This is a genomic window from Bifidobacterium longum subsp. longum JCM 1217 (genome assembly GCF_000196555.1).
Taxonomy (GTDB): domain Bacteria; phylum Actinomycetota; class Actinomycetes; order Actinomycetales; family Bifidobacteriaceae; genus Bifidobacterium; species Bifidobacterium longum.
The window spans coordinates 1,320,979-1,436,321 of sequence record NC_015067.1; the positions used below are offsets into that span (position 1 = coordinate 1,320,979).

The following is a 115,343-nucleotide window of genomic DNA, read 5'->3' on the forward strand; positions in this document are numbered from 1 at the left end:
AATAACCGGATGGCGTTTCGTTGAAATTACGCTAAGCGCGTGGAGTAAGCCTTAGGCTCACTCCTCTTCGCCCTTGCCGACCTCGACACGAGCGAATGCGGTGGCGTTGCCACCGACTTCCTTGAACAGGTCGCCGACGGTCTTGGACGGGTCCTTGACGAACGGCTGCTCAAGCAGCACGACTTCCTTGAAGAAAGCGTTGAGACGGCCTTCGACGATCTTCGGAACGATCTTCTCCGGCTTGCCCTCGGCCAGGGACTTCTCGGTGGCCACGCGACGCTCGGACTCGACCACATCGGCCGGAACGTCCTCGCGGGTCAGCCACTTGGCGCCCATGGCGGAGATCTGCAGAGCAGCTTCGTGAGCCACGGCGGCGCCGGCCTTGTCGGTGGCGATCATGGCGACGATGCTCGGCGGCATCTCGGCGGACTTCTTGTGAGCGTAGACTTCGACGTGCTCGCCGGAGATCTTGGCGAACTGGCCGACCTTGACGTGCTCACCGAACAGGGCGGCGGCCTCTTCGACAGCCAGCTTGACGGTGGTGTCGCCAGCCTTGGCCTCGAGCAGCTCGTCAGCGGAGTTGGCGTCGGCGTCCACGGCGTAGCCGAGAACTTCCTCGGTGAACTCGACGAACTTCGGGGTCTTGGCCACGAAGTCGGTCTCGGAGTTCAGCTCGACGGCGTAGCCGGTCTCGCCATTGGCGGTCTCGACGACCTTGGAGGCGATGGTGCCTTCCTGAGCCTTGCGGCCTTCACGCTTGCCGGCTGCGGCGATACCCTTGGCGCGGATGATTTCCTTGGCGCGGGCGACGTCGCCTTCGGCTTCGGTCAGAGCCTTCTTGACGTCGAGCATGCCGGCGCCGGTGTCTTCACGAACCTGCTTGATCAGTGCGGCGGTAATTGCTGCCATTGATTATTCTCCTTGAGAAATTTTGCTTACCCATGAACGATGGGAAGCGCTCATTCAGGCACTTCCCATCGTAGAGCATCACTCGGCCTTGGGGGCCTCGGCGGTTTCGCCCTCGGCGGCAGCCGGAGCGGCGGCTTCAGCGGAAGCCTCGGCAGGAGCCTCGTTGGTCAGGAGTTCCTTCTCCCAAGCGGCCATCGGCTGCTCGGCGGCTTCACCCTCGGCCTTGTTGGCGCCGGAGCGCTCCAGCAGACCTTCGGCGACGGCGTCAGCCATCAGGCTGGTCAGCAGTTCGATGCCGCGGATGGCGTCATCGTTGGCCGGGATCGGGTACTCAACGGTGTCCGGGTCGGCGTTGGTGTCGACGATGGCGACAACCGGGATACCCAGCTTGTGAGCTTCCTCAACAGCCAGGGCTTCCTTGGTGATGTCGACGACGAACATCGCGGACGGGGTGCGGTTCATGTTGCGGATACCGCCCAGCTGCTTGTTGAGCTTGTCCTTCTCGCGCTCGAGCAGGAGGAGCTCCTTCTTGGTCAGGCCGGAACCGTGCACGTCGGTGAAGTCCATTTCCTCAAGTTCCTTGAGGCGGTTGACGCGCTTGGAGACGGTCTGGAAGTTGGTCAGCATGCCGCCGAGCCAACGCTCGGAGACGTAGGGCATGTTCACGCGGGTGGCCTGGTTGGCGATAGCTTCCTGAGCCTGCTTCTTGGTGCCGACGAAGAGCACGGTGCCGTTGTGGGCCACGGTGGTCTTGATGAAGTCGTACGCCTTGTCGATCATGTCGAGCGACTTGAACAGGTTGATGATGTGGATGCCGTTGCGCTGGGTGAGGATGAACTGCTTCATCTTCGGGTTCCAACGACGGGTCTGGTGGCCGAAGTGCAGGCCAGCCTTCAGCATATCGCTCATAGTGATCTGAGCCATGGTATTACTACCTTTCATTGTCGGTTCTTGCCTGGCCATGCGCACCTGCGTGCAGCTGCTCCCCCGGTTTCACGAGTTGTGCAGCCGACCGACACAAGCCGTCGCGAGCATGACGCGAATTTGTTGTGTGCCGGTTGACAATATTGGGTGGCTCTGGACGCCAGCGACTGCGTCCGTTGCCGGGTGGCACACGAGTTTCGAGAATAGCACGGAGCCGGTACTAAAAAAACAGGCTCCCCTCTCTGAGGGGAGCTGTCGCCGTAAGCGACTGAGGGGAGTCACGGGCGGTACCGGCAGAACCACCCTCAGTCTCACTACGTTCGACGGCTCCCGCCAGCGGGAGCCGAGTATGGACTACTTCGCCTGACGATTACGCATGTAGCGCAGGGCTTCGCGGCGTTCTTCCTTTTCCAGGCGATCCAAATACACGTGGCCGTCGAGGTGGTCGCATTCGTGCTGAAGCATACGGCCCATCAGCCCGGAGCCCTCGAGCACGACCTCGTTGCCGTCCAAGTCGATGCCACGCACGCGAGCGTAGTCGGCACGACGGGTCTTATACCACAAGCCGGGCACGGACAGACAACCTTCATCGCCATACTGCTCGCCGGACTTCTCCTCGAGTACGGGGTTCAGAACGTAGCCGACTTTGCCGTCGATGTTGTAGGAGAAGGCCCTCAGGCTCACGCCGATCTGGTTGGCGGACAGGCCCGCTCGGCCCGGATCGTCCACGGTTTCCAACAGGTCGTCAACCAGGCGGCGCACGGCCGGGGTGATTTCCTTGATCTCATCGCAGGGGGTGCGCAGGACTGGGTCGGGCACGACCCTGATCTCACGGATGGCCACTTCTCGTTACTCCTCGTTCTTCTCGTCAGCCGGCCGGTCCGGCTTGCTGCCGGTGTCAGCGGCATTGTCGGCATTGTCGGCGGAATCGCCGGTCTCGCCCTCTTCGGGTTCGGCCTTCGACTTCTTGATCTTCTCCGACACGCTAGCAATCGAATCAGACACGCTGGTTTTCATCTGTTCCGAGGCCTGTTTGACCTGTTCGGACGCCTGCTTGACCGATTCGGAGGATTTCTTGACGGTCTCCAGCGTGCTGTCGATGATCTTGGCAGTGGCGGGCAGCGGCTTGTTGGATGGCTTGGGCGCGTACAGATCCTCCTCGATGACGGTGGCGTAGCGCTGCAATACCTTGGGACGCACCACTTTCATGCTCGGGGTGAGCGTGCCGTGCTCCTGACTGAATTCCTCATCCAGCACCGCGAATTTGCGCACGGACTCAGCGCGGGAGACATTGGCGTTGGCCTGGTCGATGTACTGCTGGATAAAGGCGCGCACCGCGTCGTTGTCGCTGGCCTCGGCGAGTGTCATGTCGGCATTGAGGCCCTGACCTTCCAGCCAGGAATGCAGCATTTCGGGGTCGAGCTCGATAAGTGCGGACACGAACGGCTTGCCGTCGCCGACTACTACTGCATGAGCCACGATCGGGCAGGTGTCGATGACATCCTCCATCGGGGCGGGGCTGATGTTCTTGCCGCCGGCGGTGATGATGATGTCCTTCTTGCGTCCGGTAATGAAGGTGAAGCCGCGGTCGTCGATACGACCCAGATCGCCGGTTTTGATCCAGCCGTCGGCAGTCATCGTCTGTGCGGTGAGTTCGGGCTGCTTGTAGTAGCCAAGGAACACGTTCGGGCCGGTCAGCTCAATTTCATCGTCTTCGCCAAGACGCACGCCCATGCCAGGCCCAGGCTTGCCGACCGAACCGATCTCGTTGTCGTCCTCCCAATTGACGAGCATCGGAGCGGCGGTTTCGGTCATGCCATAACCCTGGATGAAGGTGATGTCATTCATGCCGTTGAAAAAGTGGGCCAAATCCACGTTGAGCGGCGCACCACCGCAGGCCAGCCATTTGAGGTTCGGTCCGAGAGCGGAACGAATGGATTTGCCTACCGTGGCCATGTAGAACGAATGGCGCATGCGCTCGATGAACGAATGGCCGCGACCGGCCTGCTCATCCTTGCTCCACTTGACGAAGTGCTTGACCGACTGGGCGAAGATATGCCCCTGGATGCCGGCACCAGCCTTCTGCGAGGCCGCGTTATACACCTTCTCGAACACACGTGGCACGCCCAGCAGGTAGGTGGGCTTGAAGCTGCGGATATCGGCGAGCAGTCGCTTGGCGTCGGGAATGTATCCGACCACGCCGCAGCCACCGATGCACACGTACTGGATGTAGCGGGCGAAGCAGTGCGCCAGCGGCAGGAACAGCAGCAGACGGTTGTCGTCGTACAGCATGCCACGCAGAATCTCGTAGCCGTTAAGCACGATGTGCGTGTAATTGCGGTTGGAGAGCATCGCGCCCTTGGGCTTGCCGGTGGAACCGGAGGTGTAGACCACGGTGAGCAGATCATCGGCTTTGATACGAGCGATAGCCGCATCCAACGTCTCATCGGATACGCCATGCCCGAAGTCAACGACAGCGTCAAGGCCATCGGCCTTGAAATTGAACACGTATTTCATGCCCGGATGATTGACACGGATCTGCTCAAGCGTCTGTGCGCGCTGGAAGTCGCCGGCAAAGGCGATGGCGGGATCGACTTCCTCGACGATGCCCGCGGTCTGACGGGCGGAATCGGTCTCATAGACGGGCACAACCACAGCGCCGATTGCCGCGCAAGCGAAATCAGCCACACCCCACTCATAGCAGGTAGGCGAGTAAATCAGCACCATGGTGCCGGCTTTGACGCCAAGTCCCAACAGGCCCTTGGCCACCTCGCGTACGCGGGACAGCATTTCAGTAGCTGTGGCGCTGCGCCATTGGTGGGTGTTGTCATCCTGCCATTCCGCGATGATGTCATCCGGCGTGCGAGCTGCTCGTTTGGACAGCAGCGAGTAGACGGTGTCGTCATCGGTGGTGACATATCTGGGTTCTTCTACATGTTCACGCATGGTCACTACTATAGGCGAACCAGCCTATGACACGGCAGAACCGTCTTCCGCTACCAGCGTAGGAATCGGTGTGCGGGCGGGGCCGTCTGGTCAGCCCAGATCGGCATAGATGCACATCCATCGAGAACCGATGTACTTCAGTTTGAGGTTGACTCGCAGATTTTCCTGGCCGATGGTCATGAATACCGCCATTTCCAGCGTGTCCTTGCCGGTGATCATGCCGTCGATCAATGTGGGGACAGTGGGCAGATAGCAGAATTTCGCTTTGAGCTCCGGATGAGTGACCATGTGGGTGCCGAGCAGGTATTGCATGGTTTGCAGCCGGTCCAGGCATGGTTTTGTCATGGCTCTGTTGAGATGTGCGACGCTGAGTTTGCCACGTATCGCGTCCGCCGATGTGCAGGCGATGCGGCATGCAGCCATGGCCATGGAATGACATTCCTTCGCATTCAGCCCGCCTATGAATGTGGGTTGGATGTGATACCGCACCGGGCGATCCGACAGCTCCACAACGATGAATCCGTCATAACTCGGCAACGGCCCGTACTGATATGTGCCGTGGAAAAATCCCGAATACTCCATGATGACCCCCTTCAAGCCCCCTTGCAACTCACCATCATCGGCGAGCGTCTGTACTACAACATCACGAAAGGCGCGCCAAGTCAAACTACTTGAGCGCGCCTTCGGGCAAGTTAAGCCTCCTGCATGGAGGGCAAACCCCCATTTTCAGGGGGCAATCGGGATTATCGTGCGGAATACGGGTTGACCACCATGCCGCAACGCTGGAAGTTCTTCACGTCGACGTAGCCGGTGGAGGCCATCGCGCGCTTGAGGGCGCCGATGAAGTTGGTCTTGCCGTCCGCCTGGTGGCTCGGTCCGAACAGCACCTGTTCGAGCGGGCCGACCGTGCCGACCGTGGTGCGGTAGCCACGCGGCAGCGTCTGGTGGCGGGCTTCGGAACCCCAGTGGGTGCCCTTGCCGGGGGCCTCGGTGGCGCGGGCCAGCGGCGCGCCGAGCATGACCGCGTCGGCGCCGAGGGCCAGGGCCTTGACGAAGCTGCCGGAGTCGCCCATGCCGCCGTCGGCGATGACCTGCACGTAGCGGCCGCCGGATTCGTCCATGTAGTCGCGGCGGGCCTCGGCCACGTCGGCGATGGCGGTGGCCATCGGGGCCTGCACGCCGATGGTCTGGCGGGTGGCGGAGACCGCGCCGCCGCCGAAGCCGACGAGCACGCCGGCCGCGCCGGTGCGCATCAGGTGCAGGGCAGCGGTGTAGTTGGATGCGCCGCCGACGATGACAGGCACGTCAAGGTCGTAGATGAACTTCTTGAGGTTCAGCGGTTCCTGGCCGGAGGAGACGTGCTCGGCGGAGACCACAGTGCCGCGGATCACGAACAGGTCCACGCCCGCGTCCACCACGGTGGAGTAGAACTGCTGGGTGCGCTGCGGGGAGAGCGCGCCGGCCACGGTGACACCGGCGGCGCGAATCTCGTGCAGACGTTGCGTGATGAGCTCCGGCTTGACCGGCTCGGCATAGATCTGCTGGATACGCTCGGTGGCCTGATCGGCCGGCAGTCCGGCGATTTCGTCCAACAGCGGGGTCGGATCCTCGTAACGGGTCCACAGACCTTCCAGATCGAGCACGCCGAGCGCACCCATCTTGCCCATGGCGATGGCGGTGGCCGGGCTGGTCACCGAATCCATGGGGGCGCCGATCACCGGCACATCGAACTCATAGGCGTCGATCTGCCAAGAGGTGGAGACGTCCTCGGGGTCGCGGGTGCGACGGGAGGGGACGATTGCCACATCGTCGAGTGCGTAGCCGAGACGGCCTTTTTTGCCCAAACCGATTTCAATTTCCTGAGACATGGTTTCCAGCCTATTGCCCGGGTGGGACGCCAACAAGGCCGTTTCCCACGGACCGGACGATTGCTTCAAGTCGTTACAAACATGCGCTATGACTAAATCATCTTCACACCATCTATCAGGAGGAAGCATGGCCAAAATCAAGGTCGAAGGCACTGTCGTCGAACTCGACGGCGACGAGATGACCCGCGTGATCTGGAAGGACATCAAGGATCGTCTGATCCTGCCGTACCTCGACGTGAACCTCGACTACTACGATCTGGGCATCGAGCACCGCGACGAGACCGATGACCAGGTGACCATCGACGCCGCCCACGCCATCCAGAAGCACCATGTCGGTGTCAAGTGCGCCACCATCACCCCCGATGAGGCCCGAGTCAAGGAATTCGGTCTCAAGAAGATGTGGAAGTCCCCCAACGGCACCATCCGCAACATCCTGGGCGGCACGATCTTCCGCGAGCCGATTGTGATGAGCAACGTGCCTCGTCTGGTGCCCGGCTGGACCAAGCCGATCGTCGTAGCCCGTCACGCATTCGGCGACCAGTACAAGGCCACCGATTTCAAGGTTCCGGGAGCCGGCCAGCTGACCGTCACCTTCACTCCGGACGATGGCTCCGAGCCGATTCAGCACGTGGTCTACAACTACGGCGAAGACGGCGGCGTGGCCCAGGTGCAGTACAACGTCAACGATTCGATCCGCGGTTTCGCTCGCGCCTGCTTCAACTACGGCCTGATGCGTCATTACCCGGTGTACTTGTCCACCAAGAACACGATTTTGAAGGCCTACGACGGCCAGTTCAAGGACATCTTTGCCGAGGTGTTCGAGACCGAATACAAGGACAGGTACGCCGAGGCCGGCCTGACTTACGAGCACCGCCTGATCGACGACATGGTGGCCAGCTCCCTGAAGTGGCACGGCGGTTACATCTGGGCCTGCAAGAACTACGATGGCGATGTGCAGTCCGACTCCGTGGCCCAGGGCTTCGGTTCGCTGGGCCTCATGACCTCCGTGCTCATGACCCCGGACGGCCAGACCGTCGAGGCCGAAGCGGCGCACGGCACCGTGACCCGTCACTACCGCCGCTGGCAGAAGGGCGAGAAGACCTCCACCAACCCAATCGCATCCATCTTCGCGTGGACCGGCGGCCTTAAGCACCGCGCCGATCTGGACGGCACGCCCGAAGTCCGTCACTTCGCCAAGACGCTGGAGAAGGTCATCGTCGACACCGTTGAAGGCGGTCAGATGACCAAGGATCTGGCCATGCTCATCGGCCCGGACGAACCGTGGCTCGACACCGACGGCTTCATGAACGCGCTGGACGAGAACCTGGCCAAGGCTCTGGCCGAGTAAATCATCGAACACATCGTGCGGACCTACATGGGTCATGTCATGTCGCAAACTGTCATGATTGTCGTGCTTCATCTGGAATGTTCCTCAGCACGATAATCATGACAGTTGTTCGATGCACGCACGTAATACCTCTAATTGTTCCCGGATATGTGGCGATTTGTCCACTGGTCCGGGACTTTTTCGTATACGGCCTACTAGAATCGTGATTCAGCTTGTTTTCACGCCCGCTTGAGGAGGTTTCGCCGCTTATGGTGTTCGCACGCCGCTCAACCACCCTGCTCGCCGCCATTATCGCATCCTGCGCGATGGTGCTGTCACTGACCGCGTGCACCTCAGACAATAAGACCGTTGTAGATGGTCAAACCACGGTGACGTCCAATTCTGCCGGCGGCGTGGCCGTGTTCACACCTTCGGACGGCATTACGCTGAACCAGCAGACGCCACTGAACAAATGGGCGAAGCTGGTGCCTGACCTAGCCAAGGCTCTGGCCGACGCCGGTTTCAAGAAAGGCGATATCGATCATACGACGTCCGACTCGTTGGCCAAGCAAAGCCGCGCCATCCAAGACTTTGTGGTCGATCATCTTTCGAATAACACCACGGACGATTCCGGCATTGCCATCGCGCCCGACAACATGACATTGCTCGTGGCTCCAGTAGTCGAGGCCGACGCTTCCACTCGCCAATACGGCGATTACATCAGCCAGAACCTGAGCACCAACGATGCCACGGATGGGGAAGCTACTTCTGACGGTGAATCTTCCGAAGACGACTCGTCCAAAGACGATTCGTCCAACACTGAGAGCGACAGCACTGCATCGGACGAGCAGGCGCAGGCCGTGGACCGGCTGGTCTCATCGCTCAAGCTGGCCAAGGAATCCGGCATGCATGTGGTATTGCTCGGCAACAGTATCGAGGGATATAAGCCGGACGCCTTCGTCAAGTTCTCGGACGCCCAGACCATCGGCAAGCTACAGGCGGAAAAGATGGTGTCCAAACTCAAGTTGGATAAGGCCAGTAAAGACAACCCCAAATACATTGAGGTGCTGCTGCCATACACCGCCGTGGACGAAAAAGGCAACGCCAACGATTCCACGTTCGCCCAAGAGGCGTTCCGTGGTATCTGGCAGGTACTGGGCTTCTACTATCAGAAGGGCGTTGTGGAAAGCCCTTCAGGCACCTTGGACGGCAAATCCACGGAAAACGATTGGCAAGCCGTGGCCTACGATGCCGCTAAGGAAGGCTCCACTGCGAAAGTGCTTGACAAGCGTCTGGCAAAAACCGATGGACAGTCCACACTCACCCGTATTGACGGCATCATCACGATGAACGACTACATCGCCTCCGAGGTCGTCAAGGAATTGGACGATCTGGGATACACCGGCTCTGCCGCCGATATCAATCCGCAGATCACCATCTCGGGCATTGTCGGCAATATCACCGGCAAGAAGGATCTCAGCCGCGACGCCGTGCCGGACCCGATCAAATCCCCTGAAAACGACAACGCAAACGACTCATCCAGTTCCGATGACGATGCGGACGAGGACACCTCCGCTTCCGACAAGGACCGTGACTCGCAGTGGCCTCTAGTAACCGGATACGGCGCGTATGTCTCGAACATCCCATCCATCGTCAATGGCAAGCAATGGATGACCGGCATGGAAGACAGACAGACCATCGCCACGGATATCGCTCAGGCCTGCGCCAAGCTCAACAAGGACGAAGCGCTGAATTCCATGCCTTCAATCAGGAACTCCGAGGTAGGCGGCGTGAAGAAGATCCCGACCATCAGCGAACCGTTGCTGGCTGTCAGCGCCAGCAATCTCAAGTCCGCGCTGATCGACCCCGGATATATTTCCTTGGCCGATGCCGGTCTGTGATTCATACTCGTCACGCCGCTAGCCGCCTGCGATGTCTCTTCCGTACGGCCCTGTTCCGGCCGACAATCACCGTTAAATCATGACGGTTTCAGTACGATTTTTCGACTCCCCGCATATTGCTGTGGATCAAGATAATCGGCCGTTCCTCGCTTGAGGCCCCAATGCAGGCAACGGTCTTCGCAATGGTCCGAGCTGCCTTCAACGATGCCTACGGGCTGTCTGCGGGAGATCGTATCCCCCACTGAGAGCTCGGTAACGGCCGGTTCGAATGTCGACGTGACACCTCCACGATGCCGTACACTCACCACATCTTTGCCAGCTACTTTGCCAGCAAAACTCACGGTCCCTGCCTGTGGTGACAGAATTACGGTACCTTGCTCCGCAACAAGATCCACTCCACGATGACCTGGTGCCCACGGGTTGATCGGCCGCTCGAACTGTTGTTCGACCTGTGGATCGTCGACCGGCCAGTCGAATCGGGATTCGCACTGATTGCCATTGCGCCACGCCAAATCAGACATATCGGTGAAATCCTCCACCGTGTATGCCGCATCTCCGGTCACCGCAGTATCCGCATGCGCAACATGCTGAGGCGTGGATGCCAGCCCTACTCCCAAGGCAAGCAGCAGGCCGATAACGGCGGCCAACGCGATTATGGCATCCATACGCCGTTGCCGTTCCTGAGCCCGCTGACGCGCCTGCTGACGCCGCCGGCTGGCACGTCGGGCTTCGTCGCGACGCCAATCAAACAACAGTGGTGCATTCATGAGATTCCTCCCCATAGTGTGAGTGTGATGTGATTCCGGCTTCTTTGCCGGTGATACCCACCTTGAGGGGTCCGAAACAGGATGTCCAGCCAAAACGACCTATGTGGTTCTAGCTTCCGAAGTTATCCACAATGAAATTTCGCGTGACAGTATCGCCGCATCGTCATGTTGTTCGACCTTCAGCCGCGGCCGATCCATGTCACAACCGCTGCCATGCAGTGACAGCGGAACATCAGAACTCTTGTGATTGTTCCCACTGGGTTCGCATACTCAGACGGTTGTTCCGTTTCACCGATTCCAGTATTTGCCAAGCAGACACCAGCTCCTCTACCGTTAGTCGCTAGTGTATATCCGCGTTCGGTTTTTGGCTGTATGAGATAGTATCCGATGAGTCCGATTCTGCGGAATTCAGCGCGACATGCCCTACACGCATGTAATTTGCTTTTTCGTGGCAGGCATGTAAGATATGTGACTTGTGCGCGAGAGAAATCTCAAACACAGCAGACATTCCTGCGTAGCTCAGTTGGCAGAGCATCCGACTGTTAATCGGACGGTCACTGGTTCAAGCCCAGTCGCAGGAGCTCACCTGAACGGGTAACTCCGGCCGGGATGAAAATTGAATATTCCTGCGTAGCTCAGTTGGCAGAGCATCCGACTGTTAATCGGACGGTCACTGGTTCAAGCCCAGTCGCAGGAGCTCACCTGAACGGGTAACTCCGGCCGGGATGAAAATTGAATATTCCTGCGTAGCTCAGTTGGCAGAGCATCCGACTGTTAATCGGACGGTCACTGGTTCAAGCCCAGTCGCAGGAGCCATCGAAAGCCTCGGTTCTCCGAGGCTTTTTTATTTTCATCGTATTGGTGGCCAGACACGACACCCCATCATCAACCGGGAAATCCATGGCGAAGACCTCACCACTACTCACATCAGGCAGACAGGTCACTGTCAATTCACCGATGAGAGGCACGGTATTCCCAGTATCAGTTTGGGAATACCGCGCAAATCTTACATCGAGACCTTGGTCAGGGGCATGGCGGAGTCAATCGGGAAGTCGGGGGCGCTGGGGGCCACGCCGGCTTCGACCAGGTTCACGCCGAGCATGGCGACCATGGCACCGTTGTCGGTGCAGAGCTTGATTTGCGGGATACGGACGTCGACGCCGTAGTTCTCGCCGAATTCGAGCAGTTTGGCGCGCAGCTGCGAGTTGGCGGAGAAGCCGCCGCCCACGATCAGCGTGTTGGAATCGTACTGCCGGCAGCCGCGCATGGCCTTACGGGCCAGCACGGTGGCCACGGAATCGGCCAGGGATGCGCACACGTCGTCCACCGGAATCTCATGGCCGGCGGCCTGCTCGCTTTCCACCCAACGGGCCACGGCGGTCTTGACACCGGAGAAACTGAAATCATACGGGTGCGCGGCACCGGCCTTGCCTTGGGTCAGACCCATCGGCACCTTGATGGCGTGCGGGTCGCCGTTCTGACCATGGCGGTCGATGTGCGGGCCGCCCGGATACGGGAAGCCGAGCAGGCGGGCGACCTTGTCGAAGCACTCCCCCGCCGCGTCATCCAGCGTGGTGCCCACCACATCGATTTTGCGCGGCATGTCTTCCACGTGCAGCAGCGAGGTGTGGCCGCCGGAGACGATCAGAGCCAGCGTGTCCTTGGGGAACGGGCCGAACTGCAGCTGAGTGACGGCGATGTGCCCGATCACATGGTTGATGCCGTAAATCGGCTTGTTCGCAGCCCAGGCCAGCGCCTTGGCGCCGGACACGCCCACGGCCAGGCAACCGGCCAGTCCGGGACCGGCGGACACGGCGATGGCGTCCACATCCGCCAACGTCATGTTCGCGTCGACGAGCGCCTTGGACACGCATGGCACGAAGGCCTCGGCGTGCGCGCGGGAGGCGATTTCGGGGATCACGCCGCCGTATCGCGCGTGTTCCTCCATGGATGAGGCCACGACGTTGGAGAGCAGTTCGCGGCCGCGTACGATGGCGGCTGCGGTTTCGTCGCAGGTGGATTCAATACCCAGTACAACCGGTTCGCTCATCGTGCTTCTCCGTTCTTCTCCGTTTGCTTGCTGGTGATGTCTTCAATGTCCGCCGATGCCGTCTGCGGGGCGGCAAAGCCCACGACCCTAGGTTTCAGGTCCAAGCTCATGGTGTATGCGTCGATGCCTTCGGGCTGGTAGTAGCGTTTGCGCAATCCCATGCGTTCGAATCCGAACCGCTGATACAGGGCCAGCGCAGGGTCGTTATCCACACGCACTTCGAGCAGCATGCGCGAGGCGCCCTGACGTTTCGCCTCGTCGACCAGTACCTGAAGCAACGCAGCGGCGATGCCTTGCCGCTGGTATGCCTTGCCCACGCCGATGGTCATGAGCTCGGCGTCCTCGCCGTCGTACCAGAAGCCGGCGTAGCCGCGGACAACAGCCTGTTCCGCCTCTCCCAGCACATCCAGCAGATACGTGCGGGCCGGTGCGTCCAGTTCCTCTCGCACCATGTTCGCATTCCATGCGCCGCGGCCGAACAGTTCGCCTTCCAACTGTGCGATGGAACGAACCGCAAGATCACGACTTACGGCAGTGATGTCAACAATCATCGGACCACAACCCACTTCACGCCTTATCGGCACCGGCATGGCCGAGCACGTGCTTCAGTGGGTTCGGTACTTCGGCGTCCGGCCGGCGCAGGTACAACGGTTCGATCGGCACGACCTGGTCGCCGCGCAGTTCGCGGCTCAACGCGGTGGTCGCAAAGACGGCGAGCCCGGCTTTCCCGGCATCCAATACCGATCCGTCCACCACGGAGCCCAGCGCACGCAGTCCCTGCCAGACGGATGCGTATTTGGCCGCGCCGTGGCCGGTCACATCCACCACATAGCTGACGCCGTCGCGTTCGCCGTGTTCCGCGAGCGCCGCGTTCACCCGTTCGACGATATGCTCCGGGTAGTCGATATCCATCTCGATCCAGCGTCGTTCGGCGGCGTCCTCGTCCGGCAGGCTGATGCTGCCGTGGTTGAGCGAGAAGTACAGCTGCTTGCGGCGCGCATCGTTGACGCACAGCGTGACGTGGCGGTCGAGTTCGTGTTCCTTGGCCTCGGCGTCCGGGACGTCACCATCCGATTGGCGCGAACTCAAGCGCGGCACGTCGGCCAGGAAATCGATGCCGTCGAACATGGCGCTGTCACCCAGCACGAAGTTCATCATCTCGCCTTGCGGGTCGAGTACGTTCTGTCCGACGAGCTTGGCCCCGGTGGCGAAGGCCAACGCCTTGGCGGCCACGATGCCGGCGCGCAGGCCGGTGAATGGCGCCGGGCCGATGCCCACGACGATCTCCTCGATATCGGCAGGAGTCAGGCCGGCCTCCTCGACCGCGCGCGCGATATTGACCTGCAGTTTCTCCACATGGGTGCGCGAATCGGTCTCTACAATGGGCTCGCGCCCCACAATGCCGACCGTCGAGCCGAATGAGGTGTCAATCACCAACGTGCAACCCATGAATCCTCCTAGTCGTAAAGCCTCTAGAGAGTGTACATCGAGGAGTCTATGGGAGCATGGCTTATTGCAGGTCGAACGCGGCCCATCGCTTGCCGACTGGGACGAATGCGACGGTACGAGTGCCGTTGCTGGTGAGTTCGCCGTCTGATCCAGCGGATGCGACATCGGAGGAATCGAGAGGTCGATCGATATGGATTTCAAGTCGTTCTGGTGCCAAGGCGGTGGCCATTTGTTCGCCCCACTCCATAAGCACCACCGTGTTCTCGCCGGGGTCTTCAAGTTCTTCGTCCAATCCCAGCGATTCCAGCTCGTCCAACAAACGCCCGATGGCGTCCTGCCCCGGCGCATAGGCTGAGCCGCCCAGACGGTAGGCATCCACATGCACCAGATGAGCCGGAGTGCCGTCGGCGAAATGCCCGTCAAGTTCGCGGGCAATGGTGAATGTAGGAGACACGATGGGTTCGGTAATGTCCAGCCCCGCGCCGAAGCCTTGGGCGAATGTGGTTTTGCCGGCACCAAGAGGGCCTGAGAGCAGCAATACATCGCCGCCGTGTACCATTCCGGCCACGCGGCGGCCGAGCTCCTGCATGGCCTCGCTGGTGGGAGCCGCAATAGTGTGTTCGCTCATAAATACCCCTTTATCGACTTTTACCGACCTTTATGACTGATGTCTTCAATGCAGCGTTCCAGCGCATATACCGGGTCGCCGCCGTTCGTTTTGCTTTGCTCATCCGCCCAGGCGAGCATACGGATGCAATGCGCGAGTCCTGCCGAAGTCCAGCCGCCAAGTTGGCGCATCGCATTCTTCAGCACCCACGGATTGGTTTTCGCTTCGGCCTGTGAAATCGTGCCGGCCCGGACCGCCGAGGCTTTGGCAATGGTACGGAGCTTCATGGCCAACGCGCCGATCAGCGCGATGGGATCGGTCCCTTGTTCCACAGCTGCACGCATCATGACGATGGCTTCTGCGGTTTTGCCTTCCACGGCCTTGTCTGCCACGGCAAAACCGGTGACCTGCGGATTGGCGGTCAAATACTGGTTGACACGGTCGAGCCCCATCGGATTATCGTCAAAGTCGAAACACAATTGCTCGCACATGGCGGCGAGTTCGCCGGTTTTGCCGCCGAGCACGGATACCAGCTGCTGCGCGGCCATCGGTTCGACTCTACGACCGCGTTTCTCGAATTCTCCGAGTACGAAATTGAGTTGGGCATCCGGTTTCTTCAAATCCGGCACGTCCTCTTTGCGAGCGCCGGCTTTCACCAGTTGGTCGATGATCTTGCGCCCTTTGACGCCGCCCTCGTGCTGGCAGATCACCACGCTGGAGCCGTTCGGATCCTTGGCGGCCTGCTTGGTGTACGTCACCAGAGCTTCGGCGAGCTTTTCGTCGGCATTCTGCAGGTTGACGAGTTTGACCACGGCAACGTCGGAAAGCAACGATGGGCTGACGGCTTCATCGAAGGCATATTGGTCGGCCGATGTGGCGTCGAGCTCGATGAGTTCGGCGTCGGGTCGCGCCTTCAACGCTTGTGCGCACAGTGCCTTGGTGCGCGCGTCGTTCAAATACGAGTCGCCTCCGGGCACCACGGTTACCGGTACGTTCGCTGCTGTTTTCGCCATGCCCCCATCTCGCCACACAGGTTGGACAATGACCTGCCGGCATAACGGCCCGGCAGCACTCCGCGATTAGGCGTATGCCTCATCCAACAGGGCGTCGATATCCGCGAAACGCTTGGGAGCGGGACGCCATACCGGGTGACCGGCCGCGATGACCAGTGCCGGGTGTTCCAACGCGCGCAGGTCGTCCAGCGGATTGGCATTCAGCACAAGCAAATCAGCGGATTTGCCGACTTCCAAAGAACCGGTCTCGGCATCGACGCCGAGAATGGAGGCGTTGACGGCAGTGGCTGCGTGCAGGGCCTCAGCCGGGCTGAAACCGGCGTATGCGACCAGCAGCTCCAGCTCACGCCATGTGGCGTACTGCGGCACGAATGTCATGCCTGTATCGGTGCCGACGCCTATCATCAATCCGGCCTCGTGCGCTTGACGGGCACCTGAAACCATGCCGCCGACCACGTTTTTGGAATTCTCCAATTGGATGTCGGTGATGCCGGTCGCGTCCTGTCCAAGCAAGGTCAGGGGAAGGCCGGCGGAAAGTGTCGGAATCAATGCCGAGTATCCGCGCAACGCATTCGGATTGTGCCGGAACATGCCGATCAATTCGTCGTCGAGCACGCTGCCGTGTTCGATGGTATCGACGCCGGCCAGCAGCGAACGCCGCACGCCTTCCGGGCTTTGCGCGTGCGCGCCGACAATAACACCGTACTGATGCGCCTCATCGCAAATCGCCCGCATCTGTTCCACGCTCATCTGCGGGCTGCCGGCCTCGCCGATTTCCTGTGCATCGGTTACGCCGCCGGTCGCGGCGATTTTGATGGCGTTGACGCCAGCCTTGAGATTCTGCGCGACTGCGGTACGCGCCTCTTCCGGGGTGCCGCTGGTCAGTGCGATAAGCGGGGCGCCATGGCCTTCGGGAATCGCCATCAGCGGTCCGGATGCCAAGATACGCGGTCCGAGGATTTGGCCTGCATCAATCTGATCGCGTAATGTCACGACTTCATATCCCACGTCGCCAAGCGTGCGGATCGTCGTAACGCCGGATTCCAGCAATGTTGTGGCGTTGTGTTTTACGGTTGCGGCCATGTACGGCTTGCCCAATGGCGAATGCGCGAATGTGGCGACCATACGTTGGCCTTTGGGCGTCGCCAGCTTCGGATTGAGCGGCTTGCCTTGGGAGAACAGATGGGTATGCGCATTGATCAGCCCCGGCATCACGATTTTGCCGGTGCCGTCAAGATAGTGGTATTCGGCTGGGATACTGGTTTCGATGCTGGGTGCAACCTGTTCGATACGTCCGTCGGCTCCGACCACGATCGTCATGTTACGCAGTATGGTTCCGGCTTTATCTCCGGTGACGATGGTGGCGTGGGCCAATGCGAATGGTTCGACTATCGGATTATGAGACAACATCATCGCCGGCACTCCTTCATGCAGCTGGTTGAACTGGTCTCAACTGTATCGCAGTTTTGCCGGCTGATGGTTTATGCCGCGCGGCCTATCGCATAGGTTCGGCTGGCTATTGCGATGGTTGCTGCACCGAATACCGCATTGGCTATTCGGCTTGCCGCCGCGTAAAGAGACGTCTCGTCTCCTCGCACCAGAGACTGAGGCGGACATGCCAAGCGGAACCGAAGCGCACGCCAGGCATTCCGGCCTCATAACGACGGACATGCTGGAGGCAACGGCTGACGAACACCAGTAGCATGCCGATACCGATTTCCACCGCCACAATCAGCACGGCACCCGTAACGCCGTCTTTCCATGGGATGACGGCCATCGTGCTGCCACCCAGCCACAACGCCACCCGTTCCATCACCAGCGTGCCCCATGACGATATCCACGCGAATACGCCGGCCAGCCATGGCTCGCACCATGCGCAGGCCAATGCCATCAATCCCGCCATCGTGGCCAATCCCACAAACGGCGACACCAACAGGTTCGCCGGCACGGACAGCAACGGCAACTCCGGTTCCATCAACACCTGAATCGGCAGGGTGAACAACTGCGCGGCCACGGTCATCGCCATCATTTCGGCGATGCCGTGCGGCATCGCTCGCTCAAAGGCACCGGCCAGCCGCCCCGCAAACAGCACGATACCCAGTACGGCGGCCGAAGACAAGGCGAATCCGTAGCTGGCCGACATATCCGGATTCACCGCCAATACACCGATTACCGTCCAGCACAGGGCGCTCAACGCTTGCGTACGCCGCCCCATCGCATACGTCAACGCACCTATCAATCCCATGATGAACGCGCGGGTGACCGAATCACTGGGGAACATCGCCAATGCCAGCAGCACATATACTCCAGAGACCAGCAACGCCGTCAGCCGCCGATCAAGCAGCATCCACATGCATAACCGGCGCACCAATCCCGCCACCAGTACAAAGTGGCCGCCGGATACGGCCATGAGGTGCATGATGCCGGACTGGCGGAACTGATTCTCCAACGTTTGCGCATACGTGCTGTTGACCGGCATCGGACCGGTCTCGCCGCCGATATAATCCTGGCCAAGCACACCCATCGTCAATCCCGGCACCAACACACGCCCCTGATCGGACAATTGTTCGGTCACGGTGAAAAACGCCTCCTGCACATGCGCAATCGCGGCGAGATGCCACGGCGGAGCCCGCACCTGTGCTACCGGCTGTTTTCCTTCCAAGAGCAGCCATAGTGGTATGCGTCCATATCGCGCTTGCTGCAATACGCCTGTCAGCAGATGGACCGCGCCTCGACGCAACTGCCCACAATACGATTCGTCGGCGTATACACGCACAGCGACCGTGGAACGTACATCCGTACCATCCACAGTGATGCCGCTCAGCCGTATGTCCGTCTGACAATCGTATGTGCGTTGGTCCGAAGCGATCACGGGCGTCGTCACCGTGGCCATGACTTCGTGGTATGAACTGGATTGGCGAGCTTGTGCGGAGGCAGGATCATGCCAGGCAATGGTGTCCGACGCGATTGCCGTCATACTGCCGATGCACGCCACCGCAACGCATACGGTCAATGTTCCCGTCCACCGGATCCGCAGGCGGAAAGACACCACAATCATCGCCGCCACGGCAGCACATGACGCCACTGTTATAGGCAATATTCGTGTGACAGGCCATTCCATGCCGATTATGGTGACGTCAATGCCAGCTCCGGCATCGGCCTTTGCCTGACCGGTGCCGAGTCCATCAGACATCCTCCATGCGAATAATGCGTGCGCTCCCAGACTCGCCGCCCACATCACTATGGCGATCGGCAGCATCCTCCAATCGCGGCTCCCCTGCTCGCGCAGTATCCAATCCCTGCTCATCCGACCGTCACCTGCCCTCGCATGGTCTCCAACGTCTTGGAGCCGATGCCTTTGACATCCAGCAGCTGATCGACTGATGTATACCCGCCAATCGCCGTGCGATGATCAATGATCCGCTGAGCGGTAACCGGCCCAATACCTTTGATGGATTGCAATTCCTCAGCGGTAGCCGTGTTGAGGTTGATAAGACCATGCGTGGAAGCGCCGGCATCGCTGCCGTCCGTCTGCATGTGCGGAGATTGCGTGGTATCCGATTCGGGGTTCGCTGTGGCATCGGAATGCTCCGACTGCTGCGGATCCGTGCGTTTCTCGTCCGTGGTGTTCTGCGATGGCATCGTCTGATCTCCAGCGGAGCCGCCCGTGGTCTGCATGGCGGTCGGTTGAGACAGCATGGCCATATTCATCGACTGTTGGACCAGCAATGCCAAGCTGATGCCAAGGGCGACGATCAGCAGCAATATCACGGCCAAGGCATGCCCAATGGTGAACGACAATCGCGGCTGATCCCGGGTGAGTCTGGCTGATTCGCCGACGGCATCGGCGGAACGTACGCCAATCAGATCCGATAACGCACGTTTGTCACGGGTCGCCTGCCGCAGGCCGCTCTGCGCCCTTTGGGGCGGGTGGCCAGCCGGACGGATCCGTGCATGGCCAGGAGGCGGCGGAGGCGTCGTGGGCCGTTCCACTCGCGGTTGGGGCATGGCTGCGCTCTGCCTGCTGAATGCGCGCAAACGGTTGGCGGCATGGTCTGCGCGATGGTTATGAGAAACGCCCATGCATCCACGCTGATGGATTCATGGGCGTTTGTCCAGCTGAAACGGGGTATGTGGTTCTAGCTTATGAAGTTATCCACAATTGAGGTGGGCGGTTGACGCTCCCCTCAGTCTCGCTACGCGAGCCAGCTCCCTCAAAGAGGGGAGCTGGCTCGCAACAAGTCACTCCGCGGGAACGATGGAGACGATCTTCGGGGCCTTGACGATCACCTTGCGCGGCTCCTTGCCGCCAAGACGGTCGGCGACGGCGGCCAGCGCCTGCTTCTCGAGATCGGCCGGATCGATGTCGACCGGCACTTCGAGCTTGGCGCGCACCTTGCCCTTGATCTGCACCACGGCGGTCACGGTGTCGTGGCCCACGTAGCGTTCGTCGGCCACCGGCCACGGCTCGGCGGACAGGGATTCGGCGTGACCGAGCTTGCTCCACATCTCCTCGCAGATGTGCGGGGCAATCGGCGCGAGCATCAGGATCAGCGGCTCCACGGCGGCACGCGGCACAGCCTTCAGACCGGTCAGGTGGTTGTTGAGCACGATGAGCTTGGCGATGGCGGTGTTCGGGCGCATGCCTTCCATTTCCGCGGTCACTTCGGCAATCGTGTTGTTGAGCAGCTTCAGGGTCTTTTCGTCCGGCGTGTCCTCAGTCACATGGGCCTGGCCGGTGGTCTCATCGACCACATTGCGCCACAGACGCTGCAGGAAGCGCATGCCACCGACCACGTTGCGGGTGTTCCACGGGCGAGACTCGTCCAGCGGGCCCATGCTCATTTCGTACAGGCGGAAGGTGTCGGCACCGTAGTTCTCGTACATGTAGTCCGGGGTCACGATGTTCTTGAGGGACTTGCCCATCTTGCCGAACTCGCGGTTGGCATGTTCGCCGTTCCAGGTGAAGGTCGGCTCGCCGGAGGCGTCGGCCGGGCCTTCCACGACCTCGTCGGCCGGCACGTACTGGCCGCGGTCGTCGGTGTAGGCGTAGGCCTGGATCATGCCCTGGTTGAACAGCTTGTGGAACGGTTCGGCCGAGTCCACGTAGCCGAGGTCGAAGAGCACCTTGTGCCAGAAGCGGGAGTAGAGCAGGTGGAGCACAGCGTGTTCGACGCCGCCGATGTACAGGTCCACACCGCCTTCATCACCCGAGTACTTGTTGTGGTTCGGGCCCATCCAGTAGTCGAACTCGTCCTTCTCCACCATGTGCTTGGTGTCGGTCGGGTCGATGTAACGCATGTAGTACCAGCAGGAGCCGGCCCAGTTCGGCATGGTGTTGGTGTCGCGGTAGTAGGTCTTCTTGCCGTCGCCCAAGTCGAGCTCGACCTTGACCCAGTCCTCGTTGCGGCTCAACGGTGCCTCCGGGTTGGACTCGGCGTCCATCGGATCGAAGGTGCGCGGCTCATAGTCGGGCACGTCGGGCAGGTTGATCGGCAATGCGGAATCCGGCAGCAGGTGCGGGGTGCCGTCTTCGCCGTAGACGATCGGGAAGGGCTCGCCCCAGTAGCGCTGGCGGGAGAACAGCCAGTCGCGCAGACGGTAGCTTACGGTGCCCTTGCCCACGCCGGCGGATTCGAGCCAGGCGTTGACCTTGGCGATGGCGTCGTCCACGCGCAGGCCGTTAAGGCTCAGCGCGTCGCCCTTGGCTTCGGTGGCCTCGACGGAGGAGTTGATCACGATGCCGTCATGGGAGACGAACGGCGCCTTGCCCTCGTAGTTGGCCAAGTCGTCGCCGGAATCCGGCAGAGGCGTGACGGTGTAGATGACAGGCAGACCGAACTTCACGGCAAAGTCGTAATCGCGCTGGTCGCCACCAGGCACGGCCATAATGGCACCGGTGCCGTAGTCCATCAGCACGTAGTCGGCAGTAAACAGCGGGAGCTTCGCGCCGGTGATCGGGTTGGTGGCGTACAGGCCGGTGAACAGACCGGTCTTCTCACCGGCCTCGTTCACGCGGTCCTTGGCGGTCTTGGCTTCGGCGGCCAGACGGTAGGCCTTCACCGCCTCGACCGGGTTGGCATAGCCGCCCTTCCAGTCTTCGGGTACATCGGCCGGCCATTCGGCGGGCACGTTCTCCAGCAGGTGATGTTCCGGGGAAACCACGGCGAACGTGGTGCCGAACAGCGTGTCGGGACGGGTGGTGTAGATTTCCATGTCCTTGTCACCGTCGGCAGTGGCCACGGTGAAGTGCACGGAGGCACCATGGGATTCACCGATCCAGTTGCGCTGCATGAGCTTGACCTTCTCAGGCCAGTTGATGCCGTCAAGATCGGCGATGAGGCGGTGGCCGTACTTGGTGATGCGCATGGACCACTGGCGTAGCTCACGCTGGAAGACCGGGAAGTTGCCACGCTCGGACTTACCTTCGGCGGTGACCTCCTCGTTGGCCAGCACGGTGCCCAGACCCGGGCACCAGTTGACCGGGGACTTGGAGATGTAGGCCAGGCGGAAGTCGTTCAAGATATCCTGCTGCTCGGCGTCAGTGAGGTCGGACCACTGCTTGCCGTCGGACTCGTGGCCCGGAATGGCCTTTTCGCCGGATTCGAACTTGGCCACGAGCTCGGCGATCGGGCGTGCGGAGCCCTTGGAGCCGGACGGGTTGGTGGCGTCCTCGTCGTACCAGGAATCGTAGATGCGCGAGAAGATCCATTGGGTCCAGCGCACGTAGCCGGGGTCGATGGTGGCGAACGTACGACGGTTGTCGAAGCTCAGGCCCATACGGTGCAGCTGGCGGCTCATGTTGGCGATGTTCGCCTCAGTGGTCACGCGCGGGTGCTGGCCGGTCTGGACTGCGTACTGTTCGGCAGGCAGGCCGAAGGCGTCGTAACCCATGGCGTGCAGGACGTTCTCGCCCTTCATGCGGTGGTAGCGGCTCACCACGTCGGAGGCCAGGTAGCCCAGCGGGTGGCCGACGTGCAGGCCCTTGCCGGACGGGTAGGGAAACATGTCCATGGCGAAGTAGGCGGTGCGGCCTTCGGCGTTACGGCCCTTGCCGTCCTTCAAATCGCCGTTGACGTTGGCGGCCCAGAAGGTGCCTTGCTCGTCCCAAATCTTCTGCCACTTGTTTTCGATGTCCTGCGCCAGTGCGGCGTTGTAGCGGAAGTTGGGCTCTTCGGTTTGCGTGCTCTTCTCGTTGTCACTCATAAATCAGCAAGGTAGCCTCGCAACTGGACACGTCGTCAATCGTTATTCAGCATCCGAGACGATGGCTTTGGGGTCGCCGTTCAGCGAAACCGTGAGCTTTGTTTGGCTTGTGAACGTATCCTTGGCGGCCGTCCAGCTGCCATCCTCAACCATGTCTTCCAATGCTTCCGCGATTTTCTGCGCCAATTGGCTGGTGCCTTGACTCACGGCGATGCCATAACCGACCTCGCCCTTGTCCGCAATCACGTCCATATACTGGGGCCCGTTGGCCGCTTGAAGACCGGAAAGCACCGCCATATCGGAGGCTATGGCATCCGCCGACCCTACTTGCACGGCCGTGACGCACTGCGCATAACTGCTGCGCTCCTGAATCCGGGCCTGCGGGTGGTTGCCGCGGAAGATGCCGACTGTCTCGTCACCTTTCACTGCGCACACCGTGCCGTCGCCTACGTCACCCACCGAACCTGCGTCATTGGTGAATCGGCCACGCTCATCCGACCTGACCAGCAAACCGACGCTGGTCGTGAGGTATGGTCCGGCAAAATCAACGATCGCGCTGGACTCATCGGTGATAGGCCAAGAGGCGACGACCATGTCGACCTGTCCATTGTCCAGCATGGAGCGCCGGTTTTCGGGGCGAACCTGTTTGAAGACGATCTGCTTGTTCGCATAGCCGAGTTTGGCGGCCACGTATTTGGCGATGGTGATGTCGAAGCCCTGGTATGTGCCGTCATGCCATGCTCCCACCGATGGCTCGTCGGCTGCGACCCCAATGGCGATGGTGGGCCCCTCCGGCGCTCCGGAGACGGTGGTGACTTGAATTTGGCCGCAACCGGCCAGACCGGATAATGGCAATATCACGCCAAAGGCCGCGGCGAATCCTGCCATCAGTCGGGAGCGAAATCCGCGCCGCATCGGACGGCGAGCGCGGAGCATGCTACGGCTGGCGAACGATGACCAGTGGTGCATAACCGTCAAACGCCTTACTTGAACATGCGCGAACGCGTGAGGAACCAGGCAACCGCACCGGAGAGCACCATGGAAATCACGATAATGAGCATGAAACCCCACGGCTTGTCAGTGAACGGCATACCCATCATGCCGCCATCGAAGTTCATGCCGTACATCGAGAAGATCAGGGTCGGGATGGACAGTGTGATGGAGATGATGGTGAAGATGCGCATCACGTTGTTCAGGTTGTTGGACACGATCGAGGCGAAAGCGTCGGTCATGTTCGCAAGAACGCCGCTGTAAATGTTGGCCATCTCGATAGCCTGCTTGTTTTCGGTGATGACGTCGTCGAGCAGGTCCTCGTCGTCCGGGTATTGCTTGATGCGTTGCAGGGTGGTGAGCTTCTCCATCACGATTTCGTTCGATTTCAGCGATGTGGTGAAATACACCAAAGTCTTGCTCAGCTCCATGAGCATCACGATCTCGCGGTTCTGCATGGAGTGGCGCAGCTTCAGTTCAAGCTTGTCGCTTTCGCGGTCGATGATGCGCAGGTAACGCAGGTACATCGTGGCGTTGCGGTACAGGATCTGCAGGATGAAGCGCGAACGCATGAAGGTGTTGAAGCCTCGGATCGTGCCTTCCATGAATGGGTGGAGCACGGGCGTGTCCTGCATGCAGACGGTGATGATGAGGTTTTCGGTGACGATGATCGACAGCGGGATGGTCTCGTACCAGTCGCGTCCGCCACGCTCTTCCACGGTGGGAATGTCGACGATGATCATCGTGTAATCGTCTTCGACGTCTACACGTGAACGTTCCTCGTCATCCAAAGGGGCACGCAGGTCGGCCAGGTCGATGCCGGTTTGCGAGGCGACGGTGGCGAGCTCCACATCAGTGGGTTCGCTCAAACATAACCAGGAGCCGTTTTCCGGTTTCTCGATCTGCTCCACTTGGCCATTGATTGAGCTGAAGATTCTCAGCATGTCGTCTCACCCGCCTTCCGCGCTTTCTTACTGTTCTATCGCTGTACGGTTCCAAACCGAGATTAGTCTAGACCCACCGTTCGAATTTGCGAGCGGGGTTTCGCATAGCGACCATCACCAGACGATTGGCTGCCAACTTGGCATGTGCGGTCCTCGCAGATCGGTCGGCCCGTTCTCCCAGTCGGCGCTGTCGGCGATGGCGGGAGCCTTGTTGTATTCCTCCAACTCCCACAGGGGCTGTTCGATGGGGGTGCCGTTGACGCTGTGGCGCACTTTGAGCCGGCACCAACAGGCGTTGCGCATGCCGCCGAGTGCGTTCATGCCGTCCGGGTCAAGTTCGAGCAGGTTGGAGATGGTGGCGGTAATCCATGAGCCATGGGTGACGAGCATCAGCGTGGTGGGCGTGCTGTCTGAATAGGCGGAGTCGATGACCAGTGCGCGCACGGCATCGGCACCTCGCTGCCCCACGGCGGCACGGCTTTCCACACCATGCTTGGTTTCGCCCCCAGTGTGCTGTTTCCAAGAGGCGTAGTCGTCGGCTGCCACGGCTTTGATTTCGGCGCGGGTCATGCCTTCCCACTCGCCGAAGCTGCGTTCACGCAGTCGTTGGTCACAGGTGACTGGCAATCCCAAAATATCGGCGAAGGCGTGTGCGGTCTGTTGGGCACGGAACAGGTCGGAGGTCATCACCACCATGCGCCGGCCAGCGGCGGGAGCCTCCTCGAACTGGCGCGTATCAGTGCGTTCGGCGGCGTCAGGACCGGGCTGGGCGATGGCTTCGGGATGCTCGGCAAGTCGGTTCACCTTGGCCCAGTAATACCGTGAAGCGAGCGCGAATCCGGTCTGGTCAACCTGCCATTGGCCTACGATGTCGAGCGGCACATCGATCTGGCCTTGCAAGCGATGTTCGAGATTGTATTGCGTACGGCCATGACGCAGCATCATCACTTCATCGATCATCGGTTTTCACCACCTCGTTCTCTTGCGGTTTGCCATACTCATCTCAGCACAACCCCTAGAATGGCGGCATGGAGATTTCTGAGTCGACTTGGGCGTTCATCGCCAAACACCGCCGTGAAGATGTGCGTGATGTGGCCTTGCACGCCAAGCATGATGGCGACGTGGATGTGCCGTTCGCGCTGGAGCAAATTGCCGGCTGGCAGCGCGCTTCACTCAAGCTACCTGACTGGGCGTCCCATGATGGGCTGATTTTCCCGCCGCAAGTCCCAATGGAACAATGTTCCAGCCAATTCACCGCACAGTACAAGGCTCGGCTGGTACAGCGATTGTTGGCCGAAGAAGCAGTCGACGACGACTCCCCGACATCCCTAGTCGATCTGACCGGCGGTTTCGGCGTCGACTTTTCTTACATGTCCCGAGTGTTCAATCGTGCCATATATGTGGAACAACAATCCATTTTATGTGATATCGCTCGCCATAATTTCCCGATACTCGGCCTTGACCACGCCGAAGTCATCAATGATGATTCAACAGCAGTGCTTGACACGCTTGGCCGAGTCTCCATGATCTTCCTCGATCCGGCCCGCCGTGACGATCATGGCTCGCGTACCTACGCGATTGCCGATTGCATGCCGGATGTGCTGACCCTGAAGGATATGCTGCTGGCCAAGGCACCGACGGTCATGGTCAAGCTCTCCCCCATGCTCGACTGGCATAAGACCGTCGCCGATTTCGCCGGCGCGGTACATGAGGTGCATATCGTCTCCACCGGGAATGAGTGCAAGGAATTGTTGCTGGTGTTGGGGCGCGGCCGTTACGCCTCACCGCTCGTGGTATGTGCTAATGACGAGCAGGTGCTGTCGTACAAGGCCGGCGATAACAGCGACAATCACACCACTATCAGCGATTCTGCCTTGGCTGCACGCAATACTTGCAATACCGAAGATTCCCTGTCTGAGGAAAGCGCGAACGACTTCGATTCCTCGCATTGGAAGTACCTTTACGAGCCCAACGCCTCAATCATGAAGGCCGGATGCTTTGATGTTCTCGAACAGCGCTTCGCCGTGCATCACATCAGCCCGAATAGCCACCTGTTCGTGGCGGCCGAACCTATTGCCGATTTTCCAGGCAGGTCATTCGCCATCGAATCCATCGCCACCATGAACAAGAAAGAACTGAAACAGCTATTGGCCGGCCTCACGCACGCCAACATCGCCGTACGCAATTTCCCCCTAACCGTGGCCCAGCTGCGCAAAAAACTCAAACTCAAGGACGGTGGTAGCACCTACCTCTTCGCCACCACCGACGCCCAAGGCCGTCACCTAGTACTGCGCACTAAAAAGCGAAAAAGTGGCTCCCTCTGACGAGGAAGCCATCAATACGTCAGCTAATCAGTCCTTGGCGATGGTCTTGCCGGCGGTCGGACCGGAGGCAAGGTCCTGGATCTCGGTGACTTCGAGAACCGGAATCACGGCCGGCTTCTTGGTGCCCTTTTCCTCGGCGACCTTGACCTGCTCGTTGTAGATGTCGTCGTCAACGTGCAGCACCACGTTGCCGCGGAAGCGGTAGCCCTGCTTCTTCTCGAGGTTGGCGAAAGCGATGACCAGCGGGGAACCGTTCTTGAGGTTCTCATAGTGCTGGCCGGCGGTGCGCTCGTGGTAGGCGATGTGCGTGTCGTCCAGCACGAACAGGGACATCTTCGGGCCGAGGTCCAGTTCGCCGTCCTTGGAGACGGTGGTGATCCAGCCAAGGTTGTTCTTGATGAATTCCTTGATTTCCGGAGTAATGACTGCCATGTCGAATCCTTTCATGATTGATACGGATAACGTATCCTTACTCTTTCCAGAGTACCGGTTTCGAACGCGACTAGCCCGGATGTTCGCTGTGAGTAACCTCACCTTCGCACAGCTTTCATCCGGTTTTTGCCTGCTTGGCGATGCCATGCCCCGGTCGCGCACCAGCCACACACCTGTCACACACCCGACACCCATCGACCGGTCGATTTTGGCCGGTAGTTCCCGTAATCTGTGAGCCGAGAGAGCCACAAGTTTTCCTAACTGTCCTGAGGTGCACCATGGGTTTGGTCGAACGTTTCAGCAAGCTGCGCAGCCGCTGGTCCCGCAACTTTCCCCCGAATCTCGCCCGACTCATGTTGCTGGGCTGCGCTGCATTATGGGGTGGCAGCTATCTGCTCGCCAAATTCGCCATGGAGGCGATTCCGCCCCAATGGCTGATGGGTCTGCGCATGATCGGCGCCTGCCTGTGCATGCTGGCCTTGTTCCATAAGCACATCGTGCCGTATCTGACGCCGAAAATCATTGTGCCGGCGCTCGTGGTGGGCCTGACCTACTGGGGCACGATGGTCACCCAGACCATCGGCCTGCAGACCATTGAACCGGGCCGCAGCGCGTTCCTGACGGCCGCCTACTGCGTACTCACCCCGTTCGCCACGTGGATTATTTCAAAAAACCGCCCGAAGGCCATCAATCTGGTCGCCGGCGTGATCTGTCTGATCGGCGTCGGCTTCGTCTCGCTGAAGCCGGGCGGTTCGCTGTCGCTGAGTGCCGGCGACTGGCTGACCATCGCCACCGCGGTCATCTTCTCGTTCAATCTGACCTGCCTTGGTGTCTACACCAAACGCTTCGACCCTATCGCCGTCACTTTTGTGCAGTTCGGCGTTGCCGGCGTATTGTTCATCATCGGCGCGTTGTTCACCGAACCCATGCCGAACGCCAGCTGGCTGGCACCCTCAGTAGTGGCCAGCGTGCTCTATCTGTTCCTCGGCGCCACGATGAGTGCCCAGATCATGCAGAACATCGGTCTGGCTCACGTGCCTGCCTCGCAGGCGTCAATCATCATGTGTACGGAAAGTCTGTTCGCTGTCACGTTCTCCGCGCTGTTCTGGGGCGAGACAATCATGTGGAGTTCACTGGTGGGCTTTGCGCTGATCTTCGTCGCCGTGCTGATGTCGGTAATCAAGCCGACCAAACAGTCGCTGCACCGGAACTGACGATTCAGTTTCGGCCATGGATGGTCATGGGTTCTCCATTGCCCTGAACCGTTACGGTGAAGGCCGAGGCTCTTGAAGGCGTGCAATCGGAAATCGGACTTGGCATCGCCAAACTGCATTTCGAGTTGGGTGCCGGCAACGGCAGCTTCGCTTGGGCTGCATGACGTTCTGCTGAACGTCGTTTTCGCTCCAAGCGAACCAATTTCGGTTGTTCTTTGCGCTACTTTGCGCCACTTTGCGCTGATTCCCACTGCTCATCGGCACCATATTTTTGAGTCATTCCACATTCCGCTGGCTAGGTTTTGAAGGTCTCGTGTAGGCATCCTCTCGGTATCACCGAGCCTTAAGCAACCTTCCAGCCCGACACTTTACGGTCGTGTCTTGTGAAGAAGTTTTTCGAAGGTCTTTCCCTCTCATCCATCGTGGCGGGCACCCTTGCCGCCGTCACCTCATTCTTACTGGCATCGAAAATCGGTATCGCCGGCTCGGTAATCGGCGCGGCAGCCAGCTACATCGTCTCCGCGGTGGCCACCAAAATCTATCAAAACATACTCACCGCCTCCGGTGAGAAACTACAGTCGGCCTCGTCTTCCGGCAATGACGATGACACTACGGATAATAAGTCCGATAAGGCAGCCGAATCCGAGTCCGATACGACGATGACCGGCATGGTCAATACCGTTTCCACCGCGCGCAAGCCGCGCGAAGTCGTGTCCAATCGAGCGAACGGACGAACCTATTCGGTCAATGAACTGCGCAAGGCCCGCTCCCATAATTCGAAGCGCACCGCCATTATCGTCACGCTGGTATCCGGCCTGCTCGCCGTGGCAGTAACCGCCGGCATCGTCATGCTAGTCACGCAGGGCCGTGGCACGGACCATATCATCACTCCGTCCACCACGCCCACGCAAACCGACACCAAAACGCAGACCGACACGTCCAATCAGAATAACGGACTGCCGCAGCCGGGCATTACCGACGGTTCGAATGATTCCAACACCAAGGACTCCACATCCGGCTCGTCCAACGACGGCACCGATTCAAGCACGTCCGGCTCAACCGGCACCGACTCCTCAACCGATTCCAACACCAATGGATCCACCGATGGTTCGACCGGCACCGATTCCTCCACTAATTCGGGCACGACTGGCGGTTCCACCGGTTCCGGCACCACCGGAGGCACCACCGGCACCGGCAACGGTTCAACCGGATCGGGTTCAGGATCAGCCAATGGCTCCGGTTCCTCTTCCAGCTCCACGGGCGGATCATCCAGTTCAAACTCCGGTAATAGCGGTTCGAGCGGCTCCTCAACCGGTAGCAGCAGCGGAACCGGCATCAAATTCATTGGCTGACAATCGCCGACTCGATAGCAGCGATGGCGGCAATGCCAGTCAATGACGTGGGGCAATGAGAACATGGAACGTATGACTACCATCATTATGAATACCTCTGAGGGCAGCATCACCATCAACCTGTTCGACGACAAGGCTCCGAACACCGTGGCCAACTTCCTGGGCCTCGCCACTGGCGAGAAGGAATGGGCGGACCCGTACACCGGCCAGCCTTCCCACGGCAAGTTCTACAACGGCCTGATCTTCCACCGTATCATCAAGCAGTTCATGATTCAGGGCGGTTGCCCGCTGGGCACCGGTACCGGCGGCCCTGGCTACGAGTTCGACGATGAGATCGACCCGAGCCTGAAGTTCGACAAGCCGTACCTGTTGGCTATGGCCAACGCCGGTCTGCGTCGCGGCATGGACGGTAAGGTCCATGGCACCAACGGCTCCCAGTTCTTCATCACCACCGTGCCGACCCCGTGGCTGGACGGTCACCACACCATCTTCGGTGAGGTCGCCGATGACGACTCCAAGAAGGTCGTCGATAAGCTCGAAGCACTGGACACCGATCCGATGGATCGCCCGCTCGAGCCGGCCGTGATTCTGTCCGTGGACGTGGCGGAGTAAGACCGACAACATATACGAAAAGGTCCTGATTCTGAACCGCACCCCGATTGTTGGACTGAAGTAATTCAGATTCGATGATCGGAGGTGCGGTTTCTCATGTGTAGGGATCGCAGGCGTCATTACGATGACGGTTTCATGCGGGTCGTCGCCGACCTGATCCGGGGCGGGGCCGGGAGGCGTTCTCTCGCCCGCCGGCTTGGCGCGCCCGTCAGTACCGCGGGAAAATGGGTGTTGTCATACCGGTTTGGCGGGGAGGCGGCGCTCATGGGAGAACGCGAAGGCAACAGGAGATACGACTACGAGACGAAGCTCGCGGCGGTGCGCGACCATGTGGAGCATGGGCTGACGAAGGCCGAAGTCATGGAGAAGTACAGGATCGCGGGTCCCGCCCCGTTGGAGCGCTGGTGCCGCGAGTACCGGTCCGGCGGCCCGGACGCGCTGCGTCCGAAACCGAAGGGCAGGCCCAGGGGCGCGAAATCCAAGCCGAGGCCGGCTCCCACAAGGGAACAGCTCCTTGAGGAGGAGAACGCGTACCTCAAGGCGAGGGTCGCGTACCTGGAAAAAGTCGACGCCCTGCTGGCGCGGAGATCGGCAACCGGGACAGAACGGTGATCGTCTCCATGCTGGCGGGGCCGGGACATCGGCTCCGGCACCTGCTCAGGGCGGCCGGACTGGCGAAAAGCACGTATTACCATCTTCTGTCGCATCCGGCCGCCGTGACCCGGCCGGACATCGAGCCGATGGTCGCCGAGATATTCGCGCGCACGCCCAACGGGTGCGGCCACCGGCAGATACGCATGTGCCTCGTGCACGAGTTCGGGGTGCGGGTGAGCCACAAGAGCGTGCTGAAGGTCATGAGGCGCATGGGCCTGGAATGCCGGATACGCAGGCCGAACCCGTACCGGAAATACAGCTCGTACCGGGACGAGACGGGCGCGAGGGCGGAGAACCTGCTGAACCGCGACTTCACGGCCGACCGGCCGTGGGTGAAGCTGGGCACGGACGTCACCGAGTTCAGGGTCGCCGACGGCAAGGCGTATCCGGCTCCCGTATACGATATGGGATCCAAGGAGATCGTGGCCTGGGACGTCAGCCGGCATCCCGACATGGCCCAGCAGCGGCGCCTGCTCGCCATGCTCGAGGAGAAGCTGCCCGAAGACGCCGACCCGATCCCGCACTCCGATTAAGCCGGGTTTGTTGTTAAGCCGGGGAACGGTTCGGGGTCTTGGTGGCTGGCCGTGTCCCATGTGGTTTCCCGGCTTAACGTTCCGGGTTATGTTCGTCTTGTCCCATTTGATTCGAACGAAGGAGTTTGCCATGGGTGAGACGACGGTTGGCCATGTCGCGGGCGAGGTGGTCCGCGCGCTTTACGGGGCCGGTTATATGGAATCCACCATAGGCCAGTACCGCAAGTCCATCAGGGCGTTGGAACGGTACGCCGGAGGCCCGGATGCGGTGTACACGCGTGGGTTGGGCGCGGGGTTCGCCGCGTCGACCTTCAGTGAGCGGACGGGCGGTTTCAGCAGGCAGCGGTGGTTCGATTACGGCAGGCTGGCGCGTTTGTGCGACTCGTATCTGCGGTCCGGTTCGGTGGACCTGGGCAAGTGGCGCAGGAGCAGGCTTGCGGAGCCGGTGGTTCCGGGTTTGGCCGTGGTCATGGAGCGTTGGGAGGCGTATCTCGCCGGTTCGGGACTGGCTTCGGCGACGGTGGGGCATTACCGTCGGATGGCGGGCTTGTTCCTCACGTGGCTGGAATCTCATGGGGTCGTGTCGTTGGACGGTTCGGATGGCTCGCATGTGCTGGGGTTCCTGGCCGGGCTGCGTTCACGCTGGTCGGAGTCGTCGATGCGGCACGCCGCGTCGGACCTGCGCCCGTTGTTCAGATGGCTCGGGCGGGATGACCTGGCGGACGCGATCGGCCTGGCCGGCATACGCAGGACCCACGCGATCGCGGGAACGTTGCCCGACGACGAGCACCGCCGCTTGCTGGAGGCGTGCGCCTCGCGGTCGGTGCCGTCGAGGGACGCGGCGATCACCCTGCTGTCGCTGACGTGCGGGCTGAGGGCATGCGATGTGATCGGTCTGAGGATCGCCGACGTGGATTGGGATTCCATGAGCATAGGTCTGGTGCAGCGAAAGACGGGCAATCCGTTGACCGTGCCGATGACGGGACCGCTGGCCGCGAGGCTGGCGTCCTGGCTGTTGGACGAAAGGCCCGCCACCGACGACGACCGTGTGTTCGTGCGGTACAAGGCGCCCCATGTCGCGCTTCGGGGTCATTCATCGGTGTACGAGGCGATCAGCCGTGTCATGCGGCACGCCGGGCTCGGACGCCGGGGCGGTTCCAGGCTGTTGCGGCGCAACGCGGCGACGAGGATGCTGGAGGCGGCCACGCCGTTGCCGACGATCAGCGCGGTGCTTGGCCACGCCGACCCCGATTCCACACGCGTCTACATGGCCACGCACCGCGGGGGAATGCTCGCGTGCGTGCTGCCCGTGCCGGAAGGCGGATCGTCATGAGACCCACGGAACACGGATTCGTCGGCCCGCTCGCCGGCGAATTGGAGGAGTACATCCGTTTCAAGGCGTCCATGGGCAGGCATGGCGCCACCCGCGTCCAGGTCCTGCGCTCGTTCGACCGGCATTGCCTCGAACACGGGGCCGTGCGTCTGGAGCGGGGCGTCGTGGAGCGATGGATCGCCCATAGGATCGACGCGAATCCCGGGGGTTGCCGCTCGTGGTTCTCGTACATCAGGGACTTCGGCAGGTGGATGCGACTGGCCCACGATCCCGACGCGTACGTGCTCTCCGACCAGTGGAAGGCCGGATCCCCGCGTCCGACGCCGTACCTGCTGACGGACCGCGAGGCCGCCCTGTTCCTGCGGGCCGCGGGAACGTTGGAGTCTCCGTCGCCGTGGGCGTGGCAGTCTCGCGCGTTCTTCATGCTCATGGCCTGCTGCGGGCTGCGCACCCGAGAGGTCAGGAGACTCGCCGTCGGGCACGTCGACCACAAGGCCCGTTCCATCGACGTGGTCGATTCCAAGGCCGGTCGCAGCCGCAGGCTGCCCGTGGGCGACGAGGTCGCCGCCGAACTGCTGGAATGCGACCAACGGTCCCGCGAACGCTTCGGAGACGACCGTCCCGCGTTCTTCGTCACCTCCACCGGCAATCCGGTCTCCCCGGGCATGCCCGGCGTGGTGTTCCGCCGCGTCTGGACGCGGGCCGGGCTCGAGTGGCCACAAGCCGGCAAACGGCCCAGGCCCTATGATTTCCGGCACCGGTTCGCGTTCGCGAACATCGAGCGGTGGACTCGCGACGGCGTGGACGTGATGGCGATGCTGCCCTATCTGGCGGCCTACATGGGACACGCCGGCATCGACAGCACCCTCTACTACGTGCACGCCAGCCTCGATTTCATGGACGGATACGCGGACCTCGTCGCCGACGCCGAACGCGTGGTCCCGGAAACGGAGGAACCATGAGCAAGGCAAGGAAAACGGCCGCCAGCTCCGGTGAACCGGACTTCTGGCGAGTCGCGCGCGACTGGCTGCACCACTGGCTGCCCAAGGTGCGGGGCAGCTCGCCGAAGACCGTCGAGGCGTACCGCATCGGCCTGGAATCCTACGTCCGATGGCTCGAAACCACGGAAGGCACGCAGCGCAGCCACATCGGTTTCGGGCATTTCGACCGGGCGCGCCTGGGCCGGTGGGTCGAATGGATGCGGACCGAGCGCGGGTACTCGGACCGCACCATCATGCTGAGGATGACGACGATGCGCGTGTTCCTCGACCACGCGGGCCTCGAACACCCGGCATTGACCGCGCTGGGCAACGACGCGGCCGGCATACGTGTCAAACCACCCGCGCGCAAACCCGTCGACCACCTCGGGGAGGAGCACACCAAAGCGTTGCTGACCGCATGGGGCACCGGCGACGCCAAATCGCGCAGGAACCGCATGCTCCTGATCCTCATGTACGACACCGCCGCCAGGATCGGCGAACTCGCCGCACTGACCATCGCGGACGTGGGTATGGATAAGCCGGCCAGGGTCACGCTCACCGGCAAACGCGGCAAGAGCCGGGTCGTGCCCCTGGGAGAAAGGACACGAACCCACCTGGCCGCCTACCTCGAGGAATTCCATCCCGGACCGTCCATGCGCGACGGCGACGGGCCGTTGTTCCACTCGACGAGGAACGGCGCCATCCAGCCGCTCTCCGTGGACCGGATCGACGAGATCCTCAAAACCGCGGCGGCCAGAGCACGCCGCGGGACGTGCCCGTCCATGCCCGAACGCGTCCACTGCCACCTGATCCGCCGGACCCGCGCCATGGACCTCTACCAACAGGGCGTGCCGCTACCGCTCATCATGCAACTGCTCGGCCACGAAAGCATGAGCACAACCAGCGCGTTCTACGCGTTCGCGACCCTCGACATGATGCGCAAAGCCGTCGATGCGGCCAACCCCGGCCCCGACCCCTCCAAGGAGACATGGCTCAGCGAGCAACGACTCCGACAACTACACACCCTCAAATAACCCGGAACGTTAAGCCGGGAAACCACATGGGACACGGCCAGCCACCAAGACCCCGAACCGTTCCCCGGCTTAACAACAAACCCGGCTTAATCACTGTTAAACCGATGTCGGTTTAACAGTGACATGGGCTGGCAGTACCGGCACCGGTGGTGGCGCGACCGGCTCGCGGGACTGAACATCCGCCAGTCCATGAGCAGGAAGGGCAACTGCATCGACAACGCCGCGACCGAGCAGGTGTTCGGCCACCTCAAGGACGAGTTCCACGCCGGACGCGAGTTCGCCTCATACGAACAGTTCAAGAACGAACTGGACGCGTACATCATCCACTGGAACACCAAACGCCGCCAGATACGACTGGAGGGACACACCCCGGAGGAATTCCGGAACATGTCCCCCACAGCCTAATCAGGTACCCTTAATAAACCACGTCCAACAATCGGGGCGCAGTTCAGGTATTCCAGTCAGGACCTTTTCGTGTTCTTGGCTCCCCTCTCTGAGAGGGAGCCAGAGTAAGGTAACGGCCTACTTCATCTTGCGCAGTCGAGGTTCGGCGGATTCCTTGGCACCAGTGATGCGGTACACGTCGAACACGCCATCAATCTTGCGCACGGCTGCCAGCAACGAGTTGAGATGCTGCGGATCGGCCATTTCGAAGCTGAACTGGCTGGTGGCCACGCGATCGGAACCGGTGGCGATCGTACCGGAAATGATGTTCACGCCATGGTCGGAAAGCACACGTGTCACGTCCGAAAGCAGGTTTCGTCGATCCAGCGCCTCGACCTGAATCTTGACCATGAACAGGCCCTTGGTGCTGGTCCATTCGACTTCGACCACACGCTCAGGCTGCTTGTTTTTCAGATCGATCATGTTCTGGCAGTCGGTGCGGTGCACGGATACGCCCTGATTACGGGTGATGAAGCCGATGATATTGTCACCGGGCACCGGCATGCAGCAACGGGCCAGCTTGATCCACACATCGCCCACGCCCTTGACGGACACGCCGGTGGAGCTGCTGGAGGCCTTGCGTTCCATGGGCTTCAGCGGCAGGACTTCCTGCTCGACTTCCTCATCGACCTCGTCGGCACCCGCATCCTTGACCAGATGCGAGATGACGTTCTGCGTGGAGACCTGTCCGTCACCAATGGCGGCGAACACGGCGTCCGCGTTCGGGAAGTTAAGGTCGTCGGCCACACCCACCAGTGCTTCGGGCGTAAGCAATGTGTTGACCGGCAGATTGCGCTTGCGCATCGCGCGGGTCAGCTCGTCACGGCCCTCCTCGATGGCTTCAGTACGACGCTCCTTGGAGAACCACTGACGAATCTTGTTGCGGGCCTTCGGGCTCTTGACGAAGCTCAGCCAATCGCGTGACGGGCCGGCTGTATCGGATTTGGACGTCAGAATTTCGACGGTATCGCCATTATCGAGCGTGGTGTCGAGCGGCACCAAACGACCGTTGACGCGCGCGCCCATCGTACGGTGGCCCACTTCGGTGTGCACGGCGTACGCGAAGTCGACCGGCGTGGCGTGAGCGGGCAGGGATACGATTTTGCCTTTCGGCGTGAACACGTAGACTTCGGACGAGCCAAGGTCTTCCTTGAGCGAGCCCAAGAATTCGTTGGAATCAGGGGTTTCGCTGGTCCAGTCGGCGAGCTGCTGAATCCATTTGAGGTTATCGACCTCGGAAAGCTCCTGATTGTTTTCATCACGCTTTCGATCGGACTTGTCCGGCGAGCTCAGGGCGCGGCCGGCCTGGCCGTTTTCCTTGTATTTCCAGTGCGCGGCGATGCCGAATTCGGCGCGGCGGTGCATGTCCCAAGTGCGAATCTGGATTTCGACCGGCTTGCCACCGGGGCCCACCACCGTGGTGTGCAGCGACTGGTACATGTTGAGCTTCGGCATGGCGATGTAGTCCTTGAATCGGCCGGGAACCGGGTTCCACCGCGCATGCACGGCACCAAGCGCCGCATAGCAGTCCTGAATGGTGTCGACGATGATGCGCACACCGACCAAATCGTAGATGTTCGCGAAATCATGGCCGCGCACGATCATCTTCTGGTAGATGGAGAAGTAATCCTTCGGGCGTCCGGTGACGTATGCCTTGATGTTCTGCTCGTCGAGATCCTCGTTGATCTCCGCCAGAATCTGCTTCAGGTACACATCGCGCTGGCCGGCTCGGCGAGCCACCAGTACCACGATCTCGTTGTAGATCTTCGGGTAGAGCACCTTGAAGCTCAGTTCCTCGAGCTCCGTCTTGATGGCGTTCATACCGAGTCGGTTGGCCAAAGGTGCGTACACGTCAAGGGTTTCACGCGCCTTCTTCTGGGCGGACGTGGTCTTCACATAGCGCCAGGTGCGAGCGTTGTGTACGCGGTCGGCGAGCTTGACCACCAAGGTACGCACGTCGCGGCTCATGGCCACCACGAGTTTGCGAATGGTTTCGGCTTGGGCGGAATCACCCACTTCAAGCTGACTCAGCTTGGTAACGCCATCGACCAGACCGGCCACGGTGTCGCCGAATTCGGCGCGGCATTGATCCAACGTATAGTCGGTGTCTTCCACCGTGTCGTGCAACAGGCCGGCTGCCACCACGATCGGGCCCATGCCCAGATCCGCGAGAATCTGGGAAACGGCCAGCGGGTGGATGATGTACGGCTCGCCAGACTTGCGGCGCTGGGCGGAGTGCTGGATGACAGCACGCCGGTAGGCACGGTCAAGAATGGACAAATCCTCATCGGGGTGATGGGACTTGCACACCTTCTTGATTGGATCCAGCGGATTGAGCGGATCGGCACTGATCTCACAACCCAACTTACGGGCGGCGTACTGCTCGCCATCAATCTCTGCCATGCCAGTCACCTCCCTCGTCATGAAGTTCATTGTAGCCGCGAACCGGAGCCTTGTGCATTCACCTGTTCGCCATCATTGGTTCCACAACCGTTGTTGCCGTCATCACCTTAGTCATTCAACCGGCCTAATCCGGTCAGGACGCCACTCCCGTCGAACCGAACCCGCGTTCGGCGCGATCGGATCCGGGCAGTGTCTCGGCCGGGATGAACCGAGCCTCAACATACCGCTGAATCACCAATTGAGCGATGCGATCGCCCGGATGGAAGACGGCGGTGTGCTTCGGATCGAGGTTGATCAGAGGCACCTTGATCTCGCCACGGTAGCCGGCATCAACGGTGCCAGGCGCGTTGAGCACGGTGACGCCCTGCTTGGCGGCCAGCCCGGAACGCGGATGCACCAACGCCACGTAGCCCGCAGGTAGGGCGATGGCCACGCCGGTGGGAACCAGTGCCCGTTCAAAAGGCTTCAGCGTCACATCGACGGTGGTGATGAGGTCGGCACCGGCATCGCCCGCGTGGGCATAGTGCAGCTGGGCCGGATGTTCGGGGTCGAGGCTCTTGACCAGGACCTCGGTGGATTCGGGCTCGTTGTAGGTCTCGTCGAACGCCATCAGGCGGCGCACTCCTCACACACCGGCTGGCCATCCTCGTCCGTGTAGGCGAGCTGGCTGCGATGCTTGACCAGGAAGCACTGCGAGCAGATGAACTCGTCACCCTGCATGGGGATGACGGTCACCGAGGAATCCTCGTTGCTCAAATCGGCGCCCGGCAGTTCGTAGTCTTCGGCGATGGCGTTCTCATCGTCGTCGATGTCGCTCGAGGCGTTCTGCGAGGACTTCCCCAGCGCCTGCAGCGATTCCTCGTCCTCATCCTTGTTGCGGGGGGAATCATAATCCTGAGCCATCATGGTCCTTTCGTCGTCTTTGGTTCGTAAGTCGATATATATAGCACGGTCAGCGCCGTACTCGCCCATAGGATACACGATTTGAAATACTCGTAAAGTTCGACACGTGGGGCATACTTAAAAGAAGTAATGTCTTTGCGACGGAAAGTGGTGCGAATATGCCAGATGATCGGCTTGAAAAAGCCCGTTTCGTGCGCGTGAGCAAGACGGGGGACCTCGTATTCTCCCTTGGCGGCAGGGAAATGGCTGTGAGCGTGGACGACACGCTCGAACGGGCGATTCTTGAGGCCAAGCAGGTCAGAAGCGAGATGCGACAGGCTCCCCAGCCGCATCAGCAGTCCACTTTGCCGATTTCCCAGATACAGTCGCTGATTCGCGCCGGTGCCGATCCGGCCCGTGTCGCGGAGAAATATCATCTGAGCGAAATGCTGGTACGTCGTTTCTCCATGGCTGTGGAGACCGAGAAACAGTATGCCATCGAACAGTTCCTTGCCGTGGCGGCACCCAAAGACAGCAGGGTGCGCACCATCAGCGAACTGGTGGAACGCACGCTGGCCTCTGCGGGAATCGGCATGGAATCAGTGACCTGGAAATCCACCCGACGTGGACTTGAGCCTTGGCGCATCGTGGCGATATTCACTTCCGCGGGCCGTGAGATCCATGCCGAATGGACGTGGAATATGCACGACAATTCCGTGATGAGCCTGAACAATGCCGCTCGAAAACTGCTCGGCGAACAGAATCCGGAATCAGCCACGGATTCCAAACTCAAGCCGACGATTCCCGAACTGCCCGGCGACTCCGTACGCTCCGCGCGTATCGAGCGCGCCGTGTCTGCTTGGGCGGCTCCTACGCCTTCGATTCCGGCCGCACGGCCTGCCGCAATCCGGCCCTCTGTCACTTCCACAGGTTCCATGCCCCCAGTGGATCTATCCACGTCCATCTCACCGGCCACGACCCAGGCTCATGGCACTACGGCCCCCAGTCCGGTCTCTTCGCAGACCGCCGGATCTGTTTCGCCATCTGCCGCAGGATTACAGCAATCGCCTGCCACGGCACCAGAGCAGGGCTCTGACAATGTTTCGGACAAGACCATACGGAGTGGCCCCAATGCACAGCTAGTAGCCACCGAGCAGGAGCGGGCGGCCGAATCCGCCGCCACCGAACATGAGGCACCAGCCAAACCGGCCAAGCGTAAATCAGGACGTTCGGCCGTACCAAGCTGGGACGAGATTCTGTTCGGAGACTGAATTTCCGAATCAGGCCATATCGATCAGGCAGGGAATATCCATTTCCAATGCTGTTTGGGAGCCATGCACGCTCGGCAGGTGGGTGGCCTTGTCTCCTTGCGTACGCGAATCGACGAGGGTCACGGCTCCCGCTGCCTGCACGACCACATCGCCGAGCATTGGCCGGACTCGCTCGCAGACCGGTCCAAACAATCCGTCCGCGATGGCCTCATCCTTGGTCCGCACCAAGGCTCGGTCTTGCAGACAATCGCGCCACCGGCAAGCTATATCCTCAGGTCGTTCATCCGGCTCGGCATACAGCATCAGCGAGCGCGGCTCCCCCCCGACCAGTGACACGCCTCGGGTGAGCTGCGGTTCAACGGCGATGTCAATCCGCTGGTCCATGTCGGTTTGCACCATGCCGTGGTCGGCTACGATGACGATCAGCGTGCCTTTGGGTGCGCTGCGTTTCAGGAGCGCGAGCTGGGCGTCGATATGTTCGAATGCGGCCACCCAGTGTTCGGAATCCCACCCGTAATTGTGGCCGACTTTGTCGGCGTCACGGATGTACAGGTAGGTCAGGCCGGGGGTGCGGGAGGCGCGTGCGGCGGCCAGCACACGATCGCGTGGGGTGACGTTGCCTTGATAGTCGGTGCCTCGCAATGCGGCTTCGGTCAATGGCGATTTGGAGAACTTGGGCAACCCCGAGCTCGTGACGCGCACCTCTTGAGCCGCAAGTTTCTCGAACACCGTCTCCTCGCGCTGCAGGTCGAGCGGATCGACCATGGGCGGCACAGGAATGTGCGGATTGGCTGGTTTGGGTGCCAGCGCGTCTTTGAACTGGATGAGTTGGATGAGCTTATGGCTGGCGGGTTCGAGCTGCGTATAGCCCGCCATTGCGGTCAGTCCCGGGCAGGTTCCGGTACCGAATGCGGCCATGGCCGCCACAGTGGTGCTTGGAGCGCAGGTAGCGATGGGACGCTGATTGGCGCTTTCGTTCATCAGCGAACGCAGATAGGGCGCGTGGCCGAGGCGCATGGCGAGGTTCCAGTAGCCCAGGCCGTCCACGAGCACCACGATGGCCGATTCGGCATCGGGCAGCCCCAACGCGCGCTGGCATGCCTTGGGATCGGCGTGGACCTTGGTGGGGGCCGGATGTCCGATGGCGGCGGACAAGGCGGGCAGCACGGCGGACAGGTGCAGTGCTCCCCCACGCCGATCGGCCGGGGCGTCATCCCCATAGCCCACTGTGGGCACCAGCCGCAGCAACTCGTCCATATCCGGCGTCTCAACACTCATAGTTGCCCATTCAAGTAGCACCCCTCCCCTTGGCTCAGTGCGCAGAGAACGGTTCTCAATAACAACTGTGCGCTCCAACGCACATAATCAAACAAACGCACATCGACTGAAACACTGGAATCACGCCGTTTTATCGGCAAACATGTGCGATTGGCGCACCGAAACCAGCGCACAGTTGTTATCGAGAACCGTTCTCTGCGCACTGTTTCGCGCCCTCCCGCTAATATGGGGGCGTTCGAAAGGGAGTTTCATGGCATCACACCGCAAACCGTCCGCGCAAACCTATGATCCGCGCACGGTCAAGGAGCATATCGTCGAGACGCCGCTGAACGAGGAGATGAGCAAGTCCTTCCTCGAGTATGCGTATTCGGTGATTTACGCACGCGCACTGCCCGATGCGCGCGATGGCTTGAAGCCGGTGCAGCGCCGCATCGTCTACCAGATGGGCGAGATGAATCTGACTCCCGACCGCCCGTATATGAAGTCCGCCCGCGTGGTGGGCGAGGTGATGGGCAAGCTCCACCCGCACGGTGATTCCGCGATCTACGAGGCCATGGTGCGTTTGGCACAGCCGTTCGCGATGCGTCTGCCGCTGGTAGACGGCCACGGCAACTTCGGCTCGCTGGATGACGGCCCTGCGGCCTCCCGTTACACCGAGGCCAGGCTTGGCCCGGCCGCTCTCGGCATGAACGCGGATATCGATGAGGACACCGTCGACTTCACGCCGAACTATGACAACAAGCTCAAGGAACCGACCGTGCTGCCGGCCGCCATCCCGAATCTGCTGGTCAACGGCGGCTCGGGCATCGCCGTGGGCATGGCCACGAACCTGGCCACCCACAATCTGGGCGAGGTGGTAAACGCCGCCAAGTTCCTCATGGCGCATTCGGACGCCACCCTGGAACAGCTGATGCGTTACGTGCCCGGCCCCGACTGGCCCACCGGCGGCACGATCATCGGCCGCGACGGCATCCGTGAGGCCTATGCCACTGGCCGTGGTACGCTCACCACGCGCGCCGCCACGCATATCGAGCATGTCACGGCCCGCAAGCAGGCCATCGTGGTCACCGAGCTGCCGTACATGGTGGGCCCGGAGAAGGTAATCGAACGTATTTCCGACGGTGTGAAGAACCGCAAGCTGGAGGGGATTTCCGGCGCGTTCGATCTGACCGATCGTCATAACGGCACGCGTATCGTCATCGAGATCAAGACTGGTTTCGACCCGCATGCGGTTCTGGTGCAGTTGTTCAAGCACACACCGTTGCAAGACAACTTCGCCATGAACAACGTGGCGTTGGTGGAGGGCCGCCCGCACACGATGGGTCTGAAGGAGATGCTTCAGGTGTGGGTGGACCACCGCCGTGTGGTGATTCGCCGCCGCAGTGAATATCGCAAGAAGAAGGCGCTGGAGCGCCTGCACCTGGTCGAGGGCCTGCTGCTGGCCATGTTGGACATCGACGAGGTGATTCAGGTAATCCGCACCTCGGATGATGCGGATGCCGCGAAGAGCCGTTTGATGGTCGTTTTCGATTTGGACGAGGTCCAGGCTCAGTACATCCTCGACCTGCGTCTGCGCCGACTGACCAAGATGAACCGTATCGAGCTTGAGGCCGAACGCGATGATCTGAAGAAGCGTATCGAGGAGCTGACCCGGATCCTGGCCTCCGCCGAGGCGCTCGACCAGGTGGTCACCGACGAGATGGACGAAGCGGTCGCCAAGTGGGGCTCGCCGCGCCGTACCGTGCTGCTGGATGCCGACCCGGATGGCACGTTGACGCCGGTCGTGGCGCAGGGTGCCGGGGCTTCGGGCGTGTCCAAGTCCGCGCTCGAAGCGGTGAAGGCCGCCACTACGATCTCCTCCGCCGAAGCCGATGTGGCCGCAGCCGCAGCTGCGGCCAAGAAGACCGGCGAACAGTCCACGCTGACCGGAGCCTTGAAGATCGAGGACGAGCCGTGCGTGGTGATGATGAGCGCTACCGGTTTGATTGCCCGTACCACGCCAAGCGCGATGGACGTGTTCAATGCACGATCCACTTCCGATGAGCGTTTGAGAGACGATCAGATCACCACAATCTTCGAGACTTCCACGCGCGCTACGTATGGGCTGGTCACGTCGGCCGGCCGCCTGGTGCTCGCGCATGTGGTTGATTTGCCTGCCTTGCCCGCTACCGCCACATTGTCGCTGAAGGGAGGAGTTCAGGCCGACGAACTGATCGGCATGACCGAATCCACCGATCCGATTCGCGGTGAGCGTGTGATTACGGCGATTGCCATGGAGCAGCCGACGTCCGGCAAGACCAGTGCCAAGGACGAGAGCGAGGATGGCGGGGCCGCCGAGGCCAAGCCGTTGCCGTCGCTGGCTATCGGTACCCGTAACGGTGTCATCAAGCGTTGGAATCGTGAGGCACCCACCACCATGGATTCTTGGCCCGTCATTGATCTGAAAGATGGCGACGAAGTGGTATTCGCCGCCGTGGCCGAGGATGACGACCGTCTGGTGTTCATCTCCTCCGATTCCTCGCTACTGACCTTTGAGGCGAAGAACGTGCGCCCGCAGGGTCGTACTGCGGGCGGTATGGCCGGCATCAAGCTGGCCGAGGGCGCCCGTGTGGCGGCCTTCAACGTGGTTCCCGCCGGCAAGGTGGCATGGACCTATGAAGAGGGCGAGAACGGCTTGACTTCCGGATCCGGTGCAGTGGTGCTCACCGTGGCCGGCGATTCCGATGCACTGCCCGGCACCGAAAACGGCGCGGCGAAGGTCACTCCGCTGGAAATGTACCCCACCAAGGGTCGCGCTACCGGCGGCGTGCGTTCCCAGCGATTCCTGAAGGGCCAGAACACGCTGATTCTTGCCTGGGTGGGCCTCTACCCGTTGCACGCCTCTACATCCGCAGGCTCTCCGGTCGAGCTTCCCAAGCCCGATATGCGCCGAGACGGTTCCGGAGTAGACCTCGCCTCCCCCATCGCCTTCATTGCGTAACCTCAATTAAGCTCCCTCTGATGGGCCGAGCCGTAAAGCAAACACCCCAGTGGGGTGTTTGTAGGCGAGGAGCGAACGATAGTGAGCCAAACAATAGAGAAGAGACCCTAAACCCGGCCTACACTAAGCATTAAGGAGGTGGCGATGAGACTACTGGTTGCCGTATCCAATGAACCGTTGGCCCACGCCATTCATGGTGCCCTGCTTGCCGGTCGTCATGAGGTGTCTTTGGCAAGCACCGGTAGTATCGCGCTCGCCGCTGTCGCCAAGGAGTCATTTGACGCAGTGATTCTCGATGAATCCCTGCTCGGCATCTCCACCGAGCAGCTCATCGAATCCCTACGCAATGCCCGTGCCTCCGTCAAGATTCTGCTGCTGACTTCGACGCCACTCAGCAAAACCATTGGTGAAGGCAGCCGCTGGCGAGCGCTGCCTGACGAGTACGCCCCTATCGAAGAGACGCCCTACAGCTCCTTCAGCGCGAATTCACGCACAAACAACTCAGATGCCGAAGCCGAACAACGCTCGGACAATGCTGCCTCTAGCGCACAAGCTAACGTACGACGCCCAGATGCCGCGCTGAGCAAACCATTCTCCGATGGCGAACTGCTCTCATACGTCGGCTCGCTTGCCACCGACTCCCCCGCCATGATCATTCGTGGCAATCTCACGTTGGACACCACGAATCACAAGGCCTACTACGCATCCACTCACAGCGCAATCTCACTGTCCCGTCTGGAATACAGTTTGCTTGAAGCGCTGGTCAAGGCTGATGGCCAGTTCGTCAACACCAGCGAGTTGGTCAAACTTGTCGGCGGCCCATTCTTCGAGCAACAGGGCTTACTCAAGAACGCCCTCTACACACTGGATAAGAAGCTCACCCGCGCCGGCCTCATCATGACCCAACGAGGCTCCAACTACCGCATTCGATAGCTGGGCTCAATCAGTACAGCCGCATGCCTTGGGGAACGGGGGTGAAGCCGGACTGGTGGAGGATGCGGGCGAAGGGGTGACGGGCGTTGAGGGGTTCGCCATTGATGTCGCTGAATGTCACGGAGCCGGTGCCATTGCGTTTGAGGGCGTAGGCCAGTTCTGTGGCGGCCTTGCGCATTTGTTCGTCGGAATCATTGACAGCGGCTTCATGGCCGACCGATTGATCGAACGCTGTCAGGTGCTTGGCTTTGGCGGCCGCGTATAGTAGCGCGCCTTGCGCATTGAGCACGACCGTGGCTCCGATACGGCGTGCCGGTTTACCCGCACCGGCAGGCGCGTCCGGCCACGCGATGGCGGAGCCACTGAGATTTGCGGGGTCGAGCACACTCAATGCCACCACGGACTGGCCGCGATGCTCTGACGGATGACGCAACGCATCCACGGTGTCGCGCTCGGCAAATTGGGCCGCGCCGAAACCACGGACGAACATGCCTCGTACCAGTCGACCATGCTCCTCCATGCGATTCAATACCGGATACAACGCTGAGTAGCCACCCGGGATATTTTCCTTGTCAATCACCGGCTGCGCGATGACGCCATACCTGTCCAGCAACGTCTCGACCAGTGCGAGTGCCCGTTCGGTCTGGTCGGTGTCTTCGGCTTCAGCTTGCCCGATTACGGCGGACCACAAACCTCCTAACGTCATATCCGTAGTGGCTCGGCGAATCGGAGCGACACGCCCACGACGACGTGATGTAGTGGATTTACGCGGGCTTGCTGCGCCTGCGGTTAATGCACGCACCGGCGCGAAGCTGGAATTGGTGACCTTACCTTGCCAGACCAAGCTCCACAAGGCATCCTTGAACTGCTGTTCGCTCCACTCTTGCGGAATGATTTCGCCGGTGTTTGGATTGATGTCCGGCTCCGCGGTCTCATTCCACGCACGTTTGGCGGCATCCATCAGTTGACGGGCATGGAACGCTCCCCCTGAGTCCAGTGCGGTCAGAATCGCTTCCGGCATGGTGGCGTCTGAGGCGTTCGATGTCGTACCATGTTCCACACCGCTGAACAATATTGAATCCGCCGGATAGAAAGCAACCTCACCGGGGTCCATCGCACTGGTTCCCCCGGTTTTTGAGCCGACCCAGACCACATCGCCGCTGGTCAGCAACTCATCCAGCAATGCAGGTTGGTAGTCTCGTACTCGTGCGGGGAATACTGCCGACTCCCAGAGTGCAGTGGGCAGTGATATGCCCTCCAGCTGCTCGATAACGCGCATGAGCCCGTCAGCACCTTCATATCGTTCGCCGCCGACCGGCCCGATACCTTGTCGGTCGATAAGAAACATCTGGAACGCCTCTGATTCTACTGGCTTGACTGCTTTACGCGCCTTGGCCAATGAGCGAGACCGAATACGGCGGAATACGTCCTTATGGAGCCACTGTTGGCCTTGCTCGTCATCATCTACAAAGTGGCCTTGCAGCAACTCGCCTTTGGCAGCCAGCACATCCAGAGTGTGCACGGCATCCGTAGCATCGAGGTGTAGATCGGCTATGAGCTGATCGGCGGTGAAAGGACCATGGGTTTTGGCGTAACGGGTCACGCGACCAGTCACATCATCGTCGGCAAGCTCATTCCAGAAAGTGTGCTCCCCCAGTTCCTGTTCGACTTCGCGAATCACGTCCGGGTTGAGCACTTGTGCCATATCGGTGGTGCCGAGCAAGCGTTCGAGCACGTGCGGATCGAGAGACAGCAGTTGCGCGCTACGCTCGGCCTGAGGTTGGTCATACTGGTACATCACCACGCCGACGAAGCCAAAGAGAATGTTCTCGGCGAAAGGCGATGGCGACTCGGTTTCCACGTCCTTCACGGTAATGGTGCCGGCTTGCAATCCGGTCATCACCTCGTTCAGGGCGGGCATGTCGTATACGTCTTGCAAACATTCGCGCGCGGTTTCCAGCAGCAGCGGAAAGTTCTTGGCCATACGTGCGGATTGCAGGAGCTGTGCGGCGCGCAGTCGCTGCTGCCATAGGGGCACGCGACGGCCCGGGTCGGATCGCGGCATGAACAGTGATCGGGCGGCGCATTCGCGGAATCGTGCGGCAAATAGCACGGACTCGCCCACTTGACGCTCTACATCTGCTTTGAGGTCTTCTGGGTCGAAAAGGAACAGGTCTTGAGCAGGAATATGTCCGTCACCGTCCGGTAGCTGAATGACGATACCGTCATCGGCGGCATATACCTGCCCGTCGAAACCGTAGCGTTGGCGCAGTCTGCGGCTGATGGCCATGGACCACGGTTCGTGAACGCGGCGGCCGAAGGGGCTTAACAGCACGATGCGCCATCCGCCGTCTTCATCGCGTGTGCGCTCCACGATAAGGGTTTGGTCGCTGGGAACTGCACCAGTGGCGGCTTGTTGCTCGGAGAGTAGGCGGGCCAAGTTGGTGATGGCGTTGGCATCTAGGCCATCGTGGTGGAGACGGGTGAGGATTGTTGGGATGAAGGTTGGGACAGCTGGACCTTCTGCGGCAGAACTCCCCCCAGTCCGCTTCACGTCTAATCCGGCGGCGATTTCTCGGGTGAAGCGGGCTATGGTACGGCTGAAACCGTAGTCACGGCCAGCGCCTTCACCGTGCCAGAACGGCAGACGGGCGGTGCGGCCCGGAGCCGGCGTCACCACCACACGGTCGCGGGTGATTTCCTGAATCTGCCATGTGGAGGTACCCAGTGTAATGACATCGCCCACACGCGATTCGTAGACCATCTCCTCATCCAACTCGCCGACGCGACGCTGGCCTTTGCCGGCGTCCGCCTCAGGCAGGACCACGGTGTACAGCCCTCGATCGGGAATCGTACCGCCAGAGGTAACGGCCACTTTCTGCGAACCGGGACGGGCGGAAATCAGGCCATTATCCCGATTCCATACCAGTCGCGGCCGGAAGGCCGAGAATTCCTCTCTGTTGTATTCGCCGGACATCATGCCGATTACCGCATCGAACATGTCACGTGGCAGTTCGGCAAACGGCGCAGCACGACGCACCGTGGCATACCAGTCATCAGCGTTCAAATCGTGCATCGCGGCAGCGGCCACGGTCTGCTGGGCAAGAATATCGAGCGGATTGCGCGGCACGGCCAATGGTTCTATATCGCCGGCAATCATGGCTTCCAGACTTGCGGCCCCAGTGACAATCTGCTGACGGGTGAGCGGATAGAACAATGCGTGAGAGACGCCACCGACCTGATGATCGGCACGGCCTACACGCTGCAATCCGGAGGAGACCGACAACGGCGTATCGACTTGAATCACCAAGTCGACCGAGCCCATATCAATGCCGAGCTCCAAACTGGAGGTGGCCACCACGCAACGCAATTCACCACGTTTAAGCCGTTCCTCAATCATTTTGCGACGGTCTTTGGAAACCGACCCATGATGAGCCATGGCGATGACATCATCGCCCTCATGTGAGCCGACAAGCATGGTGGTGGAGCCGACCACAGCATCGTAATGCGTGGAGAACCCTTCGCGGCCTTCCGGAGAGCCCAGATCCCGCACAGTGTCGGGATTGGTGCCATGCCGGGTCTGCGCATACAAATCGTTCAAGCGCGCAGTGAGTTTCTCAGCCACACCACGCGAATTAACGAACACCAATGTAGTGCGGTGCGCGAGAATCTCATCCAAAATACTGCGTTCCACCACAGGCCAAATGGAACCGGAGGTACGGTCGCCCGCCGCTCCAACCAACGCGGAGGAATCAAACTCATCACTCGCATCAGAATCGTCCCCAGAAGTGGAAGAAACATCTCTATCATCCACCGGCACAATGCCCCTGCGTTCAGCAAGTCGCTGCATGGCCGGCGTGACACCACTGATATGCGGAGCGGACCGTTCAGCATCCACGCCACCGACACGCTGCTTGGCATTCACGGACTGCAAATCACGCATGTTTTCCAACGGCTCAATCATGCGCAAATCCATTGCAGGCCGCCCACCGGGATTCACGATGGTAACCGGTTGCCCGCCGCCCAGGAATCGCGCCGCCTTTTCAGGCGGATTCACCGTAGCGGATAGACCGATGCGCTGCATATGACGATCGCCACGGCCAGCATCAACGGCGGCATCACCGCCCTCATCAGCATCTGCATCGATTGCATCTCGCTTGCGCGATTCTGCGACAAGGTTCTCCAGCCGTTCCAGACTTACCGCCAAATGTGCGCCGCGCTTGGTGCCCGCCACTGCATGAATCTCATCGACGATCACCGTATCGACAGTGCCGAGAATCCGCCCTGCCTTCGAAGTGAGCAACAAATACAACGATTCTGGCGTGGTAACGAGGATATCCGGTGGATGGGAGGCTATGCGCCGCCGCTCCTGTGCGGTGGTGTCGCCTGAACGAGTGGCGACCGCGATCTTCGGTACGGGCAGCCCTTGCGCCTCGCATTGTGCAGCAATGCCCTCCAAAGGCTGTTCTAGGTTCTTGGCCACATCGGCCGCGAGCGCCTTTAACGGCGAGATATACAGCACACGCACACCGGCACGCCGCGTGCGTGGCACGGTCATCAATCGGTCGATGGCTGAGAGAAACGCGGCCAATGTTTTACCGGAACCGGTAGGGGCGATGACCAAGACATTGCGACCGGAATGGACTGCCGGCCATGCCTGAGCCTGTGCCTCGGTCGGCTGACCGAAGGCATGCTCGAACCACATCTTGGTGGGTTCGGAAAACAGGCTCAGGCTTTCGTACATATGTACGATTATAGGTCAGCTGAAGTAGGCGATGACTTCTTCGGCGGTACCGTAGGCACTTTGGGCACCAAGCTTGGTGGCCGCATAGGCGGAGACGTAGGAGCCGATTTGCGCGGATTGCAGCAGCGTATGACCGGCGGCCAAGCCAGCCAGCACGGTCCCCATGAACGAGTCGCCGCAACCGGTGGTGTCCACTGCATTGACTTGCGCGGCGGATACGCGATGCCAACGTCCGTTCTCGATCACCACCGATCCCGACGCACCAAGCGTCACTATCGCCCGGTCGAATCCGTAATCGGTGAATCGTTCGGCGACCTCATACCAGTCGAGTGATTCCACGTCATCATCCGGCAGGCCCAGCAGTTGAGCCACTTCATGCTGGTTGACCAGCAGAATATCCGTGGCTTCCACCAGTTCGTGAGGCAGCTCGTCCATAAATGGCGAGTCGTTGAGCAGCACGGTCACGCCAGCGTCATGCGCGGTCTGCGCGGCGGCGATAACGGTGGCAATCGGGCTCTCCAGACACAGTCCCAATACCGCGCATTCGGCGATGGTCGTGCGATGTGATTGCACATAGCCGGCACTTGCCTTGGCATTGGAACCCGGCGAATAGACGATGGTGTTCTCGCCCTCAGCGCTCACGGTGATTACCGTGGTGCCGCTGGGGCCTTCGACATGCAGGATATCGGCGGTGTCGACGCCGGCCTCATCCAGCTTGCTTAATAGGAAGTCCGCGTTGGAGTCCTCGCCCACCGCGCCCAGCAACTGGACATTGACACCGAGACGAGCGGCGGCAGATGCCTGATTCGCGCCCTTGCCGCCCGGCAGCACTTTCATGGCACCACCATTGACGGTTTCACCTGGCTTGGGTAGTCGTTTAGTGGTTACGGTGTAATCGGCGTTCATCGAGCCGACCACGATTACCGAGCCCGGCGCATCCTTCAGCGCTCTCAATCGTTCCCGTACGGGCTCGGGCATCTGTTCATGTTCTTCTTCACTTATCACCATGGGCTCCAAGCATAGTAGGCGTCGGGCCCAAATGCGCATATGATCAGCCGCGCAACTTGCGAAGACGCTCGTGCATGGCCACCATCAGCACCAAGAGCACCAGCAAATACCACGGGTAGAGACTGATTGTCGCATATTGCGCGATGATGCCGAACAGTGGCGGCATGAGCAGTGAGCCCACATAGGCGCAGGCCATCTGCACGCCGACGATGGCCTGCGATTTGTCTTCGCCGAAGTAGGCCGGCGTCGAGTGGATGACGCACGGATAAATCGGCGCGCACCCGAAGCCGATGACCACCAGCCCAACGACCACGCCAAGGTGGTGAGGCAATGGCACGAACATGGTGAGGATGCCGGCGAACACCAGCACTTGGCCGAGGCGAATCATGACCGGGTCCTTGAATCGCATGGTCAGGAAGCCGGAAAGCGCACGGCCCACGGTGATGCCTACGTAGAATAGGCTGGCCCAGCTGGCGGCGGTGATCTTGTCGATGCCGCTGTGCATCACCATATAGCTGGAGGCCCACAGGCCCGCCGTAGATTCGACGGCGCAGTAGCAGAAGAACATCACGAGGATTTCCTTGGCACCGCGAATGGCGAGCACGCCGGCCACGCCGAGCGGTTTGCGTTCGGCAACAGACACCCCTTCAGCAGTGCCAAATCTCTCGGCATTGCCGTCAGATGATGCGGTGTCATCGGTCGATTCGCCGACCGCAATTGCGCCACGTTTCTTCCACAGCGGCAGGCTCAGCACCAGGATGACGGTCAGCATCACCTGCAGGATCGCGATGTACCGATAGCCCCACGGCCAGCCTTGGCCTTGAGAGAGCGCATAGCCCATGATGTAGGGGCCGACCGATGCGCCGACGCCCCACATGCAGTGCAGCCAGCTCATATGCCGGCTTTCGTAGTGAATGGCTACGTAGTTATTGAGCGCCGCATCCACTCCGCCCGCGCCAAGGCCGTATGGTATGGCGATGGCCAACAGCACCCAGTAATTCGAGGTAACGGAGAAACCGGCCAAGGCCGCCGCAGTCAACGCCACCGAAACGGCGGTGACCTTGCCTGCCCCGAATTTCAATGTCATTCGGACCGAAAGCAGTGCCGAGACGATCGTGAACATGGAAATCACCGCGGAGATGCCGCCGGCCCACGCCACCGGCACGTTCAGATCCTGGCTCATGGTGGGCCATGCGGATCCGAGTAGCGAATCCGGCAATCCCAGACTGATAAACGCCACATAGATGACGGCAAGCAACAGACTGGCCATGTCCCATCTCCCATTCACAGTACGGCACCGGTTGTGATAACGATGTCATCAGTCTATCGAATGACTCATGGGCAACACGCATAAAACATATGACAACGTGCTCACCTCAAACGCCAATTACGGAAATTCTCGGTAAGCACGATGTCATTATCAGCGACGTCTTCGATCAGGTATCGATCTTGGAGCGGTCGAAATCGTCGGCGTTGTCGACGATGAACTGCTTGCGCGGCGGCACGTCGTCGCCCATCAGCAGGCTGAAGATCTCGGATGCCTGGGCGGCGTCCTCCATGCGGATGCGGCGCAGCATACGCGTGCGCGGGTCCATGGTGGTGTCCGCCAGCTGGTCGGCATCCATCTCGCCCAGACCCTTGTATCGCTGGATGTCGTCGTTGTAACCGATGTGCTTCTTGTCGAGGTCGGCCAGTTTGCCGGCCAGCTCGTCATCGGAATACGTGTAGATGTATTCGCCCTTGTGCGAGCCGGTCAACGCGATGCGGTGCAGCGGCGGTACTGCGGCATACACGTAGCCGTGTTCGATAAGCGGCCGCATGTACCGGTAGAACAGCGTCAGCAACAGGATACGGATGTGCGCGCCGTCCACATCGGCATCGGTCATCATGATGATCTTGTGGTAGCGCGACTGTTCGATGTCAAAGCTCTGGCCGGAGCCGGCGCCCACCACCTGGATGATGGCCGCGCATTCCTTGTTGGAGAGCATCTGCGTAATCGACGCCTTCTGCACGTTCAGAATCTTGCCTCGAATCGGCAGCAGCGCTTGGAAACCGGCGTTGCGGGCGGCCTTGGCGGTACCGAGTGCGGAATCACCCTCGACGATGAACAGTTCGGCCACGTCGTCATTGCCCGGCTGGCAGTCGGAGAGTTTGGCCGGCATCGAGGCGGATTCGAGCGCGTTCTTGCGGCGCGTGACCTCCTTGGCCTTGCGCGACTGGATGCGTGCGTGCATTTCGCCGACGATCTTCTCCAGCACGCGGCCGGATTGTTCCTTGTACCCGCGCTTGGAGCCGGTGATCATCTCGCCGAATTGCTTGTCGGTGAGCCGGGTGACGATCGGCTTGACCTGCGCGGTGCCGAGCACATCCTTGGTCTGGCCTTGGAACTGAGGTTCGGCCACGCGTGCGGTGACCACGGCCACGAGTCCGGCTTGGATATCGTCGCGCTCCACCTTCATGGCGGAGTCCTTCATGTTCACCTTGAGCTTGCGGGCGTTGTCTTCCACCGCCTTGCGAATCTGCTTGGTGATGGCGTTCATGAAACCGTCCACGTGAGTACCGCCGCCGGGCGTCTCCACGATGTTCACGAAGCTCATGATTGTGGTGTCATAGCCGTTGACCCATCGCAGGGCGATATCCACGCCGCAGGTGCGTTCGATTTCCTGGGCGTGCAGTTCACCGCCCTTGCCCACGGCCTGGGTCTCCTCCTTATAGGTGCCCTCGCCTTGGATGCGCCAGATGTCGGAGATCGGCTCGCCTTTGGACAGGAAGTCGACGAAGTCCTTGACGCCGCCTGTGTGCAGGAATTCCACGACGCGCGGGTGCGCGGGCTGTTCGCCGAACGCGCCATCAACGACCTGGTCGCCGGCCGTCAGTGAGAAGTCCTCCTCGGCCGGGCTCTCGGCATCGTCGGACGAGACATCCAAGGCCGGTGCCTGGTCTTGCGCAGGTTCGACTGTTGTGTCATCAGTGGCCTCGACGGTGTCAGTCGCCGCCGTTTCCGGTACGTTTTCGTCGATGATGGTGATTTTGAGGCCGGGCACCAGGAAGCTGGTCTGACGCACGCGGTCGATGAGCTGTTCGTATGAGAACTCGGCGGTTTTGTTGAAGATCTCCGGATCATACCAGTAACGAATACGGGTACCAGTGGTTTTGGGAGATACCTTGCCGATGATTTCCAGCTCGGTGGGTCGGTTCTTGCGAGTGCGCTTGAACGGGGAATCGGGAGACGGATTGGCCGGGTCGGCATCCGTGTATACGCCAGGGTGACCTTGGTGGAAGGTCATGTGGTGCGTCTTGCCGTCACGATCCACTTCGACGTCCAGTCGGGAGCTCAGGGCATTGACCACGGAGGAGCCCACGCCGTGCAGGCCACCGACGGCGTTATAAGACGAGTTGCCGAACTTGGCACCGGCGTGCAGTTTGGTCAGTACGACCTCCACGCCGGACAGGCCGGTTTTCGGTTCCTTGTCCACCGGGATGCCTCGGCCATTGTCCGCGACTTCCACGGAACCGTCGGTGTGCAGGGTGACCACAATGTCGTTGCAGAAGCCGGCCAAGGCCTCGTCCACGGAGTTGTCGATGATCTCCCACAGGCAGTGCATAAGCCCCTGCGAGTCGGTGGTGCCGATGTACATGCCCGGACGCTTGCGTACCGCATCCAAGCCCTCAAGAACAGCTAGGTCCTTGGCACCGTATTCTTCTTTGGGCATACAGTCCTATTTTTCTCTTCAAATGCTTGGCTCCCCTCACAGAGGGGAGCCAGACGATCATTGATCCAGGAAGTCGCGCAGGGTCTGCGAACGGGATGGGTGGCGCAGCTTGGACATGGTCTTGGACTCGATCTGACGGATGCGTTCACGGGTCACGCCATACACACGGCCGATGTCGTCCAGCGTCTTCGGCTGGCCGTCTTCCAGGCCATAGCGCATCTTGATGACGCCGGCCTCACGCGGAGACAGGGTTTCCAGCACCTGCTTGAACTGTTCCTGCAGCAGGGAGAAGGCCACGGCGTCGGACGGAGCGATGGCGTCGGTATCCTCAATGAGGTCACCGAACTCGGAATCGCCATCCTCGCCAAGCGGGGTGTGCAGGGAAATCGGCTCGCGGCCGTACTTCTGCACTTCCTGCACCTTCTCAACCGGCATATCCAGCTCGCGGGCCAGCTCGTCCGGCGTAGGTTCACGCCCCAGATCCTGCAGCATCTGGCGCTGTACACGGGACAGCTTGTTAATCACTTCGACCATGTGCACAGGCACGCGAATGGTGCGGGCCTGATCGGCCATGGCACGGGTGATGGCCTGACGAATCCACCACGTGGCGTAGGTGGAGAACTTGAAGCCCTTCTTCCAGTCGAACTTCTCGACGGCACGAATCAGACCAAGGTTGCCTTCCTGGATCAAATCAAGGAAGAGCATGCCGCGACCCGTGTAGCGCTTGGCGAGCGAGACCACAAGTCGTAGGTTGGCTTCCAGCAGATGGTCCTTAGCCTTCTTGCCGTCGGCGGCGGCCCACTTGAGTTCACGCTTGCGCTTGAACTCCATGCCTTCGCTTTCGGTGTCGAGCAGGTGCTGGGCGTACAGGCCGGCCTCGATGCGCTCGGACAGGTCGACTTCCTGCTCGGCATTCAGCAGGCTCACACGGCCGATCTGCTTCAGGTAGTCCTTGACCGGGTCGGCGGTTGCGCCGGCCGCAATCACACGACGCTTCGGATTGCCCGAGGGGATGATGTTTTCTTCCTCATCATCCGTGTCGGAGACCACGTAGGCACCCTTTTCCTTGGGCTGCTCGGGTGCCTTGGACTTGGCTTCTTCCTCGTCCTCGTCGTCTTCCACATCATCGTCGTCGGCATCGTCCTCATCGAGGTCTTCGTCGTCGGCATCGTCTTCGTCAACGTCGTCAAGATCCTCGTCGAGGTCGTCAACGTCCAAATCGTCGTCGTTGACCTCGGCATCGTCATCAAGCTCGTCATCGACCTGAGTGTCCTCGTCTTTGACGAGCTCATCGTCCTTGGCCTTCTTCGCGGTTTTCTTCGCAGCGGACTTGCGCGTGGTCTTTTTCGAGGGCTCTGCGGACTTGGACTTCTTGGCGGAAGTCTTGCGTGCGGTGGTCGTAGAGCTGGCCTTCTTCTTGGTCTCGGTCTCCTCGCTGGACTCGGCTGTCTGCTTGGTTGCCGTCGTTTCCTTCGTGGCCAAAACTGCTCCTCCTGATCTCTCGCCGTGAAGTGCATATACCACATGGGCCCACTTCTGGCAAGGGCAAATCGTCAACTATGTGAGTAAACCACCCTCCACGGACGATTATTCCCACATCGTTGCCCGACGTGTTGCCGATCACCACACGCTTTCCTTCCGCGCATCGCGCGTAAAACCTCGGAAATCCGCCGTTTCTGTTCACTCAGCCCGAGCACCATGCCGGTGCCACGCCTCGATCGGCGGCTGAGAATATCATCGCCGCCAGCGAACAATCCTCATCGAGCAGCAGGCATCGCAAGGCGAACACCATTGCTCGCGGATCGCCCAGCCACCATAAGGTGTAGGCGATTACGGCCAATGGCTGTATGCAGTACGGCACCGGTGAGGCTTCGGCGATATCGAGCAACATACCGATGCCGGTATGGCAACGCTCCTTATCCGGCATCATGCCTTCATCCTCGAATGCGCAGGTCAGCAGCTCGCCCATTCGTGTTCTCGTACGCGCCAGATGCGGTCGCGCCGCGAATTCCATGAGCCATGACTTGGGGCAACGGCTTTCATCAATAACCAACGAGAGAATCAGCGCATCACGAATCGATAAGGTCTCGCGCATGCCCACCGCAAACGCGGCCATCGTCTCTCGGCCTAGGTCGGTGTTCCCGGCATCGAGGCAAGACAGCCATTCGTCCAATGGTTCGGCCACCCAGTCGGCATTAGCCTGTTGCGCGCCTCGAAGTCGGCGATCATTGCGAAATTCCTGTGATCTCGTCTTCAACTCGTCAAAGACAAAGGGCTCCGTCTGCTCGGCGGCGTGCCGTTTGGCGTGTCGGTTCTTACGCGGCTTGTGTGGCGTGTTGTTGTTCATCATGTCCTCCTTGACTAATGGTGTGCAATCTATTGGTGTTGTGGTGCACGCTGAGCCAGGTAGCTCACGCACCGAGTGGGTGTGCCCACTATGGCTGAAAACGCCGTATGACGCAGGAAAAAACGACCATTGTGGTTCTAGCTTCAAAACCCTTGATTTCCAACGTTCTTGTGTTCTTCAAACCCTGTGGATAAGTTATTAGGCATGTGCACAACTGCTAACAACCGCGAAATCATCGAGCCACGCATCATTCAGTTGGTGCGGGAACTGACTGCCGCCCCCGCCACCGACGAGGTTGCCGACGCCCTGAAACCGGTGATGGAACAGGTTGTGGACCAAGCCGCCTCCTCCAGCCAAGGAGGCAAACGACTGCGTGCGCTGCTCGCATTGGACGCCTTCGATATTCTTGCCGGCGACGTGACTCCTGATTGGCGTGATGCCATGATCGACCTAGCCTGCGCCATTGAAGTGTTTCAGACGGCCGCACTGGTGCATGACGACATCATCGACGAATCCGATCTGCGCCGGGGCAAGCCTTCCGCACATCATGCCTTGGAGCAGGCCGTACACAGCGGTGCCATAGGCCGTGGCTTGGGCCTGATGCTCGGCGACATTCTGGCCACTGCCTGCATTGAAATCACACGCCGGTCCGCCAGCCGTCTTCCCAACACCGATGCCCTGAACGAGGCGTTTCTTACCATGCAGCGCGAGGTGGAAATCGGCCAAGTACTGGACTTGGCCGTCGAGATGACCCCGCTGTCTAATCCCGAAGCTCTGGCGAACGCCTCATTGAACGTATTCCGCTGGAAGACAGCCAGTTACACCACCATCGCTCCACTGCTGCTTGCACTGCTGGCCGCAGGAGAGAGCCCGGATCAGGCCAGACATTGCGCGTTGGCCGTCGGCCGGCCGCTCGGACTGGCGTTCCAACTGGCGGATGACCTGTTGGATGTCGTCGGATCAAGCCGCAATACCGGAAAACCAATTGGCGGAGACATCCGAGAAGGCAAACGCACAGTGCTGTTGGCTGATGCTCTGTCTGCGGCAGATACGGCGGATAAGGCCGATCTGATTGCCATCTTCGAAGCGGATTGTCGCAATGACAACCAGGTGGCCCGCACCATTGAACTGTTCACGTCGACCGGTGCTCTTGATCGATCCCGCGAGCGCATCGCTGCCCTATGGGGTGAGTCCCGTAAGGCGATTGCCGGTCTTGAGCTGAATTCCGAAGCGCAACGCCGTCTGACCGAGGCTTGTGCGCGATTCATCCCCGAATCCTTGCGATAGTCCGCAATGCGAGCCGCCGGACCATGAGACCATGGACACCGGTGAAAACCCATGAAAACTATGCGCTGATGCTCCGGCCGCGTAACCGGGGCCATGTACACTGAACGTGTTTAGTCGTGATTAAAGGAACCGTACGATACAACATGAGTGAGAACGAGCCCGCGCAGATGATTGAGGGACGCTACCGCATCGTGCGCAATATCGCCGAGGGTGGTATGGCCACCGTGTATGAGGCCGTCGATGAGCGTCTGGGGCGCACCGTGGCGATTAAGGTCATGCACACACAACTCGCCAAAGGCCCGCATCGGGAGCAGTTCGTCGAACGGTTCCGCCGCGAGGCCAATTCGGCCGCGTCCATCGCCAACCCGCACATCGTTCAGGTGTATGACACCGGCGAGTTCAATGGACTTGATTTTCTGGTCATGGAATATGTGCATGGCGTCAATCTGCGGCATGAGATGAACACCCAAGGCACATTCTCCGTGCGTGAGACGCTGCGCGTGGTCGCGGAGACGCTGGATGGTCTGGCTTCCGCGCATCGCGCCGGCGTGGTCCACCGTGACATCAAGCCCGAGAACATTTTGATCAATGATCGCGGCCATGTGCAGATCACCGATTTCGGTCTGGCCAAGGCCGCCAGCCAGGCCACATTGAGCTCCACCGGCATGCTATTGGGCACCGCCGCTTATCTGGCTCCCGAAATGATCGAGAACAATCAGGCCACCGCGCAAGGCGACCTGTATTCGGTGGGCATCATGGCATGGGAGATGATGACCGGCAAGGTGCCGTTCGATTCGGATAATCCGGTGACGCTTGTCTTCAAGCATGTTCATGAGGACGTGCCGTCCGTGGCCACGGTCTGCCAGGGCATTGATCCGTCCGTGGCGGCGTTCATCGCCCATCTGACCGCGCGTCAGGTGGATGCCCGCCCCGCCGATGGCGCGGCAGCAGCTGAGGAATTGAGCCAGTTGGCCGCCAAATTGCCGCTGGAGGCGTGGCAATACCGTTTGCATGCCGAACCCATCGGAGGCGATCATACCGATGCCACCGCTGCAGCATTGGTAGGCAATATCGCCGAGCAGGCCCCGCTGACCGGCGTACCTGCCGGTGCAGCAACGTTCGAGCCGTCCGTACCGGCATTTTTGGTCGATGATGCCGCAAGCAATACCGCCGATACCGGTGGCGCCGCAGACGTCAATCCTCCGGCGCCTCCGGTCGCCCCCACCACGGCACTTGATTCGTCGATGTTAGCCGATGCTTCGGCTCCCCATAAGACGCAGATCATGGCACAGTCCGGCAGCGAGACACAAGTGCTGCCTCAGGCCGGCGATGCCTTCACCCGAGCGCTTGCCCTTTCCGATGAGCCGGATGTCGCTTCCAATGGCACCGGGCCAAAGAAGCAGCGCAGCAAAAAACCGCTCATCATCGTACTGGTGATAGTGCTGGTACTGGCTGCAATCGGCGGAACCGCCGGCTGGTGGTGGTTTGCCGGACCGGGCAGCTATTGGAGTGTGCCCAAGCCGGATGACGTGACCTGCGATGCGAATGCAAGCACCGAATGCTCGTTGGCCGGCGCGGATTGGGCCACGTATGAGAGCACGTTGAAGGCTCTCGGCATCCCCTACAAGACGCACAAGGAATACAGCGACGACGTGGCGGAAGGCAAGATCATCTCTTCTTCCGTGAACAAGACCAAGGCCGTTGTGAACAGCCGCATAAGCAAGCGAGCCAATCAGGAGCTTACGGTGGTGGTGTCCAAGGGCGTGCGGATGACCACCATCCCGAAGGATATTCTCGACGCGAATTCGGCCAATGGCAAGGACCCGTTGAACGCGCTCAAGAAGGCCGGCTTCGATAATGTCAAGCATGACGAGTCGAAGGATGAGTATTCGATGGACACGCCGCAGGGTGTGGCATTGACGATCTCCCCTGATCCCGGTACCACGGCCAAGCACAACGATGAGGTGACGGTTACTTTGAGCAAGGGACCGATGCCGGTGACCATGCCTAACATCGTCGGTAAGACCCAGGATGAGATGCAAGCCGCGCTCGGCGAGTTGAAGCTCACGGCCAATGTCACCGAACAGTACGATGACAAGGTCGAGGCCGGTCAAGTCATTTCCGCGTCTCAGGAAGCCGGAGCCCAGCTGAAGTGGGGCGATAGCGTGGACGTGGTGATTTCCAAGGGTCCGGAGATGGCGACGATACCGTCCGGCCTTGTCGGCAAACAGGAAAGCGCCGTAACCAAGACACTTGAAGGTCTCGGGTTCGAGGTGAAAACCGACAAGGTGCTCGGTGGCCTGTTCGGCACGGTACGTACCGTGAAAAGTGGCGATACGGACCTATCCAACGGCGGCAAGATTCGCTTGCGCGATGCCAACGGCAACCCCACCGTCATCACCCTCACCATCGTGTGAGATTTGAATGAGGCTCCCTCTGTCTTCAGACGAGGGAGCCTCATTTGCTAATTACTTTTCGGCTTCTTCAGCGGCCTGCTGGGCCTTGAGCTCGGCCTTGACCTTCTGGGCGTATTCGTTCACGAATTCCTGACCGCTCATTTTCTGGATTGCGGTGGAAACACGATCGGTCAGCGAACGCAAATCATCATGTGTAATTTCATCAGCCGGCTTCTTCGCAACCTCAATCGGCTTGCCATACAACACCTTGGTCTTGCCCTTCTTGGGAATCGACGTGCCAATCGGCTGCAGCTTGTCCGAGCCGATGATGGCGGTCGGAACAATCGGGCAACCGGTCTCGAGCGCAAGTCGTGCGGCACCGGTGTGTCCCTTGTACAGTCGACCGTCTGGGCTGCGCGTGCCTTCAATGTGGATACCGAACAGGTGCCCATCCTCGATAATCTCGCGTGCATGCTCGAGTGCGCCAAGCGACTTGCTGCCACCGGAACGATCAACCGGGAACACGCCCACGGACGTGAACCACCACTTCTTGAACTTGCCCTTCAATCCCTTGCCCTCGAAGTATTCGGCTTTGCCCATGAAGTGCACCATGCGCGGGCAGGTAATCGGAATCAAAGCATCGTCAATCACCGCCAGATGGTTGGCTGCGATAATCGCGCCACCCTCTCGAGGCACGTTATTCAGTCCGCTGACAGCAGGGCTCAAACGATGATGAGCAATAGGGCCGAGACCTTTGACGAAGAACCAGTAGAGCACTTGGCATTCCTCCCGCAGACGAACTAGCCATTGGCCGGTCGCCTGATTAGAGTGACAGTTATGACTGAGAACCAGAATAGCAATGCCGACGGAGAGCGGCCAACCCCCACGCCGGGCAACGGACAGGATTCCGATACTTCGTCCAAGTCGTCGACTCCCGGTGCCGCCGGACAAGCCACGAATGGTGCCGATACACCGCAATCGCATGACGCGAACGATTTGGATGCGGCGTGGGCCGCGTTCGAAGCCGAGCATCAGGCCGACTTGCATGACGTGGCTTCCTCCAGGCAGGCCAAAAAGTTCGAGAAGCAGGCCAAGAAACGCGAGAAGGAGGCGCTGCTTTCCGTAGATGACTTGGATATCGGCTCGTTCACCGATGATGCTCGCCCGAGCCGTGGCGGCAAAAAAGGCAAGCAGTCAGGTCCCCGTGATTTCACCGGCTCCAGCTGGCTGGATACCGATAATGTGATGGACACCTATGATGATGGCGGCTTCACTCCCCCGAACCCTGATCTTGGTCCGGTCAAAGCGTCTACGGTACTGCTGACGGCGTTGCTTATCATTGGTCTCGTAGGCGAAGCGGTGATGATATTCGTCCCCGGCTTGAACGCGATTCCTCTCTTGGGCGCGCTGCTCAATATTCTCTTCGGGCTGGGCGTCATTTTGGGCTTGGGTGGATTGGTGGCCAAAATTCTCAACCGCAAAGACCGCCCCGGTGATCAGGGCGGCTATTACGACGACGGCGCGAGGGTGTAGCTCGCGTAGGCTGTGTGGTCCTTGGCTCCCCTCTCTGAGGCTGAGCCGTTAAGCGAACAGCCCAGTGGGCTGTTTGTAGGCGAGGTGTGAGAGATAGCGAACCAATGTATTGCGGGCGTGTCTCGTCCGTAATTGCGGTCGAGCCACGATAGGTCACGAATTGAAGTCGATGGACTCCTGTAACTCGGCAATCATGGCCTTGATGCGGGCGTCGCCTCCCCACCAGTTGAGACGGATCGTCACGTCCCCTTTGGCCGGCACAACCGGCACATCAGCGGCACCAACCGAAGTGCCGCGCGTCGCAGTCACGCACAAGGCCACGGCCGCCATAACAGTCGCCATATAGACACATAAGCCCCCCTCATCAGAGGAGGCTGAGTACGGTGTATCACGCCTTGGACTTGGCGGTTTCGATCCACTTGTCGAACAGGGCTTCGGCCTTGCCGGAATCGACGGTTTCCTCGGCCAGCTTGTAGGCTTCGGCGAAACGCTCGGCCAGTGTGCCGTTGCCGACCAGATTGCCGTCGGCCACGATGGCGGAGGCGGCGTTGAGCAGTGCGGTGGTGCGGGACGGAATGTCCTTGCCGGCCAGGAAGTCCTTGAATGCGTTGGCGTTGACGTCCGGAACGCCGCCCTTGAGCTGTTCGACGGTAATCTTGGCCAAGCCCAGATCCACGGTCGGGTCGAACTCGGTTTCGGTGACCTTGCCGTCGCGAATCTCCCAGACGGAAACCGGGCCGGTGGGGGCGAGCTCATCCATGCCCTCATGCGAAGTGTAGACCAAGCCGGACTGACCACGGCTGGCGTAGACGGCAGCCATGATCGGGCTCACCTTGCGGTTGGCGCAGCCGATGGCCACGTGTGCCGGGTTGGCGGGGTTGGTCAACGGTCCCAGGATGTTGAAGACGCACGGAATGCCGAGCGCGGCACGAATCGGGCCCACGAAGCGCATGGCCGGGTGGAAGGTGCGGGCGAACGCGAAGGTGATGCCCACCTCGTCGCCCACTTCGCCGACGGCCTCCGGCTTCAAATCCAGCGGCAGGCCGAGGTCTTCGAGCACATCGGCGGCACCGCACTTCGAGGATGCAGCGCGGTTGCCGTGCTTGACGATCTTCACGCCGGCTGCAGCGGCGGCCACGGAGCCCATGGTGGACAGGTTCACGGTGGCGAAGCCGTCACCACCGGTGCCCACGATGTCGGTGGTCCCACCGGAAACGTTCAGCGGCACGGCGTGGGAGACCATGGCCTTGGCGGCACCACGCACCTCGTCGGCGGTCAGTCCCAGCTGCTGCTGCATAGCGAGCGCGGCACCCACGGCGGCCGGATTGGCGTTACCTTGCATCAGGTCGTCCACGAACCACTCCGATTCCTCAGCAGTAAGGTGGTCTCCCCCGACCAGCTTGGTGAGAATCGACTTCCATGTGATCTCGGCCATGATGCCCTCCTTGGCGTTTCCTACGCCGTGTGATGTATGTTCGCCGCTCATTGTAATGGTTCGTCATTTCAAGGCCCTGAATCTTCCATATTGCAAAATATGGCGCTATTGCTGTTTTCGTGGATGTCGGTTCGTCGTCGAGCCGTTGGTTTCGTAAGCGTGAGGGGCGTTCCCGCGTATTCTGTTTTCCGACCAAAGAAATGAATCACGAAGAACGCCTGGGCAAAAGCCCATTCACCGGATTGCCGAACGTCAAAGGCACGGTTGCAGAGGATGCGCGGATCACGGATTCGCCGCCGCGTTCCGAACCCGTGCTCGAGATCCGGGTGCGTCCACGTGCGGGTATGCTCCGATGCTCCCGATGCGGAAGGAGGCGCCGCGGGCATGACCAGGGCGGCGGCGTGCGGCGTCGTGGTCGCTTCCGTGCCGTGGGCCGAGCCGGGCAGCCGGTCCACACGCGATTTCGAATCGGAACGCGCGTGGCCGATGAGCGTCGCGAACCAGAAGACCGTAAGCGGTTTTCCGCACGTCGCGTGGCGCGCCGCCGGAAGACGCCGCCCATAGGGTCGCCGAACGGTTGAAAGCGTCGATGCCGTCTCCGTTCGGCGGCCTCACGTCGATCGGCGTGGACGAGACCGGCTACCGCAAAGGCCACACGTGCATCACCGTGGTCGTCGACCACGAACGGCATCGGGCGATATAGGCGCACGACGGGTACGGCAGGGACGTGTTCGGCCTGTTCTTCCAAACGTTGACGCCCGAACAGCGCGCCTCCATCAGGGTCGTCGCCGGGGACGGGGCCCGGTGGATCGACTCATGCGTGCATGAGTGGTGCCCGAACGCCGAACGCGCGCCCGACGGGTTCCACATCGTCAGTTGGACGAGCGACGCGCCCGACAACCCACGAAAACAGCAGAAGCCTCTTTTTTGTGCTATCCCGTAAAACTGCGGGACGGCAGCTCATTTTCGCCGTTTGAGCCGTGCCGTCCCACATCACCCTTTGCGGACCGTGACACCATAACACCGAGAATGGCGGAATTTCAACGATTCCGTAATTCGTACTGCGGGACGCCACGCTAGTCAATCGATTGACACTCGTGCCATCCCGCAACAGTGTGGGATACGACGTCAAAATCCGCGAAAATCGCGTGCCGTCCCGCGCGTACGGCACCGCACGAATACATGCTGATGAACCGCATAGAAAATGGCTCCCCGTGTGGGGAGCCATGAGCTAGTTACTAACTAGCGATGCGTCACTTCTCGTTCTGGCCGTGGCACATCTTGTACTTGCGGCCGGAACCGCACGGGCACGGGGCGTTCTTGCCAGTGCCAGGGAAGGTGCGGCCGTCGGCCCACGGCGTCTTGAGCTCTTCGCTCTTCGGACGCTTGGAAACCGGGACCTTGCCTTCGGCGTGGCTGATCGGAGCCGGTCCGGCAACAGGCAGCGTGGACTCGCCGGCCCCGGAGGCGGCTGCGGATTCGGCGATCGCCTGCTTGGCGTCCGTATCCTCGTCCTCTTCCTCGACTTCGCCCTCGGCGGCCTCGACCACGGATTCGCCGTTCTCGTCGGGGCCGGAGGCCACGGCGATGGTGTCGGCGCTTTCGGCGGTCTCCTCGACCTCGTCAACGGCCTCGTCGGTGGTGGCGACCTGCTTGATGTCGATGTGGAACAGCAGCTGGACGGTCTCCTCCTTAATGGCCTCGATCATGGAGTTGTACATCTGGTAGCCTTCGCGCTGGTATTCGACCAGCGGGTCGCGCTGGCCCATGCCACGCAGGCCGATGCCGTCCTTGAGGTAATCCATCTCGTAAAGGTGCTCGCGCCACTTGCGGTCGAGCACGGCGAGCACCACGCGGCGTTCGAGATCGCGCAAGCCGGTCTCGCCGATGGTCTCCTCCATTTCGCCGTACTGCTGCCTGGCGTCCTCGACGATCAGGTCGCGCACGGCCTCGACGGCCTTCGCACCCTTGAGGCCGCCGACGATCTTCCTGACCTCGTCTTCGTCGACCTTGGTGGGGATCACGGTGTTGAGCGCCTTGAACAGGCCCTCCCAATCCCAGTCCTTCGGTTTCTCGGATCCCTTGTTGGCACCCTTGATGTAGGACTCGACGGTGTCGGAAATGAAACGCAGGATGTCCTTGTGGATGTCTTCGCCCTTGAGCACAGCCTGGCGCTCGGAGTAGATGACGGTACGCTGCTTGTTCATCACGTCGTCGTACTTCAGCACGTTCTTACGAATCTCGTAGTTGCGGGATTCGACGGCCTTCTGTGCGGTGCGCACGCCCTTGGTCACGGACTTGGCCTCGATCGGCTGGCCTTCCTCCATGCCCTTGGCCATGACCTGGGCCACCAGCTGGGTGTTGAACAGACGCATCAGATCGTCTTCCAGCGACAGGTAGAAGCGGGACTCGCCTGGATCGCCCTGACGGCCGGAACGACCGCGCAGCTGGTTGTCGATTCGACGGGACTCGTGGCGCTCGGTGCCGAGCACGTACAGGCCGCCCAGCTCCTTGACTTCCTCGTGCTCGTCCTTGACCTGGGCCTTGATCTCGTTCAGGGTGCCCGGCCAACGCTTCTCATACTCTTCCGGGGTGTCTTCCGGAGAGTAGCCCTCGGACTTCAGCTTGGCGTCGGCAAGGAACTCGACGTTACCGCCGAGCATGATGTCGGTACCACGGCCGGCCATGTTGGTGGCCACGGTGACGGCTCCCTTGCGGCCGGCGACGGCGACCACGGCGGCTTCCTTCTCATGCTGCTTGGCGTTCAGGACCTGGTGAGGGATCTTGGCCACGTCGAGCAGGGTGGAGACCACTTCGGAGCTTTCCACGGAAGCGGTACCGAGCAGCACCGGCTGGCCCTTGGCGTGACGCTTGGCCACGTCCTTGACGATGGCGGCCAGCTTCTCCTTCTTGGTGCGGTAGATGAGGTCGTCCTGGTCCTTGCGGATCATCGGCTTGTTGGTCTTGATCGGCAGCACGCCCAGCTTGTAGGTGTTCATGAACTCGGCGGCCTCGGTTTCGGCCGTACCGGTCATGCCCGCGAGCTTGTCGTACATACGGAAGTAGTTCTGCAGGGTGATGGTGGCGAAGGTCTGGTTCTCGGCCTTGACCTCCACGCCTTCCTTGGCCTCGATGGCCTGGTGCAGACCCTCGTTGTAGCGGCGGCCCGGCAGGATACGGCCGGTGTGCTCGTCGACGATGAGCACCTCGCCCTGGGTGACGACGTAGTCCTTGTCACGCAGGAACAGTTCCTTGGCCTTGATGGCGTTGTTGAGGTAGCCGATCAGGGCGGTGTTGGCCGGCTCATACAGGTTGTCGATGCCGAGGAAGTCCTCGACCTTGGTGATGCCCGGGTCCAGGATGCCGACGACCTTCTTCTTCTCGTCGACGTCGTAGTCCTCGTCGCGGGTGAGCTTCAGCACCAGCTTGGCGAACTGACGGTACCAGCGGGTCACGTCGCCTTCGGCCGGGCCGGAGATGATAAGCGGGGTACGGGCCTCATCGATGAGGATGGAATCGACCTCATCGACGATGGCGTAGTGGTGACCGCGCTGCACGAGGTCGGCCTTCTCCCATGCCATGTTGTCACGCAGGTAGTCGAAGCCGAACTCGTTGTTGGTGCCGTAGGTGATGTCAGCGTTGTACTGCTTGCGGCGCTCCGGCGGCTTCTGCTCGGTGATGATGCAGCCGACGTTCATGCCGAGGAAACGGTAGATACGGCCCATCAGCTCGCTCTGGTAGCTGGCGAGGTAGTCGTTGACGGTGACCACGTGCACGCCCTTGCCTTCGAGAGCGTTCAGATAGGTGGGCAGGGTGGCGACCAGGGTCTTGCCTTCACCGGTCTTCATTTCGGCGATGTTGCCCCAGTGCAGGGCAGCACCGCCCATGAGCTGCACGTCGAAGTGACGCTGGCCAAGGGTGCGCTTGGAGACCTCGCGCACGGTGGCGAACGCCTCGGGCATGATCTCGTCCAGGCTCTTGCCGTTTTCGATTTCCTGCTTGAACTTCGGGGTTTGGGCCTTCAGATCCTCGTCAGAGAGGGCGGAGATCTCGTCCTCAAGAGCGTTCACGGCCTTGGCCACGTTCTCCAGCTTCTTGAGCTGGTGGCCTTCACCCATTCGCAGGGCTTTGTCAATAATATCGACCACTGGGTTCTCCCTTGACTGATAAGTGGTGGTGTCCGCGTATCAGGATAGCGCCTCACACCGTCAGCAGTCGAATTTTTCGACCTTTTTACGAAAAAATGGACCGCCTCCATATTGGAAGCGGTCCATGCGGTATCAGCTGATCGTGTCAGCAGGCCTTACCTTCAGGCCTTCTTGACGTTCTCCGGAGTATCGATTTCGAACACGCCGTAGCTCCAACCGTGACGGTGGTAGACGACGGACGGGCGTCCGGTCTCCTTGTTCACGAACAGGAAGAAGTCGTGTCCGATCAGTTCCATCTCGTACAGCGCCTCGTCGATGCTCATAGGCTCGGCGATGTGCAGCTTGCGACGGATGACAATCGGCGTATCCCCAACCTGGACCTCCACGGATTCGCCAGGGCCAAGATCGGAGGCGACCGCAGCCTGCGGGCTGTTGTTCGGCTCTTCCTCCGGCTCCTCCGGCTCGGGCTCCGGGGCGATAACACCCAGATCCACCGGGACCGGGTTCGCGTAACCACGACGGTGATCCTTGCGACGGTCACGAGTACGACGCAGACGCAGCGTCAACTTATCCAGCGCCATGTCCAGCGCGCTGAATTCATCGGTGCTGGAAGCCTCCGCACGCACCACGGTACGTCCGGCGATAACGGTGATTTCCACGCGCTTGGCGGTATCGGCCTGACGCGGGTTGCCCTCATGGGTCAGCACGATCTGCGCGCGCTGAGCATCCGGGGCGATAGCGGTCACACGATTCATCTTGGTCTCGACCACATCACGGAACCTTTGCTTGACCTGCGTGTGGCGTCCGGTAACGACGATTTCCATGTTGACCTCCTCTAACTCAAGCGGTGTAACCCGCTATATGTGTTCCGAACGGCATCATCACCGACCGGGTATGTTTCATTGTAGACGAACAATGGGTGAACGGCCGGAAACTCGCCCAGAGAATATATGTTTATTCCCGGGCTTTTCTCTGCAATGAAACGATGTATATACTGGGGCTTTGGCAGCAGTCTCCTATAAGAAGATTTGATACCGGTTTATCAGGCTGGCTCGTTTGTTCGTCATGGTAAATACTGCAATGGATAGGCAGCGTTTTCTTGCTCTTTCTCGCACATACCAAGCTCTTACAGATTTGATTCGTCTCCATACGACACGCCACAACACGCCCGACACGCCCCATCCGATATTCGGCGCGTCGTTCACGAATCGCCCAACTATGCCCAACCATGGAGAAAACAGGATAACCGGGCAACGGCATGGCCTCGCCGCAGGGCGGGATGCCGCCTTTTCCGCACCTTATGTATAATTGCAAGCTTGAGACCTCTTGATGGCCGCGGCCGTGATCTTCATTGGGATCGGCTGAGGAACTTCCGGGCTCCATAGAGCACGATGGCGGATAACGTCCGCCCAGGGTGACCTGAGAGATAGCGCAACAGAGAACAGACCGCCCGTCCTCGACGGGTAAGGGTGAAACGGCGGTGTAAGAGACCACCGGGCCTCTGGTAACAGTAGGTCGCATGGCAAGCCTCATCGGGAGCAAGGCCAAGCAGATGGCGGTAAGGGCTGCTCGCCCGTGTCATCGGGTAGGCTGCTAGAGCCTGGCGGTAACGTCAGGTCGAGATGGATGGCCATCCGTGCCGTGCGTTCGCGCACGGCACGACAGAACCCGGGGTATAAGAGGTCTCATTTTTTTCTTGGCTACACCAACAATTCGGCGGCGACTCGACGGAGGGTTTCGGGGCTGTGGCCTTTGCGGCCGCCGGCGGACCAAAGCCGACGCTGACGGACCCGACGATCGAGGCCATGGGTTTTGCGGGCTATTTGGCGGCCCAATTCCCATGCGGCATCTTCAAAGATGCCATTTTGCTCAGCTTCGTCACACACCTGTTCAGCCAGCTTGCGGTCCACACCTTTGCGAGCAAGTTCCATGACCGTACCACGACGGCCCATCATGCGACCGGCACAATAGCGTACGGCCGATTCGGCATAAGCGCCGTCGTCAATCAGTTGCACGCGAATCAGCCGTTCGATGACCTCGTCCACGATCGCCTCGCCGTACCCTTTGGCAAGCAATCGTTCGCGTAACGCACCGGATGCACGCGGGGCCGCGTCCAGCAAACGCAATGCAGCCTCGCGGCAAGCGTCCAAATCATTGGGATCTTCGACAACGGCAGCGTCTCTCCCCCGTCGAGAAAAACGTCCCGACGGTTTCGACTGAACATGCTGCTCGGCAATGGGCATGTCTTGCGACGCAACAGGATTGCGCCGCAAGAACGCTTCGGCACTAATCATGTTCAGGCCTTAGCTGTGCCGGCCTTGGCACGGGTCGTTTTGGCAGCAGGCGCCGCTGCGGCCTTGCTGTCCTTGGCCACGTCGGCAGCAGCAGCCTCGCTGACGGCGGCCGCTGCTGCGGCTTCGCCATCTTCCGCGAACTGATCGGCGGAACCGATCAGACCGAACTCGGCCTTGACCTTGTTCTCAATCTCCTCGGTGATGGCCGGGTTGTCCTTAAGGAACTGACGGACCTTCTCTCGTCCCTGACCGAGCTGATCACCCTCATAGGTGAACCACGAACCGGACTTCTTGACCACGCCAACCTGCTGGGCCATGTCGATCACCGAGCCCTCACGGGAAATGCCTTCACCGTAGAGCATGTCGAATTCGGCGGACTTGAAAGGCGGGGCCATCTTGTTCTTGACCACCTTGACGCGCGTGCGGTTGCCCACCGCTTCGTCGCCGTTCTTCAAGGTCTGGATGCGGCGGATGTCGAGACGCACGGAGGCGTAGAACTTCAGAGCTTTACCACCGGTGGTGGTTTCAGGGTTGCCGAAGAACACGCCGATCTTCTCACGCAGCTGGTTGATGAAGATGGCGGTGGTGCCGGCCTGAGCCAATGCGCCGGTCATCTTGCGCAGCGCCTGACTCATGAGTCGGGCCTGCAAACCAACATGGCTGTCTCCCATTTCGCCTTCGATTTCGGCCTTCGGCACCAAAGCGGCGACCGAGTCGATGACGATGACGTCAAGCGCACCGGAGCGAATCAGCATGTCAGCGATTTCGAGGGCCTGCTCGCCGTTATCCGGCTGGGAGACGATGAGTGAGTCGGTGTCCACGCCGAGCTTGCGGGCGTAGGCCGGGTCGAGCGCGTGTTCGGCATCGATGTAGGCCGCCACGCCGCCCTTCTTCTGGGCATTGGCCACCACATGCAATGCGAGCGTGGTCTTACCGGATGATTCGGGGCCGTAGATCTCCACGATGCGGCCCTTGGGTAGGCCGCCGATGCCGAGCGCCATATCGAGAGCCAACGAACCGGTGGGAATCACCTCGACGTTCTGCTCGGGCTGGTCGCCCAGTCGCATTGCGGAACCTTTGCCAAAACTCTTCTCGACCTGCGCCAGCGCGGTGTCCAGCGCCGCCTTGCGCTTGGGATCGAGCTCGTGCTTGTCCTCGGCTGCCGGGTCCTTGGCCGGCTTGGTCTCAAGTGCCATGATCTTCTCCTTGTCGAAGTCGTGTGCGAATCGGATGCCTCCACCGTATGACGGACATGCCATGTGAGGCAATCCAAACCAACCATTGTGGTTCCAGCTTGCCCGAGCTTGGCCACCTGGCCTCCTTAAACCCTACTGCGGTAAGGATTATGGCAGATGGCAAGCACCCTGTGCACACGTATGCGGCTTCTTGTCACTGTGGATAACTATAACCACACACACGAACATTTGTTCGAATTTGGCGTGCAACACGCCGAAATCGCCAATTTCACGATTCAGCGACTCCGTAATCCCGCAGTGTCAGACGGCGGGCATGGGCGGCGCGTTATGATCGTGGCCCCAACGCTTGGAGTCCGGAACCTCCATTTGGTCGCAGAGCACATTCCAGACCACGCGTGGCTCCTCCCCCGCGTCCAGCGCCTCGACCACGGTCATATTCGCCAGTTTGGGCATCCGTTGATCACGCGACAGCGAACGACCGTAGGTCCGACCGAACACCTCTTCAAGTAATTCCCAGAATTCCCGTTCACGCATACACGCCAGTGTGCCACCAACCGCAGGACAGCAAAAACCCGCATCGCCACAAGCGATACGGGTTCACAGCTAGACATAGATTACGGGACGCGGCTTCACACCGCCAACCGATCAGCCCTCGACCGAGTCGAGATAATCAGCCACCATGCGCAGCATGCGCGAAGTGGAGACTCCGAGCGCATCGGCGATGGAGCTCAGCAGTTCGGAGCTGGCTTCCTTCTGTCCACGTTCGACTTCGGAAAGGTAGCCTAGCGAAACGCCTGCCTTCTCGGAGACTTCACGCAACGTGCGGCGATCGCGCGTGCGCAGCTCGCGCAGCACATGACCGATAGCACCACGCAGCGAAAACTCGCGAGGCTCCTCCTCAGCCACCACGGGCTCGGCGGCGGCAGTCGGCTTGTACGACGGCGAATCCTCATCCCACATACGTTCACGAACGGCTTGACGCTGATCCTTGGCCTTCTTGGCGGCCTGTGCCTTGAGCACCTGCTGCTGGGCGAACATCACCGCACGGCGCTGGGCCGGAGTCAGTTCACGCATACGGGCGACACCCGGCTGCACAGCCATCGGCTTCTTGGCGGCCACATCCATCTGTTCGTTCACTCGGGTCATCGTTTCCATCGCCATCGCCCCTTCCCAGGTCGGTTCAGTGTTTCCACTATGTACAACACGACAACCCAACGGTTTTATTCCTTAAAACTTGCTGTGAATAGACTCAAGTTTTGCAGAACGTGGAATACGGTGAGGCGACGAACCTCTTCGCGCATGCCATCAAGATGGAGTTCGACGGCTTTGAGCACTTCGGCATGGTCCGCGGTGAGGCTTGCGGGGATGCGCAGGCCCACATACACCAGTCCGGCCGGCTTGTCACCGTCCGGACCGGGGCCGGCCACGCCGGTGGTGGAAAGGCCGATGATTCGGTCGCCGTATTCCGGCTGGCTGTATAGGCGAGCGGTACCGATGGCCATCTGCCGGGCGACTTCGGGGTGTACGGCACCTTCTCGATCCAATAGGGCCTTGTCCACGTGCAGGATCGAGGCCTTGGCATTGATGTCGTAGGTGACAGCGGAGCCCAACAACACGTTGGAGGCGCCGGGAATACGCACGAACGCATCGGCAAGCAGGCCACCGGTCAGGGATTCAGCGCAGGCGATTTTCGTATTGTTCGCCTCGCAAATCTTGAGGATGCCGGCCGCGAGACTGTCGCACAATTCCCGCATTGGAATATCCGTCACTTCCGCTTCGGGGCGACGAACGTGTTGTACAGGTACACGGCACCCGAGTAGAGGCACAGGACCAATGCCACGTAGATGATGGCGTAGGTCAGGAAGTAGTAAGCGGTCATCCAGAACGGCGTGGCTTGTCCGTTACCCAGAGACCAGAACGGCAGCAGCAGCATGGACAGACCCACGCACTGGAATACGGTCTTGAGCTTGCCGGGCCATGCGGCGGCGATGACTTTGCCGCCCGGACGCTCCATGACGAAGAAACGCATAACGGTGATACCAATTTCGCGAATCAGGAACAGGATGGTTACCCACCAGCCGAGCTCGCCGAACGCGGAGCATACAATCATTGCGCCGCAAGTGAGCAGCTTGTCCGCGATCGGATCCATGAGCTTGCCCATTTCGGTGACCTGATTGTATTTGCGGGCCATCCAACCGTCGATTTTATCGGTGGACGCGGCGATGATGAACAGCACCGCGGCGACCCAGCGCATGGTCAGGTTGTTCTCACCCCAGGCACCGGCGAGAATGTCGAGTGTCAGGAAAAACACCACGAGTACGATGCGCGAGTAGGTGACTAGGTTCGGCGGCGCGTTCCATCCGTCGAACAGCGATGATTTGGGCGATGACTGCTTGTCCATTGTGTTCTCATCCATAGTGTTCACGTTACCCCCACACTTCTACCTTGAGTGAGTATTGGCTGGATATTGACTGCCATTATTCGGGAATCAGGTTGCGTGCTGATGGCCGCGTGGCCGCGCTTCTCTCTCCGCCCCTTCGGGGCACCTCCCTCATCAGAGGAAGGTCGATGGGTGAATTATTCGCCGAGTTCGGGCTGTTGCGGGGCGGTGGCTTCGAGCGAGCTGGTTTCGCCTCGGATGAAGGCGAGCACCTGCGGCAGGTCCTGCGGCTGGACGAGCACTTCGCGGGCCTTCGAGCCTTCGGACGGCCCGACCACGCCACGCGATTCGAGCAGGTCCATGAGTCGGCCGGCCTTGGCGAAGCCGACCCTGAGCTTGCGCTGCAGCATCGAGGTGGAGCCGAATTGGCTGGTGACCACGAGTTCGGCGGCCTGCAGCAGCACGTCCATGTCGTCGCCGATCTCCTCGTCGGGCTCCATGCTGTCTTTCTTTTCGGCTTCCTTGGCCATCTGTTCGATGTCTTCGCGGTATTTCGGCTTGCGCTGGGTGCGCACGAACTCCACGGCCTTGCGAATCTCGGATTCGGACACCCACGAGCCCTGCACACGAATCGGCTTGGCGGAACCCATCGGCAGGAACAACGCATCGCCCTGACCAATCAGGGTCTCGGCACCGACCGTGTCAAGAATGACTCGCGAATCGGTGGCGGACGAGGTGGCGAACGCCAGTCGGGATGGAATGTTGGCCTTGATCAGACCGGTGACCACGTCCACGGACGGACGCTGGGTGGCGAGCACCAGATGCACACCGGCGGCTCGTGCCAGCTGGGTGATGCGCTGGATGGAGCTTTCCACATCGTTCTTGGCCACCATCATAAGGTCGGCCATCTCGTCGACCACCACGAGGATGTACGGATAGGGGGCCACCTTGCGCTGGGAGCCGGCGGGCGCATGTACCTTGCCGGCGCGCACGGCCTCGTTGAAGTCCTTGACGTGGCGGAATCCGAAGAATTCGAGGTCGGAGTAGCGTGCATCCATCTCTTTGACCACCCATTCGAGGGCCTGTGCGGCTTTCTTCGGATCGGTGATGATCGGGGTCAGCAGGTGCGGGATGCCTGCGTAGGCGGACAGTTCCACGCGCTTGGGATCCACCATGATCAGACGCACCTGTTCGGGCGTGGCACGCATGATGATCGAAGTGAGCATCGAGTTGATAAAACTCGACTTACCGGAACCGGTGGCACCGGCCACCAGCAGGTGCGGCATCTTGGTCAGGTCGGCGGTCACGAAGTGGCCTTCGACGTCCTTGCCGATGCCGGAGAGCATCGGGTTCGGGTCGCCCACGGCCTTGTCGGAGCGCAGTACGTCGCCCAAGTGCACGATTTCGCGATCCTCGTTCGGGATTTCGATGCCGATGGCGGATTTGCCGGGAATCGGTGAAAGGATACGCACATCCGAACTGGCCACCGCGTAGGCGATGTTGCGCTGCAGGTTGGTGACTTTCTCCACCTTGACGCCGGGGCCAAGCTCGACCTCATATTGGGTGACCGAGGGGCCACGCAGGAAGCCGACGACTTTGGCATCCACGTTGAACTGTTCGAAGGTGGAAGTCAGCGCCCGGATCACGCGATCGTTGGCCGGGGTGCGCATCGCATGGGGCTGGCCTTTGGTCAGCAGGTTCAGGTCGGGCAACTGATACGGCCTATTGGCGTCGTCGTCTGTATCGTTGCCGGCGGTGGCATTCGGCTGGCCGCCCGTATTGGGCACGCCCTGGCCGACTCCGCTGCCGTCCGCATCGGCACCCGCGTAGGCTCCGGTCGCGGCTGCCGCAGCCGCGGCACCGGCGGCTCCGGCCGCTCCCATCGCACCGGCTGCCCCTGCGAGCGCGACAGTACCGGCCTGGGCGGCACTGGGTGCCCACGGGTCGTCTACCGCTCCCCCACCGGGCATGGCGACGGTCTGGCCACTGGTGATGACGCGGGTTCGGGAAGCGTCGCCATCATCTGCATCGGCAGCAGGCGCAGGGCTGGATAGGTGCGGACGGCCGTCGTACGAAGACGATGCAATGGTTCGCGCACCGATAATCTCGCCGGTCATCGGATCGACCACCGGGGTTTCGGCGGTGGCACCATGCTGGCTGGCGGCACGGTCGAATGGATCGTCGGCAGCATACTTGTCAAGAGTTTTGTCGTCTTCGGTCTTGGATTTGCGGCCGAACAGTCGTGCGAACAGGCTGGGCCGTGCATCGCCGGCCTGATCGTTGTCGCTTCCGTCATCGTCGCCGTCATGCGAGGGAACACCGTCGGCAAAGGCGAGAGTGGTATCTCCCACACGGACCTCGTTGGGGAACTGGCTGGCGCTCCCATCCGTCTCCTGGCCCATCGGCACATACGGTTTGCGTTGGATTTTAGCGGCGATTTTGCGCGCATCCTCCGGCAAATCGGTGACGTGGGTGCCGGTAATCATCAGCAAGGAGAACAGGCCGACGACCACGAAAATGATGATGGCGAACACGTTGGAAAGGCCCCAGGCGAGCGGTGAGCCGAGGAAGAAGCCGAACAGGCCGCCGGCGGATTGCAGAATCGTGATGTCGAATCCGGTGTGGTCGGCGGCGATCGCCACGTCGATGATCGAACAAATCGACCACATGAGCAGCACCCAACCGGTGACCACACGCGGGTTATTGGACCCTTTACCGGAATTGCGCATGAGTCGGAAGGCCACGGCGGCGAGCAACACCGGCAGCACGACGCTCATCAGACCAAGCACACCGGCCGCGGTGGCGTGAAGCAGCTGGCCGAATGGACCGCTGACGCGGAACCATTCGGACGCGCAGAACAGTACGGCGAGCACGAGCAGCAGGAAGCACAAACCGTCACGACGGTAGGCTGGATCGTATTCGCCGACGCCGGTGACGGCGCGTACGCCGGAGCCGAACGCGCGCGGAATCGCGAGCAGGATCTTCTTCCACAACGGCTCAGGTTCGAGGTCAAGCTCGGGCTGGACCTTGGTTTCGCCATCATGGGTAGACCCGTTGTCTTTGGATTTACGGGGTTTGGTGCTGTTGGAGGATGCTGTTCGTGCCATATCGGGTCTGATTCTACTAGTACGGGGGTGCATGGTTGGTGACGACACCGTGACGATATGGTCGATTGACGAATCCCGACAGCCGATTCGCCGCGTTCGTCTGAGTCGATTCCCCGCTGGGGCGCGAATATGCCTTATCATGGGTTGCATGACACCCGCAGAGCGTGCGAGCGCAGTCGCATTTGCACTCAAGAACTGCGCACTGGAAGCGATGACGCCGGGCGAGGCAACGATGCGCGCCGCGGCTGCCTACGAACGCGGCTTGAAGCCCGTGACCCATCTCATCGACGTGGCGGACGAACAGACCGCCATGCGTCTGCGCGCCACCGCCGACCCTGCCGGAAAGGATCGTCTGGCTGCCGGCAGTCTGGATGATCATGCCACGGATCGGGCGGATGCGGTGTTCGCACGTACCGTGTTGTTGGCGGAACGTCGATGGAATCCGTCTGGCGACTTGGATGAGCTGACCGCCATTCATAAGGGGCTGTTCGAAGGCGTGTTTGAGGATGCGGGCAAGTTGCGTACCTCAAACACCACACGCGAGGTGACGAACGACCGGGCTCGAGCCGCGAATCCTGAGGCGTTCTTCCCGGCTGGGCTCATTGAGACCGGCGCGCACAACATCGCGATGGAGTTGGCGGACAAGCGCAACCTGCATGCGTTGGATCGCGACGTGTTCGTTCACGCGTTCGCTTCTATTTATGATGAGCTCGGTTATCTGCATCCGTTCCGTGGCGGCAATGCGATGGTGCTGCGTATATTCGGTTCACGCTTGGCGCATGACGCCGGCTGGGATCTCGACTGGGGCTCAGTGACGCGCGAGGAGTATCGCTCCGCCAAGCACTCGGCATATCGGGGCGACACGTCTGCACTGGAGACGATGTTCGACGCGATACTACGCCCGGCGAATCCGACGCGTGTGTTCTTGATCGCCGGCTGGAATCAGGGGCCTGCACACTGATTGCGGGTGATTGCATCGGCCTTTGGCTGATTCCTACGCCGTGATATCGCCCAGATGATGCTGGGTGTATTCGTCGGCTCGGGCGTCGATCGGGTCGTAGTCGCCGGCGTCGGCGTGCGCGATAATGGCCATCGCGTTGTCGACCAGTTTCGGGTTCAGGGCCTGCAGCCAGTGGATGCGCGGGTCACGGCCGAACCATCCCATCTGTTTGCGGGCGAGTCGCTTGGTTTTCTGTGCGATGTCCGCGAAGGCGTCGTTCACATCCCAGATGCCGTCCAGCAGGTCGATGATCTGCTGATAGCCGAGCGCACGTACGGCGGTGGCACCCAGATGCGGGCGCAACCGTTCGACTTCTTCGATGAACCCATCGTCATACATCTGCTTGGTGCGCAAATCGATGCGATGGTCCAAATCCGGGCGGTCCAGGTCGAGTCCGATCTGCACGGACGGAATCACGTACCGGTAGCGCGGCAGACTGGCCGAATACGGTTTGCCGGTAAGCTCGATGACCTCCAGCGCACGGATGGTGCGGCGTGGATTGCGTGGGTCCATGCGCGCGGCGGCCTCGGGGTCTTTGGCCCGCAACTCGTCGAACAAAGCACCGGCACCCTCGGTTTTCTCGCGTTCCTCAAGACGTGTGCGCACGTCGGGATCGGTGCCGGGGAAGGTGATGTCATCGATGGCCGCTCTGGCGTACAAGCCGGAGCCGCCGACGAGAATCGGCCGTATGCCACGTGATTGCAGGTCGGCGATGGTCTCGCGCGCAAGCTGCTGGAATCGGGCCACGCTCATCGTGTCTTCGGGGTCGATGATGTCGATGAGATGGTGCGGCACGGCCGCCTGTTCCTCGGCGGTGGGTTTGGCGGTGCCGATATCCATGCCACGGTACATCTGGTAGGCGTCCGCGTTCACGATTTCGGCCCGCTCCCCCGCTTCGGCCAGACGCCGGGCGATGGCGATGCCCAACCCCGTCTTGCCGGACGCGGTGGGACCGACGATGGAGACGACTCGTTGCGTCATATACGCCCCCTCAGTGCCGCACGGAATAGGTCTGGCCGGCGGCCACGTCGGGGTCGGCAAGCAGATTATGGCGGCCGGCGTGTGTGACGGTGGCCGTGACGAAATCGCCGATTTCAGGTACCGGTTCGCCTTCAGGCACGCCGATGTGCACCAGCACGCCGGTTTTCTCGCGGCCGGTGACACGGTGGGTGTCGGTGTCCTTCTTGCCGAGTTTGCCGGTGATCATCACTTCGACGTCGCGGCCCTCGAATGTGGCGAGGTTCTCTTCGGTGATCTGCTCCTGCAACGCCACCAGACGGTCGAACCGGTCCTGCACCACGTCGCGCGGAATCTGTTCCATTGCGGCGGCCGGCGTGCCGGGGCGTGGCGAGTAGATGAACGTGAACGCCGAGGAGAAGCGCGCCTGGCGCACCACGTCCATGGTCTGTTGGAAGTCCTCTTCGGTTTCGCCGGGGAAGCCGACGATGATGTCGGTGGAGATCTGCGCGTCGGGCATGGCGGCGCGGATGCGGCCCAGTATGTCGAGGAACTTGGCGGAGCGGTAGGAGCGGCGCATCGCGCGCAGGATGCGGTCGGAACCGGACTGCAGCGGGAAGTGCAGCTGGTGCATGATGTTCGGCGTTTCGGCCATCGCGGCGATGACGTCGTCGGTGAAGGCGGCCGGGTGCGGCGAGGTGAAGCGCACGCGTTCGAGACCGTCGATGGTGCCGCAGGCGCGCAACAGCTTGCTGAAAGCGTATCGATCGCCAATACCATAACCGAACGAATTCACGTTCTGGCCGAGAAGCGTAACCTCCTTGGCACCATCGGCCACGCATTGGCGAATCTCATCAAGAATGTCACCGGGGCGGCGGTCCTTTTCCTTGCCTCGCGTGGTGGGCACAATACAGAACGTGCAGGTGTTATTGCAGCCCACGGAAATCGCCACCCACGAGCTGATGCGGGAGGCGCGGGCGGCGGGAAGCTGGCTCGGGAACTGCCGCAATTGTTCAGTGACCTGGACCTGCGCCTTGCCGGTCGCACGATTCTGATCCAACAGCTTGGGCAGATCTTCGATGTTCTTGGTACCGAACACCGCGGAAACCCATGGCGCAGTATCCGCGATCTTCTTGCGGTCAAGCTGGGCCATGCAGCCGCCAACGGCGATCTGCAGGTTCGGCCGAACCAGTTTGACGCGATTGAATCGGCCAATGGTGCCATACATGCGTTCGGCTGCGTTCTCGCGTACCGCACAGGTATTGAGCACCAGCAAATCGAGGTCATTGTCATTGATCTGGTCCTCGGTTGCAGGCACGTAGCCATTGGCCTCCAGCACGCCGGCGATGCGCTCGGAATCGTGCACGTTCATCTGGCAGCCGAGCGTATGGATATGGAACACGCCCTTGCCGCGTTTCTCCAGCAAACCATCGGTTCCATCGGCTGCAATCGAGGCGCGCTCCGCCTCGGTCATCATGTCTTCATTCATAACGACCGATTCTATCGACGGGGTTCGTCATGCTCCGGTCACGTATGCCATTGGTTGTCACGATGTCAAATTATGGGTTCTTGGAAAGATTCCCCGCGAACGTCCAGATTGGCTGGAATCCGCCGAGTATATTGGTGGACGTGATACTTGACCGACATAGCCGACTCAAAACCTCCGATCTGCAAGCCCGTCTCAAAGCGTTGGATCTTCCGGGAGGCACCTTCACTCCCGAACAGGTCGTTGAATTCGTTGACCTCATGCAGGTGTATGAAGGCGCGATGTACGAGATCAGCACCAAACTGGAGATTCTCGACGACGAGTTCCAGGTGCGGTTCAGCCATGACCCGATACATCATATGGAACGCCGTCTGAAGTCGGTGAGCTCGATCATCGGCAAACTGGAGCGCAAGGGTCTGCCGATCGGCGTCAATTCGATTAAGGACAATCTGTTCGATGTGGCCGGCATCCGCGTGATCTGTAATTACCGCGACGACGTGTATTCCGTGTCCAACTATCTGTCGTCGCAGTCCGATATTCAGGTGCTGCGCGTCAAGGATTACATCAAGAACCCGAAACAGAACGGGTATCGTTCATTGCACGTAATCTACGCGGTGCCCGTGTTCCTCTCCTCGGGCGCGCATTACACGCCGGTGGAGGTGCAGTTCCGCACCATCGCCATGGATTATTGGGCGTCGCTGGAGCATGCGCTGCGCTACAAGACCGATTTGCCGGACAACAAGCTCGCCGAGCATTCCCAGACGCTGCTCGACTGCGCGCGCTCATTGCAGAACATCGAGGTACAGATGCAGAACATCCACCGCGACATCAACGGCGCGCCGCAAGTGGGCGAAGCGCCTAAGACCTCGGACTGAGGTGCTATGGAATCGGCCTGCGGCCGATTCATTCACCGTTGCGGCCACTTCGGCAGCCTGGCCGGCGCTTGGGCCAGTAGGGTGCCGAGGAAGATGAGGGCGCAGCCGAGGTAGCCGCGCGGGGTCATCACTTCACCGAGAAGCAACGCACCGCCTACCGCCGAGAAGAACGATTCGAGGCTCATCAGCAGGCTGGCTCGCGTCGGTGGCACCCATTGCTGGCCGACCACCTGCAAGGTGTACGCGATGCCCACCGAGCCGATGCCGGCGTACAGAATCGGAATCCAGGAATGAGCAGCGCCGGCCCAGTCGACCGAGCCTTCGATCAGCGAACCCGCCCAGCTCAGCACGGCGGTGGTGCAGAACTGGCCGAATGAAAGCTTGATGGCGTCCACGGTGCCGCCCAAAGTATCGATCACCAGAATATGCACGGCGAACAGCACGGCCGTGAACACGAGCAGGATATCCGCCAGGCCGATCGAACCGAAACCATCGGTGATGCACAGCAGATAGAAGCCGGCGATGGACAGCGCCACGGCCACGAACACCAGCATGCCGATGCGCCGGCGCAGGAACACGAAGGCCAGCAACGGCACCATCACGATGTACATGGCGGTCAGGAATCCCGCACGGCCGGCCGATTTGCCGTACAGAATGCCATACTGCTGCAGGGTGCTGGCGGTGAACAGCACGATGCCGCAGATCACGGAAATGACCACCGGGTTGGCGAGCAATCGCGCCACGGCCGAATCGGGCTTGTTCGCATTCAGCTTGGCACCGGTGATGGTAACGACGTCGGATGCACCGTTCGATGCGGCATCTGTGGAGACGGCCACGGATGCCTCGGTCCCAACGACATCGGCCCCGGCTGTATCGCCCTTATCCGCGCTCCCCCGGCCACGCATCCACAGCAGAATCGGCACCAAAGACAGTGCTCCCAGCGTGAAGCGCGCGGCGTTGAAGAACATCGGCGACATCGAATCCATGCCCTGGACCTGCGCCACGAACGCAAAACCCCAGATCAGCGCGGTCAACAACAGGCTCAGCATGCCTACGAGTTCTTGTCTTTTCACGGGGAGCCAGCCTAACGTGCGAATGTGACAGACATGAAAAAGCCCGGCCACAATGTGGTCGGGCTGTGACGTTTGACGGGCAGGCTACATGCCGCTCGCCAATCGGCTGTCGAGGCTAGTCCCTGTTGCCGAGCAGCTGCAGGATGTACAGGAACATGTTCACGAAGTCGAGGTACAGGTTCAGGGCGCACAGGATGGAGATCTTCTTGACCATTTCCGGGCCCTGGGCCTCGTATTCGGTCAGCAGCGCGCGCGTGGACTGCGCGTCGTAGATGGTCATGCCGGCGAACAGGATCAGGCCGATGGCGCAGACGATCTTGGTCATGCCGTCGACCTGCACGAAGGCGAGCACGATCTGCGAGATGATGAGCACAATCAGGCCGATCATCAGGATCGGGCCGGCCTTGAGCATGTTGAACTTGGTAGTCATGCCGAACATGGTCAGCGCAAAGAAGAACGCGGCGGTGACACCGAGTGCCACGCCGATCGAGCCGAGGTCGTAGACCATGAAGATCGAGCTCAAGGTGAAGCCCATCAATGCGGCGTACACATAGAACATGACGCGCGCGGTGGCCGACTTCATCTTGGTGACGCGCATGCCGAGCACCACGGCCAGGGCAATCTGCACCACGCACAGGCCGATGAGGCCCACCATGCCGGTGGCCATGAGGAAGCTGTAGTAGGCTCCAGTGATCTGGCCGAGCACGGCGACCACGGCGGTGACGAGGATGCCGATGGTCATCTCGCCGTACACCTTGGTCACTGAGACTCGGCGGGCTTCCTCATAGTTGTAGGTCATCGTCGTGTTGATGGTGGCCGCACCCGCACCGGCACCAGTACCCTGCGGCACGTATTGGTAGGTGGGAGCGCCCTGCGGCTGGGCATAGTAGTTCTGGCCGTAACCGGACTGTGCGTATTGCTGGCCATATCCAGACTGTTGGGCGGCGTTGTAATCAGGCGTGTTGTATTGCGGGTTGTATTGCCCGTTGTTCTGGGGCTGCTGACCGAATGTCATAATCGCTCCTTTAGCGTTTGTTCCAGTACCAATCTTAGAGGAACAAAGCTGAACATTCCATGAATATGATCGATCGGCTCGTTCTGCTCATCTCAAAGCGTAACGGGCGTTTCCACCATGCGCGTGGCATGCACTTGAGATTCGATTGACATTCGATCGCAGCTTGGACCGCCGCGCGATTCACTGCAACGTGAAGGTATGCGTCACCTTGGTGTCTTGATCCGTTGATAGGAACGCAGTGACATCCACCGTAATCGGCGAATCGTCTTGCAGCACATAGCCCAGCGTCACCGTTGCCGCGGTCCCGGGCTGTGCTTGGGCCAAATACGAATTCGCGTCATAGCCTTCAGGCTGATCGAAGTATACTGCCGTCTCCAGTTCGGTGCCGTTCTGGAACACGTTCGGGTGAGCCAAAGTGGCGAACGAGTTGTTCTTGGACGTGTTGTTCGTCCATTCATAAGTCACCAGAGCGGTGGGCTTGCCGTTATAGTCGTTGACGCTTTTCACGGCGGAGACTATTTTCACGTGGGCACCTTCGATATCACCTTCCAAATCCTGCTCGCCCTGCGCTTTCTGCTCGGATGCCTTGCTCTTGGAGGCATCAGACGATTTGCCCGCGGACTTTGATGATGAGGATTGTGACGTGTCGATGCCCTTGGACTCCTTAATGGAATCGTCAATGGCCTTGCTGGCAGCGGACTGCATGGCCAGCGTGATCACAATGGCCAACACCGACAGCACCGCCGCCACAATGGACAGCACCTTGCCGCGTTTCTTGCCCCGGAAGGTGCCCACTATGGCGATAATCGCCAGTATGACGCCGATGAAGCCAAGGATTGCGGCGATATTGTTGACGATGGGAATAAAACTCAGCACCAAACCCAACGCGCCAAACACCACGGCCGCGATGCCGCAGATGGTGGTATGCAGATGTTGCGGTTGCGGCGGCTGAGGCTGAGGCTGTTGTGGCTGGTACTGCTGTGGCTGGTACTGCTGTGGGGATGAGGGAACCGGCTGCGGGGCGATGTTGTGGTTGGACATGATGTGCTCCTTCTCGTATTCTTCCCCGAAATAGGGATGTGAGCACGACGCTACCGGCCGCGAAACAGCGACGTTAGTGGACGAACGGTCATTGTTCGTTGCCTGTTCGGGCAATACGGAGGTGATAACGGTGCCCGCATGTCCAGTGGCGGGGGCCGGATGCAGGTCATACAGTGGAAAGCATGACGAACCCACAACGCGCCGCCGGGCCATACCCCGGTTTCCGACCCGGCTCACGGCCTGACGCTCGCCCTATGCCCGGCACGGGGTCCCCGGTTCCTACACCGGATACGGACGAGGTGCCCGTGACTACGCGCGTATGGTGTTCGGTCGTTATGGTGCCATTGGCCAGTTTCATGTGCATGGCGCAAACCTCGTTCTTCGCCCAGAATTTTGCGCAGGATTCCGCAGGATACACGCTGATGGTCCTCTGCACCTTGCTGGCATTCCCGGCAGGGTTCCTGCTCTTGGCCCGCAGCGAATACCCGGAGGCGACGTTCTGGATCGCCTGCGCGCTGGTGGTCGTGTTCCCGTATGACTCGCTCATCGCACTGATGGCGATGACCTCATTGCTCGCCCGTCGTTCAAACCGGAACACGACCATCCGCGCCACGGTTGGCGGCACCATCGTGACGCTCATCTCCCAGCTCCGCGACGCCCTGCAACAGCCCAAAGCCTCGATTTGGCATCTGATTTTCGCTCAACCGCATACCGGCGGCGATTCAGGCTCCCCGATGGTGATGCTGGTGGAGGAGCCGACCGTCATCATCACCGCCACGGTGGCCTCACTGGTGTTCGTGACCATCGCTACGCTCATCGGCCTGCATATCCGTTCGCGCGCCCGCCTGCGCACGGCGAATGCGGTGGCCAGCGCGGCCACCACGCATGCCGCGACCCTGCAGACCGACCTGACCAACCAGCAGCTCGCCGACGCCATCGCAGCCGAAGCGCACGACACCCTCGCGCATTCCCTGTCCCTGATGGCCCTGAACGCCAGCGCGCTCAAGGCGGAGGCGGCCAAGCTCGGCGACTCCCCCGAAGCGCAATCGTTGGCGGATAAGGCCGAGGACATCCGTCGGCAGTCGGCCGGGGCATTGGACGAGGCCCACTCGATCATCGACATGCTGCGCAACCCGCACCAGGCATGGGAGCAGCTCGCCCCGTCCGACGACACGTCGCTGACCCGCGAATCGCTGGATGCGCTGATTGCGGACACGCGCAACTCGGGCACGTCGCTCAACACCTGGATCGATATCCAGCAGCTGAGCGTGATGGATGAGTCAATCGGCAAGGTGGCCTACCGCGCGATCCAGGAGGGATTGACGAACGCGCGGCGGCACGCGCCCGGAGCGCCGGTGTCGTTGGAGGTCTCCGCCACGCCGCAGGCGGGCGTACATATCCATATCAGCAATCCGATCGCCACGGATGCGACCGAGACGCAGCGGGCCCATGGGGCCGGACTGCCTGGTTTGGCAGCGCGCGTGCACTCGGTCAACGGGCAATGCCGGTATGGGATGGACGATCGGCACCTGTTCCATGTCGACGTGCAACTGCCTTGGCGCAGCTAAGATGGCTAGCGTGAGTGAGAAGAACGGGAATAGTGTGTCTGGTGGAAAGCCCGAACGCGGCGGTCTGACCGGAAGCGGCACCGGCTTAGAGCCCAAGCCGATCCGGGTCAGCGTCATCGATGACGATCCGATGATCTGCCAGGCGATGAGCCTGATCCTCAACGATTATTCCCACGGGCGCATCGAAGTCGTCTCCACGTCCACCGATGGCGAGACCTGCGTGAGGCGGGCTGCCGAGGAAAAGCCGGATGTGGTGCTGATGGACATCGCCATGCCCGGCGTGGACGGCATCGAGGCGACCCGTCTGCTGCGCTCGCTCTCCCCCGCGCCGCACGTGCTGATCCTGACCTCGTTGAGTCCGTCCGGCACCGTGGAACGCGCGGTGGAGGCGGGCGCCGAGGGGTTCGTGTCGAAAACCGATGCGGCGGACGATATCATCCGCCGCATCATCGGGGTATGCGAGGGCGCGCCGCAGTTCAACACGGCCAGTCAGAAACAGCTGATCGACGATCTGAGCGTCACGCGGCCGCGTTCGCGCCGCGATGAGGCGCGCGCCCTGCTCGACGCGCTGCCCGACCGCGAGCGCGAGGCCGTGATGCTGGCGGCCGAGGGCTATACGAACGCCGAAATCGCCTCCCGCATGTTCATTTCGGAGCGTACGGCGAAGGCGCATCTTTCTTCCGCGGCGAACAAGCTCGACATGGGCCGCGTGCAGATGGCGCGGCTGGTGGAGCGGGCCGATCTGCCGGCGCGGCTGTAAGTCGTCCGGTTGTTGAGCCGTATCAGTCATAATGGGAATATGAGTGAAGCGATTATTCGAACATTACGTAGGGATGACTATCCGGCGCTGATCGACCTGGTGCGCCGCACCTGGTATGCCGAATTCGATGAGCGGACCGGTCTGCTGGCGGCCGAAGCGGACTGGGAGAACTGTCTGGCGCGCACCACCAACGCGTTCGTCGCCGAACTGGACGGCCAGCCGGTCGCCCTGATCGTGGGGCGCGTCGATGCGCTGGACCATCGGAGCCCGCTCAACTCGCATCGGATCAACTCGTGGAACGCGCTGGCGCGGCTCGTGTTCGCGAAGGGCGGAATCAAGGCCGCCGGCGAGATTCTGGGCATTCTCGGCATCGACAAACGGCTGCGCGCCCAGGCCGCGAGCGCCGGGCATGACTATGCGGCGGAAGTGGTGCTGTTCGTACTTGACCCGGCGGCGCGCGGCCACGGGCTGGGCCGGCGCATGTTCGAGACGCTGATGGACGCGTTCCGCCTGGCCGGCGTGCGCGACTACTTCCTGTTCACGGACACCACATGCGATGTCGGGTTCTATGTGCATCGCGGCCTGACGCAGGTGTGCGAGCAGTCACTGCCCGCATCCGTGCCGGGAGAAAACCCGTCTTCGTTCTACTTGTATGAGGGGTCGGTGCCCGAGCCGGCGTGATGTGCCCGCCGTCGGGCAAACACTGGTAGGCTTGAGCACAAGTTGGTATGCCGGCATACCGTCCACAGGCCGGCGACGAAGGGGCTGACATGGCAATCAGTGCGAAGGAACTACCACTCGGGAAAGTGTTCACCCCGGATTTCCGGTTCACGATCCCCTCATTCCAGCGGGCCTACATCTGGAAGACCGAGAACATCCTGCAACTGGTAAGCGACTTGGATGACGCCTGCAAGTCGCCCGGTACTCCGTACTTCCTCGGCTCGCTAATTCTGGTGCGCGAGGGCGATAACCGTTACGACGTAATCGACGGGCAGCAGCGGCTGGTATCCCTGTCGATCATCATCGCCGTGTTGCGCGATCTGGAGCGCGATCCGGACCTCATGCGCCAACTCGATGCGCTGCTGGTGGAGCCCGGCGACAAGCTGCGCGGCATCGTCACCGAGCCTCGCCTCACGTTGCGCGAGCGCGACGCAGCGTTCTTCCGCGAACACGTGCAGGAAGACAATCTCGAATCCGTGTTCGATATGAACGACGATGATCTAGCGACCGCAGCGCAACGCAATATCGTAGCCAACATCCGTAAGACGTACGACGAGATTTCCAATTGGTCGGATGCCGGACGCCAGCAATTCGCGCAGTATCTGGTCAACGAGGTGACGCTGGTCATCGTGACCACCGACGATCTCGACGGCGCGCATCGCATCTTCGACGTGATGAACATGCGCGGCCTGCCGCTCACCTCGTCCGACGTGTTCAAGGCGCGCGCCACGGCCGGCCTGTCGACCGCCGAACTTGACGTGTACGCCGCCCGTTGGGATGACATCATTGACCCGATTGGCGACGATCCGCATGACTGTGAGGAATTCTTCGCCTATCTGCATCTCGTGCTCACGCACAAGCCGGCCACCGACAAGCTCATCGAGGATTTCCTGGCCGACGTGCTGCAACCGTACATCGACAAAGGCACGGTGCCCACGTTCATCAACCAGGTGCTGGCACCCTACGCGATGGCGTGGCGGATCATCGCGCGCCCCAGCGATACCGTACTGCCCGCCGAGGTGCGTAGCCGGCTTGAGGGATTGGATGATTACCGCAGCCACGAATGGAAGCCCGTGGCCATGTGGGCGTTGGTCAATTCGTATCGCGGGCTGGGCGACGCCGATTTGTCGCCGTTTGTGGTTCGTGCCTCGCGTATCGCCAGAACCACGGCCACGCTGGAATCGTTGGGTGCCCATGACGAGCGTCGGCTGCTGGAAATTCTGACCGCATTGGAACAGGTGACCGGCATCCGCACGCTGAATCGCACTGGAGCGTTGGAGCGGCGCGGTTATGCGAACGCCGCCATCCGTGATCTTGACAAGGGCTATCTGGTCCAGCGCGTGAACGGGTTGCATGTCTCGGACGGCGACCGTGAAGGCGCATTGGTCCGTTTGCATGGCGAGATGCAGGGTGACGGCGATTTGGTCCGTCTGCTGCTGATTCGCGCCAACGAGCAGAAGGCCGGCATGCAGTTGGATCGACCACGCCGGTTCAGTGCGCTGCCGATTATGCCGTTGGATATCGAACGGTCGAAATCGTTTGCGGACTGGCCGCAGGATCAGCATGATTTCTGGATGTACCGACTCGGCAATATGGCGCTGGTGCAGGGCCCTGAGGATCAGTTGGACAGGTTGAGTGAATATCCGGCACGTCGCGACCGCATGCTGTTGCGCGCGGATTCGCGTCGTTTCCCGCTGACCAATCAGTTGAAGGATTTCGCTGACTGCACACCTGCCCTGTTGGAAGCGCGGCAGGAAGAGGCGGTCCGACTCATCGTGGAATACTGGGGCATCCGGTATGACAAGGACGCCCGCGATCTGACCAAGCAGAATGTCGATGAGTTGTCGAAGACCTCTCCACGGCCGTCTCATAGTTCGCGGCGCGTCACGATCCGGCAGGTGATTGACGCGGGTCTTCTGGTGCCGGGCGAGCGTCTGGTGTGGGAGCGGCCGCGCAAGGGCGAGCGCTGGTTCGTCACGGTCACCGAAAACGGTCGTCTCCGTCTGGATGACGGCTCCGAATATCCGACTCCGACCGCCGCGGCCCGTGCCGCCGCCGGAGGACGTCGCGGCGGCGGTCTGGACGTGTGGAAGCGCACGCGCAACGGCCAGAAGCTCAGTGACATCTGGAAGCAGTTCCGTCTGCAGGCGCAGTAGCCGGCACATCATTGGTGGCTCCCCTCCGTGAGGGGAGCCACACGCTTGTCTATGCCAGCGCCGCCACGATTTCAGCCGGCGTTTTGCAATATTCGGGAAAATGCTTGGCTAGTTTTTTGTCATACGTCACCACATAGGTGGCCCCGGATTGTTGTGCGGCGGCGATAATAAGGTCATCCTCGAAATCGTTATGCGCGTGCCGCAACGACTGCGCCAATTCACATTCCTCCGCGCCAATCGGCACGATTGTCATGAGCTCCTTGAGTTTGCTGATTCCCGACCATGCCACCTCCGGCAATATCAGCTTGGCGGTGGTCGCAACGACCATGGATTCGTCATTCATGAATCGTTCTTTGAATCGTTCCGGGGTGATGTAGAACACGTCCTTCAGCGACAGTGACGCACAGGACAGCTTTACCTCCCGCTCGACGCATCGCTCGAACAGTTTCATGACATCCTTGATGAACCGAGGCGTACAGAGCATGTAATAAATAAGGATATTGGTGTCGCACAAGATCGACACCTGCTTTGACTGCCTCATGACAGACTCCGCTCCTTCTCCAAATAACGCGCATAGTCCGACTGATGCCTGTATTCCTTCAGCCGTTCGTCAGCTATCTCATCGCGGAACTGCTTGTAGGTAAGGCCTTCCATGAGGTCGGTGTCTTCTGAGATCAGTCCGGCCTTGACCAGTTCCTTGTGTACGTATCCGGCACCTTCTCGAATCAGTTTCAGCTTGCGCTGCTTTTCCTCCTCGCGGGCTTGCTCTTCGGCGGTCGTTTCCAAGGCCGGCACTTCCTTGCGGTCGGCGATGTACAACCACAGCGACCGGATTACGTCACTCACCGATACGCCTTTGCCCTTGAGGACTTCTTCGACCTCGTTCTTCAGTTTCGCATCAATGCGAACGTTCATTTGGACCATGGTCATGGCAACCTCCATTCCAAAGATGCTATACAGTATAGCATACTGACGTGCATGAAAAAGGCCGGCATCCGTTGGTGGATACCGACCTTTACTCCCCCTCAGTCAGCTTCGCTGACAGCTCCCCTCAGAGAGGGGAGCCAGAATAAGTCACTTCATGAGGTTGCGCAGCACGTACTGGAGGATGCCGCCGTTACGGTAGTAGTCGGCCTCACCGGGCGTGTCGATGCGGACCACCGCGTCGAACTCGGTCTTGGAGCCGTCCTCGTGGGTGGCGGTGACGTGGACCGTCTTGGGGGTCACGCCCTCGTTGAGCTTCTCGACGCCGGCGATATCGTAGGTCTCGGTGCCGTTGAGGCCCAGGGACTCATAGGATTCGCCTGCCGGGAACTGCAACGGCAGCACGCCCATGCCAATCAGGTTGGAGCGATGGATGCGCTCGAAGCTTTCGGTGATCACGGCCTTGACGCCGAGCATCACCGTGCCCTTGGCAGCCCAGTCGCGCGAGGAGCCGGTGCCGTATTCCTTGCCGGCGAGCACCACGAGCGGCACCTTGTTGTCGATGTAGTCGCGGGAGGCTTCGAAGATCGTGGTCGGCTTCTTGGCGAGGAAGTCGTAGGTGAAGCCGCCGGGCGTCACCTCCTCGCCCACGGAGGCGAGCAGCTGGTTGCGAAGGCGGATGTTGCCGAACGTACCACGCACCATGATCTCATGGTTGCCTCGGCGAGAACCGTAGGAGTTGAAGTTCTTCGGCTCCACGCCGCGCTCGGTCAGGTACTTGCCGGCCGGGCCGGAGGCCTTGAACGCGCCTGCCGGGGAGATGTGGTCGGTGGTGACCGAGTCGCCCAGGAGGGCCAGCACGCGGGCGCCGTGGATGTCGGCGACCGGGTCCGGCGTGGCCTTCATGCCGTCGAAGAAGGTCTGCTTGCGCACGTAGGTGGACTTGTCGTTCCACGCGAACAGCTCGCCTTCCGGCACGTCGAGGCCCTTCCAGCGGTGGTCGCCGTCGAACACGGAGGCGTAGTCTTTGAGGAACATCTCGCGGCTCACAGTGCCGTCGACCACGGCGGCCACCTCGGAGTTGGTGGGCCAGATATCCTTCAAGTACACGTCATTGCCGTCCGCGTCGGTGCCGAGCGGTTGGGTTTCGAAGTCGAAGTCCATCGTGCCGGCGAGCGCGTAGGCGATGACCAGCGGCGGGGAGGCCAGATAGTTCATCTTGACGTCCGGGCTGATGCGGCCTTCGAAGTTGCGGTTGCCGGAGAGCACGGCGGTGACGGTCAGGTCGTTGGCGTTGATCGCCTCGGAGATCTCGGGCAGCAGCGGGCCGGAGTTGCCGATGCAGGTGGCGCAGCCGAAGCCGACGAGCTGGTAGCCGAGCGCGTCGAGGTCGTCCTGCAGACCGGCGGCCTTCAGATAGTCGGCCACGACCTGCGAGCCGGGGGCCAGCGAGGTCTTGACCCAAGGCTTGGGCTTAAGGCCCTTGGCATGTGCGTTGCGGGCGATCAGGCCGGCGGCGATCATCACGGACGGGTTGGAGGTGTTGGTGCATGAGGTGATCGAGGCGATGGCCACGTCGCCGTTTTCGATGTCGAAATCGCCGCGGAAGTCGGTGGACACGGCCACCGGATCCTTGACGGTCTTCTCGGTCTCATAGGCGGGAGCGGTCTTCTCGAACATCTCCTTGGCTTCGGAGAGCAGAATGCGGTCCTGCGGGCGCTTCGGGCCAGCGATGGACGGCACCACGGTACCGAGGTCGAGTTCCTCGTATTCGGAGTACTGCGGTTCCACGTAATCCGGGTCGGAGGCGTCGCCCCACAGCTTGTTGGCCTTGGCGTAGGCTTCGACCAACGCGACCTGTTCTTCGGAGCGGCCGGTCAGGCGCAGGTAGTCGAGCGTGACGTTGTCAATCGGGAAGATGCCGCAGGTGGAGCCGAACTCGGGGCCCATGTTGCCGATGGTGGCGCGGTTGGCCAGCGGCACGGAGGCGATGCCTTCGCCGTAGAATTCCACGAACTTGCCGACCACGCCGTGCTTGCGGAGCATGTCGGTGATGGTCAGGACCACATCGGTGGCGGTAACGCCCTCCGGGATGGAGCCGGTGAGCTTGAAGCCGACCACGCGCGGCACGAGCATGGAGATCGGCTGGCCGAGCATGGCGGCCTCGGCCTCGATGCCGCCGACGCCCCAGCCGAGCACGCCCAGACCGTTTTCGGTGGTGGTGTGCGAGTCGGTGCCCACGCAGGAGTCGAGGTAGGCGAGCGTGTTGCCGTTGGCCTCGGCCTTGCTCATGACCACCTTGGCCAAGTATTCGATGTTGACCTGGTGGATAATGCCGGTTCCCGGCGGCACCACGCGGAAGTTCTTGAATGCCTGCTGACCCCAGCGCAGGAACTGGTAGCGTTCACCGTTGCGCTGGTATTCGATGTCCATGTTCTGCTGGACCGCGTCGGCGATGCCGTACTTGTCGATCTGCACAGAGTGGTCGATGACCATATCGGACTGGACCTGCGGGTTGATGACCTCCGGGTCGCCGCCAAGGTCCTTGACCGCGTCACGCATGGTGGCGAGGTCCACGATGCAGGGCACGCCGGTGAAGTCCTGCATGATCACGCGGGACGGCGTGAACTGGATCTCGTGGCTGGGTTCGGCGTTCGGATCCCAGTCGAGCAGGGTCTTGACGTGTTCGTCGGTGATGTTGGCACCGTCGATGTTGCGTACCAGATTCTCGACCAGTACCTTCAGCGAGTACGGCAGATGATCGATGCCGTCAAGATTGGCGATGTTGTAGTAATCGAAGTCCTTGCCGGCTGCCTTGAGGGTAGCCAGCTGGTCGTCGCGTAAGGACATGCTTCCTCCGAAATCATGAATCGGCTTATGATGCCGTTGATTATCCGATACAAATGGTACGGGTACGTTACTTTGGCTCTGGCGTGTCGGCTTGAAGTGTGAGACAATTCGCCGCTATTAGATATTGAAACCGTGCTGGCGCAGTAGATTGCCGAATATTCTGCCGACCAGCGGAGCCAGCCATAGACAGATCACGAAAATCATGGCCGCGCCGCCCAACGCAATCAGCGTGGCCACCAACGCAGTGCCGGTAGGCAGAATCAGCGCGAAGAAGTTCGCCACGAACGGGATGAACGCGCCGATGATGCCGGCCGCCGCGAACCCCGCGACCAGCGCACCTCGCCAGCTGTTGAGCGGCCTCGCCACACGGGCCAGCACAAACACGCCCATCAAAAACAGAATAATGGCGCTGGTGGCGCGCAAAGCCGACAGATCGGCGTCATTGTTCACCACATCCCAGCCCATGACGTTCGGCAGGGTCCATGAAGCCAGCAACACCGACAGCGCGGTGGCGATGCCGCCCGGCAGCGCGAACGTGACCACGCGCTTGAGGAATCCCGGAATATAGCGGCGCGTGTTCGGCGCGAGCGCCAGAATGAACGCGGGCATGCCGATGGTGAGAGCGCCGATATACGTGATATGGCGCGGCAGGTATGGGTATGGGATTTGCGTCAGCACTACGCCGAGCGAGATCAGCGCGGAGTACACGGTTTTGACGAGGAACAGGCTGGCCACGCGCTCCATATTGGCCATGACCTGACGGCCTCGCGCCACGACGTCCGGCAGGTGCGAGAACTTCGAATCCACCAGCACCACCTGGGCCACGGCCTTGGTGGCGGGTGCCGCATTGCCCATGGCGATGCCAAGGTCCGCCTCCTTGATGGCGAGCGCGTCGTTGACGCCGTCGCCGGTCATGGCCACCACGTGGTTCTGCGTGTGCAGCGCTTGCACTATGGCCTTCTTCTGGTCGGGCAGCACGCGGCCGAGCACATCGACGTTTTCGAGCACGCGGGCAAGTTCGTTCACGTCCTCAGGCAGTTCGCGCGCGTCCATCGCCACCGGCTCATGGTCGCCGGTGAGTTTCACTCTGCGGGCGATGGCACCCACGGTCACTGGATTGTCGCCGGAAATCACACGACAGCGCACACCCTGCTCACGGAACCAAGCGAGCGTCCGCTCGGCGTCCTCGCGAATCTTCTCAGAGCACAACACCAACGCCACCGGCTCAGCCTGCACATCCAGTTGCGGGTCGTCCGAGACATTGGCTCCCTCAACTGCTCCCCTCAGTCGCTTTTGGCGACAGCTCCCCTCGGAGAGGGGAGCCAGCTCGCTCTTCTCGGCTCCCCTCTCCGAGGGGAGCCGTCCGCGAAGCGGACTGAGGGGAGCTGTAGACCGCGCAACCAGCAACACACGGTTGCCGTCATTGGCATACTCGTTAACCCGCTGCAACACCGACGAATAGTCACCCTCAAGCGCAGAAATAATAACCTCCGGCGCCCCCATGTACCAGGTCTCGCCGGATTTACGCACCGCGCTCCATTTGCGCGCCGAAGAGAACGGGACACGAGACTCAACCGCACCTGCCCCATATCCTTGGGCCTTAAGCCCGGCGAGTACGGCTTGGCCGGTGCCGTTGGGCTGCTCTTCGTTGCAGCAGTCGTAGAGAGACTGCGTGGCTGCCTGTTCCGCAGTCGCATTGGCGGAGCCGAGCATCACGAGCCGGTTGAAGGCGATACCGCCATCGGTGATCGTGCCGGTTTTATCGAGGTTCAGCGCGTCCACGCGAGCCAGTGTCTCCACGGATTCAAGCTCCTGCACCAGCGTATTGTGACGGGCGAGACGCATGGCGGCCACCGCGAAGTTCAGCGAAGTCAGCAGCACCAAGCCTTCGGGAATCATGCCTACTACGCCGGCGACCGCGGAAACCACGGCTTGCCGCCATTCGCCGGTGGAGAGTGCCGTGCCCCAACCGCCGACCGTATGAATCTGCGAAAGAATCAGCAGAATGCACAGCGGTACCACGAGGAAGGTCATGAATTTCAGAATCGTGTTGATGCCCTTGTTCAGGTCGGACACGGTTTTCTTGTATACCTTGGCCTGCGCGGTGAGCGTGGCGGCGTAGGAATGGCTGCCGACCGCATTGACCTTGACCAATGCCATGCCGGAGACCGCGGTGGCACCGGAATACACCTGCTCCCCCACCTTGTGGCGCACGGTACGAGATTCGCCGGTGAGCATGGATTCGTCGAGTTCCAGTCCCCAGGTCTGGATGATCTGCCCGTCGGCCGGCACCTGTTCGCCGGCACGGATCCACAGCAGGTCGTCGAGCACGATCTCGTTGTGGGGCACCTCCACGTCCCTGCCGTCACGATGCACGAGGAATTCGGAGGCCACAAGGATGGAAAGCTTATCCAACGTGCGCTTGGCCCTGAGTTCGGTGACGATGCCGATGCCCGTGTTGATGATGATGACGAAACCGAACACCGCGTCCCTCCAGGAACCGGTGATCAGCACCAGTACCATCGCGGCGAAGATGATGCCGTTGAACAGCGTGAATACGTTGGCTCGCACGATATCTTGAACCGAACGCGAGGTGGATGTTTTCACCGCATTCGATTGGCCACTTTCGATACGCTGCACCACTTCTTTGGGGGTAAGACCGGTTGCTCCGATCTCAGGCATTTCCACGGCTGTTGTTGCACTCATATTCCCCAGCCTACCGCGTCTTGTTTCGCAATCCGCTAAGGCTCAGGGATGATTCAGGGTGCTTTCTCAGCTTCAAGGGCCTGATTCGGCTCAGGAAACGGTGACTTTGATCTCGCGTTCGTGGGGTTCGTCGCGCGTGATGGTGAGCACGGCGTCAGTAATAGTCATTGGCTTGGTATCGGCAGTGTCGCCAGAATCGGCACTGTTGGTGTTGAGGTGAAGGATGACGGCGTACAGCAGTTCATCTTCGGGCGCATGCTTTGGATCAATGAGAGCGACTGGAATACCGGCTTCACGCGCATTGGTCAACGTCTGGTTCCAGCTCTCCCGGTTGGCGTCGGTAACGTCGATGCCGCTGATAACCACGATTTTGACCGCGCGAGCTACGAAATCGGCAACACCCTGCTGTGCGGTGGCCGCATTCTTGTCGACGCCAGTATGAGCATCCATACTATCGGCACCGTTTTCGCTGGTAGTGCCGGCGTCAGAAGATTCGGTTTCACCGGATACACCATCAGTTGCGTTTGCCGAGCTTGCGGATGTTTCGAGCGAGGCATAGTAGACATTGAGTTTGTCATCAGACAGCGCATTGATGACGAACTCGTCTGCGGCGGTGTCAGTCGACCCCACAAAGCCGACTGTGACATCCGTGGGATGTGTGGAATCGTGGGCGACTTCCGGCATGCTGTCTTGGGTATCGCCAACCGCCCTACCGGCCGGCGTGCAGGCGGCCAGGGACAACACAGCCGCCATGCAGGCCAGCAATCCGAGAATTCGTCGTGTCATATGCTCACCTGTCAGCGGGTAAACAGGGCCACCGTCTCAACATGGTGGGTCATCGGGTAGATATCGAAGGCACGGATGTCTTTGAGCTCGTAGCCTTCGCCGATGAGTGTCGCGGTGTCGCGTGCGAGGCTGGTGGGATCACAGGCGATGTAGACCACGCTGGATGCGCCGGCCGCGGCAATCTGGCGGCAGACCTTGGCACGAGCACCGGCACGCGGCGGATCAAGCACTACGACATTCGGCTTGGCCAGATGCGCCGGCACATGGTCCAGCGTGCGCGAGACGTCACCCGCGCGGGCGTCCACGTCGTTCAGGTTCATGGCGCGCAGATTGCGCTGGGCGTTCTTGACGGCCACACGCGCGCCTTCAACGCTGAGCATGCGGGTGCGTTCACCGGTCATTGTGGCCAGCGGCAGGGTGAACAGGCCGGAACCGGAATACAAATCCCAGATTACGGCGTCCGCCGCTGACTGCAGCTGCCCGTTGACCAGGTTGATCACGTGCGTACCGAGGGCGATCGGCGCTTGGCGATGCACTTGCCAGAAACCGTTGGCGTCAACCTGATAGTCGAAGGTCGTGCCGTTGATGGTCACCTGTTCGGTGAGCAGCTGGGAGCCGGCGCGCAGTTCGCCGTCCACAAGTACGGCGTAATTGTCGTCTGCTGCCGCGGTATCGACGATCTCGCCGCGCGGTTCGGGCACGGAAAGACGAATCTGGGAGCCGGGTTCAAAGCCGCCCTCCCACACGTGTTCGCGCTTGGCGACGTCCAGCAGCGTGCGCGTGGCAAGCGGCATGGTGTCGATGGCCACGCGGTTGTGTGTGCCGCGCCGGCGCATGGATGGCATGCCGTTGTCGTCGGCAATCATTTCGATGCGGGTACGCCAATTGAGGCCGCCGGCTGCCTTGTCGCCGGGCATGCGCTCGATGGGAACGGCCACGTCGATATGGCCGAGTCGGCTCATCTGTTCGGAGACGGTGATGGCCTTCCACTTGAGCTGGCCGGGCAAAGAGACGTGCACGAGATCCGCGCCGCCCACTCCCCCGCCCATCGCCAAGGGACCGGCAAGTGGCCATGCCGGGGTGACTCGGTCTTCGGACGGCTCGAGAACCTCGACGACTTCGCCGGTCCAGAACCGGTCGTCCCGGTCGTGGGGCTCGTCAAGTTCGACTCGCACGAGTTCGTCGGGCAAGGCGAAGCGGACGAACACCACACGACCGTCGATATGGGCCACGCAGCGGCCTTGGTCGGCGTATCGTTCGATACGAACTTCAGCTTGCATCATCGTCCTTTCCGGTTGCGCTCGGTTCGAGTTCGGCATCAACAGCGACTTCAGTCTGTATCTTCCTAGCCGCGACCTTATGCCGGTGCATCGGCGTGGCAATAATGAGGTAACTCACCCAAATCGCCAATGCCCAGAACGGAATGCCCATGAGCAGGCGGGTCACGCCGAGTGCAGCTACATGGTTGGTCAGATACAGCGGCACCTGCACCACCAGCCGCAGCAGGAACAGACCGACCCACAGGCCGGTGACAATCATATAGGCGCGTTTCAGGGCCTTGTCGTCCATCCAGTCATGGAACCATGCCTTGAAATGCTCGGTGGGCAGGCTACGGATGAATTCGACGACCAAACCCAGTCCGGGCACGCGCGCAATCAGCGACACGGCAAGCAACGCGGCATAGCCAGCATTGGTAATGAATCCGAAGATGTAGTAATTGCGGGCCTCATGAGTCTGCCATGCCCAAATCAGGCAGATGCCTACCGCCACCAGACCAGAGACCGCGCCCATTACCGACTGGCGCTGAATCAGTCGCACAATAACCTGCAATACCGCCAACACGGCCGAAACCGCAATGGTGAGATTCAGATTGCTCGTGGCCACGAACAGTACGACGAACACCACGCCAGGCAGCATGGATTCGATGACGCCACGCGGGCCACCGATGGCGTCGATGACGGAGAAATCCTCGCCTTCATTGCCGGCGTCGGCTAGAGCGGACAGGCCGGTGCGTTTGTTGTCTGCCAAGTCTCTTCCTATAAATCAGCGAACTTCGGAGAACATCGGGCCGCGAGACAGCGTGGTCTTCACTTCGGTCTGCTGGTCCTGGCTCAACGGGCCCTTCGGCTTGTTGTCCGGAATGTCCTTGAAGTGTTCCTTGCCGTTCGCCTCGCCGGCTTCGGCCGCGGCCTTGGCGGCCTTACGCTCAGCGGGGGCGACCGGCGGATGCATCGGGATCAGATCGCGCGGCGCCAAAGGCTCCTCGCCACGCTCGACGACGATGCCGGCGAAGAACTTGTTCAGCGCCTCGGTCTCCGGGCTGTCCGGATCGATAGCAGCCTTGCCGGAGAAGATGCCACGCAGCATCCAGCGCGGGCCGTCCACACCAACGATGCGCGTGTTCACGGTCTTGCCGCCCTTGACATTGACCGGCAGCTTCAGTTCGGTGCCGAACACACCGTCCACTTCAGAAGCGGCCTTGTTGGCTTCAAGCAGGTCACCGCGAACGTCATCCCACAGTCCCAGGGTCTTGGGTGCGGCAAAGGCTTCGATCTCCAGGCTGGAGGAGCCGAAGGTGATGGTGGAACCAAGCACTTGCTGGGTGGCGCGGTTGGCCTTGATACGCAGTTGGATGCCCCGGAGGAAGGGCAGGTAGTAGGCGCCCAGATCCAGATAATCGTCATAATCGGGCACGTCCTCATCATTGACGTCCCACGGGCCTCGCTCTTCTCCGCGGCCCTGGTATTCGCTGGCCGGTTCGGCGAGCACGGTCTCCGCGCTCTCGGCCTTTGCGGCAGCGTTCGCTTCTGCGGCAGCCACCTTGTCTTCATCGACAGGCTCAACGGCCGGCTCGGCTTCCTTCTTGCTCTTCTTCTTGCCGAATCCGAACAGTCCCATAATTCCTCGTTTCATGTAACGGTTGCAACCTTGCTAACACTAGCACTCAGGCTTAGAGAAAGCTGAGTCACACGTCGTATGTGATGGTAAGTGGCGCGTGGTCGGACCAACGCAACTCGTATGTGGGGGCCTTGTCGATCACAAAGCCGCGCGCGGTCTCCGCCAGCTCGGGCGTGGCGAACTGGTAGTCGATGCGCCAGCCGACATTGTTGTCGAAAGCGCGCCCGCGCTGGCTCCACCACGTGTACGGACCCTGAATATCACCGGCGAGCGAACGCATCACATCCACAAACTCATATTCATCCAGCCACTTGTCCACGTAGGCGCGCTCCTCGGGCAGGAAGCCGGCGTGCTTTTCGTTGGCCTTGGCGTTCTTGATGTCGAGCGGCGTGTGCGCGATGTTGAAATCGCCGCACAATACCGCCTGCTTGCCGCCGTGCGCGGCCTCGTCGCGCAACTCGCCCATGCGAGTGAGCATCGTGTCCAGAAAACGGTACTTCTGTTCCATCTTGGTCGAATCATCGGTGTTGCCGGCGTGCACGTACACGCAGGCCACGGTGATCGTGTATCCCTGCGGCGTCTTGACATCGGTCTCAATCCAACGGCCGGAATCCACATCCTCGCTCAAGCCCGGAAGTCCATAGCGTTTATCGGTCACCTCAAGATCGGTGAGGAGCCCGACTCCGGCACGACCCTTGACACGGCAGACCTCGTTCAGCGAATGCAGGTCAGAGGGTGAGGCGATCTTGCCGGCGGTGGCATACTCGAAACCGAATTCGCCGAAAATCGAATCGACATCCTCTTGCGGGGCGCGCACTTCCTGCATACACCAGACATCCGGAGCATGTTTGCCGGCCCAGTCCTCGATGCCCTTGCGCTTTGCCGCGCGAATGCCGTTGACGTTCGATGTGGTGATGGTGATGGTCATGCAGCCATACTATTTTGGCCTCTCTACCAGTACCGCACTCACGATTACATTGAGGTATAAAAAATTAGCTCCCTCATAAGAGGGAGCTAATTTAGAATGTCCTATCAGTCCAAACCGAGCTGGAGCTTGCCGCCGGGGATGGCGTCGAGCAGGTCTCGGGTGTACTGCTTCTGCGGGTGGTCGAAGACCTCGTCGGTGGTGGCATGCTCCACGAGCTTGCCGTGCTGCATCACCACAACCTCGTCGGCGATCTGACGAACCACGGCCAGATCGTGGGTGATGAACAGGTAGCTCAGGCCCTTTTCGGCCTGCAGATCGTTGAGCAGGCGCAACACCTGGTCCTGCACCAGCACGTCCAAAGCGGACACGGCCTCATCGCACACGATGACGTCCGGGTCCAGAGCCATGGCTCGTGCGATGGCGATGCGCTGGCGCTGGCCACCAGAGAGCTCGTTCGGGTAACGGCCCATCACGGAAGCCGGCATCTCGACCATGTCCAGCAGTTCCTTGACACGGTTGGCTCGCCACTTGGAATCGCCGATCTTGTGGATGCGCAGCGGCTCCTCGATGGAACGGAAGATGGAGTACATCGGGTCGAGCGAACCGTAGGGGTTCTGGAACACCGGCTGAACGTGGCGGCGGAAACCGAGCAGATCCTTGGCCTTGAACGTGGAGGTGTCGCGGCCTTCGTAGAACACCTTGCCGGAAGTGGGCTTCAGGAGGTGAAGCACCATGTTCGCCACGGTGGACTTGCCGGAACCGGATTCGCCCACGATGGCCAGGGTGGTGCCGCGCTTGACGGAGAAGGACACGTCGTCGACGGCCTTGAACATCTCCTTCTTGCGGGGCAGCTTGAATTCCTTGGTCAAGTGGTCGACGGTGATGATGTGCTCGCTCTTCTCAAGCGTGCTTTCGCCGGCGATGTGGTGATCGAGCAGGGCGTCCGCGTTCTCACCGCGCTCCTTGGCGGAGATGATGCGCTGGGAGGCCAGCGACGGGGCGGCGGCCACGAGTCGCTTGGTGTACGGGTGCTGCGGGTGCTGCAGCACCTCGAGGGACGGACCGGATTCGACGACCTGACCCTTGTACATCACGACAATGTGCTGGGCACGCTCGGCGGCAAGGCCCAGATCGTGGGTGATGAACAGCACGGCGGTGCCCAACGAGTCGGTGAGCATGTGCAGGTGGTCGAGGATGCGCTTCTGCACGGTCACGTCCAGAGCGGAGGTCGGCTCGTCGGCAATCAGCAGGTCAGGGCGGCAGGCCAGACCGATGGCGATGAGCGCACGCTGGCGCATACCACCGGAGAACTCGTGCGGGAACTGACGGGCACGGGTAGCGGCGTCGGGCAGACCGGCCTCGGACAGCAGACCCGCGATACGGTCATCCATTGTGGAGCCGATGACGTACTTCTTGGCGAGGTACCAGGCCTGATCGTCGGCCACGCCGGCCTTGATGAGGTCGTCGGCCACGCGCCAACGGGTTTCGGAGCCCGGAACCCATTCGTTGGTGAAGCGGGCGACGGCCTTGTCGAAGGCCTCGCCGGACACGCCGGCTTCGGTCAAAGCCTTCTTGGCCTCGGTCATGAGCTCGGGCAGTTCCTTGGCACCGAGGAAGGTCTCGTCGTCGTTGCCCTTGACTTCGACCTCGTCGCCGGCCAGGGCCTTGGCGAGGGCGGAGCGCTTCTCATGGTCCACGTCCATGTTGTTGGCCTTCAGTGCTTCCTTGACCTGGGTGCCGATACGCCACACCGGGTTGAGGTTGCTCATCGGGTCCTGCGGCACGAGGCCCATCTTGGTGCCGCGCAGCTTGTCGAACTCGCTCTGCTTGGCGCCGGCGATTTCCTCGCCGTCAAGCTTGATGGAGCCGTTGACCACGTGACCGGTGCCGGGCAGCAGGCCCAGCACAGCCATGGCGGAGGTGGATTTGCCGGAGCCGGATTCGCCCACGATGGCCACCCACTGGCCGGGGTAGACGGTGAAGTTGGCGTCGCGCACCGCATGCACCGGCTTGCCGGTGTCAGTGGTGAAGTCGATGGCCAGATCCTTGACCTCGAGCAGCGGACCATGCTCTTTCTGCATAGCCAGCATCTTGGCGTTGGTGTTGTCAGTCATAATGATTCTCCACTCCCCTCACTCAGGCCGTACGGCTCTTCGGGTCGAGGGCGTCCTTGACGGCGTCGCCCATCATGATGAACGCAAGCACGGTGATGGCCAGTGCGGCGGACGGGTAGAACAGCACCATCGGATCGGTCTGCAGGTTGGTCTGTGCGCTGGAGATATCGCCACCCCAGCTCACCGTGGTGGTCGGCAGACCGACGCCAAGGAAGCTTAGGGTTGCTTCGGCCACGATGTAGGAGGCCAGCGAAGTGGTGGCGATGACGATGATCGGGGCCAAGGAGTTCGGCAGGATATGGCGGAACAGATTCCTGGCAGGCGTGGAGCCGAGGGCCGTGGAGGCGGTGTTGAATTCGAGGTTCTTCGATTCCAGCACGGCGCTTCGGGCGATACGGCATACGCCGACCCAGCCGAAGAGCGTCAGCACCAGCACGATCTTCCAGATGGACTTGGAGGTCTTGAACATCTGGAGCACCACGATGGCGCCGAGCAGCATAGGCAGGGCGAAGAAGATGTCGGTGATACGGCTCAGCACCGCGTCGACCCAACCGCCGAAGAAGCCGGCGACGGCACCGATCAGGGTACCGACAATCACGACCAGTAGCGTGGAGAGCACGCCGACGGACAGTGAGGTACGGGTGCCGTAGACCACGCGGGTGTACACGTCGCAGCCCTGCAGGTCGTAGCCGAAGGGGTGTCCGGCGGAGGCGGGGCTCAAGGAGTTGCCCAGATCGCAGGCGTTCGGATCCTGCTTGGTGAACAGACCGGGGGCGATGGCCACCACGATGATGAAGAGGATCAGCAGCCCGGAGATGATGAACAGCGGATTGCGGCGCAGGGTTCGCCATGCGTCGGCCCACATGCTGGTGGCCGGTGCGGATTCGTCGACGGAATCGACGTCCTGCAACGGGGTCTCGTCGAGAGGAGCTACGTAACGGTCCTGACCGGGCAGGGTTTCCATGAAGTATTCGGTTCCTGGCTCGCCGGTCTCGTTGAGCTCGTTTTCAGTGGTTTCGTTTGCCATGTGACTCACTCCTCCCTATCACGCGTAACGGATACGCGGATCGAGGGCCGCGTACAGCATGTCGACAACGAGGTTGCACACTACGAAAATCAGCATGAGCAACGTGACGATGGACACCACCAGGTTTGCCTCGCCCTTCAGAATGGACTGGTAGGTGAGGAAGCCGATGCCGTGGATGTTGAAGATCTGCTCGGTGATCATGGCACCACCCATCAGGGCGCCGATGTCCTGGCCGAGGTAAGTGACGACTGGAATCAGGGAGTTACGTAACACGTGGCGCAGCATGACCTGACCGTTCGACATGCCCTTGGCGCGTGCGGTGCGCACGTAATCCTCGGCGATGTTGGAGGAGATTTCGGAGCGGGTCAGTCGGATGATATAGGCCATCGACACCGAACCGAGCACCATGGCCGGCATGAGCAGATCAAGGAAGCCGGGGTCGGCGCCTGCCGTCACCGGCAATATCGCTCACTGAATACCAAAGACATATTGCATGACGAAGCCGGTGACGAAGGTCGGCACGGAAATAAGCAGCAGAGAGACGATCAGGATGACGGTGTCGTACCACTTGCCCTTCTTGAGGCCCGAGATAATGCCGAAGACCACACCGAAAATCGCCTCGAACACGAACGCCATCAAGCCGAGCCTGATGGTGACCGGGAAGGCGCGGGTGATTTCGTCGAGAACGGGCTGGCCGGCGAAGGTATCGCCGAAGTTCAGGGTCAGTGCATTCTTCAGGTAGATAAAGTACTGAACGATGAACGGCTGGTCGAGATGGTATTCTGCGCGGATCTGGGCTGCGACGGCGTCATTGACGGGCTTGTCTCCGAACATGGCCTTGACAGGGTCGCCCGGCAGGGCGAATACAAGGGCATATACCAGAAGAGTCGTACCGAGAACCACGGGAATCATCTGCAGAATGCGTCGCAGAAGATACTTACCCATACGGTTGCTCCTTATTTCCTAGACCGGCCAGAAAGGGCATAGTACGCCCCCGCCGGTCGATAAATACTCCGACAGTTTACCGCATGCCCGGACTGTGATATGTAAATTTGCGTTAACGCAAGGTTTGAGATTGGGCAATGTTGGTGGATATGTCCATGGTTGCGGTCGGATAGTGGATACTTTAACTTGGTTCCCGATGGCGTGAGCAAGCACCCCTCACACAACAAAAAGGGCGGGGATCTTGCGATCCTCGCCCTTTATTTCCGAACTACCTAACGGTATCCGTTCAGTGAGTCAGACTCACTTCTTGGACATCTCGGTGTAGGTCGGGAGGTTCTGCCAATCGAAGGCGTAGCCGGACTTCACGTTGAGGGAAGCCACACCGGAGGCGTTGGAGTAGTACAGCGGGATGGCCGGAAGGTCGTTGAGGAGGATTTCCTCAGCCTGCTGGTACAGCTTGTTGGCGTCATCAGTGCTGGAAGCGGCAGCAGCCTGCTTGCACAGGTCATCGAAGGCCGGGTTCTTGTAGTCACCATCGTTGGAGCCGTTGCCATCAGCAGCAGCGGTGGAGTACAGCTGCCACAGGTAGTTCTCGGCGAACGGGTAGTCAGGCTGCCAGCCGGTACGGAAGGCGCCCTTCATCTGACGGTTGGTGACCGCGTCACGGAATTCCTGGAAGGTCGGGATCGGGTTGGTGGCCGCGTCGATGCCCAAGTTGTTCTTGAGCTGGTTCACGATAGCATCGTAGAGCGGCTTGGCACCACCATCGGCGTTGTAGGAGAAGGTGAGCTGGCCGTCGTACTTGGAGATGGCGTCAGCCTTGGCCCACAGTTCCTTGGCCTTGGAGGCGTTGAACTTCAGGTTGTCGGCACCCTTGAGGGAGTCGGAGTAGCCCGGGGTCTTCGGGGAGGTGAACTCGGTGGCGGCGGTGGCGTTGCCGTTGAGCACCTTGTCGATGAGCTGGTCACGGTTGATGGCCATGGAGATGGCCTGACGACGCAGCTGGCCTTCCTCGTCGTTCTTGAAGTGGTCAAGGGAGGACGGGATGGTGAAGGTCTGGATGACGGAGCCGGCCTCGGAGTAAGCCTGGACCTTCTTGTCGGTCTTGAAGGTCTTGGTGAAGGCAGCCGGGACGGATTCCATCACGTCGAGGTTGCCGGCCTGAATGTCGCGGTAGGCGGCGGAGTCGTCGGTGTAGACCTTGAAGGTCACGCCGTCGTTCTTGGGCTGCTCGTTACCCTTGTAGTCAGGGTTCTTGACGAGGGCGATTTCCTTGTTGTGATCCCAGTGGTCCAGCTTGTACGGGCCATTGGAGACAGGCTTCTCGCCGAAGGCCTTCGGATCCTTGTAGAAGGACTCGGGCAGCGGGGCGAAGGCCGAGTAGCCGACCTTGATCGGGAACACGGAGTCGGACTGGTTCAGGTCGACGGTGAAGGTGGTGTCGTCCACGACCTTGAGGCCGGAGAGCTGCTCGTCACCTTTGAGGCCATCCTTCTGCAGATCGTCATAGCCGGCGATGGCGGAGAAGAAGGAGGAGCACTTCTGGGCGTTCTTGGCGTTGGCCACGTAGGACCAGGCCTTGGTGAAGGACTCAGCGGTCACCGGAGTGCCGTCGGTGAACTTCCAGCCGGACTTGATCTTGATGGTGTACTGGGTGGCGTCATCGTTCGGGGTGATGGACTCGGCCACTTCGTTGGAAGCCTTGCCGTCCTTGTCGAAGGAGACCAGACGGGAGAACAGCAGGTCGACCGGCTTGCCGCCGCCGGTTTCGTTGGTGTTGCCCGGGATCAGCGGGTTCTGCGGTTCGGAGTTGTACGCAGTGATGATGTTGGAGCCAGCGGTGTCACCGGAGGCAGCGTTGCTGTTGGAGCCGCCGCAGGCGCTCAGCAGCATGGCCACGGAGCAAGCCATGGCAGCGAAAGCAAGAGCTTTCTTCTTCATATGATTTCTCCTATTCATTAGGTTGCGAAGCGTTTCAGCCTCGCCTCATGCGAACGGGGTCGGATTTCCTCATCGTCGGGACACTTACGCTTCCCGCCGCTTCGGACACCCAACCCCGTTGCTGTTACCTGTCATTTTTGCGCACTTGGGAGACAAGCAGCGTATTTTTGTTACACCCATGTAAAATTCGGGGGCTTTTACCGGCTAGGTTCAGTCTTTGCTAAGTTTGTTAACCAATGCCCACATAGTGGTCATGCCCGGGGAAAGGCCTGTCCGTAACGGTTCTTGAGCTGCTCGATGGAGACGTGCGTATAGCGTTGTGTAGTTTTCAAGGAGGAATGCCCGAGCATCTCCTGCACCTCCCTCAGATCGGCACCGCCGTCCAGCATGTGCGTGGCCGCCGAATGGCGCAACGCATGGGGGCTGATGTCCGGTACGCCGGCCTCTCGGGCCGCTCTGTGTACGATGTCACGGGCTATGCGTTGGTCGATACGGCCGCCTCGTGCGCCGAGGAACAGGGCGTTGGCAGCACGGGACTTGACTGCATCCGTTGCCGTACGGGCCAGTACCGGCCGCCCCTGTTCCAGCCAAGTCTCCAGCGCACGCTGGGCGGGTAGTCCGAACGGCACCACGCGTTGCTTGTTGCCTTTGCCGGTGACTTTGATGGTGCGAGTGGAGAAGTCGATGTCGGCGATATTCATCGACACCAGTTCGGCGACACGGATGCCGGTGGCATACAGCAGTTCGAGAATCGCGGCGTTGCGCTGCGATTCGGCGACGACTCGGGCGCTGTCGCGCTTGTCTGCACGGGCGGGTGCCTCGTTGCGGTTTACGGTGTCGGCTGACTTATCAGCTGTCTTGCCGACTGCCTTGCCGCTGCCACTGCCGGACGCGGCTGCCGCTCCCCCATCGCCCTTGTACTGGTTTGTTGCAACGGCCTGTTCGGCGACATCCAATAACTGCTCAGCTTGAGATTCGGTGAGCACCGCGGGCAGCGTGCTGGGAATCGAGGGAGTCATCAGTGTGGCGGCCGGGTCGGTGTTGGTCACCCCATGCTCATAGGCCCACGCGAAGAACCCGCGCACGGCCACGGTTTTGCGGGCCATGCTGCTGCGGGCGTGATCGCGCGATTCCACCGCCATCCAGCTACGCAGATCATCCAGCGTGATCTCGTTCAGATCGGTCACGCCGCGCAGCTCGAACAGGTGCAGACATGCCGTGAGATCCGCGCGATACGCTTTGAGCGTATTCGCTGACAGGCCGCGGTTGGACTTCAGATAGGAGACGAAGGAGTCGATATCGCCGTCGAACTGCGTAGATGACACTCTCGTTCTCCTCCGAATTCTTTATGGCCTTGGGTTACGGCCGGGGTGGCGTGTTGCGCCGCTCCGGCACGGGTTTCAATGTGGCAATCTGTTCCTGATGGATGGTCACGTTCTGGGCCGGGCGCGAACCATTGGCGGCGGCGTCACGCACCATCTCCAACGTGTATCCGTCCCAGGAAACCACGTGACCCACATAGTCGCGGAACTTCATACGGTGGTCGACCGGGTCAATGCCGTCGGTGATGCGCACCACCACGCGGGCACCGGCCGGAATCTGCCTTGGTAACGTCATACGTCATCATCCCCCTTAACCATTCGCCGCATCAACTTCGATGCGTTTCCCGAAAAACGGTACAGACTACCTTACTCCTTTGAGCCTTTCGAACAGCGGAGCCACACGGTCTTCTCACGAAAACAAGCGGGAACTTCATCCCCCTCGCGCGGCCTTCTTCGTGACAGGCGGCGAGGGGAACCTGCGCACGGGCCTACATGGCGGTACGCAGTTACATGGCGGGGCGCAGTTGGATGATGGCCTGACGTGGATGGACGAAGCCGGTGATGGCTTCTCCTCGGCGTGCGGAGAACAGCAGGGTCTGCTGCCAGCCGGCTTCGGGGACGACGAGCTCGCGTTCCGGGAATCCGGCGGCAGTTGTGCCGGCTTGCGGCGCAGCGGTGGCCGTACCGTCTTGTGCAGCGGTGATGCCGGCATGTGTCACGGCGGCCTTGTACCGGCGGAAGGGGTCGCCTTCGGCGAAGAATCCCATCACATCCTGCTCGCCGGCGGCACCAGCGTGCAGTTGGTCGGCCATATCGGTCAGACGTGCCGCCATGCGGCGCAGCAGCGCTTCGACGTTCAGCGAGTCTTCCTCGACCATCGCGCGCGTGCGGTCCGGGTCGGTCAGGGACACGCGGGTCATGTCCCTCCAGCAGCCGGCGGCCAGCGCGGCGGCGATGTTGCGGTCCGGGTTGGCGACCAGTTCGTTGATCAGCGCGGTGGACACCACATGCGGCATGTGGGAGATCATCGCTGCGGCCTTGTCATGCGTTTCGTCGTCCACGACGATGACGCGGTTGCCGACGTCCTTGGTGATCATCGCGGCGACGTCGAGGAAGCGGCGGTAGTCCGTGGACTCGTCCACGGTGATGGCCCATAGGGCACCGTCGTACAGATGCGGGTCGGCGGCCTGCCAGCCGGACAGTTCGTTGCCGGCCATCGGATGGGCGCCGACGTAGCACTTCCCCAGCCCGGCAGCCTTGACCTGATCGCGGACCATGCCCTTGACCGAGCCCACGTCGGTGAGCGTGGTGTTCGGATGGTCGCCCATGAGCGGGGCCAGGGCGGCGAGGATTGCGGGCATCGCCTTGAGCGGATTGCACAGCACGACCACATCCGGCTCGGCATCCATGAGTTCGGAGAGCGTGCTCTTGCAGAAAATGCCATCGGCTTCGGCCTGGGCGTAGGGGTGCGGGCGATGGTTCCACGCGACGACGCGCACGCCGCGCTCGGTCAGGCGGCGTGCGAGCGAGCCGCCGATCAATCCGAGTCCGACGATTCCGACTGTATCTACCACAGCAGTTCCTTCCTTGCTTCCTCGGTGTACTGCCAGCCTTCCGGCGCGCGATTGGTGATGTGGACGCCGCCCTCGGGCAGCATCCAGGCGTCGACCGGCGGGTTCGGGCGTTCGCGGCGTGGGTAGACGGCCAGGGTTTTTGCCCAGTCGCCGTGTCCGGCGATCTCTTCCAGTGCGGTGCGGAATCTCGGCTCCCAGGGGGCGGCGTCAAGGGTGGCGATGAAGCTGTAGGTTCCGTCGTGGCCTTTGATCGGGCGCGAGATGAAGCTGGTCATGTTCAGTCCCGCATCGCGCAGGACGTCCAGCAGGTCGGCGAGTACGCCGGGGCCGGTGACCAGCGGGATGAAGGTGATGATGGTTTCGAAGTCGCCGGCGTCATTGCTGTGGGCGCGGGCGTTGAGTTCCTGGACCACATCACGCGGGGCGATGACAAGGAATTCGGTGTGCGCGCCATCGAAATCCTGCACATGTTCGGCGAGGGTGTCGAGATCGTAGAGTTCGCCGCAGATGCTGGGGCCGAGCGCCACGCGGCCGGGCTTCAGGTCGCGGCAGGCGGCGGCGTTGGAGGATGCGGGTTCGGGCTGCAAATGGTGTTCGGCGATGAACCGGGTGCATTGGGCCAGACCGTGCGGGTGGGCGCTGACGGGGTTGCCGGTGCAGTCGTAGATGCTGTGGCCGCGCACGGTGAAGGCGTTGAAGGCCACGTCCACACTGATCCGGGCGAAGCCGGCCGCGTTGGGGGCGTCGATCAGCGCGTCGAGATTCGGGACCACATAGCCTTCGACGTTGTTTTCCCATGCGATGACGCCCCAGCCTTGGCGCGACTGTACGGCCTGCATGATCGCGGGCACGTCGGGCAGAGCGATGAGGTCGAAGTCGCCGAGTGTGGCGAACTGGTCGGCGGCCGTCATTGCCGCCTGATGGGTGAAGGTGCCCTCCGGGCCCAAGTAAAACAGTTTCATGCGTGCCATAAAGTTCTATGGTAGCGGCCGTAATCCCCTACGCCCGCCGATACGCGACGCATTCCCGGGAATGTATCGCCATATATAGTTACGCGCGCGATTCAGAATGAGTGGGAATGACGAACCAGCGGGCGGGAAGAATGAGCAGGACGACTTGGACCAGTATCAGGCCGTACAGCCAGATGTAGCCGGCATGTTGGGAGAAGAACGGCATGTCGCCTTGGAATCCGGCGACGATGAGCGCTTTGCCGGATGTGGTGGTCAGCGCCATGCCCCATGCGGTCAGTGAGGAGGCGATGAGGTGCAGGGCCAGTCCGACCGCGCCCATGCGCGAACGGGCGCACCATGTCGATAGGCCGATCAGCAGAAACGCCAGCACCAGACCATACGGAATATTCAGTTCCGCACCCATACGGTGGGCGAACGTGCCCACAAAGGCGGAAGCCACGCCCGCCGCAATCGTGATCAACGATTTGACCAGCGCGTTCTGGCGATACGACCACGGACGCAATTCAGTAGTGCTCTTCACAGTCATGCGTTTCAGTATAGGTGGGGATATGACTTGGTGAGGAATAAACTTAGCTCCCCTCAGAGAGGGGAGCTAGAGAGAATGGTCGGCTACAGCCGCACCAAATCACTTACCCTGCTGGGCGGCGTTCTGGCGGCGCTGCTTGGCGCGCCACTTGTACCAGTCCTCACGGCCGAGGATGATCTTGCGCACGCGGATGGACTCCGGGGTGACTTCCACGCACTCGTCCTCGTTGGCGAAGTCCAGGGACTCCTCAAGGCTCATCTTGATCGGCGGGGTCAGGGTTTCGAGCACGTCAGCGGTGGAGGAACGCATGTTGGTCATGTGCTTGGCCAGCGTGATGTTCACGTCCAGCTCGTCGGGCTTGTTGTTCACACCCACGACCTGGCCTTCATACACCGGGGACTGCGGTTCGACGAAGAAGTTGCCACGGGCCTGCAGACGCTGCATGGCGTACGGGGTGGCGATACCCTTGCGATCGGAAACCATGGAACCGTTCTGGCGAATGGTGATGGCGCCAGCCCACGGCGCGTAGCCGGCAGAGATGGAGGAGGAGATGCCGGTGCCACGAGTGGCGGAAAGCAGCGCGGTGCGGAAGCCGATCAGACCACGGGACGGCACGGTGAACTGCAGACGGACCCAGCCGGAGCCGTGGTTGGTCATGCCATCCATACGGCCCTTACGGTCGGCCATGAGCTGGGTGACGGTACCCATGTACTCTTCCGGCACGTCGATGGTGGTGTTTTCCATCGGCTCGTTGATCACGCCGTCGATCTTCTTGGTGACCACCTGCGGACGGCCGACGGTCAGCTCGTAGCCTTCGCGGCGCATCTGCTCGGCAAGCACGGCCAGCGCCAGCTCGCCACGGCCCTGGACTTCCCAAGCGTCGGGACGGTCGGTGGGCAGCACCTTGATGGACACGTTACCGATGAGCTCGCGGTCCAGACGGTCCTTGATCATGCGGGCGGTGAGCTTGTGGTCCTTGCCCTCGGTGCCGGCCAGCGGGGAGTCGTTGGTGCCGAAGGTCATGGAGATGGCCGGATCGTCCACATGGATGAGCGGCAGCGGCTTCGGGTCGTTGGGGTCGACGATGGTCTCGCCGATCATGATGTCGTTAACGCCGGCAACGGCCACGATGTCGCCGGGGCCTGCGGATTCGACCGGGATACGCTCGAGGCCCTGGGTGCGCAGCAGTTCGGAGACGCGGAAGTTCTCGAGGGAGCCGTCCACACGGGACAGGCCGTAGGTCTTGCCCTTCTCAAGGGTGCCGTTGTAGATACGGACCAGACCGAGTCGGCCGAGGAAGTCGGAGGAGTCGATGTTGGCCACGTGAGCCTGCAGCGGGGCGCCCTCCTCGTATTCGGGGGCCGGGATGGTGGAGATGATGGTTTCGAACAGCGGCTCGAGGTTGTCGTTGTCCGGCAGGCCACCGTCGGCGGGCTGGTTCACGGAGGCGTAGCCGGCCTTGGCGGCGCAGTAGATGACCGGCATTTCAAGCAGCTGGTCAAGGTCCAGGTCGATGCCCTCGTGCTGCACGTCGTCGGCCAGGCCGAGCAGCAGGTCGGAGGTTTCGCCGACGACCTCTTCGATACGGGCGTCGGGGCGGTCGACCTTGTTCACGCACAGGATGACCGGCAGCTTGGCTTCGAGGGCCTTGCGCAGCACGAAGCGGGTCTGCGGCAGCGGGCCTTCGGAGGCGTCCACGAGCAGCACGACGCCGTCAACCATGGAGATGCCGCGCTCGACCTCGCCGCCGAAATCGGCGTGGCCGGGGGTGTCGATGATGTTGAGGGTGATGCCCTCCGGGTGGCCGTACTTGGCGGCCAGCGGACCGGTGTATTCCACGGCCGTGTTCTTGGCGAGGATGGTGATGCCCTTCTCGCGTTCCAGATCGTTGGAATCCATTACACGATCCGGCACTTCCTCACGCTCGGAAAACACGTGCGACTGCTGAAGCATGGCATTGACCAGGGTGGTCTTGCCGTGATCGACGTGAGCCACAATCGCCACATTACGGATATCTCCACGAACCGCCATCGAAACCTCTCTTAATACTGATTCTTTTGCGTAATCGTTCGGTACTTGCGTTCTCGAGTACTTAAGTACTTACTCTGAGGTGTTTATTCATACCTACACACAAACCGTCACGATGGTACTCGCACACCTTGACTATGTCGGAACATAGAAAAGCACCTCACAACGGCAGAACTCCCGCGTCTCGACGAACCCCTCGCGGGATTTCTGCCGTTTTTACGGCCTTCAAACGGCAGAACCCCCGCGTCCCTTTCGCCGGGACGCGGGGGTTCTGCCGGTAATCAGGCAAATATCTGTTCTCCCGTCATCGACTTCCGTCAGTCTTCGAGATCGAGGCCTTTGCGTTCGGGCAGGCAGAGGGCGGCGACGCAGGCGATGATGAAGGCGGCGGCGAAGATGATGAAGGCCACGGCCTTGTTGCCGCCGGACAGGGTCAGGAACCACGGCATGAGGAGCGGCGCGATGATGGCGGCGATGCGGCCCACCGCTGCGGCGGCACCGGCGGCCGCGCCACGCAGGCGGGTCGGGTAGATTTCCGGGGTCACGGCGTACAGCACGCCCCACGCACCGAGGTTGGAGGCGGACAGCAGCATGCCGAACACGAGCACGAGGGCCACAGATCCGGCCTGCGAGAACGCGAAGGCGGCCACGGCGGAGACGGCCAGGAAGATGCTCAGCGTCTTGCGGCGGCCCCAGACCTCCACCAGCCAGGCGGCTAGGAAGTAACCGGGCAGCTGGGCGATGGAGATGGCGAGCGTGTAGCCGAATGACTTGGTCAGGGAGCCGAACTGGTCGGCGAGCAGCGACGGCATCCATGTGAACGCGCCGTAGTAGGAGAAGTTCACGAAGAACCACGTGGCCCAGATGGCGATGGTGCGGGCCAGGTACTTGGAGCCGAACAGTTCGCGCGTCTTGATCTTCGGCAGCGGCTTGCCCTTGGGAGAGGTTACCGGGGCTACTCCCCCGGCTTCCTCGAAGTAGCGCACGGCCTTTTCGGCTTCGTCTTCGCGACCCTTGGCTTCGAGGAATCGCACGGATTCTGGGATGTGCACGCGGGTGACGATTGCGTAGAGCAGTGGCAGCGCGCCGATGGCCAGCGCCCAGCGCCAGCCCCAGTCGCCGGTGTTCGGGATCACGAAGTAGCCGATCATGGCGGCGACGATCCAGCCGACGGCCCAGAACGATTCCAGCAGCACAGTCATGCGGCCGCGCTGTTTGGTCGGCGAAAACTCGGAGACCAGCGTGGAGGCGACCGGCAGTTCCGCTCCCAAGCCCAGTCCGATGATCAGTCGGGCGCCGAGCAGCATGCCGAGTGACCAAGATAGGGCCATGGCACCGTTGGCGATGCCGAAGATAATCAGTGTGGCGGTGAACACGGTTTTGCGGCCCACGCGGTCGGCGATGAAGCCGCCCACTGCCGCGCCGATGGCCATGCCGACGAAGCCGATGGACAGCACCCATGACTTTTCGGTCGGGGTGAGGTTGAAGTGCGGGTCGGCGGCGATGGCGGCGACTACGAAGGAGACGAGGCCGACGTCCATGGCGTCGAATGCCCAGCCGATGCCGGAGGCGACGAGGAGTTTGCGGTGCGCCTTGTTGAAGGGCAGCCGGTCGAGGCGCTCGTTGCGGGTGAGCTGCGCGGGTTGCGCTGAAGTGGTGGTGCTCACGTCGTTTCCTTTCTGGTAAGTGGCGTCAGATTTAATGGCGGGTCAGGTCGGTGTAGGACTCTTCGATGGCCAAGCTGATGCGTTCGACTTGTTCGCGGGTCAGCGGCTTGCGGAAGGTCATGCGTAATGCCGATTTGGCGATGGACGGTTCGAGGCCCATCGCCAGCAACGTGGCAGGAATCTCGTGGCGCCCGATGGCGCAGGCCGAGCCGGATGAGGCAGCGATGCCGCGCGCGTCCAGGTCGACGAGCAGCGCTTCCCCGGTGACGCCGGGGAAGATGAAGGAGGCGTGACCGGGCAGACGGCGTTCGGGGTCGCCGGTCAGGTCGGCGCGAGG

Annotated in this window: 90 protein-coding genes, 3 tRNA genes, 1 other RNA gene and 3 pseudogenes (1 of these 97 running past the window's edge); 29 read left to right on the plus strand and 68 right to left on the minus strand. The window is 60.9% G+C overall.

Annotation, left to right across the window (positions count from 1 at the left end; genetic code table 11):
- Positions 1-57: 57 nt before the first annotated feature.
- From tsf to BLLJ_RS05865, 6 genes are all read right to left on the minus strand, one after another.
- Positions 58-909 (minus strand): translation elongation factor Ts, encoded by an 852-nt coding sequence (gene tsf, locus BLLJ_RS05840; RefSeq protein ID WP_007052754.1) that lies wholly within the window; start codon positions 907-909, stop codon positions 58-60.
- A 78-nt stretch (positions 910-987) separates the two neighbouring features.
- Positions 988-1,833, minus strand: coding sequence for a 30S ribosomal protein S2 (gene rpsB, locus BLLJ_RS05845; RefSeq protein WP_007056702.1), 846 nt, complete (start codon positions 1,831-1,833; stop codon positions 988-990).
- A gap of 354 nt (positions 1,834-2,187) precedes the next feature.
- Positions 2,188-2,676, minus strand: coding sequence for a peptide deformylase (gene def, locus BLLJ_RS05850; RefSeq protein WP_007052751.1), 489 nt, complete (start codon positions 2,674-2,676; stop codon positions 2,188-2,190).
- Between the two features lie 6 nt (positions 2,677-2,682).
- Complete coding sequence (locus BLLJ_RS05855; protein WP_016507695.1) at positions 2,683-4,779, minus strand: AMP-dependent synthetase/ligase; 2,097 nt, start codon at positions 4,777-4,779, stop codon at positions 2,683-2,685.
- A gap of 90 nt (positions 4,780-4,869) precedes the next feature.
- Entirely contained in the window at positions 4,870-5,361 is a 492-nt protein-coding gene (locus tag BLLJ_RS05860; protein ID WP_012577406.1) for a hypothetical protein, read from the minus strand.
- Between the two features lie 161 nt (positions 5,362-5,522).
- A complete protein-coding gene (locus BLLJ_RS05865; protein ID WP_007052748.1) occupies positions 5,523-6,647 on the minus strand; it encodes a GuaB3 family IMP dehydrogenase-related protein in 1,125 nt (374 codons plus the stop codon).
- A gap of 127 nt (positions 6,648-6,774) precedes the next feature.
- Here BLLJ_RS05865 and BLLJ_RS05870 point away from each other — a divergent pair, with 127 nt between their 5' ends.
- Together BLLJ_RS05870 and BLLJ_RS05875 are read left to right on the plus strand one after the other, a co-directional pair.
- The gene (locus BLLJ_RS05870) at positions 6,775-7,995 is read left to right on the plus strand and encodes an NADP-dependent isocitrate dehydrogenase (protein WP_008783318.1); all 1,221 of its coding nucleotides are present in this window, start codon (positions 6,775-6,777) and stop codon (positions 7,993-7,995) included.
- 248 nt (positions 7,996-8,243) lie between these two features.
- Complete coding sequence (locus BLLJ_RS05875; protein WP_013582778.1) at positions 8,244-9,875, plus strand: substrate-binding domain-containing protein; 1,632 nt, start codon at positions 8,244-8,246, stop codon at positions 9,873-9,875.
- 77 nt (positions 9,876-9,952) lie between these two features.
- Here BLLJ_RS05875 and BLLJ_RS05880 read toward each other — a convergent pair whose 3' ends face one another.
- Positions 9,953-10,642, minus strand: a complete 690-nt coding sequence (locus BLLJ_RS05880; protein ID WP_007054320.1) for a M23 family metallopeptidase — start codon at positions 10,640-10,642, stop codon at positions 9,953-9,955.
- A 508-nt stretch (positions 10,643-11,150) separates the two neighbouring features.
- Between BLLJ_RS05880 and BLLJ_RS05885 the strand changes: the two genes are divergently transcribed.
- The 3 genes from BLLJ_RS05885 to BLLJ_RS05895 all read left to right on the plus strand — a co-directional run bounded on the left by BLLJ_RS05885 (position 11,151) and on the right by BLLJ_RS05895 (position 11,458).
- Positions 11,151-11,223 (plus strand) — tRNA-Asn (locus BLLJ_RS05885).
- Positions 11,224-11,266: 43 nt separating this feature from the next.
- Positions 11,267-11,339, plus strand: a tRNA-Asn gene (locus tag BLLJ_RS05890).
- 43 nt (positions 11,340-11,382) lie between these two features.
- Positions 11,383-11,458: transfer RNA gene (locus tag BLLJ_RS05895), tRNA-Asn, on the plus strand.
- A 190-nt stretch (positions 11,459-11,648) separates the two neighbouring features.
- On the opposite strand, the gene tsaD is transcribed toward BLLJ_RS05895, so the two are convergent.
- The 12 genes from tsaD to BLLJ_RS05955 form a co-directional block, all read right to left on the minus strand.
- The gene (tsaD, locus tag BLLJ_RS05900) at positions 11,649-12,692 is read right to left on the minus strand and encodes a tRNA (adenosine(37)-N6)-threonylcarbamoyltransferase complex transferase subunit TsaD (RefSeq protein ID WP_007054363.1); all 1,044 of its coding nucleotides are present in this window, start codon (positions 12,690-12,692) and stop codon (positions 11,649-11,651) included.
- Positions 12,689-13,243, minus strand: a complete 555-nt coding sequence (gene rimI, locus BLLJ_RS05905) for a ribosomal protein S18-alanine N-acetyltransferase (protein ID WP_008783284.1) — start codon at positions 13,241-13,243, stop codon at positions 12,689-12,691. The genes tsaD and rimI overlap by 4 nt, the downstream gene beginning before the upstream one ends.
- Before the next feature lie 16 nt (positions 13,244-13,259).
- Entirely contained in the window at positions 13,260-14,141 is an 882-nt protein-coding gene (tsaB, locus tag BLLJ_RS11145; RefSeq protein WP_007054365.1) for a tRNA (adenosine(37)-N6)-threonylcarbamoyltransferase complex dimerization subunit type 1 TsaB, read from the minus strand.
- Positions 14,142-14,202: 61 nt separating this feature from the next.
- Positions 14,203-14,769, minus strand: coding sequence for a tRNA (adenosine(37)-N6)-threonylcarbamoyltransferase complex ATPase subunit type 1 TsaE (tsaE, locus tag BLLJ_RS11150; protein WP_007052688.1), 567 nt, complete (start codon positions 14,767-14,769; stop codon positions 14,203-14,205).
- A gap of 20 nt (positions 14,770-14,789) precedes the next feature.
- Positions 14,790-15,761 carry a DNA polymerase III subunit delta gene (holA, locus tag BLLJ_RS05920; RefSeq protein WP_007057620.1) on the minus strand — a complete coding sequence of 324 codons (972 nt, stop codon included), beginning with the start codon at positions 15,759-15,761 and terminating at the stop codon, positions 14,790-14,792.
- Positions 15,762-15,827: 66 nt separating this feature from the next.
- Positions 15,828-17,174: a metal-dependent hydrolase family protein gene (locus tag BLLJ_RS05925; RefSeq protein ID WP_013582779.1), complete on the minus strand. Its 1,347-nt coding sequence runs from the start codon at positions 17,172-17,174 to the stop codon at positions 15,828-15,830.
- Positions 17,175-17,313: 139 nt separating this feature from the next.
- Positions 17,314-19,068: a ComEC/Rec2 family competence protein gene (locus BLLJ_RS05930; protein WP_016507697.1), complete on the minus strand. Its 1,755-nt coding sequence runs from the start codon at positions 19,066-19,068 to the stop codon at positions 17,314-17,316.
- The gene (locus BLLJ_RS11615) at positions 19,065-19,844 is read right to left on the minus strand and encodes a ComEA family DNA-binding protein (protein ID WP_007052684.1); all 780 of its coding nucleotides are present in this window, start codon (positions 19,842-19,844) and stop codon (positions 19,065-19,067) included. Before BLLJ_RS11615 ends, BLLJ_RS05930 begins: the two co-directional genes overlap by 4 nt.
- 159 nt (positions 19,845-20,003) lie before the next feature.
- Positions 20,004-22,967 (minus strand): leucine--tRNA ligase, encoded by a 2,964-nt coding sequence (leuS, locus tag BLLJ_RS05940; protein ID WP_010080746.1) that lies wholly within the window; start codon positions 22,965-22,967, stop codon positions 20,004-20,006.
- Between the two features lie 42 nt (positions 22,968-23,009).
- Complete coding sequence (locus BLLJ_RS05945; RefSeq protein WP_010080747.1) at positions 23,010-23,855, minus strand: glutamate ABC transporter substrate-binding protein; 846 nt, start codon at positions 23,853-23,855, stop codon at positions 23,010-23,012.
- A 95-nt stretch (positions 23,856-23,950) separates the two neighbouring features.
- On the minus strand, positions 23,951-24,901 hold the full coding sequence (locus BLLJ_RS05950) for a magnesium transporter CorA family protein (protein ID WP_007054371.1): 951 nt from the start codon (positions 24,899-24,901) through the stop codon (positions 23,951-23,953).
- Between the two features lie 114 nt (positions 24,902-25,015).
- The gene (locus BLLJ_RS05955) at positions 25,016-25,861 is read right to left on the minus strand and encodes a histidine phosphatase family protein (protein ID WP_007052680.1); all 846 of its coding nucleotides are present in this window, start codon (positions 25,859-25,861) and stop codon (positions 25,016-25,018) included.
- Between the two features lie 68 nt (positions 25,862-25,929).
- Here BLLJ_RS05955 and BLLJ_RS05960 point away from each other — a divergent pair, with 68 nt between their 5' ends.
- Positions 25,930-27,225, plus strand: a complete 1,296-nt coding sequence (locus BLLJ_RS05960) for a THUMP-like domain-containing protein (RefSeq protein WP_013582782.1) — start codon at positions 25,930-25,932, stop codon at positions 27,223-27,225.
- Between the two features lie 27 nt (positions 27,226-27,252).
- Here the strand turns inward: BLLJ_RS05960 and BLLJ_RS05965 are convergent, their stop codons facing one another.
- Complete coding sequence (locus BLLJ_RS05965; protein WP_007052678.1) at positions 27,253-27,657, minus strand: pyridoxamine 5'-phosphate oxidase family protein; 405 nt, start codon at positions 27,655-27,657, stop codon at positions 27,253-27,255.
- Positions 27,658-27,935: 278 nt separating this feature from the next.
- Here BLLJ_RS05965 and BLLJ_RS05970 point away from each other — a divergent pair, with 278 nt between their 5' ends.
- From BLLJ_RS05970 to BLLJ_RS06010, 9 genes and pseudogenes are all read left to right on the plus strand, one after another.
- Entirely contained in the window at positions 27,936-28,871 is a 936-nt protein-coding gene (locus tag BLLJ_RS05970; RefSeq protein WP_007052677.1) for a DMT family transporter, read from the plus strand.
- A 383-nt stretch (positions 28,872-29,254) separates the two neighbouring features.
- Positions 29,255-30,223, plus strand: coding sequence for a hypothetical protein (locus tag BLLJ_RS05975; RefSeq protein ID WP_007052675.1), 969 nt, complete (start codon positions 29,255-29,257; stop codon positions 30,221-30,223).
- Between the two features lie 72 nt (positions 30,224-30,295).
- On the plus strand, positions 30,296-30,835 hold the full coding sequence (locus BLLJ_RS05980) for a peptidylprolyl isomerase (RefSeq protein ID WP_032735440.1): 540 nt from the start codon (positions 30,296-30,298) through the stop codon (positions 30,833-30,835).
- A 96-nt stretch (positions 30,836-30,931) separates the two neighbouring features.
- Positions 30,932-31,447 carry an IS3 family transposase gene (locus BLLJ_RS05985; RefSeq protein WP_032740853.1) on the plus strand — a complete coding sequence of 172 codons (516 nt, stop codon included), beginning with the start codon at positions 30,932-30,934 and terminating at the stop codon, positions 31,445-31,447.
- A pseudogene (locus tag BLLJ_RS05990) lies at positions 31,447-32,019 on the plus strand (IS3 family transposase); the annotation flags it as partial. The gene BLLJ_RS05985 and the pseudogene BLLJ_RS05990, both read left to right, overlap by 1 nt.
- A 133-nt stretch (positions 32,020-32,152) precedes the next feature.
- Positions 32,153-33,355, plus strand: a complete 1,203-nt coding sequence (locus BLLJ_RS05995) for a site-specific integrase (protein ID WP_007053137.1) — start codon at positions 32,153-32,155, stop codon at positions 33,353-33,355.
- Entirely contained in the window at positions 33,352-34,317 is a 966-nt protein-coding gene (locus tag BLLJ_RS06000; RefSeq protein ID WP_013582545.1) for a tyrosine-type recombinase/integrase, read from the plus strand. Before BLLJ_RS05995 ends, BLLJ_RS06000 begins: the two co-directional genes overlap by 4 nt.
- Positions 34,314-35,369, plus strand: a complete 1,056-nt coding sequence (locus tag BLLJ_RS06005; protein WP_013582544.1) for a tyrosine-type recombinase/integrase — start codon at positions 34,314-34,316, stop codon at positions 35,367-35,369. Before BLLJ_RS06000 ends, BLLJ_RS06005 begins: the two co-directional genes overlap by 4 nt.
- Positions 35,370-35,483: 114 nt before the next feature.
- Positions 35,484-35,774 (plus strand): annotated as a pseudogene (locus BLLJ_RS06010) (transposase); the annotation flags it as partial.
- Positions 35,775-35,891: 117 nt separating this feature from the next.
- Here BLLJ_RS06010 and BLLJ_RS06015 read toward each other — a convergent pair.
- The 3 genes from BLLJ_RS06015 to BLLJ_RS06025 all read right to left on the minus strand — a co-directional run bounded on the left by BLLJ_RS06015 (position 35,892) and on the right by BLLJ_RS06025 (position 39,119).
- Positions 35,892-38,216: a RelA/SpoT family protein gene (locus BLLJ_RS06015; protein ID WP_012471819.1), complete on the minus strand. Its 2,325-nt coding sequence runs from the start codon at positions 38,214-38,216 to the stop codon at positions 35,892-35,894.
- A 133-nt stretch (positions 38,217-38,349) separates the two neighbouring features.
- Complete coding sequence (dut, locus tag BLLJ_RS06020; protein ID WP_007055963.1) at positions 38,350-38,826, minus strand: dUTP diphosphatase; 477 nt, start codon at positions 38,824-38,826, stop codon at positions 38,350-38,352.
- A complete protein-coding gene (locus BLLJ_RS06025) occupies positions 38,826-39,119 on the minus strand; it encodes a DUF4193 domain-containing protein (RefSeq protein ID WP_007052669.1) in 294 nt (97 codons plus the stop codon). The genes dut and BLLJ_RS06025 overlap by 1 nt, the downstream gene beginning before the upstream one ends.
- Before the next feature lie 158 nt (positions 39,120-39,277).
- On the opposite strand from BLLJ_RS06025, the gene sepH reads away from it, so the two are divergent.
- On the plus strand, positions 39,278-40,369 hold the full coding sequence (sepH, locus tag BLLJ_RS06030; protein ID WP_007056777.1) for a septation protein SepH: 1,092 nt from the start codon (positions 39,278-39,280) through the stop codon (positions 40,367-40,369).
- 9 nt (positions 40,370-40,378) lie between these two features.
- On the opposite strand, the gene BLLJ_RS06035 is transcribed toward sepH, so the two are convergent.
- The gene (locus BLLJ_RS06035; RefSeq protein WP_007054496.1) at positions 40,379-41,647 is read right to left on the minus strand and encodes an alkaline phosphatase family protein; all 1,269 of its coding nucleotides are present in this window, start codon (positions 41,645-41,647) and stop codon (positions 40,379-40,381) included.
- 250 nt (positions 41,648-41,897) lie between these two features.
- Here BLLJ_RS06035 and BLLJ_RS06040 point away from each other — a divergent pair, with 250 nt between their 5' ends.
- The gene (locus BLLJ_RS06040) at positions 41,898-44,627 is read left to right on the plus strand and encodes a DNA gyrase/topoisomerase IV subunit A (protein WP_007052666.1); all 2,730 of its coding nucleotides are present in this window, start codon (positions 41,898-41,900) and stop codon (positions 44,625-44,627) included.
- A 144-nt stretch (positions 44,628-44,771) separates the two neighbouring features.
- Positions 44,772-45,560, plus strand: a complete 789-nt coding sequence (locus tag BLLJ_RS06045) for a response regulator transcription factor (RefSeq protein WP_013582787.1) — start codon at positions 44,772-44,774, stop codon at positions 45,558-45,560.
- Positions 45,561-45,570: 10 nt separating this feature from the next.
- On the opposite strand, the gene BLLJ_RS06050 is transcribed toward BLLJ_RS06045, so the two are convergent.
- The 6 genes from BLLJ_RS06050 to BLLJ_RS06075 form a co-directional block, all read right to left on the minus strand.
- Positions 45,571-50,304, minus strand: a complete 4,734-nt coding sequence (locus BLLJ_RS06050) for an Lhr family helicase (protein ID WP_013582788.1) — start codon at positions 50,302-50,304, stop codon at positions 45,571-45,573.
- 15 nt (positions 50,305-50,319) lie between these two features.
- Positions 50,320-51,312 (minus strand): ribokinase, encoded by a 993-nt coding sequence (locus BLLJ_RS06055; protein WP_013582789.1) that lies wholly within the window; start codon positions 51,310-51,312, stop codon positions 50,320-50,322.
- A 43-nt stretch (positions 51,313-51,355) separates the two neighbouring features.
- Entirely contained in the window at positions 51,356-52,582 is a 1,227-nt protein-coding gene (locus BLLJ_RS06060; RefSeq protein ID WP_013582790.1) for an MFS transporter, read from the minus strand.
- 166 nt (positions 52,583-52,748) lie between these two features.
- A complete protein-coding gene (locus tag BLLJ_RS06065; RefSeq protein ID WP_013582791.1) occupies positions 52,749-55,025 on the minus strand; it encodes a DNA gyrase/topoisomerase IV subunit B in 2,277 nt (758 codons plus the stop codon).
- Between the two features lie 57 nt (positions 55,026-55,082).
- Positions 55,083-56,507: an RNA polymerase sigma factor gene (locus tag BLLJ_RS06070; protein WP_007055162.1), complete on the minus strand. Its 1,425-nt coding sequence runs from the start codon at positions 56,505-56,507 to the stop codon at positions 55,083-55,085.
- Positions 56,508-56,709: 202 nt separating this feature from the next.
- The gene (locus BLLJ_RS06075; protein ID WP_007055157.1) at positions 56,710-57,372 is read right to left on the minus strand and encodes a DUF4192 family protein; all 663 of its coding nucleotides are present in this window, start codon (positions 57,370-57,372) and stop codon (positions 56,710-56,712) included.
- Between the two features lie 204 nt (positions 57,373-57,576).
- On the opposite strand from BLLJ_RS06075, the gene BLLJ_RS06080 reads away from it, so the two are divergent.
- Positions 57,577-58,659 carry a polyprenyl synthetase family protein gene (locus BLLJ_RS06080; RefSeq protein ID WP_007055156.1) on the plus strand — a complete coding sequence of 361 codons (1,083 nt, stop codon included), beginning with the start codon at positions 57,577-57,579 and terminating at the stop codon, positions 58,657-58,659.
- A gap of 143 nt (positions 58,660-58,802) precedes the next feature.
- The gene (locus BLLJ_RS06085; RefSeq protein ID WP_032740855.1) at positions 58,803-61,076 is read left to right on the plus strand and encodes a protein kinase domain-containing protein; all 2,274 of its coding nucleotides are present in this window, start codon (positions 58,803-58,805) and stop codon (positions 61,074-61,076) included.
- A 51-nt stretch (positions 61,077-61,127) separates the two neighbouring features.
- Here the strand turns inward: BLLJ_RS06085 and BLLJ_RS06090 are convergent, their stop codons facing one another.
- A complete protein-coding gene (locus BLLJ_RS06090) occupies positions 61,128-61,832 on the minus strand; it encodes a lysophospholipid acyltransferase family protein (protein WP_007058769.1) in 705 nt (234 codons plus the stop codon).
- A 60-nt stretch (positions 61,833-61,892) separates the two neighbouring features.
- Here BLLJ_RS06090 and BLLJ_RS06095 point away from each other — a divergent pair, with 60 nt between their 5' ends.
- Positions 61,893-62,588: a hypothetical protein gene (locus tag BLLJ_RS06095; RefSeq protein ID WP_013582793.1), complete on the plus strand. Its 696-nt coding sequence runs from the start codon at positions 61,893-61,895 to the stop codon at positions 62,586-62,588.
- A gap of 153 nt (positions 62,589-62,741) precedes the next feature.
- Here BLLJ_RS06095 and BLLJ_RS10945 read toward each other — a convergent pair whose 3' ends face one another.
- Together BLLJ_RS10945 and trpD are read right to left on the minus strand one after the other, a co-directional pair.
- On the minus strand, positions 62,742-62,930 hold the full coding sequence (locus BLLJ_RS10945) for a hypothetical protein (protein ID WP_007054484.1): 189 nt from the start codon (positions 62,928-62,930) through the stop codon (positions 62,742-62,744).
- 46 nt (positions 62,931-62,976) lie between these two features.
- Positions 62,977-64,023 (minus strand): anthranilate phosphoribosyltransferase, encoded by a 1,047-nt coding sequence (gene trpD, locus BLLJ_RS06100; protein ID WP_013582794.1) that lies wholly within the window; start codon positions 64,021-64,023, stop codon positions 62,977-62,979.
- 727 nt (positions 64,024-64,750) lie between these two features.
- Here trpD and BLLJ_RS11335 point away from each other — a divergent pair.
- Positions 64,751-64,966: a transposase gene (locus tag BLLJ_RS11335; protein ID WP_007055155.1), complete on the plus strand. Its 216-nt coding sequence runs from the start codon at positions 64,751-64,753 to the stop codon at positions 64,964-64,966.
- A gap of 310 nt (positions 64,967-65,276) precedes the next feature.
- Here the strand turns inward: BLLJ_RS11335 and secA are convergent, their stop codons facing one another.
- Positions 65,277-68,171 (minus strand): preprotein translocase subunit SecA, encoded by a 2,895-nt coding sequence (gene secA, locus BLLJ_RS06120; protein WP_007055154.1) that lies wholly within the window; start codon positions 68,169-68,171, stop codon positions 65,277-65,279.
- 161 nt (positions 68,172-68,332) lie between these two features.
- The gene (hpf, locus tag BLLJ_RS06125; RefSeq protein ID WP_007054480.1) at positions 68,333-68,995 is read right to left on the minus strand and encodes a ribosome hibernation-promoting factor, HPF/YfiA family; all 663 of its coding nucleotides are present in this window, start codon (positions 68,993-68,995) and stop codon (positions 68,333-68,335) included.
- Positions 68,996-69,488: 493 nt separating this feature from the next.
- Here hpf and rnpB point away from each other — a divergent pair.
- Positions 69,489-69,863, plus strand: an RNA gene (rnpB, locus tag BLLJ_RS10060) — RNase P RNA component class A.
- An 8-nt stretch (positions 69,864-69,871) separates the two neighbouring features.
- On the opposite strand, the gene BLLJ_RS06130 is transcribed toward rnpB, so the two are convergent.
- From BLLJ_RS06130 to BLLJ_RS06160, 7 genes are all read right to left on the minus strand, one after another.
- Complete coding sequence (locus tag BLLJ_RS06130; protein ID WP_032736307.1) at positions 69,872-70,465, minus strand: regulatory protein RecX; 594 nt, start codon at positions 70,463-70,465, stop codon at positions 69,872-69,874.
- A gap of 2 nt (positions 70,466-70,467) precedes the next feature.
- On the minus strand, positions 70,468-71,661 hold the full coding sequence (gene recA / locus BLLJ_RS06135; protein WP_007052644.1) for a recombinase RecA: 1,194 nt from the start codon (positions 71,659-71,661) through the stop codon (positions 70,468-70,470).
- Positions 71,662-71,961: 300 nt separating this feature from the next.
- Entirely contained in the window at positions 71,962-72,195 is a 234-nt protein-coding gene (locus BLLJ_RS06140; protein ID WP_007052642.1) for a DUF3046 domain-containing protein, read from the minus strand.
- A gap of 111 nt (positions 72,196-72,306) precedes the next feature.
- Complete coding sequence (locus tag BLLJ_RS06145; RefSeq protein ID WP_007052641.1) at positions 72,307-72,822, minus strand: helix-turn-helix domain-containing protein; 516 nt, start codon at positions 72,820-72,822, stop codon at positions 72,307-72,309.
- Positions 72,823-72,881: 59 nt separating this feature from the next.
- Complete coding sequence (locus BLLJ_RS06150; protein ID WP_007054477.1) at positions 72,882-73,415, minus strand: CinA family protein; 534 nt, start codon at positions 73,413-73,415, stop codon at positions 72,882-72,884.
- 11 nt (positions 73,416-73,426) lie between these two features.
- Entirely contained in the window at positions 73,427-74,077 is a 651-nt protein-coding gene (gene pgsA / locus BLLJ_RS06155) for a CDP-diacylglycerol--glycerol-3-phosphate 3-phosphatidyltransferase (RefSeq protein WP_007058588.1), read from the minus strand.
- A gap of 161 nt (positions 74,078-74,238) precedes the next feature.
- A complete protein-coding gene (locus BLLJ_RS06160) occupies positions 74,239-77,148 on the minus strand; it encodes an FtsK/SpoIIIE family DNA translocase (RefSeq protein WP_013582797.1) in 2,910 nt (969 codons plus the stop codon).
- A gap of 211 nt (positions 77,149-77,359) precedes the next feature.
- On the opposite strand from BLLJ_RS06160, the gene BLLJ_RS06165 reads away from it, so the two are divergent.
- The gene (locus tag BLLJ_RS06165; protein ID WP_013582798.1) at positions 77,360-78,109 is read left to right on the plus strand and encodes a Fic/DOC family protein; all 750 of its coding nucleotides are present in this window, start codon (positions 77,360-77,362) and stop codon (positions 78,107-78,109) included.
- Between the two features lie 33 nt (positions 78,110-78,142).
- Here the strand turns inward: BLLJ_RS06165 and miaA are convergent, their stop codons facing one another.
- Positions 78,143-79,129 (minus strand): tRNA (adenosine(37)-N6)-dimethylallyltransferase MiaA, encoded by a 987-nt coding sequence (miaA, locus tag BLLJ_RS06170; protein ID WP_007052636.1) that lies wholly within the window; start codon positions 79,127-79,129, stop codon positions 78,143-78,145.
- Positions 79,130-79,139: 10 nt separating this feature from the next.
- Positions 79,140-80,594, minus strand: a complete 1,455-nt coding sequence (gene miaB, locus BLLJ_RS06175; protein ID WP_032743317.1) for a tRNA (N6-isopentenyl adenosine(37)-C2)-methylthiotransferase MiaB — start codon at positions 80,592-80,594, stop codon at positions 79,140-79,142.
- A 131-nt stretch (positions 80,595-80,725) separates the two neighbouring features.
- Between miaB and BLLJ_RS06180 the strand changes: the two genes are divergently transcribed.
- Positions 80,726-81,466 (plus strand): GTP pyrophosphokinase, encoded by a 741-nt coding sequence (locus BLLJ_RS06180; RefSeq protein ID WP_007056209.1) that lies wholly within the window; start codon positions 80,726-80,728, stop codon positions 81,464-81,466.
- A 32-nt stretch (positions 81,467-81,498) separates the two neighbouring features.
- Here the strand turns inward: BLLJ_RS06180 and BLLJ_RS06185 are convergent, their stop codons facing one another.
- The 3 genes from BLLJ_RS06185 to BLLJ_RS06195 form a co-directional block, all read right to left on the minus strand.
- Positions 81,499-82,515 carry a DMT family transporter gene (locus BLLJ_RS06185; protein ID WP_007052632.1) on the minus strand — a complete coding sequence of 339 codons (1,017 nt, stop codon included), beginning with the start codon at positions 82,513-82,515 and terminating at the stop codon, positions 81,499-81,501.
- Positions 82,516-82,654: 139 nt separating this feature from the next.
- Positions 82,655-83,554, minus strand: coding sequence for a Bax inhibitor-1/YccA family protein (locus BLLJ_RS06190; protein WP_007052631.1), 900 nt, complete (start codon positions 83,552-83,554; stop codon positions 82,655-82,657).
- 180 nt (positions 83,555-83,734) lie between these two features.
- Positions 83,735-84,595, minus strand: a complete 861-nt coding sequence (locus tag BLLJ_RS06195) for a DUF5067 domain-containing protein (RefSeq protein WP_013582800.1) — start codon at positions 84,593-84,595, stop codon at positions 83,735-83,737.
- 335 nt (positions 84,596-84,930) lie between these two features.
- On the opposite strand from BLLJ_RS06195, the gene BLLJ_RS06200 reads away from it, so the two are divergent.
- From BLLJ_RS06200 to BLLJ_RS06215, 4 genes are all read left to right on the plus strand, one after another.
- Complete coding sequence (locus BLLJ_RS06200; protein WP_007056207.1) at positions 84,931-86,163, plus strand: sensor histidine kinase; 1,233 nt, start codon at positions 84,931-84,933, stop codon at positions 86,161-86,163.
- A 34-nt stretch (positions 86,164-86,197) separates the two neighbouring features.
- Complete coding sequence (locus tag BLLJ_RS06205; protein ID WP_007056206.1) at positions 86,198-86,923, plus strand: response regulator transcription factor; 726 nt, start codon at positions 86,198-86,200, stop codon at positions 86,921-86,923.
- 39 nt (positions 86,924-86,962) lie between these two features.
- Positions 86,963-87,604 carry a GNAT family N-acetyltransferase gene (locus BLLJ_RS06210; protein WP_007052627.1) on the plus strand — a complete coding sequence of 214 codons (642 nt, stop codon included), beginning with the start codon at positions 86,963-86,965 and terminating at the stop codon, positions 87,602-87,604.
- 89 nt (positions 87,605-87,693) lie between these two features.
- Positions 87,694-89,799, plus strand: coding sequence for a GmrSD restriction endonuclease domain-containing protein (locus BLLJ_RS06215; RefSeq protein ID WP_013582801.1), 2,106 nt, complete (start codon positions 87,694-87,696; stop codon positions 89,797-89,799).
- 49 nt (positions 89,800-89,848) lie between these two features.
- On the opposite strand, the gene BLLJ_RS06220 is transcribed toward BLLJ_RS06215, so the two are convergent.
- From BLLJ_RS06220 to BLLJ_RS06320, 21 genes and pseudogenes are all read right to left on the minus strand, one after another.
- Entirely contained in the window at positions 89,849-90,340 is a 492-nt protein-coding gene (locus BLLJ_RS06220; protein ID WP_007052625.1) for a type II toxin-antitoxin system VapC family toxin, read from the minus strand.
- A complete protein-coding gene (locus tag BLLJ_RS06225; RefSeq protein ID WP_013410773.1) occupies positions 90,337-90,729 on the minus strand; it encodes a type II toxin-antitoxin system RelB/DinJ family antitoxin in 393 nt (130 codons plus the stop codon). Before BLLJ_RS06225 ends, BLLJ_RS06220 begins: the two co-directional genes overlap by 4 nt.
- A gap of 144 nt (positions 90,730-90,873) precedes the next feature.
- Positions 90,874-93,573: an aconitate hydratase AcnA gene (gene acnA / locus BLLJ_RS06230; RefSeq protein WP_013582802.1), complete on the minus strand. Its 2,700-nt coding sequence runs from the start codon at positions 93,571-93,573 to the stop codon at positions 90,874-90,876.
- A gap of 117 nt (positions 93,574-93,690) precedes the next feature.
- On the minus strand, positions 93,691-96,279 hold the full coding sequence (locus tag BLLJ_RS06235; RefSeq protein ID WP_013582803.1) for a cation-translocating P-type ATPase: 2,589 nt from the start codon (positions 96,277-96,279) through the stop codon (positions 93,691-93,693).
- 90 nt (positions 96,280-96,369) lie between these two features.
- Positions 96,370-97,065, minus strand: a complete 696-nt coding sequence (locus BLLJ_RS06240; RefSeq protein WP_007055252.1) for a type 1 periplasmic-binding domain-containing protein — start codon at positions 97,063-97,065, stop codon at positions 96,370-96,372.
- An 11-nt stretch (positions 97,066-97,076) separates the two neighbouring features.
- The gene (locus tag BLLJ_RS06245) at positions 97,077-98,345 is read right to left on the minus strand and encodes a class I SAM-dependent RNA methyltransferase (protein ID WP_007055251.1); all 1,269 of its coding nucleotides are present in this window, start codon (positions 98,343-98,345) and stop codon (positions 97,077-97,079) included.
- The gene (locus tag BLLJ_RS06250) at positions 98,335-99,093 is read right to left on the minus strand and encodes a DUF3159 domain-containing protein (RefSeq protein WP_008783114.1); all 759 of its coding nucleotides are present in this window, start codon (positions 99,091-99,093) and stop codon (positions 98,335-98,337) included. Before BLLJ_RS06250 ends, BLLJ_RS06245 begins: the two co-directional genes overlap by 11 nt.
- A 15-nt stretch (positions 99,094-99,108) precedes the next feature.
- A complete protein-coding gene (locus tag BLLJ_RS06255; protein ID WP_011068026.1) occupies positions 99,109-99,963 on the minus strand; it encodes a DUF3710 domain-containing protein in 855 nt (284 codons plus the stop codon).
- 67 nt (positions 99,964-100,030) lie between these two features.
- Positions 100,031-100,891, minus strand: a complete 861-nt coding sequence (locus BLLJ_RS06260; protein ID WP_007058594.1) for an exodeoxyribonuclease III — start codon at positions 100,889-100,891, stop codon at positions 100,031-100,033.
- Positions 100,892-100,995: 104 nt separating this feature from the next.
- The gene (locus BLLJ_RS06265) at positions 100,996-103,005 is read right to left on the minus strand and encodes a dipeptide ABC transporter ATP-binding protein (RefSeq protein ID WP_013582805.1); all 2,010 of its coding nucleotides are present in this window, start codon (positions 103,003-103,005) and stop codon (positions 100,996-100,998) included.
- A 22-nt stretch (positions 103,006-103,027) separates the two neighbouring features.
- The gene (locus tag BLLJ_RS06270) at positions 103,028-104,032 is read right to left on the minus strand and encodes an ABC transporter permease (RefSeq protein WP_003832139.1); all 1,005 of its coding nucleotides are present in this window, start codon (positions 104,030-104,032) and stop codon (positions 103,028-103,030) included.
- An 18-nt stretch (positions 104,033-104,050) separates the two neighbouring features.
- Positions 104,051-104,977, minus strand: a pseudogene (locus BLLJ_RS06275) (ABC transporter permease).
- Positions 104,978-105,277: 300 nt separating this feature from the next.
- Positions 105,278-106,918 (minus strand): peptide ABC transporter substrate-binding protein, encoded by a 1,641-nt coding sequence (locus tag BLLJ_RS06280; protein ID WP_007054457.1) that lies wholly within the window; start codon positions 106,916-106,918, stop codon positions 105,278-105,280.
- A 251-nt stretch (positions 106,919-107,169) separates the two neighbouring features.
- Positions 107,170-108,243 (minus strand): tyrosine recombinase XerC, encoded by a 1,074-nt coding sequence (locus tag BLLJ_RS06285; protein WP_013582807.1) that lies wholly within the window; start codon positions 108,241-108,243, stop codon positions 107,170-107,172.
- Between the two features lie 34 nt (positions 108,244-108,277).
- On the minus strand, positions 108,278-108,535 hold the full coding sequence (locus BLLJ_RS06290) for a DUF6725 family protein (protein WP_007052610.1): 258 nt from the start codon (positions 108,533-108,535) through the stop codon (positions 108,278-108,280).
- 211 nt (positions 108,536-108,746) lie between these two features.
- Positions 108,747-109,814, minus strand: a complete 1,068-nt coding sequence (locus BLLJ_RS06295) for a prephenate dehydrogenase (protein ID WP_013582808.1) — start codon at positions 109,812-109,814, stop codon at positions 108,747-108,749.
- On the minus strand, positions 109,808-110,785 hold the full coding sequence (locus BLLJ_RS06300; protein WP_008783121.1) for a prephenate dehydratase: 978 nt from the start codon (positions 110,783-110,785) through the stop codon (positions 109,808-109,810). Before BLLJ_RS06300 ends, BLLJ_RS06295 begins: the two co-directional genes overlap by 7 nt.
- A 79-nt stretch (positions 110,786-110,864) precedes the next feature.
- Positions 110,865-111,311 carry an alcohol dehydrogenase gene (locus BLLJ_RS06305; RefSeq protein ID WP_007052607.1) on the minus strand — a complete coding sequence of 149 codons (447 nt, stop codon included), beginning with the start codon at positions 111,309-111,311 and terminating at the stop codon, positions 110,865-110,867.
- A 99-nt stretch (positions 111,312-111,410) separates the two neighbouring features.
- On the minus strand, positions 111,411-113,342 hold the full coding sequence (typA, locus tag BLLJ_RS06310; protein ID WP_007052606.1) for a translational GTPase TypA: 1,932 nt from the start codon (positions 113,340-113,342) through the stop codon (positions 111,411-111,413).
- Between the two features lie 314 nt (positions 113,343-113,656).
- Entirely contained in the window at positions 113,657-115,006 is a 1,350-nt protein-coding gene (locus BLLJ_RS06315) for an MFS transporter (RefSeq protein WP_007052605.1), read from the minus strand.
- Positions 115,007-115,037: 31 nt separating this feature from the next.
- Positions 115,038-115,343: the end of a cysteine desulfurase family protein gene (locus BLLJ_RS06320; RefSeq protein ID WP_007054451.1), read on the minus strand. The gene runs 942 nt beyond the window's last position; only the last 306 of its 1,248 coding nucleotides appear in the window; the start codon falls outside the window, past its right edge; it ends in the stop codon at positions 115,038-115,040.

Excerpts from the sequence above, each read along its gene's own strand:
- tsf (WP_007052754.1), bottom strand. The coding sequence starts at position 909 with ATGGCAGCAATTACCGCCGCACTGATCAAGCAGGTTCGTGAAGACACC.
- rpsB (WP_007056702.1), bottom strand. The coding sequence starts at position 1,833 with ATGGCTCAGATCACTATGAGCGATATGCTGAAGGCTGGCCTGCACTTC.
- BLLJ_RS05855 (WP_016507695.1), bottom strand. The coding sequence starts at position 4,779 with ATGCGTGAACATGTAGAAGAACCCAGATATGTCACCACCGATGACGAC.
- BLLJ_RS05860 (WP_012577406.1), bottom strand. The coding sequence starts at position 5,361 with ATGGAGTATTCGGGATTTTTCCACGGCACATATCAGTACGGGCCGTTG.
- BLLJ_RS05865 (WP_007052748.1), bottom strand. The coding sequence starts at position 6,647 with ATGTCTCAGGAAATTGAAATCGGTTTGGGCAAAAAAGGCCGTCTCGGC.
- BLLJ_RS05870 (WP_008783318.1), top strand. The coding sequence starts at position 6,775 with ATGGCCAAAATCAAGGTCGAAGGCACTGTCGTCGAACTCGACGGCGAC.
- BLLJ_RS05875 (WP_013582778.1), top strand. The coding sequence starts at position 8,244 with ATGGTGTTCGCACGCCGCTCAACCACCCTGCTCGCCGCCATTATCGCA.
- BLLJ_RS05880 (WP_007054320.1), bottom strand. The coding sequence starts at position 10,642 with ATGAATGCACCACTGTTGTTTGATTGGCGTCGCGACGAAGCCCGACGT.
- tsaD (WP_007054363.1), bottom strand. The coding sequence starts at position 12,692 with ATGAGCGAACCGGTTGTACTGGGTATTGAATCCACCTGCGACGAAACC.
- rimI (WP_008783284.1), bottom strand. The coding sequence starts at position 13,243 with ATGATTGTTGACATCACTGCCGTAAGTCGTGATCTTGCGGTTCGTTCC.
- tsaB (WP_007054365.1), bottom strand. The coding sequence starts at position 14,141 with ATGGGTTGCACGTTGGTGATTGACACCTCATTCGGCTCGACGGTCGGC.
- tsaE (WP_007052688.1), bottom strand. The coding sequence starts at position 14,769 with ATGAGCGAACACACTATTGCGGCTCCCACCAGCGAGGCCATGCAGGAG.
- holA (WP_007057620.1), bottom strand. The coding sequence starts at position 15,761 with ATGGCGAAAACAGCAGCGAACGTACCGGTAACCGTGGTGCCCGGAGGC.
- BLLJ_RS05925 (WP_013582779.1), bottom strand. The coding sequence starts at position 17,174 with ATGATGTTGTCTCATAATCCGATAGTCGAACCATTCGCATTGGCCCAC.
- BLLJ_RS05930 (WP_016507697.1), bottom strand. The coding sequence starts at position 19,068 with ATGAGCAGGGATTGGATACTGCGCGAGCAGGGGAGCCGCGATTGGAGG.
- BLLJ_RS11615 (WP_007052684.1), bottom strand. The coding sequence starts at position 19,844 with ATGGGCGTTTCTCATAACCATCGCGCAGACCATGCCGCCAACCGTTTG.
- leuS (WP_010080746.1), bottom strand. The coding sequence starts at position 22,967 with ATGAGTGACAACGAGAAGAGCACGCAAACCGAAGAGCCCAACTTCCGC.
- BLLJ_RS05945 (WP_010080747.1), bottom strand. The coding sequence starts at position 23,855 with ATGGCAGGATTCGCCGCGGCCTTTGGCGTGATATTGCCATTATCCGGT.
- BLLJ_RS05950 (WP_007054371.1), bottom strand. The coding sequence starts at position 24,901 with ATGCTGAGAATCTTCAGCTCAATCAATGGCCAAGTGGAGCAGATCGAG.
- BLLJ_RS05955 (WP_007052680.1), bottom strand. The coding sequence starts at position 25,861 with ATGATCGATGAAGTGATGATGCTGCGTCATGGCCGTACGCAATACAAT.
- BLLJ_RS05960 (WP_013582782.1), top strand. The coding sequence starts at position 25,930 with ATGGAGATTTCTGAGTCGACTTGGGCGTTCATCGCCAAACACCGCCGT.
- BLLJ_RS05965 (WP_007052678.1), bottom strand. The coding sequence starts at position 27,657 with ATGGCAGTCATTACTCCGGAAATCAAGGAATTCATCAAGAACAACCTT.
- BLLJ_RS05970 (WP_007052677.1), top strand. The coding sequence starts at position 27,936 with ATGGGTTTGGTCGAACGTTTCAGCAAGCTGCGCAGCCGCTGGTCCCGC.
- BLLJ_RS05980 (WP_032735440.1), top strand. The coding sequence starts at position 30,296 with ATGACTACCATCATTATGAATACCTCTGAGGGCAGCATCACCATCAAC.
- BLLJ_RS05985 (WP_032740853.1), top strand. The coding sequence starts at position 30,932 with ATGTGTAGGGATCGCAGGCGTCATTACGATGACGGTTTCATGCGGGTC.
- BLLJ_RS05995 (WP_007053137.1), top strand. The coding sequence starts at position 32,153 with ATGGGTGAGACGACGGTTGGCCATGTCGCGGGCGAGGTGGTCCGCGCG.
- BLLJ_RS06000 (WP_013582545.1), top strand. The coding sequence starts at position 33,352 with ATGAGACCCACGGAACACGGATTCGTCGGCCCGCTCGCCGGCGAATTG.
- BLLJ_RS06005 (WP_013582544.1), top strand. The coding sequence starts at position 34,314 with ATGAGCAAGGCAAGGAAAACGGCCGCCAGCTCCGGTGAACCGGACTTC.
- BLLJ_RS06015 (WP_012471819.1), bottom strand. The coding sequence starts at position 38,216 with ATGGCAGAGATTGATGGCGAGCAGTACGCCGCCCGTAAGTTGGGTTGT.
- dut (WP_007055963.1), bottom strand. The coding sequence starts at position 38,826 with ATGGCGTTCGACGAGACCTACAACGAGCCCGAATCCACCGAGGTCCTG.
- BLLJ_RS06025 (WP_007052669.1), bottom strand. The coding sequence starts at position 39,119 with ATGGCTCAGGATTATGATTCCCCCCGCAACAAGGATGAGGACGAGGAA.
- sepH (WP_007056777.1), top strand. The coding sequence starts at position 39,278 with ATGCCAGATGATCGGCTTGAAAAAGCCCGTTTCGTGCGCGTGAGCAAG.
- BLLJ_RS06035 (WP_007054496.1), bottom strand. The coding sequence starts at position 41,647 with ATGAGTGTTGAGACGCCGGATATGGACGAGTTGCTGCGGCTGGTGCCC.
- BLLJ_RS06040 (WP_007052666.1), top strand. The coding sequence starts at position 41,898 with ATGGCATCACACCGCAAACCGTCCGCGCAAACCTATGATCCGCGCACG.
- BLLJ_RS06045 (WP_013582787.1), top strand. The coding sequence starts at position 44,772 with ATGAGACTACTGGTTGCCGTATCCAATGAACCGTTGGCCCACGCCATT.
- BLLJ_RS06050 (WP_013582788.1), bottom strand. The coding sequence starts at position 50,304 with ATGTACGAAAGCCTGAGCCTGTTTTCCGAACCCACCAAGATGTGGTTC.
- BLLJ_RS06055 (WP_013582789.1), bottom strand. The coding sequence starts at position 51,312 with ATGGTGATAAGTGAAGAAGAACATGAACAGATGCCCGAGCCCGTACGG.
- BLLJ_RS06060 (WP_013582790.1), bottom strand. The coding sequence starts at position 52,582 with ATGGCCAGTCTGTTGCTTGCCGTCATCTATGTGGCGTTTATCAGTCTG.
- BLLJ_RS06065 (WP_013582791.1), bottom strand. The coding sequence starts at position 55,025 with ATGCCCAAAGAAGAATACGGTGCCAAGGACCTAGCTGTTCTTGAGGGC.
- BLLJ_RS06075 (WP_007055157.1), bottom strand. The coding sequence starts at position 57,372 with ATGAACAACAACACGCCACACAAGCCGCGTAAGAACCGACACGCCAAA.
- BLLJ_RS06080 (WP_007055156.1), top strand. The coding sequence starts at position 57,577 with ATGTGCACAACTGCTAACAACCGCGAAATCATCGAGCCACGCATCATT.
- BLLJ_RS06085 (WP_032740855.1), top strand. The coding sequence starts at position 58,803 with ATGAGTGAGAACGAGCCCGCGCAGATGATTGAGGGACGCTACCGCATC.
- BLLJ_RS06095 (WP_013582793.1), top strand. The coding sequence starts at position 61,893 with ATGACTGAGAACCAGAATAGCAATGCCGACGGAGAGCGGCCAACCCCC.
- BLLJ_RS10945 (WP_007054484.1), bottom strand. The coding sequence starts at position 62,930 with ATGGCGACTGTTATGGCGGCCGTGGCCTTGTGCGTGACTGCGACGCGC.
- trpD (WP_013582794.1), bottom strand. The coding sequence starts at position 64,023 with ATGGCCGAGATCACATGGAAGTCGATTCTCACCAAGCTGGTCGGGGGA.
- hpf (WP_007054480.1), bottom strand. The coding sequence starts at position 68,995 with ATGGAAATCGTCGTTACCGGACGCCACACGCAGGTCAAGCAAAGGTTC.
- BLLJ_RS06130 (WP_032736307.1), bottom strand. The coding sequence starts at position 70,465 with ATGATTAGTGCCGAAGCGTTCTTGCGGCGCAATCCTGTTGCGTCGCAA.
- recA (WP_007052644.1), bottom strand. The coding sequence starts at position 71,661 with ATGGCACTTGAGACCAAGCCGGCCAAGGACCCGGCAGCCGAGGACAAG.
- BLLJ_RS06140 (WP_007052642.1), bottom strand. The coding sequence starts at position 72,195 with ATGCGTGAACGGGAATTCTGGGAATTACTTGAAGAGGTGTTCGGTCGG.
- BLLJ_RS06145 (WP_007052641.1), bottom strand. The coding sequence starts at position 72,822 with ATGGCGATGGAAACGATGACCCGAGTGAACGAACAGATGGATGTGGCC.
- BLLJ_RS06150 (WP_007054477.1), bottom strand. The coding sequence starts at position 73,415 with ATGCGGGAATTGTGCGACAGTCTCGCGGCCGGCATCCTCAAGATTTGC.
- pgsA (WP_007058588.1), bottom strand. The coding sequence starts at position 74,077 with ATGGATGAGAACACAATGGACAAGCAGTCATCGCCCAAATCATCGCTG.
- BLLJ_RS06160 (WP_013582797.1), bottom strand. The coding sequence starts at position 77,148 with ATGGCACGAACAGCATCCTCCAACAGCACCAAACCCCGTAAATCCAAA.
- BLLJ_RS06165 (WP_013582798.1), top strand. The coding sequence starts at position 77,360 with ATGACGCCGGGCGAGGCAACGATGCGCGCCGCGGCTGCCTACGAACGC.
- miaA (WP_007052636.1), bottom strand. The coding sequence starts at position 79,129 with ATGACGCAACGAGTCGTCTCCATCGTCGGTCCCACCGCGTCCGGCAAG.
- miaB (WP_032743317.1), bottom strand. The coding sequence starts at position 80,594 with ATGAATGAAGACATGATGACCGAGGCGGAGCGCGCCTCGATTGCAGCC.
- BLLJ_RS06185 (WP_007052632.1), bottom strand. The coding sequence starts at position 82,515 with ATGCTGAGCCTGTTGTTGACCGCGCTGATCTGGGGTTTTGCGTTCGTG.
- BLLJ_RS06190 (WP_007052631.1), bottom strand. The coding sequence starts at position 83,554 with ATGACATTCGGTCAGCAGCCCCAGAACAACGGGCAATACAACCCGCAA.
- BLLJ_RS06195 (WP_013582800.1), bottom strand. The coding sequence starts at position 84,595 with ATGTCCAACCACAACATCGCCCCGCAGCCGGTTCCCTCATCCCCACAG.
- BLLJ_RS06200 (WP_007056207.1), top strand. The coding sequence starts at position 84,931 with ATGGTGCCATTGGCCAGTTTCATGTGCATGGCGCAAACCTCGTTCTTC.
- BLLJ_RS06210 (WP_007052627.1), top strand. The coding sequence starts at position 86,963 with ATGAGTGAAGCGATTATTCGAACATTACGTAGGGATGACTATCCGGCG.
- BLLJ_RS06215 (WP_013582801.1), top strand. The coding sequence starts at position 87,694 with ATGGCAATCAGTGCGAAGGAACTACCACTCGGGAAAGTGTTCACCCCG.
- BLLJ_RS06220 (WP_007052625.1), bottom strand. The coding sequence starts at position 90,340 with ATGAGGCAGTCAAAGCAGGTGTCGATCTTGTGCGACACCAATATCCTT.
- BLLJ_RS06225 (WP_013410773.1), bottom strand. The coding sequence starts at position 90,729 with ATGACCATGGTCCAAATGAACGTTCGCATTGATGCGAAACTGAAGAAC.
- acnA (WP_013582802.1), bottom strand. The coding sequence starts at position 93,573 with ATGTCCTTACGCGACGACCAGCTGGCTACCCTCAAGGCAGCCGGCAAG.
- BLLJ_RS06235 (WP_013582803.1), bottom strand. The coding sequence starts at position 96,279 with ATGAGTGCAACAACAGCCGTGGAAATGCCTGAGATCGGAGCAACCGGT.
- BLLJ_RS06240 (WP_007055252.1), bottom strand. The coding sequence starts at position 97,065 with ATGACACGACGAATTCTCGGATTGCTGGCCTGCATGGCGGCTGTGTTG.
- BLLJ_RS06245 (WP_007055251.1), bottom strand. The coding sequence starts at position 98,345 with ATGCAAGCTGAAGTTCGTATCGAACGATACGCCGACCAAGGCCGCTGC.
- BLLJ_RS06255 (WP_011068026.1), bottom strand. The coding sequence starts at position 99,963 with ATGGGACTGTTCGGATTCGGCAAGAAGAAGAGCAAGAAGGAAGCCGAG.
- BLLJ_RS06260 (WP_007058594.1), bottom strand. The coding sequence starts at position 100,891 with ATGACCATCACCATCACCACATCGAACGTCAACGGCATTCGCGCGGCA.
- BLLJ_RS06265 (WP_013582805.1), bottom strand. The coding sequence starts at position 103,005 with ATGACTGACAACACCAACGCCAAGATGCTGGCTATGCAGAAAGAGCAT.
- BLLJ_RS06270 (WP_003832139.1), bottom strand. The coding sequence starts at position 104,032 with ATGGCAAACGAAACCACTGAAAACGAGCTCAACGAGACCGGCGAGCCA.
- BLLJ_RS06280 (WP_007054457.1), bottom strand. The coding sequence starts at position 106,918 with ATGAAGAAGAAAGCTCTTGCTTTCGCTGCCATGGCTTGCTCCGTGGCC.
- BLLJ_RS06290 (WP_007052610.1), bottom strand. The coding sequence starts at position 108,535 with ATGACGTTACCAAGGCAGATTCCGGCCGGTGCCCGCGTGGTGGTGCGC.
- BLLJ_RS06300 (WP_008783121.1), bottom strand. The coding sequence starts at position 110,785 with ATGGCACGCATGAAACTGTTTTACTTGGGCCCGGAGGGCACCTTCACC.
- BLLJ_RS06305 (WP_007052607.1), bottom strand. The coding sequence starts at position 111,311 with ATGACTGTGAAGAGCACTACTGAATTGCGTCCGTGGTCGTATCGCCAG.
- typA (WP_007052606.1), bottom strand. The coding sequence starts at position 113,342 with ATGGCGGTTCGTGGAGATATCCGTAATGTGGCGATTGTGGCTCACGTC.